Annotated in this window: 98 protein-coding genes (2 of these 98 cut by a window edge); 53 read left to right on the forward strand and 45 right to left on the reverse strand. The window is 47.9% G+C overall.

The window, feature by feature from the left end:
• Together C3B51_RS11060 and C3B51_RS11065 are read left to right on the forward strand one after the other, a co-directional pair.
• Window positions 1–737: the 3' portion of a rhombosortase-dependent cadherin domain-containing protein gene (locus C3B51_RS11060; protein WP_130245077.1), read on the forward strand. 2,680 nt of this gene lie to the left of the window's left edge; only the last 737 of its 3,417 coding nucleotides appear in the window; its start codon lies off the left edge, out of view; its stop codon occupies window positions 735–737.
• Between the two features lie 221 nt (window positions 738–958).
• On the forward strand, window positions 959–1,216 hold the full coding sequence (locus C3B51_RS11065; protein WP_125718392.1) for a hypothetical protein: 258 nt from the start codon (window positions 959–961) through the stop codon (window positions 1,214–1,216).
• A gap of 51 nt (window positions 1,217–1,267) precedes the next feature.
• On the opposite strand, the gene C3B51_RS11070 is transcribed toward C3B51_RS11065, so the two are convergent.
• Window positions 1,268–1,921 (reverse strand): DUF6058 family natural product biosynthesis protein, encoded by a 654-nt coding sequence (locus C3B51_RS11070; protein WP_130245078.1) that lies wholly within the window; start codon window positions 1,919–1,921, stop codon window positions 1,268–1,270.
• Between the two features lie 153 nt (window positions 1,922–2,074).
• Here C3B51_RS11070 and dapA point away from each other — a divergent pair, with 153 nt between their 5' ends.
• Together dapA and C3B51_RS11080 are read left to right on the forward strand one after the other, a co-directional pair.
• Window positions 2,075–2,989 carry a 4-hydroxy-tetrahydrodipicolinate synthase gene (dapA, locus tag C3B51_RS11075; RefSeq protein WP_130245079.1) on the forward strand — a complete coding sequence of 305 codons (915 nt, stop codon included), beginning with the start codon at window positions 2,075–2,077 and terminating at the stop codon, window positions 2,987–2,989.
• Window positions 2,990–3,064: 75 nt separating this feature from the next.
• A complete protein-coding gene (locus C3B51_RS11080) occupies window positions 3,065–4,363 on the forward strand; it encodes a DEAD/DEAH box helicase (RefSeq protein ID WP_130245080.1) in 1,299 nt (432 codons plus the stop codon).
• Window positions 4,364–4,404: 41 nt separating this feature from the next.
• Here the strand turns inward: C3B51_RS11080 and C3B51_RS11085 are convergent, their stop codons facing one another.
• The 3 genes from C3B51_RS11085 to C3B51_RS11095 form a co-directional block, all read right to left on the reverse strand.
• Window positions 4,405–5,040 carry a glutathione S-transferase family protein gene (locus C3B51_RS11085; protein WP_130245081.1) on the reverse strand — a complete coding sequence of 212 codons (636 nt, stop codon included), beginning with the start codon at window positions 5,038–5,040 and terminating at the stop codon, window positions 4,405–4,407.
• Between the two features lie 143 nt (window positions 5,041–5,183).
• Complete coding sequence (locus tag C3B51_RS11090; RefSeq protein ID WP_125718223.1) at window positions 5,184–6,785, reverse strand: AbgT family transporter; 1,602 nt, start codon at window positions 6,783–6,785, stop codon at window positions 5,184–5,186.
• A 132-nt stretch (window positions 6,786–6,917) separates the two neighbouring features.
• Window positions 6,918–7,190: a DUF3081 domain-containing protein gene (locus C3B51_RS11095; protein WP_125718221.1), complete on the reverse strand. Its 273-nt coding sequence runs from the start codon at window positions 7,188–7,190 to the stop codon at window positions 6,918–6,920.
• Window positions 7,191–7,337: 147 nt separating this feature from the next.
• Here C3B51_RS11095 and C3B51_RS11100 point away from each other — a divergent pair, with 147 nt between their 5' ends.
• On the forward strand, window positions 7,338–8,279 hold the full coding sequence (locus C3B51_RS11100) for a ribonuclease Z (protein ID WP_206076628.1): 942 nt from the start codon (window positions 7,338–7,340) through the stop codon (window positions 8,277–8,279).
• Here the strand turns inward: C3B51_RS11100 and C3B51_RS11105 are convergent.
• The 5 genes from C3B51_RS11105 to C3B51_RS11125 all read right to left on the reverse strand — a co-directional run bounded on the left by C3B51_RS11105 (window position 8,265) and on the right by C3B51_RS11125 (window position 13,872).
• A complete protein-coding gene (locus tag C3B51_RS11105; protein ID WP_130245082.1) occupies window positions 8,265–9,563 on the reverse strand; it encodes a DUF2252 family protein in 1,299 nt (432 codons plus the stop codon). The genes C3B51_RS11100 and C3B51_RS11105 overlap by 15 nt on opposite strands.
• On the reverse strand, window positions 9,563–10,396 hold the full coding sequence (locus C3B51_RS11110) for a polyphosphate kinase 2 family protein (RefSeq protein WP_130245083.1): 834 nt from the start codon (window positions 10,394–10,396) through the stop codon (window positions 9,563–9,565). The genes C3B51_RS11105 and C3B51_RS11110 overlap by 1 nt, the downstream gene beginning before the upstream one ends.
• 270 nt (window positions 10,397–10,666) lie before the next feature.
• A complete protein-coding gene (locus tag C3B51_RS11115; RefSeq protein ID WP_046005270.1) occupies window positions 10,667–11,470 on the reverse strand; it encodes a DUF1338 domain-containing protein in 804 nt (267 codons plus the stop codon).
• A gap of 128 nt (window positions 11,471–11,598) precedes the next feature.
• A complete protein-coding gene (gene astA, locus C3B51_RS11120; protein ID WP_130245084.1) occupies window positions 11,599–12,633 on the reverse strand; it encodes an arginine N-succinyltransferase in 1,035 nt (344 codons plus the stop codon).
• Window positions 12,634–12,666: 33 nt separating this feature from the next.
• Window positions 12,667–13,872 (reverse strand): aspartate aminotransferase family protein, encoded by a 1,206-nt coding sequence (locus tag C3B51_RS11125; protein ID WP_130245085.1) that lies wholly within the window; start codon window positions 13,870–13,872, stop codon window positions 12,667–12,669.
• A 176-nt stretch (window positions 13,873–14,048) separates the two neighbouring features.
• Between C3B51_RS11125 and C3B51_RS11130 the strand changes: the two genes are divergently transcribed.
• A complete protein-coding gene (locus tag C3B51_RS11130) occupies window positions 14,049–14,477 on the forward strand; it encodes an Lrp/AsnC family transcriptional regulator (protein WP_130245086.1) in 429 nt (142 codons plus the stop codon).
• Between the two features lie 16 nt (window positions 14,478–14,493).
• On the opposite strand, the gene C3B51_RS11135 is transcribed toward C3B51_RS11130, so the two are convergent.
• Entirely contained in the window at window positions 14,494–16,410 is a 1,917-nt protein-coding gene (locus C3B51_RS11135) for a putative bifunctional diguanylate cyclase/phosphodiesterase (RefSeq protein ID WP_130245087.1), read from the reverse strand.
• Window positions 16,411–16,876: 466 nt separating this feature from the next.
• Between C3B51_RS11135 and C3B51_RS11140 the strand changes: the two genes are divergently transcribed.
• From C3B51_RS11140 to rluF, 11 genes are all read left to right on the forward strand, one after another.
• A complete protein-coding gene (locus C3B51_RS11140) occupies window positions 16,877–17,179 on the forward strand; it encodes an isoamylase early set domain-containing protein (protein WP_125718211.1) in 303 nt (100 codons plus the stop codon).
• A 5-nt stretch (window positions 17,180–17,184) separates the two neighbouring features.
• The gene (gene malQ / locus C3B51_RS11145) at window positions 17,185–19,167 is read left to right on the forward strand and encodes a 4-alpha-glucanotransferase (RefSeq protein ID WP_130245088.1); all 1,983 of its coding nucleotides are present in this window, start codon (window positions 17,185–17,187) and stop codon (window positions 19,165–19,167) included.
• Window positions 19,164–21,392, forward strand: coding sequence for a 1,4-alpha-glucan branching protein GlgB (gene glgB, locus C3B51_RS11150; RefSeq protein WP_130245089.1), 2,229 nt, complete (start codon window positions 19,164–19,166; stop codon window positions 21,390–21,392). The genes malQ and glgB overlap by 4 nt, the downstream gene beginning before the upstream one ends.
• Entirely contained in the window at window positions 21,392–23,491 is a 2,100-nt protein-coding gene (gene glgX, locus C3B51_RS11155; protein WP_130245090.1) for a glycogen debranching protein GlgX, read from the forward strand. Before glgB ends, glgX begins: the two co-directional genes overlap by 1 nt.
• The gene (locus C3B51_RS11160; RefSeq protein WP_130245091.1) at window positions 23,484–25,967 is read left to right on the forward strand and encodes a glycogen/starch/alpha-glucan phosphorylase; all 2,484 of its coding nucleotides are present in this window, start codon (window positions 23,484–23,486) and stop codon (window positions 25,965–25,967) included. Before glgX ends, C3B51_RS11160 begins: the two co-directional genes overlap by 8 nt.
• Before the next feature lie 32 nt (window positions 25,968–25,999).
• Window positions 26,000–27,301, forward strand: coding sequence for a glucose-1-phosphate adenylyltransferase (gene glgC / locus C3B51_RS11165; protein WP_046005261.1), 1,302 nt, complete (start codon window positions 26,000–26,002; stop codon window positions 27,299–27,301).
• A gap of 10 nt (window positions 27,302–27,311) precedes the next feature.
• A complete protein-coding gene (locus C3B51_RS11170) occupies window positions 27,312–28,853 on the forward strand; it encodes a glycogen synthase (protein WP_130245092.1) in 1,542 nt (513 codons plus the stop codon).
• Between the two features lie 157 nt (window positions 28,854–29,010).
• On the forward strand, window positions 29,011–30,228 hold the full coding sequence (locus C3B51_RS11175; RefSeq protein WP_125718199.1) for an EAL and HDOD domain-containing protein: 1,218 nt from the start codon (window positions 29,011–29,013) through the stop codon (window positions 30,226–30,228).
• Window positions 30,228–31,328: a DUF418 domain-containing protein gene (locus C3B51_RS11180; RefSeq protein ID WP_130245093.1), complete on the forward strand. Its 1,101-nt coding sequence runs from the start codon at window positions 30,228–30,230 to the stop codon at window positions 31,326–31,328. The genes C3B51_RS11175 and C3B51_RS11180 overlap by 1 nt, the downstream gene beginning before the upstream one ends.
• A 21-nt stretch (window positions 31,329–31,349) precedes the next feature.
• Window positions 31,350–32,438, forward strand: a complete 1,089-nt coding sequence (locus tag C3B51_RS11185) for an ABC transporter substrate-binding protein (RefSeq protein ID WP_130245094.1) — start codon at window positions 31,350–31,352, stop codon at window positions 32,436–32,438.
• 185 nt (window positions 32,439–32,623) lie between these two features.
• Window positions 32,624–33,571, forward strand: a complete 948-nt coding sequence (gene rluF, locus C3B51_RS11190; RefSeq protein WP_130245095.1) for a 23S rRNA pseudouridine(2604) synthase RluF — start codon at window positions 32,624–32,626, stop codon at window positions 33,569–33,571.
• A 38-nt stretch (window positions 33,572–33,609) separates the two neighbouring features.
• Here rluF and C3B51_RS11195 read toward each other — a convergent pair whose 3' ends face one another.
• Both C3B51_RS11195 and C3B51_RS11200 read right to left on the reverse strand, forming a co-directional pair.
• A complete protein-coding gene (locus tag C3B51_RS11195; RefSeq protein WP_130245096.1) occupies window positions 33,610–36,663 on the reverse strand; it encodes an efflux RND transporter permease subunit in 3,054 nt (1,017 codons plus the stop codon).
• A 2-nt stretch (window positions 36,664–36,665) separates the two neighbouring features.
• The gene (locus C3B51_RS11200; RefSeq protein ID WP_430929840.1) at window positions 36,666–37,751 is read right to left on the reverse strand and encodes an efflux RND transporter periplasmic adaptor subunit; all 1,086 of its coding nucleotides are present in this window, start codon (window positions 37,749–37,751) and stop codon (window positions 36,666–36,668) included.
• A 90-nt stretch (window positions 37,752–37,841) separates the two neighbouring features.
• On the opposite strand from C3B51_RS11200, the gene C3B51_RS11205 reads away from it, so the two are divergent.
• The 5 genes from C3B51_RS11205 to C3B51_RS11225 all read left to right on the forward strand — a co-directional run bounded on the left by C3B51_RS11205 (window position 37,842) and on the right by C3B51_RS11225 (window position 41,932).
• Entirely contained in the window at window positions 37,842–38,738 is an 897-nt protein-coding gene (locus C3B51_RS11205; protein WP_125718187.1) for a LysR family transcriptional regulator, read from the forward strand.
• Window positions 38,722–39,039, forward strand: coding sequence for an MGMT family protein (locus C3B51_RS11210; RefSeq protein WP_130245098.1), 318 nt, complete (start codon window positions 38,722–38,724; stop codon window positions 39,037–39,039). Before C3B51_RS11205 ends, C3B51_RS11210 begins: the two co-directional genes overlap by 17 nt.
• Window positions 39,040–39,073: 34 nt before the next feature.
• Window positions 39,074–40,045 carry a YbgA family protein gene (locus C3B51_RS11215; protein WP_125781632.1) on the forward strand — a complete coding sequence of 324 codons (972 nt, stop codon included), beginning with the start codon at window positions 39,074–39,076 and terminating at the stop codon, window positions 40,043–40,045.
• Entirely contained in the window at window positions 40,045–41,424 is a 1,380-nt protein-coding gene (gene phrB, locus C3B51_RS11220; RefSeq protein ID WP_130245099.1) for a deoxyribodipyrimidine photo-lyase, read from the forward strand. Before C3B51_RS11215 ends, phrB begins: the two co-directional genes overlap by 1 nt.
• Window positions 41,425–41,656: 232 nt before the next feature.
• Window positions 41,657–41,932 (forward strand): HU family DNA-binding protein, encoded by a 276-nt coding sequence (locus tag C3B51_RS11225; RefSeq protein WP_046005250.1) that lies wholly within the window; start codon window positions 41,657–41,659, stop codon window positions 41,930–41,932.
• 43 nt (window positions 41,933–41,975) lie between these two features.
• Here C3B51_RS11225 and ilvN read toward each other — a convergent pair whose 3' ends face one another.
• Window positions 41,976–42,473 (reverse strand): acetolactate synthase small subunit, encoded by a 498-nt coding sequence (gene ilvN / locus C3B51_RS11230; protein ID WP_125718179.1) that lies wholly within the window; start codon window positions 42,471–42,473, stop codon window positions 41,976–41,978.
• Window positions 42,473–44,194, reverse strand: coding sequence for an acetolactate synthase 3 large subunit (locus C3B51_RS11235; protein WP_130245100.1), 1,722 nt, complete (start codon window positions 44,192–44,194; stop codon window positions 42,473–42,475). The genes ilvN and C3B51_RS11235 overlap by 1 nt, the downstream gene beginning before the upstream one ends.
• 402 nt (window positions 44,195–44,596) lie before the next feature.
• Between C3B51_RS11235 and C3B51_RS11240 the strand changes: the two genes are divergently transcribed.
• The gene (locus C3B51_RS11240; RefSeq protein WP_130245101.1) at window positions 44,597–47,545 is read left to right on the forward strand and encodes an immune inhibitor A domain-containing protein; all 2,949 of its coding nucleotides are present in this window, start codon (window positions 44,597–44,599) and stop codon (window positions 47,543–47,545) included.
• A gap of 35 nt (window positions 47,546–47,580) precedes the next feature.
• Here C3B51_RS11240 and C3B51_RS11245 read toward each other — a convergent pair whose 3' ends face one another.
• The 6 genes from C3B51_RS11245 to C3B51_RS11270 all read right to left on the reverse strand — a co-directional run bounded on the left by C3B51_RS11245 (window position 47,581) and on the right by C3B51_RS11270 (window position 54,651).
• On the reverse strand, window positions 47,581–48,588 hold the full coding sequence (locus tag C3B51_RS11245) for an isocitrate dehydrogenase (RefSeq protein ID WP_125718173.1): 1,008 nt from the start codon (window positions 48,586–48,588) through the stop codon (window positions 47,581–47,583).
• A 200-nt stretch (window positions 48,589–48,788) separates the two neighbouring features.
• Complete coding sequence (locus C3B51_RS11250; protein WP_125718172.1) at window positions 48,789–50,474, reverse strand: hypothetical protein; 1,686 nt, start codon at window positions 50,472–50,474, stop codon at window positions 48,789–48,791.
• On the reverse strand, window positions 50,471–50,857 hold the full coding sequence (locus C3B51_RS11255) for a DUF3192 domain-containing protein (protein ID WP_130245102.1): 387 nt from the start codon (window positions 50,855–50,857) through the stop codon (window positions 50,471–50,473). Before C3B51_RS11255 ends, C3B51_RS11250 begins: the two co-directional genes overlap by 4 nt.
• Window positions 50,858–50,914: 57 nt before the next feature.
• Window positions 50,915–51,691, reverse strand: a complete 777-nt coding sequence (xni, locus tag C3B51_RS11260; protein ID WP_130245103.1) for a flap endonuclease Xni — start codon at window positions 51,689–51,691, stop codon at window positions 50,915–50,917.
• Window positions 51,692–51,760: 69 nt separating this feature from the next.
• A complete protein-coding gene (ppnN, locus tag C3B51_RS11265) occupies window positions 51,761–53,104 on the reverse strand; it encodes a nucleotide 5'-monophosphate nucleosidase PpnN (protein ID WP_130245104.1) in 1,344 nt (447 codons plus the stop codon).
• 14 nt (window positions 53,105–53,118) lie between these two features.
• Complete coding sequence (locus C3B51_RS11270) at window positions 53,119–54,651, reverse strand: GGDEF domain-containing protein (protein ID WP_125718164.1); 1,533 nt, start codon at window positions 54,649–54,651, stop codon at window positions 53,119–53,121.
• A gap of 182 nt (window positions 54,652–54,833) precedes the next feature.
• On the opposite strand from C3B51_RS11270, the gene C3B51_RS11275 reads away from it, so the two are divergent.
• Both C3B51_RS11275 and C3B51_RS11280 read left to right on the forward strand, forming a co-directional pair.
• A complete protein-coding gene (locus tag C3B51_RS11275; RefSeq protein WP_130245105.1) occupies window positions 54,834–56,621 on the forward strand; it encodes a M61 family metallopeptidase in 1,788 nt (595 codons plus the stop codon).
• A 109-nt stretch (window positions 56,622–56,730) separates the two neighbouring features.
• Window positions 56,731–58,077: an IS1182 family transposase gene (locus C3B51_RS11280; RefSeq protein ID WP_130245106.1), complete on the forward strand. Its 1,347-nt coding sequence runs from the start codon at window positions 56,731–56,733 to the stop codon at window positions 58,075–58,077.
• A gap of 215 nt (window positions 58,078–58,292) precedes the next feature.
• On the opposite strand, the gene C3B51_RS11285 is transcribed toward C3B51_RS11280, so the two are convergent.
• The 10 genes from C3B51_RS11285 to hisG form a co-directional block, all read right to left on the reverse strand.
• Window positions 58,293–58,844 carry a YkvA family protein gene (locus C3B51_RS11285; protein ID WP_125718160.1) on the reverse strand — a complete coding sequence of 184 codons (552 nt, stop codon included), beginning with the start codon at window positions 58,842–58,844 and terminating at the stop codon, window positions 58,293–58,295.
• Between the two features lie 213 nt (window positions 58,845–59,057).
• Window positions 59,058–59,546, reverse strand: coding sequence for a hypothetical protein (locus C3B51_RS11290; RefSeq protein WP_130245107.1), 489 nt, complete (start codon window positions 59,544–59,546; stop codon window positions 59,058–59,060).
• A 101-nt stretch (window positions 59,547–59,647) separates the two neighbouring features.
• The gene (gene hisIE, locus C3B51_RS11295) at window positions 59,648–60,259 is read right to left on the reverse strand and encodes a bifunctional phosphoribosyl-AMP cyclohydrolase/phosphoribosyl-ATP diphosphatase HisIE (protein WP_130245108.1); all 612 of its coding nucleotides are present in this window, start codon (window positions 60,257–60,259) and stop codon (window positions 59,648–59,650) included.
• Window positions 60,256–61,029 carry an imidazole glycerol phosphate synthase subunit HisF gene (gene hisF, locus C3B51_RS11300; protein WP_125718154.1) on the reverse strand — a complete coding sequence of 258 codons (774 nt, stop codon included), beginning with the start codon at window positions 61,027–61,029 and terminating at the stop codon, window positions 60,256–60,258. The genes hisIE and hisF overlap by 4 nt, the downstream gene beginning before the upstream one ends.
• Window positions 61,011–61,745, reverse strand: a complete 735-nt coding sequence (gene hisA, locus C3B51_RS11305) for a 1-(5-phosphoribosyl)-5-[(5-phosphoribosylamino)methylideneamino]imidazole-4-carboxamide isomerase (protein WP_130245109.1) — start codon at window positions 61,743–61,745, stop codon at window positions 61,011–61,013. The genes hisF and hisA overlap by 19 nt, the downstream gene beginning before the upstream one ends.
• Before the next feature lie 10 nt (window positions 61,746–61,755).
• Complete coding sequence (gene hisH / locus C3B51_RS11310) at window positions 61,756–62,346, reverse strand: imidazole glycerol phosphate synthase subunit HisH (protein WP_130245110.1); 591 nt, start codon at window positions 62,344–62,346, stop codon at window positions 61,756–61,758.
• The gene (gene hisB / locus C3B51_RS11315; protein ID WP_125718148.1) at window positions 62,343–63,404 is read right to left on the reverse strand and encodes a bifunctional histidinol-phosphatase/imidazoleglycerol-phosphate dehydratase HisB; all 1,062 of its coding nucleotides are present in this window, start codon (window positions 63,402–63,404) and stop codon (window positions 62,343–62,345) included. The genes hisH and hisB overlap by 4 nt, the downstream gene beginning before the upstream one ends.
• Entirely contained in the window at window positions 63,401–64,465 is a 1,065-nt protein-coding gene (hisC, locus tag C3B51_RS11320; RefSeq protein ID WP_130245111.1) for a histidinol-phosphate transaminase, read from the reverse strand. Before hisC ends, hisB begins: the two co-directional genes overlap by 4 nt.
• Window positions 64,462–65,754, reverse strand: coding sequence for a histidinol dehydrogenase (hisD, locus tag C3B51_RS11325; RefSeq protein ID WP_130245112.1), 1,293 nt, complete (start codon window positions 65,752–65,754; stop codon window positions 64,462–64,464). Before hisD ends, hisC begins: the two co-directional genes overlap by 4 nt.
• A gap of 6 nt (window positions 65,755–65,760) precedes the next feature.
• Window positions 65,761–66,660, reverse strand: a complete 900-nt coding sequence (gene hisG, locus C3B51_RS11330) for an ATP phosphoribosyltransferase (protein WP_125718142.1) — start codon at window positions 66,658–66,660, stop codon at window positions 65,761–65,763.
• A 348-nt stretch (window positions 66,661–67,008) separates the two neighbouring features.
• Here hisG and C3B51_RS11335 point away from each other — a divergent pair, with 348 nt between their 5' ends.
• Window positions 67,009–67,236, forward strand: coding sequence for a hypothetical protein (locus tag C3B51_RS11335; protein ID WP_130245113.1), 228 nt, complete (start codon window positions 67,009–67,011; stop codon window positions 67,234–67,236).
• Window positions 67,237–67,284: 48 nt separating this feature from the next.
• Here C3B51_RS11335 and C3B51_RS11340 read toward each other — a convergent pair whose 3' ends face one another.
• On the reverse strand, window positions 67,285–67,959 hold the full coding sequence (locus C3B51_RS11340; protein WP_130245114.1) for a 2OG-Fe(II) oxygenase: 675 nt from the start codon (window positions 67,957–67,959) through the stop codon (window positions 67,285–67,287).
• Between the two features lie 213 nt (window positions 67,960–68,172).
• Here C3B51_RS11340 and C3B51_RS11345 point away from each other — a divergent pair, with 213 nt between their 5' ends.
• The 7 genes from C3B51_RS11345 to C3B51_RS11375 all read left to right on the forward strand — a co-directional run bounded on the left by C3B51_RS11345 (window position 68,173) and on the right by C3B51_RS11375 (window position 74,441).
• Window positions 68,173–68,376: a DUF1289 domain-containing protein gene (locus C3B51_RS11345; protein WP_130245115.1), complete on the forward strand. Its 204-nt coding sequence runs from the start codon at window positions 68,173–68,175 to the stop codon at window positions 68,374–68,376.
• Window positions 68,377–68,446: 70 nt separating this feature from the next.
• Window positions 68,447–68,749, forward strand: a complete 303-nt coding sequence (locus tag C3B51_RS11350) for a hypothetical protein (protein WP_130245116.1) — start codon at window positions 68,447–68,449, stop codon at window positions 68,747–68,749.
• Between the two features lie 95 nt (window positions 68,750–68,844).
• Entirely contained in the window at window positions 68,845–69,156 is a 312-nt protein-coding gene (locus tag C3B51_RS11355) for a hypothetical protein (protein ID WP_130245117.1), read from the forward strand.
• Between the two features lie 160 nt (window positions 69,157–69,316).
• Window positions 69,317–71,239: an ATP-dependent DNA helicase gene (locus C3B51_RS11360; protein ID WP_130245118.1), complete on the forward strand. Its 1,923-nt coding sequence runs from the start codon at window positions 69,317–69,319 to the stop codon at window positions 71,237–71,239.
• Window positions 71,229–71,915, forward strand: a complete 687-nt coding sequence (tsaB, locus tag C3B51_RS11365) for a tRNA (adenosine(37)-N6)-threonylcarbamoyltransferase complex dimerization subunit type 1 TsaB (RefSeq protein ID WP_125718128.1) — start codon at window positions 71,229–71,231, stop codon at window positions 71,913–71,915. The genes C3B51_RS11360 and tsaB overlap by 11 nt, the downstream gene beginning before the upstream one ends.
• A gap of 47 nt (window positions 71,916–71,962) precedes the next feature.
• A complete protein-coding gene (locus C3B51_RS11370) occupies window positions 71,963–72,250 on the forward strand; it encodes a hypothetical protein (protein ID WP_130245119.1) in 288 nt (95 codons plus the stop codon).
• Window positions 72,251–72,395: 145 nt separating this feature from the next.
• On the forward strand, window positions 72,396–74,441 hold the full coding sequence (locus C3B51_RS11375; RefSeq protein WP_240701891.1) for an EAL domain-containing protein: 2,046 nt from the start codon (window positions 72,396–72,398) through the stop codon (window positions 74,439–74,441).
• Window positions 74,442–74,478: 37 nt separating this feature from the next.
• Here C3B51_RS11375 and C3B51_RS11380 read toward each other — a convergent pair whose 3' ends face one another.
• On the reverse strand, window positions 74,479–75,780 hold the full coding sequence (locus tag C3B51_RS11380) for an alkaline phosphatase (RefSeq protein ID WP_130245121.1): 1,302 nt from the start codon (window positions 75,778–75,780) through the stop codon (window positions 74,479–74,481).
• Between the two features lie 137 nt (window positions 75,781–75,917).
• Between C3B51_RS11380 and C3B51_RS11385 the strand changes: the two genes are divergently transcribed.
• The 3 genes from C3B51_RS11385 to rnd all read left to right on the forward strand — a co-directional run bounded on the left by C3B51_RS11385 (window position 75,918) and on the right by rnd (window position 79,748).
• Window positions 75,918–76,802, forward strand: a complete 885-nt coding sequence (locus tag C3B51_RS11385; protein WP_130245122.1) for an alpha/beta fold hydrolase — start codon at window positions 75,918–75,920, stop codon at window positions 76,800–76,802.
• 122 nt (window positions 76,803–76,924) lie between these two features.
• Window positions 76,925–78,574 carry a long-chain-fatty-acid--CoA ligase FadD gene (gene fadD, locus C3B51_RS11390; protein ID WP_125718118.1) on the forward strand — a complete coding sequence of 550 codons (1,650 nt, stop codon included), beginning with the start codon at window positions 76,925–76,927 and terminating at the stop codon, window positions 78,572–78,574.
• 40 nt (window positions 78,575–78,614) lie between these two features.
• On the forward strand, window positions 78,615–79,748 hold the full coding sequence (rnd, locus tag C3B51_RS11395; protein ID WP_130245123.1) for a ribonuclease D: 1,134 nt from the start codon (window positions 78,615–78,617) through the stop codon (window positions 79,746–79,748).
• A 47-nt stretch (window positions 79,749–79,795) separates the two neighbouring features.
• On the opposite strand, the gene minE is transcribed toward rnd, so the two are convergent.
• From minE to minC, 3 genes are read right to left on the reverse strand one after another with little or no spacing between them, the layout of a single operon-like run.
• A complete protein-coding gene (gene minE / locus C3B51_RS11400; RefSeq protein WP_010381216.1) occupies window positions 79,796–80,059 on the reverse strand; it encodes a cell division topological specificity factor MinE in 264 nt (87 codons plus the stop codon).
• A gap of 1 nt (window position 80,060) precedes the next feature.
• Entirely contained in the window at window positions 80,061–80,870 is an 810-nt protein-coding gene (gene minD / locus C3B51_RS11405) for a septum site-determining protein MinD (protein ID WP_046005220.1), read from the reverse strand.
• Between the two features lie 5 nt (window positions 80,871–80,875).
• On the reverse strand, window positions 80,876–81,577 hold the full coding sequence (gene minC, locus C3B51_RS11410; RefSeq protein ID WP_046005219.1) for a septum site-determining protein MinC: 702 nt from the start codon (window positions 81,575–81,577) through the stop codon (window positions 80,876–80,878).
• A gap of 143 nt (window positions 81,578–81,720) precedes the next feature.
• On the opposite strand from minC, the gene C3B51_RS11415 reads away from it, so the two are divergent.
• The gene (locus C3B51_RS11415) at window positions 81,721–82,002 is read left to right on the forward strand and encodes a YcgL domain-containing protein (protein ID WP_054016620.1); all 282 of its coding nucleotides are present in this window, start codon (window positions 81,721–81,723) and stop codon (window positions 82,000–82,002) included.
• A complete protein-coding gene (locus C3B51_RS11420) occupies window positions 81,995–83,014 on the forward strand; it encodes a lytic murein transglycosylase (RefSeq protein WP_130245124.1) in 1,020 nt (339 codons plus the stop codon). The genes C3B51_RS11415 and C3B51_RS11420 overlap by 8 nt, the downstream gene beginning before the upstream one ends.
• A 72-nt stretch (window positions 83,015–83,086) precedes the next feature.
• Here C3B51_RS11420 and C3B51_RS11425 read toward each other — a convergent pair whose 3' ends face one another.
• From C3B51_RS11425 to C3B51_RS11440, 4 genes are all read right to left on the reverse strand, one after another.
• Window positions 83,087–84,085, reverse strand: coding sequence for a cytochrome d ubiquinol oxidase subunit II (locus C3B51_RS11425; protein WP_130245125.1), 999 nt, complete (start codon window positions 84,083–84,085; stop codon window positions 83,087–83,089).
• On the reverse strand, window positions 84,078–85,421 hold the full coding sequence (locus C3B51_RS11430; protein WP_125718110.1) for a cytochrome ubiquinol oxidase subunit I: 1,344 nt from the start codon (window positions 85,419–85,421) through the stop codon (window positions 84,078–84,080). Before C3B51_RS11430 ends, C3B51_RS11425 begins: the two co-directional genes overlap by 8 nt.
• 122 nt (window positions 85,422–85,543) lie before the next feature.
• Complete coding sequence (locus tag C3B51_RS11435; RefSeq protein ID WP_046005214.1) at window positions 85,544–86,089, reverse strand: GbsR/MarR family transcriptional regulator; 546 nt, start codon at window positions 86,087–86,089, stop codon at window positions 85,544–85,546.
• Window positions 86,090–86,236: 147 nt separating this feature from the next.
• Window positions 86,237–86,839: a carboxymuconolactone decarboxylase family protein gene (locus C3B51_RS11440; RefSeq protein WP_046005213.1), complete on the reverse strand. Its 603-nt coding sequence runs from the start codon at window positions 86,837–86,839 to the stop codon at window positions 86,237–86,239.
• Window positions 86,840–86,919: 80 nt separating this feature from the next.
• Here C3B51_RS11440 and C3B51_RS11445 point away from each other — a divergent pair, with 80 nt between their 5' ends.
• The gene (locus C3B51_RS11445) at window positions 86,920–87,501 is read left to right on the forward strand and encodes a MarR family winged helix-turn-helix transcriptional regulator (RefSeq protein ID WP_240701892.1); all 582 of its coding nucleotides are present in this window, start codon (window positions 86,920–86,922) and stop codon (window positions 87,499–87,501) included.
• A gap of 9 nt (window positions 87,502–87,510) precedes the next feature.
• On the opposite strand, the gene C3B51_RS11450 is transcribed toward C3B51_RS11445, so the two are convergent.
• Together C3B51_RS11450 and C3B51_RS11455 are read right to left on the reverse strand one after the other, a co-directional pair.
• Window positions 87,511–87,969 (reverse strand): nuclear transport factor 2 family protein, encoded by a 459-nt coding sequence (locus C3B51_RS11450; RefSeq protein ID WP_130245127.1) that lies wholly within the window; start codon window positions 87,967–87,969, stop codon window positions 87,511–87,513.
• 92 nt (window positions 87,970–88,061) lie between these two features.
• A complete protein-coding gene (locus C3B51_RS11455; protein WP_206074718.1) occupies window positions 88,062–88,259 on the reverse strand; it encodes a hypothetical protein in 198 nt (65 codons plus the stop codon).
• 305 nt (window positions 88,260–88,564) lie between these two features.
• Here C3B51_RS11455 and C3B51_RS11460 point away from each other — a divergent pair, with 305 nt between their 5' ends.
• Together C3B51_RS11460 and C3B51_RS11465 are read left to right on the forward strand one after the other, a co-directional pair.
• Window positions 88,565–90,169 (forward strand): sensor domain-containing diguanylate cyclase, encoded by a 1,605-nt coding sequence (locus C3B51_RS11460; RefSeq protein WP_130245128.1) that lies wholly within the window; start codon window positions 88,565–88,567, stop codon window positions 90,167–90,169.
• A gap of 273 nt (window positions 90,170–90,442) precedes the next feature.
• Complete coding sequence (locus tag C3B51_RS11465) at window positions 90,443–93,013, forward strand: putative bifunctional diguanylate cyclase/phosphodiesterase (RefSeq protein ID WP_130245129.1); 2,571 nt, start codon at window positions 90,443–90,445, stop codon at window positions 93,011–93,013.
• Window positions 93,014–93,055: 42 nt separating this feature from the next.
• Here the strand turns inward: C3B51_RS11465 and hemH are convergent, their stop codons facing one another.
• On the reverse strand, window positions 93,056–94,078 hold the full coding sequence (hemH, locus tag C3B51_RS11470) for a ferrochelatase (protein ID WP_130245130.1): 1,023 nt from the start codon (window positions 94,076–94,078) through the stop codon (window positions 93,056–93,058).
• Between the two features lie 219 nt (window positions 94,079–94,297).
• On the opposite strand from hemH, the gene C3B51_RS11475 reads away from it, so the two are divergent.
• Window positions 94,298–95,848, forward strand: coding sequence for a methyl-accepting chemotaxis protein (locus C3B51_RS11475; protein ID WP_125718095.1), 1,551 nt, complete (start codon window positions 94,298–94,300; stop codon window positions 95,846–95,848).
• Here the strand turns inward: C3B51_RS11475 and C3B51_RS11480 are convergent.
• Window positions 95,845–97,176 carry an HD domain-containing phosphohydrolase gene (locus tag C3B51_RS11480; protein ID WP_125718093.1) on the reverse strand — a complete coding sequence of 444 codons (1,332 nt, stop codon included), beginning with the start codon at window positions 97,174–97,176 and terminating at the stop codon, window positions 95,845–95,847. The two genes, C3B51_RS11475 and C3B51_RS11480, sit on opposite strands and share 4 nt — an antisense overlap.
• Before the next feature lie 112 nt (window positions 97,177–97,288).
• On the opposite strand from C3B51_RS11480, the gene C3B51_RS11485 reads away from it, so the two are divergent.
• The 8 genes from C3B51_RS11485 to C3B51_RS11520 all read left to right on the forward strand — a co-directional run bounded on the left by C3B51_RS11485 (window position 97,289) and on the right by C3B51_RS11520 (window position 109,114).
• Entirely contained in the window at window positions 97,289–97,831 is a 543-nt protein-coding gene (locus C3B51_RS11485; RefSeq protein WP_130245131.1) for a heme NO-binding domain-containing protein, read from the forward strand.
• A gap of 94 nt (window positions 97,832–97,925) precedes the next feature.
• The gene (locus C3B51_RS11490; RefSeq protein WP_130245132.1) at window positions 97,926–98,894 is read left to right on the forward strand and encodes a sensor histidine kinase; all 969 of its coding nucleotides are present in this window, start codon (window positions 97,926–97,928) and stop codon (window positions 98,892–98,894) included.
• Between the two features lie 512 nt (window positions 98,895–99,406).
• Entirely contained in the window at window positions 99,407–102,532 is a 3,126-nt protein-coding gene (locus tag C3B51_RS11495) for a glycosyl hydrolase family 18 protein (RefSeq protein WP_130245133.1), read from the forward strand.
• Window positions 102,533–102,582: 50 nt separating this feature from the next.
• On the forward strand, window positions 102,583–104,019 hold the full coding sequence (locus C3B51_RS11500; protein ID WP_130245134.1) for a lytic polysaccharide monooxygenase: 1,437 nt from the start codon (window positions 102,583–102,585) through the stop codon (window positions 104,017–104,019).
• Between the two features lie 91 nt (window positions 104,020–104,110).
• A complete protein-coding gene (locus C3B51_RS11505) occupies window positions 104,111–106,576 on the forward strand; it encodes a glycosyl hydrolase family 18 protein (protein ID WP_125783865.1) in 2,466 nt (821 codons plus the stop codon).
• Between the two features lie 144 nt (window positions 106,577–106,720).
• Window positions 106,721–107,518, forward strand: coding sequence for a substrate-binding periplasmic protein (locus C3B51_RS11510; RefSeq protein WP_130245135.1), 798 nt, complete (start codon window positions 106,721–106,723; stop codon window positions 107,516–107,518).
• Between the two features lie 3 nt (window positions 107,519–107,521).
• On the forward strand, window positions 107,522–107,944 hold the full coding sequence (locus C3B51_RS11515) for a hypothetical protein (RefSeq protein ID WP_130245136.1): 423 nt from the start codon (window positions 107,522–107,524) through the stop codon (window positions 107,942–107,944).
• A 3-nt stretch (window positions 107,945–107,947) separates the two neighbouring features.
• Window positions 107,948–109,114, forward strand: coding sequence for an anhydro-N-acetylmuramic acid kinase (locus C3B51_RS11520; protein WP_130245137.1), 1,167 nt, complete (start codon window positions 107,948–107,950; stop codon window positions 109,112–109,114).
• On the opposite strand, the gene C3B51_RS11525 is transcribed toward C3B51_RS11520, so the two are convergent.
• Together C3B51_RS11525 and C3B51_RS11530 are read right to left on the reverse strand one after the other, a co-directional pair.
• Window positions 109,079–109,603, reverse strand: a complete 525-nt coding sequence (locus C3B51_RS11525; protein WP_130245138.1) for a hypothetical protein — start codon at window positions 109,601–109,603, stop codon at window positions 109,079–109,081. The two genes, C3B51_RS11520 and C3B51_RS11525, sit on opposite strands and share 36 nt — an antisense overlap.
• Before the next feature lie 121 nt (window positions 109,604–109,724).
• Window positions 109,725–110,864, reverse strand: a complete 1,140-nt coding sequence (locus C3B51_RS11530) for a Na/Pi symporter (RefSeq protein ID WP_125718073.1) — start codon at window positions 110,862–110,864, stop codon at window positions 109,725–109,727.
• Window positions 110,865–111,164: 300 nt separating this feature from the next.
• On the opposite strand from C3B51_RS11530, the gene C3B51_RS11535 reads away from it, so the two are divergent.
• From C3B51_RS11535 to C3B51_RS11545, 3 genes are all read left to right on the forward strand, one after another.
• Complete coding sequence (locus tag C3B51_RS11535) at window positions 111,165–113,162, forward strand: sensor histidine kinase (protein ID WP_240701893.1); 1,998 nt, start codon at window positions 111,165–111,167, stop codon at window positions 113,160–113,162.
• A gap of 70 nt (window positions 113,163–113,232) precedes the next feature.
• On the forward strand, window positions 113,233–115,035 hold the full coding sequence (locus tag C3B51_RS11540) for a DUF885 domain-containing protein (protein ID WP_130245139.1): 1,803 nt from the start codon (window positions 113,233–113,235) through the stop codon (window positions 115,033–115,035).
• Between the two features lie 86 nt (window positions 115,036–115,121).
• A protein-coding gene (locus C3B51_RS11545; protein ID WP_125718069.1) for a YcgN family cysteine cluster protein crosses the window boundary here: on the forward strand, window positions 115,122–115,343 show its 5' portion. 285 nt of this gene lie beyond the right edge of the window; the window shows 222 of its 507 coding nt (coding positions 1–222); its start codon is at window positions 115,122–115,124; its stop codon lies beyond the right edge, outside the window.

Below are 115,343 nucleotides of genomic sequence, written 5' to 3' on the forward strand. Positions count from 1 at the left end.
TCAAAGTTGCGGGTAAAACAGCAGGTTCAGATGTCGCTGAAGAGGTGCCCGTGGACCTGACTGTCGAAGCTGTAAACGATGCACCGGTTTTCCAGGGGATAGAAGACATTTACTTAACTTTGGGTCAGAAATTTACTCTTGATTTCAAAGATAAGGTCACAGATATCGAAGGTGATCCGGTTACATTGTCTATGGAGACACAAGTCCCTGGATTTACATTCGAAGACGGTGTTTTCTCTGGGCAGGCATCAGAGTTGTTTAGCGGCGATGTAAGGTTGACAGCCTCTGATGGTGAACTTGAAACATCAATTAGTTTTGTAGTTGACATTGTTGACCTTACTGACCGTACACCGGTTATCGAGCAACAGCAAAGATTTGAGGTATTCGAAAATACTCCTGTAGGTACCACCATCGGTCAGCTGGCGTTCAGCGATCCGGATGCAGAGACATCACCTGTGGTTGCGTTCCACGTGTACGGTGATAATTCCTTCACTATCGATGCTGAGGGTAACATCATAGTTGCCAGAGAGCTGGATTTTGAATTTCAGGAACTCGCAGTACTGGGTGTTCAGGCGGAAGATAGCTTAGGTCATTTGTCTGAGCACACAACGGTTAATGTAAAGATTAAAGACCTTCGTGGTGATGACGATGATGATGATGACGGTGATGCAGGTTCATTCTCTTGGCTGGCATTGCTGAGCTTACCGCTAGCATTGCTTCGCAGAAGACGTAAATAGGCAAGAGCCGATTAAACAGAAGGCGAGTTGGTGAAAACTGACTCGCTTTTTTTATGTCTGTGCTTTGCAAAAAATTAAGAGAACTTGCGTTAATTTCTGCACTAAAGGTTACTTTTTATAACAAATTGTTGATAGATTGAGCGAACGGCATACAAAGCACTGGATATTCCGAACTAGGCTGATATAACTAGCTATGGATTGAGAAACAGGAATTCGTCATGATGGACAAAACACAACAATTGGATAATAGCGTCATCGCTGAATTACAAAATAAAGATCATTCAGAACAATTAAAACATTTGGATAATCTGAGCTGCACGCATGGCGATATTATCGAGCTACTAGCACAGTATCTTGCTTTGAGTGAGCAAGACGATGATAGCCAGTTTGATGCCTGGTACGATGCTTTGTGTCAGGACCAGCTCAGAGTATTGAAGGCGTTTGAAATCTTCAGAGCCCACTACGAGCAGGCCCATTAAATTATAACAGCCGATACAGAGAGGTTTTCAGACCTCTCTGCACAACCGTATTTAGCGAATAGACAAGTCGTATTTAGTTATCAGGCTCTCGATGTACTTGTAACGCATGGACATGGGTTTTTCGTGCTCCATGTGGTGGCTGAGCGCACGATTTAACAGTTTAAGTGCGCTAAGTAACTCAGCTCGGTGCTGCGCCGGGATATAGCTGGCAGTGCGGTCTTCGGTCAATGTGTCTACCAGCGCACGGCCCAAGTCTATATACACAATTTCTTCTATTAGCCCATTTTGACTAATTACACCATATTTACTGCACAGGAATTGTTGCCAGCTTTGTTGTATATGCTCAGGTAAGTCTTCATTAAAGCGGCTGTCCTGGCTTATCAGGCCCTGCTGCGCACATTTACTGAGCACTTGCACGTACTTTTGCTGAAACAACTCGTAAGCATGGGATGATTGCTCAACCTGATGCTTCAGGAGTAACTGACCCCATAGCTCAGCACCTCTTGGGTAGTAATCTGTATGCTCAACGCATTCATAGAGGCCCAGGTAAGAGCTGCACTTGATCTGGTTTTCCAGGCTATAACTGGCGTTAGGGAAAATACACATCTCCTGCCAATGCATAAGTTGATCGGGCGCAACGCCAAGTGCGCTACAGAGCTCGTCAGCGCTGAAAAAGTGTGTACTGAGGTGGTGTGTCAGACGCATAAATAAAACAACTGGTTATATATACAGTATTCTTATTCTGGCCGAATCAGCGTATTTAGGCAAGCTGTTTTATAAATTTTCCAATTGCCCCTCGGATCTGACTTTCATTTGTGTTAAAACTTAGCGCCAAATAACGAATCAAACGAAATTTGTATGCGCAACATAGAAACGATAAAAAAAGCCAGTTTAATTACGGCTATCAAAACTCCTTATGATTTACACGGCAATATTGACCTTGCCGGTTTTGACGCGCTTGTTGAAGCACAAATTGAGGCCGGCGTTGATGGGATTGTCGTCGGTGGCACGACAGGTGAAGGCCAGTTAATGAACTGGGAAGAGCACCTGATGCTGATTGCTCACAGTGTTAACCGGTTTTCCGACAAGTTGGTGATCGTCGGCAACACTGGCAGTAATAATACGCGTGAAGCGGTTAAGGCGACGGAATATGGCTTTGCGTCTGGTATGGATGCGGCACTGCAGATCAATCCATACTACGGCCGCACTTCCAAGGCTGGTCTGGCTGAGCATTTTGCACGCGTGCTGGAAATCGGCCCTGCGTTTATTTACAACGTACCTGGGCGGACAGGCCAGGATCTGACCCCGGAAATCATCGAACCTTTAGCGGGGCATACTAATTTTGTCGGTATGAAAGAGTGTGCCGGGCACGAGCGCATAGCCTATTATGAGCAAAAAGGCGTTGCCTGTTGGTCGGGTAATGACGACCAGGCCCATGACAGCCGCCACATTCATCAGTCTCACGGTGTTATTTCGGTCACTTCAAATCTGGTTCCACAGTTGTTTCGTGCATTGATGGATAGCCCAAATGAGTCGTTAAACGCACAATTGCAGCCGTTGATGAATTGGTTGTTTTGCGAACCCAACCCGATTGCAATCAACACGGCACTGGCCATGACAGGTGCTGCGTTACCTGTGTTTCGTTTGCCATACGTACCACTGTGTGAATCCCAGCAAAGAACGGGGGTTGAATTGATCAATCAGCTTAATGCTGACACAGTGGTTGGTGGTGTTGCCGATGTGATTAATCCTGCCGATGTTAAGCTATATTAACCACATGCAGGTGACACCGGGCAATTAAATAGCGTATAATCTGCGGCCCTTCATTATTGGTCGCAGGTTTTTGCAATGAATTTTAAGTCTTTCAGTTTTCCCGATGCCTTACTACAGGCGCTAGATGAATTAAATTTCCATACCCTGACACCGATACAGCAGGCAGCTATCCCCGTCGTCAGGCGCGGCCATGACGTGTTAGCAACTGCGCAAACCGGAACCGGAAAAACAGCGGCGTTTGCGCTGCCTGTGATCCACCGTTTGCTGGAGGGAGAATCACTGAAGTCGCCGCGCGCGCTGATCCTTGCGCCAACCAGAGAACTTGCAGAGCAAATAGCCAACAACTGTGAGGCGTTTTGCCAGTATACTCCACTGACCGTGCAGGCTGTGTACGGTGGTGTGAACGTTGAAGGGCAGACACAGCGTCTTGCTCAGGGCGTTGATATTCTGGTTGCCACACCAGGTCGATTGTTAGATTTGATCCGTTTGGGTTCTGTCAGCCTGGCACAGGTAAAGTACCTGGTGCTGGATGAAGCAGATCGTATGCTGGATATGGGCTTTATTGCAGATATGCAAAAGGTTATCGACATGGTCAGCGAAGACAGACAGTTACTGTTATTTTCTGCGACTTTCCCAACGGCAGTTAAACAATTTGCCAAGCAAGTACTGCGTGAGCCTAAATTAGTTCAGGCCGCGAAAGAAAACACCACCGCAGAAACCGTACGACACGTTGTTTATCCGGTTGAACAAAAGCGTAAGCAGGAGCTGCTGTCTGAGCTGATCGGCAAGAAAAACTGGTTGCAGGTCCTGGTTTTCGTCAATATGAAAGATGATGCTGATCAGCTGGTCAAAGAGCTGGAGCTTGATGGGATCAGTGCAACAGTCTGCCATGGTGATAAAAGCCAGGGTGCTCGTCGCAGGGCATTGCGTGAGTTTAAAGAGGGCAAGGTCAGAGTGCTGGTTGCCACTGAGGTTGCGGCCCGGGGTATTGATATTGACGGACTCCCTCGCGTAATCAACTACGATTTACCTTATCTTGCTGAGGACTATGTGCACCGTATTGGTCGTACCGGCCGTGCGGGGAACTCGGGTCAGGCAATTTCTTTTGTGGCACGAGAAGAAGAGCAGACTTTGCTACATATCGAAACTTTAATTGGCCAAAAAATAAAGCGCTATTATCTGCCGGGTTATGAGGTTGCCAGCCGCGAAAACCTGATTGAGAACCTGGCTAAGAAGCCGTCTCATCAGCGTCGTAAGGCGCGTACTAACCGTCCGAGTAATCAGGCCAGTGGTGAAGCGCGCGCCAAAAACCGCACTAAAATCAGTAACGTTCGTCAGAGGCTAAAAGGTGCTCAGCTAAAATTACAGAAGTAGATAATATCCTTCAGTCTGGCCCGACAGGCCAGACTGAACATTCAGCGATACATACCTAACTCTGTCCCTTCTTTTTTACATACTGCCTCAATTGCAGGATGCCTTGAAATACCACTTAAGTAACGTCCCAGATGCTCAAACTGCAGAGGCGGTTTGGCAAGCTCGTCGGCCCAGATACAGAGCATAAATAAATAGCAATCACAGACCGTGAACTGCTCACCAACCATATAGGTTTTATCTGCCAGATGTCTGTCGAGCAGGGTCAGCATATCTTGCACACGCGACTGTTGGGTTCTGACAATATCGTCATACATGAGTGCACTTTGCGTATGGCGCTCCGGATAAAAGTAGATCATCAGCTCTGCCTGAACTGTGGTCGTCAGATACATCAGCCACTGGTAAAATTCTGCTTTTTGTTTTGGCTCTGCTGGAATTAAATGGCCTTCGGGGTGCTTTTCACATAAGTAAAGACAAATAGCGGCACTTTCGAACAGAACAAACTCGTCATCAACTAAGGTTGGGATCCGTCCTGTGGGGTTGAGCTGTAAATATTGTGCCGACCGCTGCACATTTTTTTTTCTGTCGACCAGTTCAAGCTGGTAAGGGACCCTGAGGGCTTCAAGAACAAAGTGAGGCGCTAAACTCGCGTTTCGTGGATAGTAGAACAGTGTATACATGGTTAGCCTTAAATAGTTTATGTCGTAGGTTTAAACTCCTTTTCGGCGATTCCTATAGGACTGTAGGACAGCATCAACCATTAAACAAATGGAACCTTGCATATTCGCCAAAAAAAATGCCAGCTTGCGCTGGCATAATTTGACTAGGGCTGATAATAAATCGGGGAGTTTGGCCCGACCGGCAAGCCGAAACCGAATACCCAGATATAGAACAGCGCCACCCAGCCGATAAAGAAACACATACTGTAAGGCAGCATGGTCGCGACCAGAGTACCGATCCCCATGTCTTTTTTGTACTTGGTGGCCACCGCCAATATTAAACCAAAGTAACTCATCATCGGTGTGATCAGGTTAGTAACTGAGTCGCCAATTCGATATGCGGCCTGAATGGTTTCAGGTGCATAGCCGACCAACATCAGCATAGGCACGAAGATAGGCGCGGTAACCGCCCACTGCGCTGAAGATGAGCCCAGGCTCAGGTTCACAACCGCACACATCAAAATAAACAGAACAAAGACTTCCGGGCCTGTCAGGTTCAGCGCTTGTAACATCGCCGCACCGTTAATTGCCAAAATGGTACCCAGGTTGGTCCACTTAAAGAAGGCTACGAACTGAGCTGCAAAGAACACCAGCACTATGTACATACCCATTGAGCTCATGCTTTTACTCATGGCGTCGATAACGTCACGATCGTTACGCATAGTGCCGACAACTCGTCCATAGACGAAACCAGGAATTGCGAATGTCACGAAGATGAATACAACTATGCCTTTCAGGAAAGGAGAGCCGGCGACGGCGCCTGTTTCAGGATGACGCAGAATGCCGTTTTCAGGCACTATGGTTAATGCCAGTAAGGCTGATACCACAAGCAAAGCAACACCAGCCCACTTTAGGCCAGACTTTTCTTTGTCTGTCAGGTGTTCAATGTTGTTGCTGGACAGGTCAACGCTGGCTTCGTCCGGGTTGTATTTGCCAAGGCGAGGCTCAACAATGGCTTCTGTTACCCAGGTACCTACAATGGCAATCAGGAATACAGAGATCATCATGAAGTACCAGTTTGCCTCAGGACCAACCTGGTAGGTTGGGTCAATCATTTGCGCGGCGGGTGTCGTGATACCGGCAAGCAGCGGGTCTATGGTGCCCAGTAACAGGTTGGCACTGTAACCGCCAGATACCCCGGCAAAGGCTGCGGCAAGACCTGCAAGCGGGTGGCGGCCCAGGCTATGGAAAATCATGGCTGCGAGTGGGATCAGTACAACATAACCGAGCTCAGAAGCCGTGTTAGAAAGAATCGCCGCGAACACGACCATAAAGGTCACTAGCCGCTTAGATGCGCCCATAACCATACCGCGCATGGCCGCTGAAAGCATGCCTGAGTGTTCTGCTACACTCACACCCAATAGCGCAACCAGTACGGTCCCCAGTGGTGCAAAGCCCGTAAAGTTAGTAACGAGACCAGTGACGATACGCTGCAGACCTTCTGCGCTCATCAGGCTGACGACCTCGATCACACCGTCTGGCGCTCTGCCTTTTGCACCTTCCGGGCGCGGATCTATGGCACTGAGCCCCATCCAGTCCGCGATACCACTGAAAATGACAATGGCGATACAGAACATGGCAAACAGGGTGATAGGGTGGGGCAACATGTTGCCCAGAAACTCAACCGTTGCTAGAAAGCGGTTAAACAGGCCGCCTTGCTTTTGCTGGTTGGATTGATCAGCTGACGTCTCTACAGCATTCGACATAGCAAATTTCTCGATTATAAAAAATGCCGTTACTCTACCACCAATCGCGCATTTGTTTTATAGCTACGCGTTAATTTTGAAAGAATCTGAGACAAAATGAGTAAAACACCCACTTGTACCCAGGAATACAGGTTACTCTTTAGCCTCATTAGCCATTTGATAGATAAAGTTAAGCTTGTTAATAAAGTCCTCTTTGTTCTTTTCGTGTTGGTAATCCAGGTGATAGGTGTTGTGAAAACCAAACCTGAGTAACAAGGCGCTGCCTTCCAGGTAGATAGTGTAACCGTCCGGATCAGAGTAGGCTCGGATCCCTTCAAATAATTTGCCATTTTCATCGGCTTCACCGTGTTGCTGAATATACTCATAAACGGCGAGGATCTGGCGACTGTCGATATCGTTTTTCATTATCTGCTCCTGTTAATCTGCTTAGAGGTGCAATTTCCTTTAAACGGCTTGTAAATCAGTCCGTTTGGCACAAATCATCCGGACTAGTTCCACTGTAACGCAAGCTGTGGCAGGATCAATGGCTAAAGCCGTATTTTTGGAGTTGTTTTGCAAATACATTTTTTAGGGACCTCGTCGGGCAGCCCCAGTCTGAGCCGAAACATGTCTGCAACCGGGGTCAGTTTCGAAAAATCCAAATCCTGGCTGCTGGTGGATTGCGGCGAAGCCACTCAGCACCAGCTGCTTAAAGCGGACTTGTCTCCTTATCACCTGAGCGTGATTTGCATCTCTCATTTACATGGTGACCATTGTTATGGCCTGCCAGGTTTGCTGTCGTCAATGGCTATGTCGGGCCGAACTGATCCTGTTTACTTGATTGCGCCACAGGCTGTGGTTCAGTTTGTTATGTCGACCCTGGCACTGACTCAGGTCACCTTGCCTTTTGACCTACATACGATGGCCATAGAGCAAAGTGATCAGTTTATTTCTCTAGAGTTTTGCTATATCGAGATCATCCCTTTGAAGCACCGGGTGCCCAGTTTTGGATTCAAAATCACAGAGGCGCTTATTCCACGCAAACTGAGAATTAAACAGCTTCACAGTGAAGGCATAGCGAGCGGGCCGCATTACAACTTGCTGCAAAAAGGTCAGGATGTCATTTACCAGGGGCAACGGCTCGCGGCCGACACTTATGCGTTCCCCAGCTGGCGACCCAGAAGCGTGATTGTTTGCGGGGACAATGAAAAACCCTCGCTGCTGTCGTCATACTGCGACGATATAGATATGCTGGTGCACGAGGCGACATTTACTCACCCGGATCTGATACGGGTTGGCACCCATACCGGTCACAGCGACGCCAAACGGGTGGCGCAGTTTGCCCAGCAATATCAGATCCCTTCGCTCATACTGACTCACTTTAGTGTGCGTTATCATGGTGAGGGCATGCTTGACGTACTTGAGAAAGAAGCCAGAACACACTTTCACGGGAATTTGCGCCTGGCGTACGATTTTTTGGTTTTAACTGTGCCTAAACAGCTACTTTCTGAGTGAGCAGAAAAGTCCCCAGTCCTGTTCGACCTGGCTGGCATAAGCATTCGCAGCTTCAATCAGTTCATCTCTGGCCGCTGGCAAGACATCTGTAACGACCTGTTGAAACATCAACGAGCGGCGATCGCCACGCATGTGCGCATAGGCCAGCGCAGTAGCACAGGCCTCTGCGTACTGGCATAAGCCATCACGCTCGGCAGCGCGCTTGCCTAACACAATATGCTCAGGATCGATGCCAACCCGAGCATGATGACGCGAGCGTACCAGCCAGTGTGTGCCTTGCCATAGTGCATCATCTAAAACCAGATCGGGTCGGCGCTGCATTTTGCGCTGGCAATTAACGGTCAGGTGTGCATGATTTAGGCGGTTGGTTGGGCTCAGGTCGGTGAAATAATGTAACGGCGCGGCCAGTTGCTGTTGTTTGACTTCTACTATGTGATACAGCTCGGCAGAAGAGCAAAATTTAGGTCCAACCAGCAGGTAGTAACGTTTCAGGTTGTTAGACCCTGTTCCTGCATCCAGGCGCTCAACACAGTCGATTATCTCGTCATCGACATAGGGGCGGAAGTACTCAACCAAGGCATTGCTGAAATCTTCGTGTAAACGAACAAATTTTTCATCATCATCCTTAAACTGAAGCGGGGTGTTATTTAAGTCCACTTCTTTGGCCAGGCTACTCTTAAGGTTAAAGGCTGCGCCCCCGACCAGACGTTGTAAGCCCTTTTGCCAGCGTTTATGTAAAATATGCTCCTGAGCGAACTGAGTAAGGGCACTTTGGTTGTTGTTTTCTCCGCGTAACGACGCCTCACAGGTGGTCACATAGCGGTCGATGAAAATGCTCTGGGCCCGGTGAACCTGCGCCATGTCAGCCAGGGGCTTCTGCCGAAGCTTCATATCCTCACTGTTACTTTGCAACAAAGCACCTTCTTGTTGGGCCAGAGGCAGGCTGACTAAAAAACGTAGTAAGTCCCATACTGCGTGGCCGACGCAGGCATCATCAAAGTCGTTCGGCGAAAAAACCAAAGTGCCGCCGTGCGAGCCTTCTTCGCTTAAAAACCCAAAGTTACTGGCATGGCAGTCTCCGAGCACGTTAGTTAGTGGTAATTCAAACAGGGTTTTAGGCAATGAAATAGCCGCTTGCGCCAGATCCCGATACATCAAAGGGGCACTGCCGCGGAAAAAGCGAAATGCGCTGGAGGCCATCTTGCTGTGCTTAGCTAAGGTCATGCTGGGATGCGTCCCGTCATGATGATCAAAATATTGACCGAGTACATCTGCTCTTTCCATTAGTCCTTCCTCTTGTGTTTTATACCTAAATGCTCTTTTGCCAATCTGACCACGTTTGGGTCCACCGGTGGGGGAGTCGTGTCTACACCATCGCTGAGTGTTTTTACCAGGGTCTTGAGTACTTCGACCCGGGTATACCATTTATGCTCTCCAAGGACCAGATGCCAGGGGGCTTGCTGGGTATCGGTGCGGGCAAACATATCGTCTATGGCTTGTTCATAATCGTTGCGTCTGTTGCGGTTACGAATATCTTCTTCAGTCAGTTTCCAGCGCTTATAAGGGTTATTAAGGCGCTCTTCAAAGCGTTTCAGCTGCTCCTGAGCGCTGATATGCAAAAAGAGCTTCACCACCTTCACGTCGTCATCATGAAGCAGGCGCTCAAACTCGTTAATTTCCTGATAGGCCCGTTGCCATTCACTTTGTGTAGCGAACGCTTCTACGCGCTCTACCAACACGCGGCCGTAGTAGGAGCGGTCAAAGATGGTCAGGGTGCCAGCCTTTGGCAGCTTATTGTAAAAGCGATAGAGATAATGTCTGCCTTGTTCTTCATCTTTTGGCGCGCTGATGGGAAAAACCTGATAACCCCTTGGGTCCAGCCGTTCAGTGATGCGGCGAATAGCGCCCCCTTTGCCGGCCGCATCCCAGCCTTCAAAGATGATCAGCGCACGGCGGCCCTGGTGATAGTAGGCCTGCTGCACGTGCAACAGCTCGTTTTGCCAGTATTTCAGCGCCCGCCGATAGGCTTTTTTGTCATCCAGTGCCGGATGCTCCAGCGGTGCTTTGACCGTGATCTGGCGATTTAATAATACACTAAGCTTAGGTTCAATATTCACAACTCTACCTCGTTGGCAGTGATCACTGTCATGGTCGCGCTTGTTGCCAGCTTGATACCTCTACGCTAGCTCAGAACAATGACAGTTTTGTTAAGACTGTTTTGTGACAGTTGAAAACTTAACCGTCATTGCTTTTCAAAACAACCACAATGTTGCCCCATACTGACAGAGTTTTTGCTTTAAAGGGTTGATCTCGCCATAGAATCGATGCAATCAGGCAATAAAAAAGCAGCCGGATGGCTGCTTTGACAAGTTACTGTGATAGCGCGATTAGCGCGCGTTAGTACTTTCGAAAATCTTGTCGGCAGATGCTGCAACGAATCCTGTGTAGATTTCGCCATCTGGCTTGTTATAGCGCAGCGCAAACTCGTAGAAACAGCTTGGAATGCTGAACTCGCCATCGCTGAATGCCACAGCCTGATGGTCTGCGAGTGTTGATGATTGCTCAAGCAGCACTTCCGGTGAACCTTTGATTTCACCACCAGAGGCGTTCAGTTCAAATCCGGCGTCTTTCAGTGCCTGGTTAACGGCTTCGATGGTTTCAAAGTTACCCAGGTGGTTGATGCTCACTGTGAAGTGGTTAGCACGGTAGCCCCATGCTGCCATCCAGGCTGCGTATTCAGACTCGGCCAGTAATTGCTTGTAGGTTTCGTGGCTGACTTGCCAGTGCGTACCTGAGTACAGGAAGTTTTCCGCAGTAACGGCGCTCTCGTCGATTTGCTCAACCAGCTCGTTAACGATAGCTTGCAGTTCAGGTGAGCACTTTTCTACCAACAGCTCAGAAATGAACACTTTTGGTTTGGTCGGATCGCTGTGCTCAAAGTGCTTGGCATAGAGTTTTTTGGCTTCGAAGTGGTATTCACCGCACTCTGTATAGCCAACCGCTTTGAAATGCGCTGCCAGTTTTTCCAGGCCAATTTTTTCGTGGTTAAAGGTGCGCAGTGCAATATGATCGTTGATCACATCATCCTGTTGCGTAGAACCAAGTAGTTCGTGGACTTTAACAGCTGAAGGAGTAACTTCTAGGTAGTTATTCCATAGTTTTTCAAATAAGCTATCTACATTGTTGTGCATAATGACAATCCTTAAAATGGCGGCCCAGCCGCGTTAAATGTTACGACTAAGCACGACGCAAACTTTTAATTCGATTTTTACCAGGCGCTTAAGCGTTGTTGCTCAAAGCGACTGAGTTAATATGTTTGTTACAGGATAAACCCGCTTATCTCGTCGCCTTCAGACACTTGTAGTGCCGAGGCTATGTCTGCCGTCACTTTGAAAGCGGCGGTTTTACCACACCAGTTAACCTGAGTATCAAAGGTGGCTCTGAAATTCGCTAAACCACAATTAGAGACGGACCAGGTTTGCGCTTCGGTAAGGTTTAATTCTTCGGGCTTGACGATGCGCACAGCGCCACGTTTTGTTTCACGGACCGTTTTGATATTCTGCAGTCTCGACTCAACAGTCGGGCCTGCATCAAACAAGTCCACATAACCACGGTGTTCAAAACCTTCTTTTTCCAGTAGGCGCAGCGCAGGCTTGGTTTTTTCATGCACCTGGCCTATCACGGCTTGTGCTTTTTTGCTCAGTAAGTTGGCGTAAATTGGGTATTTAGGCATCAGCTCACTGATAAATACCTTATCGCCCAAACCAACTAAGTGATCTGCCTGAGGAAACTCAATACTGAAGAAATGTTCCTGCAACCACTGCCAGAAAGGGGAGTGTCCGTCTTCGTCGCTCACGCCGCGCATCTCCGCGATAACTGTGTCGCTAAAGCGGTCTGTGTGTAACGCCATAAAGTTAAAGCGCGAACGCGACAGGAAGCGGCCTGCCAGTCCCTTACGGAAGGGCTCTCTGAGAAACAAGGTACAGATCTCGGATGCGCCGGTGTAGTCATTACACATGCTCAGAATGTCGACCGTATTGTATACATTCAGGGTTCGAGAATGGTGTACCGTTTTGCCCAGGTGATAGTGATATAAAGGGGTTTGCATACCAACCGCAGCTTCAATTGCGGTGGTGCCTAAAATTTCGCCGCTGTCACTGTCTTCCAGTACAAATAGATAGCCTTCGTCCCGTGGCTGAACAACGGTTTTTGCAAAGCTTTGCTCTGAGCGCGCAATTTTACTGCTCAGCAAGTCGTCATCTACTGGCAATGAGGTAAACCCATGGCCCGATTCGATGGCGATGGTTTTGAGCGCCGCAAAGTCTTTTTCTGAAATGGGTCTGAGTACTTGCATAGTTTTAACAGGGCGCTTACGCGCCCCTCACTATTAACCGTTAACTACGTCTGCTACAGCCAGCTCAAAGCGAGCCAGACCGGCCTGGATATCTTCGTCAGGAATAACCAGAGAAGGAGTGAAGCGAACAACATTGGTACCTGCAACCAGGGCCATCAGGCCATGTTTACCACTTGCTACCAGGAAGTCACGAGCGCGACCGTTAAATTGTTCGTTTAACACGGCGCCAAGCAGTAACCCTTTACCACGTACTTCACTGAATACGTTGTACTTTTCGTTAATGGCAGCCAGTCCATCGCGGAACAATTGCTCCTTGCGCTTTACATCGGCCAGCAGTTGCGCGTCGTTAACAGTATCAAACGCAGCTTCGGCTACAGCACATGCCAGCGGGTTACCGCCATAAGTAGAGCCATGAGTACCAATTTTAAGGTGCTTAGCAATCTCTTTGGTTGTTAGCATTGCACCAATTGGGAAACCACCACCCAGCGCTTTTGCGGTCGTCAGGATATCTGGAGTCACGTTCAGACCCTGGTAAGCATAAAGGTCGCCAGTACGGCCAACGCCTGTTTGTACTTCGTCAAAGATCAGTAATGCGTTGTGCTTGTCACACAGCTCGCGCACGCCCTGAATAAATTCGTTTGTTGGAGGGATGATACCGCCTTCGCCCTGAAGGGGTTCCATCATCACTGCACAGGTCTTGTCAGAGATTAACTTGGCAAAGGTTTCCAGGTCGTTGTAATCAACGTGTGTTACATCCTGAGGCTTAGGACCGAAACCATCTGAGTATGCTGCCTGACCACCTACGGTCACAGTGAAAAAGGTTCTGCCATGGAAGCCTTTGTTGAAGGCAATGATCTGGGTCTTTTCTTCTGAGTAGTTATCAATGGCCCAGCGACGTGCCAGCTTGAGGGCTGCCTCGTTTGCTTCTGCGCCAGAGTTTGCAAAGTAAACTTGCTCGCCAAAGGTCGCATCTGTGAGTTTTTTTGCCAGGCGAAGGGCCGGCTCGTTGGTCATTACGTTAGACAGGTGCCAGATTTTCTCACCTTGCTCTTTCAGCGCGTTAACCAGAACTGGGTGACAATGACCCAGACAGTTTACGGCAATACCGCCAGCGAAGTCGATGTACTCGTCGCCTTTTTGGTCCCAAACACGTGAGCCCTTACCTTTAACCGGGATCACTTCAGACGGATTGTAGTTTGGTACCATTACCTCATTAAACAACTCGCGATTCACTTGCATGACGACTTCCTCTTATAAATCTTTACATCTTAGGGACAGAACCGGCTACTGACTGCAATAGACGATGTTACTTTCCCCGCTTTTTGTCATTATTACGCGTTGCGTTGTCAATTTGCAGTGCAAAAATAAATAAAATGATTAAAATAACAGTCAAAATGACGATTTAAGTTTTCACAATGATCCATTCACAAGACGAACGTTTACTTTCTGAGCTGAGGAAAAATGCCCGTGCCAGCATCTCTGAATTGGCCAGAACCCTGGATATGTCCAGAACAACGGTCCAAAGTCGGTTGCAAAAACTCGAACAAAGCGGGGTGATCCAGGGGTATAGTGTGGAGCTGGGCAGGCAGTATCAGGAATCTCAGGTTGCTGCGCATGTATCTATCAAGGTCCGGCAGAAGCTGACCGCACAAACCAATAATGCACTGAAGCAGATCAACAACATTTCAGCTTTGTATGCGATTAGTGGCGAATACGACATGATAGCAGAAGTAGAGGCGCAAAGCCTTGAGCAGCTCAGTCAGCTGCTCGATGATATTGGCAACCTGGAAGGGGTTGAGCGGACCACATCCTCGGTAATTTTAGAAACTAAGTTCAAACGCTGAACAGAGCTTGGGTTGCTTAGCTGGACGACTCAGGTAACCATACGCTGGTGCCGGTGGACGCGATATGGTTCATATTGCTTTTCAGCACTTTGTTGCCAACCCGGCTGGAGGTTTCCGGACGACTGACCAGATACCCCTGAACACACCGTATCCCCATCTGTTTAACTAACTCAAACTGGTCGACCTGCTCAACCCCTTCGGCAACAATTTTGAGGTCGAGCTGTGCGCCCAGCTCACTGATGGAGTTAAGGATCTTATAGTATTTGGGGTTGTCTTTAGCCTGTGAAATAAACAGCTTGTCGATTTTGATCACATCAATTGGTAAGTCCGCCAGGGTGCTGAGCGAGCTAAACCCGGTGCCAAAATCGTCAATGGCGATGGTGACCCCAGCTGAGCGACAACGCTCAAGCTGTGCAATGATTTCATCACTAGCAGTGATAAGCGTTGACTCCGTGATCTCCAGCATCAGTGAAGTCGGCGGTAAGCCGGTTTTTTCTAATGCAGCCATCACCCAGTCAAAAATTGCACGGTGCTTGAGCTGGATCCCGGATACATTTACCGAGATGCGCACGCGCTTCATACCTGCATTGTGCCAGGCGGACATTTGCCGACAGGACTCCAGCAAGATCCAGTCCCCAAGATCCAGGATCAGGTTCGACTCTTCCGCAATGGGAATAAACTCAGACGGGGGGATCAGGCCCTCTATCGGATGGTGCCAGCGTGCCAGTGCTTCAAAGTAGTCAATAGAGCAATCTTCAACATGCACTATGGGTTGAAACGATAAGTGGAAGTTTTGCGAGGCAATGGCCAGGCGCAGTTCTTCTAACAGGTAATGATAGCGCCTAATTTTATTGCCCATTTCGGGGGAGTAAACCCGAAATATCCCGCGACCATCCGTTTTAGCACGGTACATAGCAACGTCTGACATTTGTAGTAGTGCATTGGGTGTGGCGGCGCTGTCGGGATAGACAGCAATACCGATACTGGCACTAATCTTCACCAGCTTATTGCCGAGCACAAAGTCGCGCTCAATCTCGCCAAGTATGGTCTGAGCGACTTCGGTACAAAACCCGGTATCTTTAAGGTCGGGAATAAAAATAGAAAACTCATCTCCGCCAAGTCGCGAGAGGTTTTGATCAAGCCCATGTACGGCATGCAGTGCCTGCAACTGATACTGACGCACCACCTGACATAAACGCTCAGCAACCTGGATCAATATCTCATCACCAAAACTATGTCCGAACGAATCGTTTACTTGCTTAAAACCATCAAGGTCAATAAACAGCAGGCCGCACTTGCTTTGCTGTTGTTCTGCCATTGCGAGCTCATTGCTGATGTGCTCAATATAGGCATGACGGTCTATCAGTTTCGTGAGCTTATCCTGAAAGACATGGCTGTCGGTGTTGATCTTAATACGCTGGATATTGCTTGCGATGGCGTGTACAGCATGACTGATCTGGGCAACAGTGCCGCCAATCGGCAATGCTTTGTAATCAATTTCCAGGCCACTAATAATATCTTTGAGGTCCCTGTCAATGTCGGTCAGAGCTTTCGAGCGGGTATGTTGCAATCTTAACTCACGCAGTCTGGTGAGTGCCAGTATTAGCATCACCATAACCAGTAACAGCAAAACTGGCGATGAAAACACGCGCGTCATGACCTGTTTAACGGAGGCCGAAGTGGCTTCTGTTTGGCTGCGTTTCAGTAGCACATGGGTTTCTTCGTTCACCTGCAAAAAACGTTGATCCGCCAGCAAGAAAGCGTACCAGGGCATATATTCTGACTGGGCACCGATAGGTTGTGTGTGCAGCGGTATAGTGGTGCGACCAGTTTGTAGGTCAACCACATGCTTTGTAAACAGCAAGCTAACAACAATGCTAATCACGACAAAACAGACAATACAGGTTGCTATATTTTTAAAAACACTTTGCATGATTGAGCGTATCCACCTACCTAAAGAAAATCGTCCCTGCCAGGAGCAGTAAGTATACTATAAATAAGCCCTAAGTATGACATGTTTTACACCTAATTCGGGGTGCCACCAATCGCAGCTCAGTGCCTGTGAGTATTGTAATTAATTAATACCGCTTTGCTGTGTTTGAGATCAAGTATCAATTAAATTCACTTTACACGAGAATAGTTCTCACCTAACTTTTTAACAAGTTTTGGCGCGTTTATTGCCCGTATACTAATATACAGGCAGTTGTGCCAGCTTTCTAAGTGAAAATCACCACATTAGTGCAAGGCTGGACTGTCATTGCACTGTAATGAAGCGTACACACTGTATGTAGACAATGAGCAATTATGCTTTGTAGTTTCACAGCATCCGTAAGTCTAGCTGTAACGGGCACGGCACTGTGGCAAGGATAAACAACCTAGCGGTTTTTTTGGAGCCCACAATGTTAACTAAGCGTTTTTTCAAAACAAAAAACGAAGCGGAAGTCACGTTTGAAATCATTCATCCTGAAGCGATAAAAGTCGAGCTGGTGGCAGAGTTCAACGACTGGCAGCCTCTGACGATGAAATTCAATAAGAAAGACAAACGATTTAAGCTCAAGCACCGCTTACCCACGGGTCACGAATACCACTTTAGATACTTAATTGATGGAGAGCATTGGGATAACGATGACCAGGCCGATGGCTATGTGCCAAATGGCTTTGGTACACAAAACAGCGTCGTTGATACTCACAAGCAGGCCTGATAACAATGCAAGGGCTGGAACAGCTGTTCTACTTGCATGGCATAGGCTTTGATTACACCAAATATAATGGTGAGCACGTCTATTTTGACCATGCAACTCGGGTCGACGCATTGCGCTGCTGTGGTGTTGATACTGACGATGAATCCCATATTGCCGAGCTAAACTTTTTGCTGGATGTTAAACCCTGGCTTGAGGTTGTCGATGAGGTCGTACTTTCCGAGGCCGAAACCGGGTGTTTTTCGTTAAAAGTCCCGCAAAGTGCTCGTCATTCGTCGGTGGTAATTCAAATACCAGAGCTCGCTTTGAGCACCAGCTTTGCGCTTTCTCAGGCCGAGGTGTGTGGTGATTATCATTACAACGGACAGATTTATCTGGACCTGAAAATCAGCGTAGGAGAGTTACCCGTCGGGTATTTTAATACCCAGATTGAAGGAGTGTTTGGCACTAAAACGACTGAACTATGGTCGGTACCTAAACGTTGTTATGCCATAGAGCAAGACGATGTTAAGCGCACAGGCTTATCGCTCCAGCTTTATACATTACGCAGCGAGCGCAACGCAGGTGTGGGGGACTTTCGCGATCTACATCAGGTGATCTCCAGCGCCGCAATGACGCATTGCGACTTTATTTTGCTAAACCCTTTGCACTTACTGTTTGAATCAGAACCGGAGCGCGCAAGTCCATACAGCCCGTCACATCGTTGCCTGATCAATCCTTTATATATTGCATTAGATTGGGCGGTTGACACCTTACGCGAAGACTTTCAACTGAGCATAGACGAAGCACTTGGCTCTGCACAAAACGAGTGTGCTCAAAACTACATTGATTACAGTGCGGTTGGTAAAGCGAAATATGCCGTGCTGACGTATTTGTTTGATGAATGCAAAGCTGTGCCGGCTGTGCGCCAAGCTCTGAGCGAGTTCAAACACGACAAGGAGCAAACTCTGAGCCACAGTGAACTCACTGAGCGTGAGTGGTTTATGCAGTGGCTTGCACATCGTCAGCTCGCAGCTTGTCAGTTACATGCCCGGCAAGAGGGGATGGCCATAGGCCTCATCAACGATCTGGCCGTTGGCTGCGCACAAGAAGGCGATGAGTTTATGCACAATGAACCCTTATTTGCCAAAGGCGCAAACGTCGGCGCGCCGCCAGACCCCTGGGCTGAAGCCGGTCAGAATTGGGGGTTGCCAGCGCTGAATCCAATTAAAATCAAACAGCACAACTACGCGTATTTTCGCTCACTGGTGCGCAGCAACATGGCGTCTTTTGGTGCGCTACGTATTGATCATGTGATGGCAATACGGCGTTTGTGGTGGTGTTTTGAGTCGCAGGGTAAGCAGGACGGGTGCTACATCTATTATCCCTTTGAACATTTACTGGCGATTTTAAAGATCGAATCTCATCTGAACCGGGCCATGGTGATAGGTGAAGATCTTGGCATAGTGCCGCCGGAAGTCTCTGCCGCTATGAGTGATGCCAATCTCTACGGCAACATTTTAATGTATTTTGCCAAAGATCACCTGGGCCAGTTTAAGCCAGTCGAGGAGTATCGTGCAGATACCTTACTGATGGTTGCTAACCATGATGTGGCACCGTTTAGTGCCTGGTGGTGCCATACTGACATTAGCCTCAAACTAGATTACCAGCTGTGCAGTGAACAAGAAGCAAAGGAGATGGTCAAGGCTCGCGAAGAGGATAAGGCCAGGCTACTAACCTGGCTGGGGCTGGATAGTACGCATGATACACATCAGCTCAGTGATGCACACAATATTTACGCTGCCATAGTTAAAAAGCTTGCGGCAAGTCCGAGTAAATTGCTGGCAATCCAGTTGGATGATCTGGAGCAACAGCAGTTACCAGTGAATATTCCCGGTACAGATCGTGAGTACCCCAACTGGCGCCGTCGACTGGCAATCCCGGCTGAGCAGACTTTAGAGCAAAACAGTCATTTAATGAAAGAGATAAAAAGGATCAGAGAGCAGGCATGAATTCAGCAAGTAAATCGCCCATTATTACCCATGACTACGCAGCACAAATTTCGGCCCTGGATAGCGGATGTTTTCGTGATCCCTTCTCTTTTCTTGGTCTGCATAACAGCGCGGAAGGCTCTGTTATTCGTGTGTACATGCCCGGCGCACTGACTGTGTCAGTCAATGTTGAGCACCAAACCAGTGCCATGCAGCGTATTGATGACTCAGCTTTGTTTGTGCTGGCATTCAGCACTAAGGTGTCCTCAGGATACCATTTGACGATTGAATTTCCCGATACTGTCATTTCTACGCGCGATGTCTATGACTTTAGTAGTGCGCTGGACGAGTCTGCGATGTATTTGTTCAACGAAGGGTCGCTTGAGCATGGTTACTTGCATTTTGGAGCTCGTCCGCTGACTCATCAGAGTTGCGAAGGCACGCAGTTTTGCGTCTGGGCACCGAATGCGCGCAGTGTCTCTGTGATTGGCGAGTTTAATCATTGGCAGCCATGCCAGCACTTTATGCGCTTTCATCCGGCCAGTGGTGTGTGGGATTTGTTTGTGCCACATATTAAGGCTGAGCAAGGCTACAAATACGCTATCGTCGGTGTGGATGGCGAAGTGACTGAGCGCGCCGACCCTTATGCGGTTAAAATGCAGCAAGCCCCCGGTACCGCCAGTGTGATCCAGCCGGCTCAACAGAGCATGCCGCTGAGTGATGCTGATCAAGCACGACGTCGACAGCGCAATGCGATTGACGCGCCCATTGCCATTTATGAAGTGCATTTGGGCTCGTGGAAGCGCCGGTATGATGAGGATAACCGCTACCTGACTTATCGTGAGCTGGCAGATGATTTATTACCCTATGTTAAGGCGCTGGGGTTTTCTCATGTGCAGCTTATGCCAATTAGCGAGTATCCCTTTGACGGTTCGTGGGGATATCAGCCCGTGGGGCTTTTTGCGCCGACCAGCCGCTTTGGCTCTTTAGATGACTTTCGCTATTTCGTAGCTCAGTGTGCAGAGCTAGACCTGGGTATTCTGATTGACTGGGTACCGGGGCACTTTCCGTCTGATCCCCATGGTTTACATCGCTTTGACGGCACGCACCTGTATGAGCACGCGGACAGCCGTCAGGGCTATCATCCTGACTGGAACACGTATATTTATAACTACGAACGCCCGGAAGTAAAAAGTTACCTGCTTTCTAATGCAAACTACTGGCTTGATGTGTTTAAACTGGATGGATTAAGGGTCGATGCGGTTGCCTCTATGCTGTATCTGGATTACTCGCGCAACGATGGTGAATGGATCCCCAACCAGTTTGGCGGCAGAGAAAACCTTGGCGCGATAGACTGTATCAGAGCAGTCAATACCCGCAGCTATGGTCGCCATCCACACATTATGATGGTCGCCGAGGAATCTACGGCCTGGCCGGGGGTGACTCAGGCGGTGGATCATAATGGATTGGGATTTGGCTATAAGTGGAACATGGGTTGGATGAACGACAGCCTGAGTTACATGCAAAGAGATCCCATTCACAGAAAGTACCATCATCATGAGATGACTTTTTCTATGGCCTATGCTTACTCAGAAAACTATATTTTGCCGCTGAGCCACGATGAAGTCGTGCATGGCAAGGGCGCACTGCTGAGTAAAATGCCCGGCGACGACTGGCAACAGTTTGCCAACCTGCGCGCTTACTATGGCTTTATGTACGCACACCCGGGCAAGAAGCTGCTGTTTATGGGCAGTGAATTGGCTCCGCGCACTGAGTGGGATCATAACCAGGGGTTGGACTGGTCTTTGCTTGAGTCGCCGCCGCACCTAGGGATTTATCAAACAATCAAGGCACTCAATCATCTGTACCGCGATACACCGGCTTTGTATGAGCTCGATAATTCGCCATGTGGTTTTCAGTGGATTGACTGTCACAACGGTGAGCAGTCGGTGCTGAGTTTTGCCCGCTTCGGCAAATCCAGTAACGACTTACTGGTGGTCGTTAGCCATTTTACCCCACAGGTTCTGCACTGCTATCGTATTGGGGTGCCCCGTGGTGGTATTTATCGCGTGGTCTTTAACTCCGACGACAGCAGTTTGTATGGCAGTGGCACAACGCCGGTTGCACACCAACAGCAAATGGTCCAGAGCAAGGCCATCGCCAGCCATGGTTTTGAGCACAGCATTGAAATCACCATCGGGCCATTGAGTACCATCTATTTGCAATACATGAGTGCAGACGCCTGATGTTAACGTCACACCGGGGCCAACCTTCACCACTGGGCAGCTCACTGCATGATCAGGGCGTTAACTTTGCTGTCTATGCCCCTGGTGCAAAGGAGGTACAGCTGTGCCTGTTTGACCAAAGTGGCCATAGTGAAATAGCCAAGATCACTATGTATCGCCATGAGGGCGGGCTGTGGTCTGTGTTTGTCTCGCCACTGCGCGCCGGGGCTTTGTACGGCTTTCGCGCTGCAGGTCGGTATGCGCCCGAAAAAGGCATGTTATTCAATCATCATAAGTTACTGTTAGACCCGTATTGCAAAGATTTTCATGGCGAGTTTACCTGGAGTGAACGGCATTTTTGCCATTTGCCAGTAGGTACACTTAATCCAAGTGATAATGCCGTCGATATGCCCAAATCTTGCGTTACGGATATTGAGCCATATGAAGGCGCCAGGCCGGATATACCTTGGTCAAAAACCTTGATCTATGAGTGCCATGTCAGAGGTGCGACTAAACAATGTGAGTTTGTGCCAAAGCCTCTGCGCGGCAAGTTTTTGGGCCTGAGCCACAGTAACTTCATTGCGCACCTGGCCAGTCTGGGAGTGACAACCATTGAGTTACTACCTTGTCATGCCTTTATTTCAGAGCAATTTTTAACAACCAAGGGGTTGAAAAACTACTGGGGTTATAACTCTTTAAGTTTTTTTGTTCCGCACAAAGACTTCCTGATAGACGGGATGATTAGCGAGTTTCAGCAAATGGTTCGCGATCTTCATCGCGCCGGGATTGAGGTGATCCTGGATGTTGTCTACAACCATACTGCGGAAGGGGGCCTTGATGGACCCACTTTGTCGCTCAAGGGGCTCAATAATACGGGTTATTATCGTATGGTGGGTGAGCAAGCCCAATATATAAACGACACCGGTTGTGGCAACACCCTCAATATTGACGATCCCTACACTTTGAAACTGGTGATGGATAGCCTTAGATACTGGGTTGAATTTATGGGCGTTGATGGCTTTAGGTTTGACCTGGCAACCATACTGGCTCGCACTGAGCATGGCTTTAATTCGCAGCACAGTTTCTTACAGGCAATGGCACAAGACCCCGTACTTAGCAAGGTTAAGCTGATTGCCGAGCCCTGGGATGTGGGTCCCGGTGGGTATCAGTTGGGCGGATTTCCATCGCCCTGGCGGGAGTGGAATGACAAATACCGGGATACGGTCAGGCGCTTTTGGCGTGGCGACGCCGGAACCTTGTCTGAACTTGCGAAAAGAGTTCATGGCTCTCATGAATTATTTGAACATAATCAACGCGGGCCACTCAACTCGGTGAACTTTATCACCAGCCATGATGGCTTTACGCTTGCCGACTGGGTGAGCTATGAGCAAAAACACAATTTTGCCAATGGTGAAGACAACCGTGATGGCCACAGTGAAAACCTTTCATTTAACTGTGGTGTAGAGGGTCAAACCGAGCATCAACACATACTGGCATTGAGGCACCAAATTCAAAAAAGCGCACTCATTACATTAATGATGTCTAAGGGGGTGCCTATGTTGGCCGCGGGCACGGAAATTGCGCATTCGCAACAGGGCAATAATAATGCGTATTGTCAGGACAATCAGATTAATTGGTTGAGCTGGCCTCAGAGTATTTCTGAGCGTTGCAGCCAAAACCGAAGTGCAAAAGGTAGCTGGGGCAGTGACGAAGCAAGTACCTTGTGCGCCCTAATTGCAAGGCTTCAGGAAATACGCTGCCAGTACGCGATATTTCATCACCCGTTTTATATTCACACCCAGGATGAGCGGTTCAATATCAGCTGGTTCAACAAAGACGCACGTCCGATGTCGGAGGGCGACTGGCACGACAGCCACAATAAAACGCTGATCTACATGTTGACCGACACGCTAAGAAAGCAAAGTCTGCTGGTGATTTTACATGCCGGCAGTAACGATGTGGCGGTGAAACTACCTGTCATAGCGGGGGGTGTATGGAAACTAACACTTAGCTCTGCGCCCCCCACAGAAACCATCGAACAAGGCCACCAGACCCAATCCCTGAGTGCACACAGTGCCTGGGTATATCAATCTCATAACGAGGATCTCAAAAATGACTAAGAAAACGTCAAATGTGTGTGTCGTAAAGCATTGGCAAGAAGCCCCAAAACTGGATGAAAGCACGCTGGCTGATGATTTAATGCGCCATTTTTACTACACCCTGGGGCGTGACAAGGTTGGAGATTCTAAACATTATTTGTTCCAGGCACTGGCGTTGACGGTCCGGGATCGTCTAGTTGCAAGGTGCAGGGCAACCAATCAGTATCTGGCAGACAACCAATGCAAACGGGCGGCCTACTTATCTCTTGAGTTTTTAATGGGCAGGGCTTTGGGCAACGCGGTACTGAGTCTGGATCTGGAAAAACAAACCCGTGAAGCACTCAAAGAGTATTGCACTGAGTTTGAATACGTGGAGCAGGCTGAACATGATGCGGGCCTGGGTAATGGTGGTTTGGGTCGTCTGGCAGCGTGTTTTTTGGATAGTTGTGCAACACTGGCATTGCCTGTTATTGGCTATGGGATCCGCTATGAATACGGCATGTTCAATCAGTCACTGGATCAGGGCTTTCAGGTCGAGCAGCCCGATAACTGGTTACGTGAAGGACACCCCTGGGAAATGCCGGCACCAGAGCAAGCCAGAGTGATCAAGTTTTTTGGTCATGTTGAGGCACATCAGGACAAACAGGGTCGTACTCATCGCATGTGGGTGAATACGCAGGATGTGCTGGCGGTACCCTATGATGTGCCCATTCCAGGATACCGCAATGGCGTTGTGAATACACTCAGGTTATGGAAGTCAGAAGCGACGGATGAGTTTAATTTAAAGGAATTCAACGCTGGCAGCTATTCTGAAGCCGTTGCGAAGAAAAACCTGGCTGAGCAAATCACTATGGTCCTGTACCCCAATGACAGCAGTGAAAATGGTAAAGAGCTTAGACTAAGACAGCAGTATTTTCTGTCCAGTGCCAGCTTGCAGGACATACTTCATCAGTGGGTTGAGCAGCATGGCACGGACTTTAGTGGGTTTGCTGACTTGCATGTTTTTCAGCTTAATGACACGCACCCAAGCATAGCAGTCGCAGAACTGATGAGGTTGCTGGTGGACGAACATGAGCTTGAGTGGGAGCAGGCCTGGACTATCACGACCTCAACCATGGCATACACCAACCATACTTTGCTGCCTGAGGCACTGGAAAAATGGTCTGTGTCTTTGTTTGCCCGTCTGCTGCCGAGATTATTAGAAGTCATCTACGAAATTAATGCCCGCTTTTTGTCTGAAGTGGCATTGATGTGGCCCGGAGATATGGAAAAACAACGTGCATTGTCGCTCATCGAAGAGGGCGACCATCCGCAGATCCGCATGGCTTATCTGGCAATTGTAGGGAGCTTCTCGGTCAATGGTGTGGCGGCGCTGCACACTGAGTTACTTAAATCGGGGCTGTTCCATGATTTTTACCAGCTCTGGCCTGCCAAATTTAACAACAAAACCAATGGCGTTACTCCCAGACGCTGGCTAGCTTATTGTAACCCTTCTCTGGCGGCGTTAATTACCAGCAAAATTGGCGAGACCTGGCAAGCGGATTATGCCGAAATCAAGGCACTGCGGCGTTATTACGATGACAGAGCTTTCCAGAGCCAGTGGCAGGTAGTCAAGCAGGGCAATAAAGAAAAGCTTGCAAAACTGGTAAAAGCGCGCTGTGATGTGGAGTTCGACCCGAGTATGATGTTTGATGTTCAGGTCAAGCGCATCCACGAATATAAACGCCAGCTGCTTAACATCCTGCATGTGATTTCATTGTACGACCGTATTCGCCGTGGCGAGACCCAGGGCATGGTGCCACGCTGCGTCTTGTTTGGCGGTAAGGCGGCCCCCGGTTATGCCATGGCCAAGCTGGTCATCAAATTGATCAATAATGTGGCGAACGTAGTCAATAAAGACGCCCAGGCCAGATCGCTTCTGAGAGTCGCTTTCTTCCCAAACTACAATGTCACCGCCATGGAAACCATTTGTGCCGCGACCGATCTGTCTCAACAAATCTCGACGGCAGGTAAAGAAGCCTCGGGCACGGGTAACATGAAATTCATGATGAACGGCGCACTGACCATAGGCACGCTGGATGGCGCCAACATTGAGATCAGAGAACAGGTAGGCGCGGATAACTTTTTCCTGTTTGGTGCAACCGCGCAACAAGCCGACGAAGTGCGCCAACACTATGATCCTAATGCCATAATTCAATCCAGCCAGGCACTAAGTAATACCATGGCGCTGCTGGAAAGTGGCCACTTTAATCTATTTGAACCCGGAATTTTCAACGACATCATTGCTGCCATTCGTAGCCCTCACGATCCCTGGTTGGTTGCACACGACTTCGACAGTTATCTCGAAGCGCAACAACGTGCCGCAGAAACCTATCAGGATCAGTCCCAGTGGTTACGAATGAGCATACTTAACACGGCCGCTAGTGGCAGTTTTTCTAGCGATCGCACTATTCAACAATATTGTGACGATATTTGGCGCTTAACCCCAATGCAGTAGATCGTAGATAGACTTTTTAATGGAGATAATGAATGCCCAGTTATGCAAACCGATATATTAGTAACCTGACCAGAGAAACCTATGCACTGATCCTGGCGGGTGGTCGTGGTAGCAGGCTGCATGAGCTGACCGACTGGAGAGCAAAGCCCGCGGTATATTTTGGAGGCAAACACAGAATAATAGACTTTCCGTTATCAAATTGTATTAACTCGGGTATTCGCCGGGTTGGCATAGCAACACAGTACAAGTCACACTCTTTGATCCGCCATGTCAATCGCGCCTGGGGTCATTTTAAGAAAGAGCTGGGAGAATCAGTCGAGATTTTGCCGGCCTCTCAGCGCTATGGAGATGAGTGGTACTGTGGTACCGCAGATGCGGTATTCCAGAATATGGATATCATTCGTCACGAGTTACCTAAATACGTCATGATCTTGTCCGGCGACCATGTCTATCGGATGGACTATGGTGCGTTACTGGCCAAGCATGTCGAAACCGGTGCGGATATGACGGTGTGTTGTATTGAAGTGCCGTGTGAGGATGCGGCAAATACCTTCGGGGTTATGACTGTTGATGAAAACAAGCGGGTGCGTCGTTTTGATGAAAAGCCCGCTGCACCGAGCGAAATCCCAGGCAAGCCCGGGGTATGCCTGGCCTCCATGGGGAATTATGTCTTCAATACCGAGTTTCTATTTGAGCAGTTAAAGGAAGATGCCGAGCGCGAAGGTTCTGGTCGCGACTTTGGCCATGATATCATCCCGGCCATTATTGAAGAGCATAATGTATTTGCATTTCCGTTTCGTGATCCCAGCCATCCAGGTCAGCCTTATTGGCGTGACGTTGGTACCATAGATTCATTCTGGGAAGCGAATATGGAGCTGGTGTCGCCTCAGCCTCAGCTTGACTTGTACGATCCAAGCTGGCCAATCTGGACTTATCAGGAGCAGCTACCGCCTGCAAAATTCATTTTTGATGATGACGAGCGTCGTGGCATGGCGGTCGACTCTACCGTGTCTGGTGGCTGTATTATTTCAGGCTCCAGAGTGCGTAAATCTCTCTTATTTTCAAATGTTCACGTACACTCTTACTGTGAAATTGACGGGGCAGTTGTGCTGCCTGGTGTGGTGATTGAGCGCCACTGTCGGATCCGAAATGCGATTATTGATCGAAGTTGTCATATTCCTGAAGGAATGGAAATAGGCTATGACCAGGCGAAGGATAAAAGAAACGGTTTCAGAGTTTCTAAAAACGGCATAGTGCTGGTGACCCGTGATATGCTAGCCGCATTAGAAAAGCAACAGCAGCTGTTGGCGGGTCAAAACCAGGAAACGGCGTAAAGGGACAAACATGCATGTAGTTATGGTGGCAGCGGAAAACGACCGTCTGCCAAGTTGTAAAGTAGGTGGTGTTGCGGATGTGATCCGCGACATTCCTTATGCACTGGCAGAGCAGCAGGTCCGCTGCTCTGTGATTGTGCCAGATTATGGTCAGTATGCACTGAACCGTGAATTTGTTGCAGACATTGCAGTACCTTTTAAGCAGCACTTAGAAACGGCAACTTTGTGGCGGGTGGCCAGCGACTCGGGTGTTGAACAATATGTGGTCTCTCACTCTTTGTTTTCACACCACGGTGGGTCCATTTATTGTAATGATGGCGACCAGCCCTTTGCGACAGATGCGAATAAGTTTGCGCTGTTTTGCGCTGCGGTGAGTGAGCTGTTAGAACATCAGATGATAGGGCCGGTCGATATACTGCATTTGCACGACTGGCATGCGGCTGTGGTGGCGGTATTGAAAACCTTCAGCCCCCGGTTTGTGAATCTAAAGCAAATTAAAACCGTGTATACGGTACATAACCTGGCCTTACAGGGGATCCGCCCGTTTAAACATGATGACTCTAGCCTGGAATCCTGGTTTCCGACTTTGAGCTATGACGGCAGCCGGATCTGCGATCACCTCTATCCACATTGCTTCAATCCAATGCGTGCAGCAATCAACCTTGTTGATAAAGTACACCTGGTATCGCCCACCTATTGTGAGGAAGTGCAGCATAGCAGCGACCATGAAAGCGGCTTTTTTGGCGGTGAAGGGCTTGAAAACGATATGCAGGCAGCAGCAAGAACGGGCAGGTTGGCAGGGATCCTAAATGGTTGTATTTATCCAAGCCACGAAGAACAAACGCAAGATCTCACTTTGAGTCAGTATTGTGATTTGGCTGAACAATCGCTGTTTGTCTGGATGTCTAACGGGGAAGCGCTGAAACCAGCACATTATATCGCCCACCAAAGAGTCATTCAGTGGCGTCAGCAATCTACTTTTCGTCGTCCACTGGTAACCAGCGTCGGACGTTTAACGGATCAAAAAGCTCTGCTATTGAGACAGCCAAAGGATGGGCAACTCATACTGGATAGTGTAGCGACCTTAATTAATGAGTACGGCGGGGTATTGGTTATTTTGGGGTCTGGCGATCCACATTTAGAGTATTTGTTTACTCAGGTTATGGCCCGCAATGAAAATGTCTTGTATTTGCAAGGGTATGGACAGGAACTCGGCGATCATTTATATGATTTAGGTGATCTGTTCCTGATGCCCAGCTCGTTTGAGCCTTGCGGGATCAGCCAAATGCTTGCAATGCGTGCAGGTCAACCTTGCCTGGCCCATCAGGTGGGTGGGCTTAAGGATACGATTGACCATGAGCGAACCGGGTTTTTGTTTGCAGGCAGGACGCTGGACGAGCAGTCGCAGCAACTGCTGGCGGGTTTACAACAGGCGCTCGATATTCACCGTAATGAGCCACAAAGATATCTTGAAATAAAGGCCAATGCGCGGACACAGCGTTTCAGTTGGGATGCCATTGCAAGCCAATATATTGAGAAATTGTATGAGTAGGTGTTTGCCTGCTCCCTCAGCTTTCGACTATTCTAATACATTAATGTTTTAGTTTGATGTTTTTTCTAATGAAATGGGGTTAAAATATTCCCCATTAAGACAAACTAATAAAACAAAAGTGCTATTAATTGAGCAGTAGATAGCTGGGAGCAGTGATTTGAAAGTGTTTGTGGCAAGGCAGGCCATCTTTAATAGAAAGAAACAGGTGGTTGCGTATGAATTGCTGTTTCGAGATGGTAAAGAAAATTGCTTCCCCAACATTGCTGATGATGCCGCAACGGCAAGATTGATTATGGATAATCAGCTTAATCTGGGTACACGTTATCTGACATCGGGCAAAAAGGCCCTGATCAACATCGGCGAAGAGTCGCTTAATCAGGAACTTGCTCAGTTTCTGCCTAGCAGTGATGTGATCCTGGAGCTGCTTGAGACCATACCTCCAACAAAAGACAATTACGAGCGGGTCCGGGCGCTATTTCATAATAATTATCGGCTGGCGCTAGACGATTTCACCTATTCCAAAGACTGGGAGCCGTTTCTTAAGCTGGTGCGCTTAATCAAGTTTGACTTAGTTGAGAGTCCGCTGGAAACTATCGCACCACTAGTGGAGCAGCTAAAAAAGCGCAAAAACCTCAAGTTATTGGCCGAAAAAGTAGAGACAGAAGACGAGTTCATCGAAGCGAAAAAAATGGGGTTCACCTTTTTTCAGGGATACTTTTTCGCCAAACCTACCATGATCTCTCAGCAGGACATTGAAATAAACTACGCCATTGTTATGCTGATTTATGCTGAGGTTTTGAAGCCACACATGAATCTGGGACGGATCTCTGAATTGTTCGCACAGGACACGGCGCTCGCCTACAAGCTATTACGCCTGATCAATTCTGGTGTTTTCCCCATTAAGAGTCGTATCGAGTCCCTTAAGCAGGCGCTGGTCTATCTGGGCAATGAACGTGTATTAAAGTTCGTCAACCTGATCATGACAGCCCACGTTGCCACCAATAAACCCACAGAGCTGACCCGCCTGAGTATTGTTCGCTCGCGGTTTTGTGAGTTAATTGCGCAGCAAATTGCCCCTGGGGTTGCCAGTATGAGCTTTTTGGTCGGGCTGTTTTCTTTGCTCGATGCCATCCTCGATAAACCGATGGAGCTGCTGGTTGGTCGACTGCCTTTCCCTGAGATTATCCATGATGCACTGCTGGGTAAGTCCAATACCTTGTATTACATTTTGAATGTGGTCAGGGCCTATGAAAGCGGCAGTTGGTGGGCATTGCAAGAAGCCTGTGCCTTGTTAAACATGGAGGATGACAATCTGCCTGAGTTTCACGCCTCTGCGGTAACCTGGGCTGATATGTACCGTGAACACGTTTATTGATGACAAGAAACCCGTATATTGACAGCGTAAGGGGGTTTGCACTACTTGGCCTGAGCCTGACAAACCTGTTTTTTATGGCCAATTTTGCCTACGGTTATGTGCCCCCGGTTAATCAGGATTGGCTTGAATCTGGTTTATCGCTTGTCACCACTGTGTTTGCCGATGGCCGTTTTCGTACCTTGTTTTGCCTGGTGTTTGGTGCTGCGTTGGTAATGCAATACCAGCAGTGGCAAAAGGGCGATGATGCGCTCTTTATGATAAAATCTCGGCTGTGTATTTTGGCTGTGTTTGGTGTAATGCACGGATATTTACTGTGGCCCGGAGACATTCTGCTCAATTATGCCTTGTCCGGTTTACTGGCGCTGATGTGGCTCAACACCAGGCACAGGTTACTAACAGCAGCCTTACTGATCATACTCCCCGTGGGCTTGCTGGTGGTGCTCAGTCTGCTCGTTCGTGAGCCCAATATCGACCGCGCCAGCGCCGAGTATGCCACTATGATTGCGTCGATGCCGGTTAATTACGCCGAGCTGCTGAGCCAAAATGTCAGCCACTTTAATATGATGATCTTGCTTATACCGCTCGCGACTTTGTGGAATACCTTAGGGTTGATGCTACTTGGCATGGAGCTCTATGAGCGAGGCTGGCTCAGCGGGCTACGTACTCTAGCTGTAAAATGGGTGTGGATATTGGGGCTTGGGAGTGCGTCAGTGTCGTTGCTGTTGTGGCTCAGTCGTGATACAGCCACAGGTCAGGTGTTGGAAACCATGAATTGGTTGGCGGCTCTCCCTATGGCGCTGTGTTATCTAATGCTGTTGCAGGCTATCAATGCAAATCTGCCCCGGGCTAGCAAAATACTGGCTATTGTAGGGCGCTATTCTTTGTCGCTCTATTTACTTCAGTCTTTGATTGGTATTGGGGTGTTTCATTTTATTTTTCCTGCTGCCCGTGTCTTATTCACGCGCCTGGAGTATTTTGTGTTTTTTCTGGCTTTGACCCTGGTTCAGGTGATCTTAGCTATACTGCTTAACAGGGCTAAAAAAACCGGCCCTGCCGAGTGTATATTGAAACGTTGCGTACGGCATCTCAGCCGTGTGTGACATAACGAAAGGCTGTGTATCGTGAAGTTGTTGCAGTGTGTTTTGCTAACCTGTCTGTTGTGTGTTGCCCCCTTGAGCTGGGCGAAGGCCGATTTTTCAGTTCTTTTGGTTAATCCGTCTGTGTCAGGCGAGCCGTTTTGGCAGAAAGTTGAGTCCATAGCCAAAGCTGCCAGTAAACAGCTCAATGTAAAGCTCGACGTGATTTATGGTGACGGCAGCCGCTACATTCAGCTGGCAGAGCTGCAAAAATATTTGGAATATCGCGCGACTCCGGATTATGTGGTGTTAATGCTCTATCCGGGCAATGCAGAGCAACACCTCGATCTGCTGGAAAAGTACGGGATCCAGTATCTGACCTTAGAGCAAACCATCAGTGGCCCAGAGCAGTCTGAGATTGGCAGGCCCGCACAGAGATACAAAAACTGGCTGGGTGAAATTTATTTTGACAATTTTCGGGCCGGAGCCGATCTGGCACAGGCGTTAACAGAGTCATTACGCGCGAACAATTCTGGGGCCAAAGCCCAAGCGATTGCAATCAATGGCCACTACGGCAGTGAGTCTGATGCGCGCAATCAGGGGGCACAATCGTATTTTGGTAGTCAGGGGGTTGCCCTGCAACAGTCTATTTATGCCAGCTGGTCCAAAACACAAGCAATGGAGAAAACACAGCGACTGCTGAAACGATATCCGGCTACTAATATCATCTGGAGTGCGTCGGATCTTATGGCCATGGGCGCACTCAGCGCAGTAAAGCAGCGAGCCGAAAAGGACCAAACCTTCGTCGCGATAGGGGGCTTCGACTGGTTGAGCGATACGCTCAGGCTCATCGAGCAAGGCGAGCTACAGGCGTCTGTTGGTGGGCATTTTATTATGGGCGGGCTGGCTATTTTGTCTTTGTATGACAGGTTTCACGGTCATTCCTACTGGCAGGCTCACCAGTCTATTACGTATCCACTGGAGGTTATCAGTCAGCAAAATGTACATCGCTACATCTGGCTGGCAGACAAAACCGACTGGACTGGGGTGGACTTTAGTCAATTCAGCCTGCTTAAAAACAAACAGACGCAATACCTGGTGTCACCAGCGTTTTTAGCCAAAGACAATCCCTAGGTTAACATCAAAGAGTGGGGGCTCTTAAGCCGGAGAGTCGACGATGAAACATTTCTACTGGCGCAGAAAGTTTGTTACCATGCGCCCCCTGTAACTTGCCTGATAGATAAGCACACCGCACTTGAGCCAAAGTGCCGGGGATCGGGCCTTTGATTATATGCACAGGAACAGATAAGTGCCCCTTTATGAATGAACTTAAGCGATTAAACAAATACATCAGCGAAACCGGATTTTGCAGCCGCAGAGAAGCAGACACCCTGATCAGCGATGGCCGCGTCTCAGTCAACGGAGAAGTTGCCGAAATGGGTCTGAAAGTGGGCGATGCTGACACCATTTTGGTTGATAATAAGCCGCTCAAAGCCAAGCCAAAGCGCGTTTATATCGCTTATAACAAGCCGGTTGGCGTAACCTGTACGACTGAGCGAAAAATAAAGAGCAACATCGTCAGCGCAATCCAGTACCCCGAACGCATCTTTCCTATTGGGCGGCTCGACAGGCCCTCTGAAGGGCTGATATTCCTGACCAATGAAGGCGATATCGTTAACAAGATACTGCGCGCCGGTAATAATCACGAAAAAGAATACGTGGTCACTGTGGACAAGCCCATCACCGATGCATTTATTAACGGGATGCGCTCAGGTGTGCCAATCCTCGGCACTGTGACCAAAAAATGCTTTGTGAAGAAAACCGCTGCGAAGCAATTCACCATTATTCTTACCCAGGGTCTCAATCGTCAGATCCGACGTATGTGTGAGTACTTTGATTATGAAGTACAAACACTTAAGCGTGTGCGGATCATGAATGTTAACCTCAATGGTTTACGACCCGGACAGTGGCGTCACCTCAGTGACTCTGAAATGGCAGAGATCAATGCCTCGATAGAAGGGTCATCTAAAACCGAAGAAGCTTCAGTGGATCAGCGCAAACGCCCGCAGCGCCAGACGGCAAAGCCTCGCCAAACAGAAGCAAATTCAACCAACAGACGTTCCGGCAAAAGGAGCGAACATGAGCACAAGCGTACACGGGGCAATGAACCTGGTACTGACAAAACTGCGCAACGGGGCAAACCACAAAACCGTTCGGGCGCTAAGCCTAAGGGCAGAGTGAAAGGGACCTTGTCTTTGAAAAAATAACTCAGTTAAGAAAAAGGCCGCTCAATGCGGCCTTTTTTCTATTTGGGGGCTGTTACTTTAAAGAACAGACAATATATTACCGGCAGCACTATCAGTGTCAAAACGGTGGCAAAACCCAGGCCAAACATGATTGTCACGGCCATTGATTTGAAGAACACATCGAACAGCAGCGGGATCATGCCCAAAATTGTGGTCACTGCCGCCATAGACACAGGCCGCACACGGCTTACCCCGGAATCAAATACTGCCTGGTAGGGGTCTTTTCCGCTATCCAATTCCAGATTAATTTGGTCCATCAGAACAATCCCGTTCTTAATCAACATGCCAGAGAGGCTCAATAACCCCAGCAGTGCCATAAAGCTAAACGGAGCCTGGAAGACCACCAGGCCTGCGGTTACCCCAATGATGGCAAGTGGTACTGTGCTCCAGATAACCAGCGGCTTACGCACAGAGTTAAACAGCAACACAGTGATCATAAACATCGACAAGTAACCCAGCGGTAACGAGCCAAAAATGGCTTTTTGTGCTTTACTGGACGACTCAAATTCGCCACCCCACTGCATTTCATAGCCCTGCGGCAGCTCGATTGCTTCGATATCGGCGCGTACCCGGTTAAACAGTTTGGCCGGAGTTTCGTTGCCGATCACGTCATGATCTGCCATCACAGTAATGGTGCGTTTTCGGTCGCGACGCATGATCAGGCTATCTTCCCAGACTACCTCAACGTTATCGAGGATCTGGCCAAGCGGCACATACACATTGAGCACAGGACTAAAAATTTGCAGATCAACCAGATTTTCAACGCTGCGTCGTTCAACTTCCGGCGCTTTGGCTACGATGGGCAGCATCTTGGTGCCATCCCGATATAAACCCACTTTGTTACCTGACACGCTGGTCAGTAATAACTGGTCCAGGTCGGATTTACTGATCCCAAGTCGGCGTGCCTTTTGCTCATTGAAGACCGGCTCCAGTACTTTGGCGCGCTGACGCCAGTTATCGCGAATATTAAACGCGCCCGAGTCCTGTGCCAGAATATTTTTGGCCTGATCGGCCAGCTGTCGCAGTACGACCGGATCTGGCCCTGAGAAGCGTGCTTCAATTTTGGCATCGGTAGAAGGACCAATTTCCATGCGCTTCACTTTGAGTTTACCATCCAGTTCGTTGTGCGCAGCAAAGTCCCGTACCTTGGCAATCATAGTGGCTACCGCATCCCGGTCGCTAACCCGAATGATCAGCTGGCCATAAGAGGCATACTGTTTTTCCGGGCTATATGTGAGCATAAAACGCGGTGCACCTTGGCCTATGGTGGTGGTGATCTCTTCAACCAGCTCGTCTGCTTGTAAAAAGGCCTCCAGCTTCTCCAGGTTCTCTGCGGTGCTGCGAATGTCTGCGCCCTGGTAATGCCAGTAGTCGACATAAAACATCGGTGTATTGGACGCTGGGAAGAAAGATTGTTTAACAGATTTAAACCCAACCATTGCACATCCGAGTAATGCCAGCATGGCGATCACCGTTGTCCAGCGGAACCTTAGACACAGGCTGAGCAGGGCCTTGTACGCGGTAAAAATAATGCCCTGATAAGGGTCGTCGGTTTCTTTGCCTTGCTGGATCTCTTCTTTGAATAACATATTGGCAAAGAAGGGGGTTAAGGTAATGGCAGTTACCCAGCTGAGCAGCAAAGAGATCAGCAACACCCAGAACAAAGACCCGGCAAACTCACCGCTGGCGTCCGAGCTCAGGCCAATTGGTGCAAAGGCGGTAATGCCAATCACGGTCGCACCTAACAGGGGCCATTTGGTTTGTTCTACAATATTGACCGCAGCTTTGACTTTGCTTTGTCCGCGTTTGAGGTTGATCAGGATCCCTTCTGTAACAACAATGGCGTTGTCGACCAGCATACCCAGTGCGATGATAAGCGCACCCAGGGAAATCCGTTGCAAGTCGATAGCGAACACTTTCATAAAAATGAAGGTACCGAGCACGGTGAGCAATAAGATACCACCAATAAGAATACCGCTTTTCACACCCATGAAGATCAACAGTACGATGATCACGATGGCCACGGCTTCGAGTAGGCTGACGATAAACCCGTCAACAGACTTTTCGACTTCCTTAGGCTGGTTGTACACCGTGTGGACAGACATGCCAAGCGGGCGTTGGTACTCCAGTGACGCCAGATGGCTGTCTATCGCCTTACCGACTTCGACCACATTCACGCCTGAGCTAAATGAAATACCAAGTAGCAAAGACTGATCACGGTTAAAACGCGTAATGTGTGTTGGGATCTCGGCATATTCACGCTTGACCGTGGCTACATCGCCAAGGTAAATCAGCTCTTTGGCACCGGGCTTTGAGATCAGCAAGTCTTCCAGTTCAGAAACTTGATTAAACTCACCCGTGGGATGAATCCGGATAGATTCGTCACCTACACGGATTTTACCAGCATTGGAGACACTGTTTTGGGTTTGCAGTAATGAGAAAATGCGGTTGTGAGATATACCCAGCTGTGACAATTTCTGACTGGAGATTTCAACCGTGACCTGGGCCTGCTGCTCACCAGCGATAGTAACTTTACTGACGCCATCGACCAGTACCAGCTCGCGTTTGAGGTAATCAACGTATTCTTTGAGTTCCTCATAGGAGTAGCCATCACCGGTTACAGCGTACAACACACCATATACGTCGGCGAAGTCATCCATTACCTTTGGCGTGTAGACGCCGGGTGGTAAATTGGGTTTAAGGTCGTTAATTTTGCGTCTGAGTTCATCCCAGATTTGCTTTAAATCTTCCTTACGGTAGGTGCTTTTCATCTCCACGGTGATCTGCGACTGACCGGGTGACGAAATAGACGTCACATAATCTACGTACGGCAGACTCTGGATGGCATTTTCGATGGGGTAGGTTACTTCCTCTTCAACCTGTTGCGGAGAAGCGCCCGAATAGACGGTGATCACCATGGCTTTTTTGAGTGTAAACTCAGGATCTTCCAGTTGCCCAAGTCCAAAGTACGACACCGTGCCCGCCAAAAACAGCAGCAGAGCGAACATCGCACTGATCACTTTATTTTCAATCGACCATTTGGCAAGACTCATTATTACAGGCCTCGCTCTTTAGTCCAGGGGCGCACTTTCAGGCCTTCTTTTAGGTGATGAACACCGGCAGAGACAATGATATCGCCAGGCTTAAGGCCGCTTTGGATCTCAAAGCCTTGCTGGCGTAACTGACCCGGTTGAACCGCGCGTTTTGAAACCTGCTGAGTGTCCGGGTTATAGACCCACACATAGTGGTTGCCCGCAGTCTCCTGAGTTTGTTCTGAGAAAACGGCTTCATTAGGCACGATAATCGCGGAATTACTTTGATTTGTGATCTTACTCGGGTCGACATAGACATGGCCAGTCATCCCGGCCAAAAGGTTAAAATCTTGCGGAATTGGCAGCGAGAAAACCACTTTATAAGTAAGCGTAACCGGATCGGCCTGGGTATCCCACTCTTTGATGTTTAACAGATAAGATTTGTCCGGGTAGCCATCAAATATCACGGTCGGATGATAGTCGAGATCCTTATTTACCCGGGCAACCAGTTTTTCGGGCACCTGAATGACCACGTCCATACGGTCGCGCGTCTCCAGGCGTAAAATATTCTGTTTGGCGACAATGTTCTCAAAATTCTTTACAAACACCTTGGCAATGGTGCCATCAAAAGGCGCTCTGAGTTCACTGTTCTCAAGGTTGGTCTGAGCGATTTTAAATGCAGACTCGGCAACCTGCTTGTTTGCCAGCGCCTGATCATATTCGGCTTTACTGGTAATCGACTTTTCGTACAAAGATTCGATCCGGTTAAGCTGAGCCACCGCCAGTTCGAATTGGGCTTTGCGTTGCTGATACTGAAGCTCGAAGTCTTCCGGGTCGAGTTTTGCCAGTAGTTGACCCTTTTTCACTTCCTGACCGGCCAGCACCGGAAACTCCATCAGTTCGCCGTTGACTCGAAAGGCAAGGTAAGATCCCTGGTTTGCGACGACTTCGGCAGGAAAGCTGCGTAACTGGCCGGCCTGTGGATCAGCAACGGTATGCAGTTTTACTGGACGTATGACCTGGCTTGTCGTGGTTTGCTGAACAGCGTCCTGACAAGCTGACAATAACAACAAAGCTGGAAAAAAGAGTGCGAGTTTATTCACCAAAATTACTCCCTCAGACTAAAATTTAGTGCAGGATAATGAATTTAGGCATAAAATAAAAATTATTAAAACTTTGGTATAAAATAAATTTTATTTATGAAGTTGGCAGATATTCAGGTACTCGATGCTGTGGCAAATGCACAAAGCCTGAGCGCAGCGGCAAAACGATTATATAAGTCACAACCGGCGGTCACGCAAGCCTTAAAAAGACTGTCTGATGAGTTAGGTTTTGCTCTGGTGACGCGCGAGGATTATCGTATTCGTCTCACCGAGCAGGGAAAGCGCTTTCATCAGCATGCTCAGAAGCTGCTGGAACAGCATAATCACCTAAAAATCTTGGCGGATGAGTTTTCTCAGGGCAATGAGGCAAAATTTCGCATTTGCTATGAACCTATGTGCCACCAGGAAACGTATAACACGCAGATTAGTAGCACCTTTAAGCAATTTCCTTCGACTGAATTGGTGATTTCCAGCGGTCGGCGCTTTGTCGCGTTGGAGCAGGTAAACGCCGGTGCCGCCGACTTAGGGATAGGGCCCTGGTTTGATTTGTTTCACGCCACCGGTGAGCTGGAGTCCATCGCCATCGGAGAAACCAAATTGGGCGTTGTTGCTAAGCGCGGTCTGTTGCCAAAGCGCATGTACTATGATGAATTGAGCTTATATCCTTGTCTGGCCATGGTTGAGAGTGGCTTCGACTTTGACAGCGAACGTCTGGCCTATTCCCGTGGACTCCATGTGATGAAATTGGATGACGTCAGCACCATTAAGCTATTCTTATCACAGGGCGTCGGGTTTGCACTGACCAGTCTTAATACCTGTCGTCAGGAGCTCGAAAGCGGAGAGCTGGAACGCATTGAGATCATCGACCGTCAACATGAGTTCACGGCGGCCATTCATGCTTTTCGACGTCATCAGAGTCATTACGGCCCGGTAGCGCGACACTTGTGGCAACAATTCACGGCATTAGGAGCGCAGTTTGCAAACGGAAACTAAAGAAGAGTTTAGAGTACGGGTATTTACCCTGATTGGTGCAATCCCCGAGGGAAGCGTTGCCACTTATGGGCAAATTGCGGGGCTTGCCGGTGCGCCTAAACACGCGCGAGCCGTTGGTTATTTATTAAAGCACTTGCCGGCAGGCTCAAGTCTGCCGTGGCACAGGGTGATTAATAGTCAGGGAAAAATTTCTTTTCCACCCCAGAGTGATAAGTTCAGACAGCAAAGTGAATTATTACGCTTGGAAGGGGTGCAGGTGCAGGGTGGCAAGATTGCCTTGCGCCAGTACCAGTGGTGCTAAATCTATCCGTCATTTTTAAGTTATGGAGAGAGCAATGATAGAGCAAGCTTTTAATTTCAATTCCCCCATTAAAATAGGTATCAGTGCCTGTCTTGCTGGTGACAAAGTGCGCTTTGATTCGGGGCATAAGCGCAGCAACTTTTGTATGGACGAACTGGCCGACTATGTGGAATACGTGCGTTTTTGTCCTGAGGTGGCAATAGGCTTGCCCATTCCCAGAAAAACCATTCGCCAGGTCAGGGTCGAGGATGTCATTAAGGTTGGACCGGCGCACAGTGATGAAGATTACGCGCCTGATCTTGCCGAATACGGCAAGAAAGTATCAGACGAGCATGGGGAGCAGTTATCTGGCTATATTTTTTGCGCGAAAAGTCCCAGCTGTGGCATGGAGCGGGTAAAAATCTACAACGAAGCCGAAACCGGCAATACCTCCGAAGGTGTGGGCATATTTGCAGAGCAGATCATGGCACGCAACCCTTTGTTACCGTGTGAAGAAAATGGCCGTCTGAACGATATGCATCTGCGAGAAAATTTTGTGATGCGTGTTTATGTCTATAAAAGCTGGCAGGAGCTGGTGGCCACTCAACCTGGGTTACACGAGCTGACCAGTTTTCATGCTCGTCACAAGTACTTGCTGATGAGTCATAACTATCAGGCCTATCGCGACCTGGGCAGGCTGCTCGCTGAGGGCAAAGGAACACCACTTGAGGAGCTCAGAGCGAATTATATCAGTGGCCTGATGGCTGCCTTGTCGCGCCCAGCCAGACGCAAAGATCAGGCGAACACGCTATCGCATTTGCAGGGCTACTTTAAAAAAGTGCTGGGTAAAGTTGAGAAGCAAGAGTTGTGCAGGGCGATTGATGACTATCGGGTCGGTCAGGTGCCGTTGCAGGTACCATTAACCTTGTTGCGCCATCATCTGATCATGCATCCAAATGACTATCTTATGCAGCAAGTCTATTTCCATCCTTATCCGAACGAACTTAAGCTGAGGTATGCAATTTAATGTCTGCGTTATTCTGGTTTCGCCGCGATTTAAGGGCCTATGGCAACGAAGCGCTTATCGAAGCGGTTGAAAATGGGGCACGTGATGCGCTCTTTATATTGTGTGAGCAACAATGGCAACAGCACAATGCTGCGCCTGTGCAGGTGGATTTACTCAAACGCCGGGTAGTCTGGTTGGGCCATAAGCTGGCCGAGTTAGGGATCCGGCTACATGTACTAGATGCTGGTGACTTTACTAAGGTGCCAGCTCTGCTCGCCCAGTTTTGTCAGGAAAATGGGATGCAACAGGTTTACGCCAATCGGGAATACGAAGTCAATGAGCAGGCCAGAGATCTCGCATGCCAGGAAGCGGGCGTAGAGCTGATACTGTTCGACGGTGATTTAATCGCACCACCGGGCAGTGTAACAACGGCCAGTAACGAAATGTATAAAGTGTTTACGTCATTTAAAAAGGCCTGGCTTAAACAGTATGAGCAACAACACTTTTATCTGCCGAGCTGGCCGGAACTAGACCTTGAGCCGCAACAGTGGCAGGCACCGGAGCTGCTTGAGGGGGATGCGAGCTCCGAAAAATGGCCGGTCGATGATGAAACGCTCGTAAAAGTCGTGCAGACATTTATTCAGGACAAAATGGCTGATTATAAAGACAACCGAGATTTTCCGGGTGTGAAGGGCACCTCCGGACTCAGCCCGTATCTGGCGTTGGGAATTGTTTCGGTTAAGCAATTACTTGCTGAAATTCAGTTGCATTTTCCTGAGCTGTTGCAGATGACCAGCGCACCGGCATTTAGCTGGGTCAACGAATTGATCTGGCGCGAATTTTACCGCCACCTAATCTGTGCCTATCCAAAGTTGTGTAAAGGAGTTAATTTCAATGAAAAGTACAATGACGTTCTTTGGCGCGAGGACGAGGTACAGTTTAAGGCCTGGTGCGAAGGAAAAACAGGGTATCCGATAGTGGATGCGGCAATGCGGCAGCTCAACCAGACAGGCTGGATGCACAATCGTTTGCGCATGATAGTCGCTAGCTTTTTAACCAAGCATCTGTTAATAGACTGGCGCAAGGGTGAGCATTACTTTATGAGTAAGCTGATAGATGGTGACCTGGCGAGCAATAATGGCGGCTGGCAATGGGCGGCCAGCACCGGGTGTGATGCACAACCTTATTTCCGGATTTTTAATCCAATTAGCCAAAGTGAAAAGTTCGACCCGCAAGGGGACTTCATTCGTAAATATGTCCCAGAGCTAAGCGATGTACCGGCGAAATCGATTCACTTTCCCCATGATTATTTGCAGGCATTTGCAATTGAGGGCTATGTTAATCCAATCGTTGATCATAAGACTGCGCGTGAAAGAGCCCTGACGGCGTTCAAGGTTTAACCGACGTTGAGCGGTTTTTGTCAAGCTCAGGTCTGGCACGGGCTAAGGCACAGTGGCTGAAAAGTAAACAAAAAGTGTGTGTATTTGTGCCTGTTATGTCCACACCCGCGCCAGATAAGGCGAAATAGCGTAAATATTTTAGTTAAAACGGGATTTTAGGCTTGCACAAAGAAAAAAAATGGATAACCATAGAATCCGCTCCGGCAAATTATAAAAACATAGGAATTATACAATGAATAAAGCTCAACTAGTTGAAAAGATGGCGGCTGACGCTGAGATCTCAAAAGCTGCAGCAACTCGCGCGCTTGAAGCATTCACTGGTGCTGTAACTCAGTCTCTTAAAGATGGTAACTCAGTGGCACTGGTTGGTTTTGGCACTTTCTCTGTAAAAGAGCGTTCAGCACGTACGGGTCGTAACCCGCAAACTGGCGCTGAAATCCAAATTCCAGCGGCAAATATCCCTTCGTTTAAAGCGGGTAAGGGCCTTAAAGATCAGGTTAATCCTTAATAAAAAAAGGGGCTACAGCCCCTTTTTTTATCCAATCGTTTTATCACCCCCTGAGGGCTTTGTCGCCTCGTCCAATACCCACAGTTCCAGAACGTACCATTTCAATAATATCGCTCTCATGCCTTAGCATATCCAGAAAAGAGGCTATTTTGTCGCTACTGCTGGCCAGTTGCACCGTGTAGCTACGTTTGCCCATATCCAGTATAATACCGCCAAACACATCGGTGACACGTGTCACAGAGGCTCTGGTTTGTTCGTTGCCCGCAAACACCTTGACCAGTAACAGCTCCCGTTCAATATGACTGGTTTCAGTCAGATCAATGATTTTAAGGACATCCACCAGTTTGTTAACTTGCTTAGTTATTTGTTCCACGACTCGGTCATCACCTTGCGTGGTAATGGTGATGCGAGACAGGGTTGTGTCGTCTGTGGTGCCCACTGTCAGGCTATCAATGTTATAGGCGCGCTGAGAAAATAAGCCCACAATACGCGACAATGCGCCCGGTTCGTTTTCTAGTAAGATGGCCAGTATTCTGCGCATTATGCTTTTACTCCCTTTTTCAGCCACATTTCATCAATGGCACCTAATTTTATTTGCATCGGGTAAACGTGTTCATTTTCGTCAACGCGGATATCCAGAAACACCAGTCGATCATTGATAGCAAATGCGCGAGCCAATGCATCGTCCAGTTCATCAGGGTGATCAACACGGATCCCGACATGGCCATAACTTTCGGCTAGCGCAACAAAGTCAGGGAGGGATTCCATATAAGAACTTGAGTGACGCCCGCCATACATCATATCCTGCCACTGACGCACCATACCCAAAGATCGGTTATTCAGAGACACGATTTTGACATTTAAGCCGTACTGAAGGCAGGTAGACAGTTCCTGAATGTTCATTTGTATTGACCCGTCGCCGGTCACGCAGACGACGTCGGAATCAGGGAAAGCAACTTTGACGCCCATTGCCGCAGGCAGGCCAAACCCCATAGTTCCCAGGCCACCAGAGTTGATCCATTGTCTCGGGTGTTTGAAAGGGTAGTACTGTGCCGCGAACATCTGGTGCTGACCGACATCAGAGCAGATGTATGCGTCTCCCTGGGTAACCTGATAGAGCTTCTCAATGACCGTTTGTGGCTTGATTTTGTCGTCTTGTGTGTCGTAAGCCAGACAGCGTTGTTCTCGCCATGCCGTAATTTGCTGCCACCATGATTCCTGAGCCGCGCGGTCAATACGAAGCGCACTTTTTTCTATCGCATGTTGCAGCTGTGCCAGCACTGTGTCCAGGCTACCAACAACCGGAATGTGTGCCTGAATTGTCTTGGAGATAGAGGTCGGGTCAACATCCACGTGGACTATGGTGGCATCTGGGCAAAACTTCTTAACGTTATTAGTTACCCGATCATCAAATCGTGCGCCCAGCGCCAGTATTACATCGGCATTGGCCATGGCCTTATTGGCTTCGAGAGAGCCATGCATACCCAGCATGCCAACAAAATTGGGGTGTGTGCCACTGATCCCGCCAAGTCCCATCAAAGTGTTGGTGACAGGTGCGTTCAGCGTTTCAACCAGCTCTGTCAGTTGCTCAGAGGTGTTTGACAATATGATACCGCCACCAGAGTAGACGACCAGCCTTTTAGCACCCAAAATGGCATCTACCGCTTTTTTGATTTGTCGCGAGTGGCCTTTGGAGCTTGGGTTATAAGTGCGCATCTCGATTCGTGTGGGCATGTCATAACAAAACTTGAGTTGCGGATTGAGTATATCTTTTGGCAACTCAACCACCACTGGGCCAGGTCTGCCTGAGTTGGCCAGATAGAATGCCTTTGCCAGCACCGTTGGGATCTGCCTGGCATCACGACAGTTAAAGCTATGTTTAACGATTGGCCTTGAGCAACCAACAATGTCAGTTTCCTGGAAAGCATCATCACCAATCAAATTGGATGGCACCTGACCTGATAGTACGACCATGGGGATACTGTCCATATAGGCGGTTGCGATACCTGTCACACAGTTGGTTGCACCTGGGCCTGAGGTTGCCAGTACAACCCCTGTTTTACCGGTACTCCTGGCATAGCCATCTGCCATATGGGTGGCTGCTTGTTCATGGCGGACCAGTATATGTTCAATGTCATTTTGTGCAAACAGCGCATCATACAGATCCAAAACAGAGCCGCCCGGATAGCCAAATATATACTCAACGTCCAGCTCGGTCAGCGCCTTTACTACCAGCTCCGAGCCATTAAATTGCTCACTCATTACCTCATTCCTCAGCAAAATTTAAATTAAAGGCAAAAAAAAACCCCGCTGGTGCGGGGTCTGTGCAAACATTCGCTCACAACGGCCCCGCCGGACTTAGCACTAAGACCAGTACGAGTACCACAACTGTGAAGAATAGTGTTTGCATGTTTAATATCTGCGTAAAAGTTTAATCTGATGCTCTTATTTAAAGGTGAATCCGTGAGTGTGTCAAGGCTCAAAAATGACCAAAATGCATTATTATGCCTATTTGGTATTTTAAATATTGAAACGTAGTATTTCATAGCGTTTATCTTTGGTTGAGATGAATAATTAATGCAAGTTTTGGTGTTTTTGGTGAGTTTAGAAATATGCTCATCAACCTGCTACTATCGTCGCTACAATCAAATCGGGTAAATTAGTGTGAAATTCAGCATTTTAGTCCTTCTTTTTGCCGTTCTTGCAAACCCTGTGGTGGCTTTGCAACTGGATCAACAGCAATTACGTTTCTGGCTCGAAAAGCATGCCGGGCGAAGCTTTTCTGACTACGAGGCCAGACAGCGCATCTCGGCATATTTATCCGCAACTCAGGGACCTGCCCTGAGAGCTCCGTACACAGCTAAACTCCCCAAGCTGACAGCCTCGCTCAGAGGTTACCAGGCTGCGTCAGCGCAGCCGATCCAAGGGGCTAAAATACTGGCGATTCTTATAGACTTTCCTGATCTGCCCCATAACGATAACCGTCTGGAGCAGGGCGATTCGGATATGTTCTACTCCGAGTATCCTCACAGCCATTATCAGCAGCTGATTTTCTCAAGTCAGGGCTTCACCGCCCCTGACGGCAAACTACTTAACAGCGCAAATCAATATTATCAACAGGCTTCGGGTGGCAGCTTTACTTTGTCTGGTGAGGTATATGGTTGGGTCACCGCTGCACAAAACGCAAGCTACTATGGACAAAGAGTCGGTACGCGGCGCGATAACAAGGTAGCAGAACTGGTTAAAGAAGCCGTTGAGCTGGCAGTTGAACGCTATGCTATTAACCTCAGTGACTACGACCTTACCGATTTAAACGACCGCGATGGCGATGGCATTTTGAATGAGCCTGATGGTGTTGTTGACCACATAATGTTGTTTCACTCCAGCATCGGGGAAGAAGCAGGTGGTGGTGTGCTGGGCACGGATGCAATCTGGTCACACCGGTTTTTGGTGGCCGAAGACGGTTATACACCCGCAAGCATTGCAAATAGCGATACACGGATCCACAACTACACCATTAATCCAATCGATGCGAGTGTGGGCGTGGTCGTTCATGAGTTCGGTCATGAGCTTGGTCTGATAGATGAATATGAGCTCAGCAATGGCACGATTGGCGAGCCTGTTGCAAACTGGTCGGTGATGTCCAGCGGTAATTGGCTGGGCTCACTGCGCGGCTCCCAACCTGTGTCATTCTCGCCGCGCAATCTGGCAAGGTTACAAAACAAGTTTGGTGGTAACTGGGTTAACCAGGTCCAAGTTGACCTCACACAATTGCGTGACGGCTATCAGGCCAGTCTCAGTCATGTTGGGGAGTTCTCAGGGCAAACCGATCAGCTTAAAGTGACATTGCCCGCCAGCCTTGAATATGTGGGAGAGCCGATATCCGGGCAATATCAGTACTACTCTGGGCAGGGGAACGACAAACAGAATCATGCGAGCATGACACTGACGCTGCCGGAATCAGAAACCCTGACCCTGAGCATGCGCGCTCGATTTGATATTGAGCGCGGCTATGATTTTTTCCAGGTAAGAGTCAATCAGCAGCCACTTGCCGGCAATGAAACCAAGGAACAGCACCCGCTTTATCCAACAGTGACGCACTATATTGATGGTCACAGCGGCCAGGCTACGGGAGGCGTGAATGGCAGTCTGGTTACTGAACTCAGTTATTCGCTCGCCGCTTACGCAGGCGAAACTATCACCCTGGAATTCCTTTACCAAACCGACAGTGTGGAATACGGGCTGGGTATTTTACTGGATGATATCACCATCTCGGATGGAGAAAATACCATCGCGATGGCCGATGGAGAGTCGACTGAGCAGCTTTCTTTGCATGGCTTTAGCAGAATAAACCGCTATCGCGAAGGGCTAGAGCAGGCCTACTATTTACAGCTCAGATCGCACCTCGGCATAGACGCAGGCCTGCAAGGGGCCAGTTATGTGCCCGGGGTGTTAGTTTGGTATGCAAATGAGAACATCGAAGATAATTCAACGTCACAGCATCCGGGCGAAGGTAAAATACTGGTGGTAGATACTGATCAGGGCATTATACCCGGGGCAAGTGGAGAGTCTCCGGCAGCGACTCGGATCCAGCTCAGAGATGCGCCGCTGAGGTTAGAAGACCAAAACGCTGGGCTCGGTGACACTCAGCTACAGGCCATTTATCAGTTTAGTGACACGCAGGACTACAGTCATCCTCAGCAGCCAGTCTCGGGTGTGATCTTACCGGAGTATGGCGTAACCATTGAATTACTTGAGGTCACTGAGCAGTACACGCAGGCGCAATTGCAATTGACGGCCTCACCCACAGCGAAAATTCAAGCAGCGGTAGACGGTCTCACCGTAAGCTTCTCTATTTCCGGCCTCACCTTGAGTACTTCCGATACATTTGAGTGGGACTTTGGTGACGGTAATCACAGTCAATTACTGGCGCCTTCTCACCAATATGCTGGCCAGGGCGTCTACACAGTGACGTTTACACGCACAAATTCCACAGGCGAAGTGCAATCGGTCGAGCAGCAAGTTACTCTGGCTGCCCCATTAGAATTGCTAGATACCAGTATTACGGGCGAAGATGGCAAGATCACAGCCAGTGTCGAGTATCAGGGTGGCGTTGCGCCTGTGGCCGTTCGCTGGGCGCTGGGAGACGGGACCGAACTGGAAGGGGCGCAGGTTCAGCATCAATATGATTTGTCTGGCCTTTATCAGATAGTGGTGTCGCTGGAGGATGCCAGCGGTAGCAAAGTAAGTCACGCTATTGAGCAAAGAGTCACAGTCCCTCTGAGCGGCGAGATCAGCCTGACACAAAGTGGTTTGACTGCTAACTTGAGCTTGTCAGCTCAAGGCGGCTCCGGTAATTACGCGGTTAGCTGGGTGTTCGGGGATGGTCAGAGTGCCAGTGGTGAGTCCGTCAGTCATACCTATCAGGGGGGCGGGCGCTATCAGGTGGCGGCCACGATCACTGATCTGAATGACAATAAGCAAGTGACAGTAACCCGGGATATTTCCGTGTCTGATACAGCCAGCTCAGGACCAGCTGAGTCTGCAGGCAGCTTGTTTGGACTAAGTGTGTTTCTCATGATGTTAGTCAGGATAAGAAAACGCCCCGCATAAGCAGGGCGTTGGTATTCAATCAGATCCGATTGATATTACAGGCGTTCGATAACCGCTTGTGTAAAGTCAGTCGTGCCGTGGTTACCGCCTAAGTCGCGAGTAGTACGGTCACCAGATTTGATCACATCAGCAACGGCGTTACGGATTTTGTCAGCTGTCTCGCCCATGTCAAGGTACTCAAGCATCTGGATAGAAGCCAGGATCACAGAGGTTGGGTTTGCCAGATTTTTACCCGCGATGTCTGGTGCGCTGCCGTGTACTGCTTCGAAAATCGCCGCGTTTTCACCGATGTTAGCACCAGGCGCCATGCCCAGACCACCTACCAGACCAGCACACAGGTCAGAAATGATGTCACCAAACAGGTTAGTTGTTACAACAACGTCAAACTCTTCTGGTGTCATAACCAGTTTCATACACGTTGCGTCTACGATCATTTCCGCAGACTCGATGTCAGGGTAACGCTCGCCAACTTCACGCGCTACTTTCAGGAACAGGCCAGAAGTTGACTTCAGGATGTTCGCTTTGTGTACCGCAGTTACTTTCTTACGGCCTTCACGTTGTGCCAGCTCGTATGCAAACGTGACGATCTTCTCAGCGCCTTCACGCGTGATTTTAGACATTGCTTCGGCTTCGCTGCCATCTTCAGAGACAACCTGGCCCAGGCCAGAGTACATGCCCTGTGTGTTTTCACGTACAGTGATGATGTCGATATCGTCGTAACGCGCTTTCGTGCCTTCGAAAGATTTAACCGGGCGCACGTTTGCGTACAGGCCGAAGTGCTTGCGCAATGTTACGTTGATAGACGTAAAGCCTTCGCCAACTGGAGTTGTAAGCGGGCCTTTCAGCGTGATTTTGTTGCGTTCAATGGCTTCTAACGTTTCAGGAGGCAGTAGCTCACCGGTTTTTTCCAGTGCTGCCAGTCCTGCGTCAACGTACTCGTAGTCGAATTCGCAGCCTGCTGCATTTAAAATTTCAATTGCCGAGTCGATGATGCTTGGACCGATGCCGTCGCCACGGATCACCGTGATAGTTTGCTTAGCCATTTATGTTTCCTTTATCAAAAGTAAATTCACATCTGAGAACAATTCTAACCAAGTGTAGTCGAGCTGTTCGGGTGATGTTGGATCGCTTGAAAATTTAAGCGCGTTTTATAGCAATTTATTCCTTTATATTCCAGTCAGGAATGGATAAAAGCCATAAATATGCTGAATGCTCGGTATGTATTGTATTTATCGTGTAAATATCACTCAATCAAATTATACAAACCAAGAGATTGCAGGTGTGCCAGCAGCGCGTTAAGACTTGGCCAGTCATGTAGTTTGGCCTGATCCTCCAGTACCTGCCGTTGCCAGGCTGAGGTTTGAAAGTTGGCGTCACTGATCTGTAATGTCAGGATTTTTACTGCCGTAAAGGTCAGCGACAGGCCTTTGAGCTTTGATTTTCTGTCTAACTCAGACTGTTCAAAAGCGCGGTGTGCCTCACTATTGGCAAAGTGATTATGGAAATAGTGTTTAAACGTCTCTTCATCAAATGCCATAAAACCATACAAGTTTGCCAGAGAAACAGGATGAGGGTTGTCAGCACATTCACTCGCGTATACAAACCGTTTAATATCTACGCTGTGATGTTTCAGCATAAAAGCGATGGCTGCACTGACGGGCGAAAGAATATGCTCATAGTGATGGCCATAATTTTGCTGCACGAGCGCTGCCAAAACCTGAGCAAATAACTGGTATTTGTGCCAGATATCTTTGGCAAAAGGGTGCTTGAGTTGCACAATGAGTTGTTCTACTAACACGCGCTGACAAAGCAGTGCCGCTGCGTCGAGACCAACCATAGTCAGGCAGTGGCGCAGGTTGGCCCCTTTTTGCGCTTCCCGGTTGTAGAGCCTGGCGGCTTGCGATAAAGCCGTTTCGATTTCCCCGAATGGGGCGATGGTTTTTTCTATTGCTCTGAAGCTACTAAAGTTCTCGCCGCCCAGCTGCTCGACAACATGGAGCGCTTCTGTCATTTGATCTGATGCTGTTGCAAGGGGCTGTGGCGGGATGCGTGACCAAACCCGATATAGCAACTGTGCATCTGAAACCCGAAAAGCCTGGTAGCGTTGTGGTTGACGTCTTTGTGTTTTAATTAAACGGGTGATCTTACCTGACTCAATAATGGCCAGAATGGCATGTTTGTCTTCTTCGCAGAGCAACAACGCCTGGTGATCTTTATGCTGTTGCACGGCGCCGGCGGGGTAGGTATTAAGTTGACGGGCGAGTAGCTGCAAACTGGCTTGCACAAAGGTATGGGTATTGTTCAAATATAACTGTTTAATGACAGCGGGTAGCGATGTACGCTGATGCTTTTTCATCAAAGCGTTGGCAATTTGGGTCGCGACAGCAACCAACAAGGTGACATTGTCGTACAGCGGAGTGTTACTCTTGCGGCTGATGGACAATTCATAGCCACTGAGCCGGGCCAGGATCCGAGTTACCTGTGGCGACTTTAGCTGTCCGGCATCAAGCACCTTAACGGCGAGCTGATGACGCAGCTTGAGTTTTTGTGACTCTACCTTAGATAATGGCTTATCGGTTGCCAGTTTGTCATATTCGCGATTGGCACACAGCACGCTTGCAAAGCCGGCGACTAACAGCTCATGGATCATTTGTTCAGTATAACCGTGGGCATAGCCAAGCATACACAGTACAACTGACTGTTTCACAAGTACATTGGTGGAGTGGCGATATGGGGCTGAGATAAAGTGTAAGTGTGCATGCAGGGCATTGGGTGCCTGGCGATAAATACGGGTATATTGTTCAGCCAGCTGAGACAGCGTGACGTCAATTTTAGGCCAGCTGCTTTTGTCATAATATAGCGACAACACCGACTCAGACTGAGTCAGAAGTTTGTGTAGTTGCCTTGCTATATCCTCATTGACCGTCATTCAAAAGCCTTGTCGTACGCTACGATTGCGCCTGCACCCCAAAGCGTCAGCTTGCCATTTTCAAACAGCAAGCCGGTACACTCATCTTGCGTGGTGATCCCATCTGGTTTGACTAGCTGGGTCCTGTAAAACACGATCTGCACGACACGCCCGCCCTCTGATTTCACATAGGTCAGATCCGGGCTTCCAAGCGTCTCCAGGACTTCGTCCAGCTCGATTATCATATCGGGTTTTAGCTTACTGATATAACGCTTGTTAAAGGCTTCTCTGTCTTGCCAGATCATCGCTTGTGGGTCATCCTTATAAAAATTAATGACCAGATAGACTATGACCCCATACACGGCAAGGCCAAGAAAAACGTATTGTAAAACCTTTTTAATCATTGAAATACACCAAATACTCCCGATGCTAGCGTAACGGAAGCGCTGCAACACAACAAGCTATTTGCGCTCAATCACCCTGAGTTGACTTAAATTAAAGCCAAGGTTGATGTCAGTTTGTAGCGAAACAAGGGTTTTACTTAAAATAAAGTTATCCAGATCCTGTTCCAATTTGCGCCGTGTTGCACTTGCTAGTGTTGTTGAGTTGAGCGCATGCTCAACCTGACCAAACTCTGCGATTAGCTCAACGGCGGTTTTCTTGCCGATGCCTTTTACACCAGGAATATCATTGGTTTTATCTCCCATTAGTGCCCACAGTTCAGTCAGAGCATGGTAGGGCACTGAAAACTTTTCTTTAATCTCACTGTGGCCTGTGAAAGACTTCGAAAAGTAGTTATAGATATCGATATTTTCGCAGCACAGGGGCAAAAAACCTTTATCGGTCGACACAATGACGGAGTGAACCTGATTGTTGCTGGCTTTACTCGCGAGAGTGGCTATGACGTCATCTGCTTCATCCTGCTCAGGGAAAAATGCAGTGATGCCGCATTCTTTAAATCCTTGTGCAATAAACGGCAGATTTTGTTTAAGCTGTTCAGGCATGGGCTTTCGGCTGTGCTTATAATCGGCATAGTAGTGGTAGCGCCAGCTTCGTTCACCGTCAAACACGGCAATGGCGTGAGTTGGTTCGATGCGCCTGAGTAGCTTACTGCAGGCATTATGGACGCGCGCTTTGCACGATTGCATGATCTGCTGTTCACTCGCGCCCTGGTCGACGTCAATTGCATAGATCCGACGGATCAGGTTGAGTGCATCAATAAGAAGTAATTTTGCCATGTAACTCTTTAGCGGTATGTCTTAGAAGTTGATTGCGTCGGGGTAAGGCTAGCCCTTACCCCTCACAGATTAAGATTTGATTTGATAGCAGGGGACGTAGGCGCTACCTGGTAATTTCATTCTGCCTTGTGCGACAAAAGCGCGCAGCAGTTTGTCCATATCAGTCATTAACGACGTGTCACCGCTCAATATGTACGGGCCTTGCTGTTTAATGGCTGCGATACCTTGCTCTTTTACATTACCGGCCACAATACCGGAAAATGCTCGGCGCAGGTTGGCTGCCAGGTTCTGCGTAGGTTGGGCCAGATGCAAATCTAGCGCTGCCATATTGTCGTGCGTGGGTTCAAATGGGTGCTGGAATTGCTCTTCAATTTTCAACGTCCAGTTAAAGTAATAGGCATCGCCTTGTGCTTTGCGATATTCACGGACTTGCTCCATACCCTGGCTTAGCTTTTGCGCAACCAACTCGGGTTGATCAACCAACACCTCAAATTTACTCAGCGCTTCTTTACCTAAGGTCTTTTCAACAAAGTCGCAAAGCTCGTCAAAATAAGCTTTAGATGAACTTGGGCCAGTCAGAATAACCGGTAATTGTTGCTTGGCATTATCGGGGTGTAGCAGGATCCCGAGCAAATAAAGCAGCTCTTCGGCCGTGCCGGCGCCGCCAGGAAAAATAATGATGGCGTGCGCAGTTCTGATAAAGGCTTCAAGCCGTTTTTCAATATCTGGCAGGATCACCAGTTCATTGACAATTGGGTTTGGTGGCTCTGCCGCAATGATACTGGGCTCAGTCAGGCCAAGATAACGATTGCTGGTGATCCTTTGTTTGGCATGGCCTATGGTGGCGCCTTTCATCGGGCCCTTCATGGCGCCTGGTCCACAACCTGTGCAGATATTCAGACCGCGCAATCCTAGCTGGTAGCCAACTTCCTTAGTATATTTGTATTCTTCTTCATTGATGGAATGGCCTCCCCAGCAGACCACCATATTTGGGTCCGTATTGACCTCAAGTGCGCCGGCATTGCGCAGCATATCGAAGACCATGTGGGTAATTTGTTTGGGGTCAGTGAGTTGTTCTTCGTAACGCTGGCAAATAAACAAGATATCGCGGATCACAGAGAAGATATGTTCGTGTATCCCCGCGATAATTTTACCGTCTACAAACGCAGATTCTGGTGGGTTAGTCAGTTCTATTTTTATGCCGCGCTCACGGGAGAGCAACTTAATATCAAAGTCCCGATATTTGTTGTAGATTTCGTAGCTTGAGTCGGTATGACTGCCTACGTTGAGTACCGCTAAAACACAATTTCTGAACAGCCTGTATTTTTCAATGGTCGATGTCTGCTGTAGCAGGTCAACTTCCAGTTTAGAGAGTAAATTAAGTACGCCTGTTGGGTTTAACTGGACATGCATAGGCAATCTCCTTGTTATTCACGCAAGCAAAGTTTGTCTCTGCCGCTGTTTTTGGCCTCGTATAGCGCTTCATCCGCGCGGTCAAAGGCGGTGAGCTTAGAGTCGCCTTCTTTGAGCTGGGTTGCGCCTAACGAGATAGTGATCCGCACCTCTTTGTCTTTAAAGCGAAATGGGATCGATTTAACGGTTGCACGTATTTTTTCAAGCGGTGCATAGGCCGCTTCGATGGGCATACCTGGCATCAGGATCACGAATTCTTCACCACCATAACGTGCAATGAAGTCCGATTTACGAATGGACTTTTTCAGTGCCCGGGCAATTACCTGGAGCGTTTTATCTCCAGCGCTGTGACCATATTTGTCATTAATTGATTTAAAATGATCGACATCCACAACGACTAAAGTGACATCATTGCCCTGGATTTCAAACAAATGAAATTCCTGACTGTAGCGATCGTCAAAAGCAGAGCGGTTAGGCAGTTTAGTCAGGCCGTCGAGCAGGCTTTTGAATCTTTGTTCATTGAGTCGCTTTTTATAGGTGTTTACTTTGTTTTCGAGCACATTGATACGGCTGTTGATGGCATCGAAGCTCTCAAGCAAAGCTTCTTTGTCACGCCGCTCAATGTGTTCTCGTTCCACCAAGTCTTTGCTAATTTGCGCCAACTCGTCATCGACCAACCCTTTAAGCTCAGAGATAGACGATGCCTTTTGAGTATTCTCGGTCAGTCGTTTTATTTTCGCCTCGATGCGCTCATTCAACGCATTGAGCTCTTTGTTGATGGACTTAGAGTGACTGGTGGTATCAATAATAGATTTGTGGAGCTCTTCGAGAGTCTGGTTTAGCGATACCAAAAAGCCCTGAGCTGATTGTCTCTCGCGCGCAATGGATTTTGCAAAAATGCGAATAACGGCGATGGCATTGCCCAGTAACGAATCGATACTCGAGTCAGTTGAAATGCTGTGTTTGATGGCCGTGACCTCATCGGCCACATCGTCCTCAAACACGAGCTCGTTAGTCAGGCCCAGTAATTCTGTTGCCAGCTCAGGATCGTTATGCTGCGCATCGCTATCAATCTCGTACTTGGCATCAAATACTTGCTGGTAGAATTGAAACAACTTATCTAACAAAGGCACGAACTCTGGGATAGCATCAATATCACCCAGTTCATGATCCAGTAAATGACGTAATTTACGACGTGTATTTTCAGGCACACCGCGTAGCTTTTGGAGTTGTTTTCCGGCGCTCTGGATGTGGGTTACTAGATTGCGTTGATTAGCCGAATTGGTGCTATCAAGTTGCTTTAGCTGAGCACTGGTATTTTCAATTAAAGGGGCAAGATGTTCAAAGTCCATGCCCTTTGCCAGCGCACTGCGATACTTTGCCAGCAGGTTATCCAAAGACACATCCTGGCCTTTGCAGCCAAGCGTAAGTTTAGCGGCAAACTCCGACAGGGTATCGACCTGCTGCTTTCTCGCTTCTTCCAGCGCCTTTCTTGCTTCAATCGCTTGTGATAGTTTTTTCTCTAATCGCGCAGTTTTATCAGTCACAGAAACCTAACATCTATTGTTTTAACCTACTCATTAGCAAGTCTACATCAAATTACTGATAAATGTGGAAGATTTTAGGTCGTGGATCCACCTATTTTGACCGTTGACTCATCGTGTTTAGGGGGCAGGGGTCAGACTTTTTTGTTAGTTTAATCTCATATTTGCAATTTTATCGAACCATTATGAAAAAAATCTGTTCCCTGCTCTTAGCATTAAGTGCTTTTCCTGCATTGTCGGATGTTGAATATACCCTGAAAATTACCCAGCCAGAGCATCATCTGGGTGAAGTCGAAATTACCTTTCCTAAAAGTGCTCAGGCGCACCTGGATATCAAACTGGCCGACTGGCGGACAGGGCGCTATGAGATCCTCAATCTGGCAAATGGGATACGCGCATTTGATGCAAACGACGCCGAGGGCCGGGAGCTGACCTGGCACAAAGTAGACAAAAGCACCTGGCGTGTTCATCTGGATAGCCCGACCGAGGTGACCGTTAATTATCAGGTTTACGCCAATGAGCTGGGGCTCAGGGCAAGGCATATTGATGATAGTCATGCTTTTGTTGATGCTTCCGGCTTTTTTATGTTCAGCGAGTCGTTTCGCAATGAACCGGTAACCGTGGAGATGCAGGTACCCGGGCAGTGGCGCTCTGTATCGGGAATGGACTTTGCTGGCAGCGAGCACCGCTTCAGTGCTGCAAATTTTGACGTGTTAGTCGATTCACCTATCGAATCCGGCATAAACCAGCTTCACAAATTTCGAGTAGATGGACGGGATTATGAGCTGGTTATCTGGGGAGAGGGTAATTACGACGTTGAGTTGATGCTGAGCGACCTGAAAAAACTGGTCAAGACCGGCAGCCTGATCTGGCAGGATTATCCCTATGAGCGGTATGTATTTATGGTACATGCGACCAGTGGCGCCAGGGGGGCAACCGAACATCTTAATTCGACCATTATTCAGCGTCACAGAGATGCATTTGCCAAACGTGACGATTACATTGGGTTCATTTCGACCGCGGCACATGAATTTATCCACACCTGGAATGTGAAAAACTATCGGCCTGCCGGGTTAGTTCCTTACGACTATGTCAATCCTAACTACAGTGATTTGCTCTGGCTTGCGGAAGGCTCGACCAGCTACCTTGAGGATTTCTTGCTGTTAAGCGCAGGGATTATTACCCATGAGGAGTATTATCAAGGCCTGAGCAAACGCATTAATCGCCACCTGAAGACACCGGGCAGAGAAATACAGAGCGTGGCGCAAACCAGCTTTGATAAATGGATTAACCAGGGCGGTGATCATGGCAAAAACTTCAGTACTAATATTTATTCAGAAGGGGCTTTGGTTTCTATGATGCTGGATATTAAGCTACTGGACGACAGTGATGGAAAGGTGAGTTACCGTGACGTGCACGCCATATTGGCAAAGCGCCATGCGTTGCCAAACTCGTTTAATAGCCAAGATGTGTTAGATATCCTCAAAGAGATCAGTGGTCAGGATCACACCCAGTGGTGGGCAAAGAACATTGACACGCCGTTTATATTGGATGTGGATGCGTTGTTCGAAAAAGTGGGACTTGTTTATCAATACCCTGCAGGTAGCCAGACTGTTGCCGGTTTTGACGGTCAGGCAAAATCCAACGGCGAGCTGCTGGAGTTAAGTCATGTGGCACGCAACGGCAACGCGTGGCAGGCGGGATTAACAAGTGGTGATAAACTGGTGGCGCTAAACAAGCATCAGGTGAGAAATACACTGGACAAAACGTTGGCACTGTTTGAGCCTGGGCAAAAGGTGGTTGTTGACTTTATTCGTCGCGATAAACTGATGTCTACAGAATTGACATTGAGCGAAGTACAATCAAAACCAAAGCAGGTCACGGCACTGTTGCAGCCTACGCAGCGTCAACAGATGTTGTATCGCGCCTGGATGGGTGTAGCACATCCTAATGCCGGGCAAACAAGCCAGTAAGCACGACACAAAAAAGGGAGCCGAGGCTCCCTTTCAGACTGTTGAAAAAGGGCTGGACACAGATCCAGCCCTTTGATCTAATAAGTGTAGTGAGTTTGGAGAGTTCACCATGCTTAAAGACAAAACCCCTCAGCAATATGAACTAGAAATGGTCGCTATCGATCAACTGGTTCCACAAGACCATTTAGTACGCCTGATTGACCTCGCTATTGATTTTGAGTTTATTCGCGACGAAGTCTCACATCTTTATTGTAAAAATAATGGCCGCCCAGCTGTTGACCCTGTTCGAATGTTCAAAATTTTGTTTCTTGGATACCTGTTTGGTATTCAAAGCGAGCGCCGCTTAATCAAAGACATTCAAGTTAACGTCGCTTATCGTTGGTTTTTAGGTATAGGACTCACCGAAGATGTGATCCACCACTCGACGCTAAGCCAAAACCGTATTAAGCGCTTTAAAGACAGCAACATTTATCAATCTATCTTCGACAACATTGTCCGCCAAGCGATGAAGCAAAAACTCATCGGTGGTTATAGCTTGTTTGCCGACAGTACGCACCTTAAAGCCAACGCCAATAAGAAACGCTATGACATAGAAGATTTAAAAGTCAGTCCTTCAGTGTATGTAGAGCAACTGAACGAAGCGGTACAACAAGACCGGGAGGATGAAGGAAAAAAGCCCCTGAAGCGTAAGGAAGAAGCACCTTGCACAAAACCAACCAAAGTCAGCCGCACCGACCCAGATAGCGGGTTTATGGTGCGAGATGAGAAGCCGCAAGGTTTTTTCTATTTAGACCACCGAATTGTAGATGGTAAACATGGCATTATTGTTGATACACACGCTACAGCGGGCAATGTGCATGACTCACAACCTATAATCAGTCGACTCGACAGAGCGTTAGAGACCTTTGCACTTAATCCCATCGCGGTAGGACTCGATGCAGGCTATTTCACAGCGGCGGTATGCCACAATCTTGAAGAAAGACAACTTGTAGGCGTACTTGGATATCGAAGACCAAATAAGAAGAAAGGCTACTTCGCCAAACGAGAGTATAGCTATCAACCAGATACTGATATTTACTTATGTCCTCAAGGTGAAACATTAATCTATAAAACAACAAGTCGAACAGGGTATCGTCACTATCATTCTGACCCGAGGAAGTGTGAGAGCTGTCCGGTAAGAAATCAATGTACAGCCAGTAAGAACCATACCAAAGTGATTACGCGGCATGTCTGGCAATCGAGTGTAGAAGCCGCCAATGTCACGAGACTGAGTGACTGGGGTAAACAGATTTATCGGCGAAGAGCCGAAACGGTAGAACGGAGCTTCGCCGATGCAAAACAGCATCATGGTCACCGCTACTGCCGATATAGAGGTCTGTCAAAAGTGACCGCGCAGTGTTTGCTAGCAGCGGCATGTCAAAATATGAAGAAAATGGCGTTAATGGCAGCACACTAGCCAAACATCACGAAATATTAGACCTAAAAGCCCCTAAAACGACCTAAGAAACATCAAATCCCCGTGACCCGTCTCATATAACCAAGAAATCGAATGCTCGAATATCGCCGGAGAAATACCATCTGACGACTGAAAAAATAAACCCCACTTAAAAAAGTGGGGTTTATCATCAATCTGAAAGGGAGCCGAGGCTCCCTTTTTTTAAATCGATTAAATTACATAATGCGCGAAAAGAATCGTGACTTCTTCGTGGTCGAGCGATTGCGGCGCATAGAAGAGCGGATCTGAGAGCGCGTACCAGCTAGCCAACTTTCGCGGTCCACTTTTGCAGCATCACCACGGCGGGCTTCCTCCGTTGCGCGGAAGCCGCAGAATTGACGATAAGCACTTAAATCCAGAGATAATTCCTGCAGCACCAACTCAATCATGATGGCATCATCAATGTAACCCAGCACTGGGACGTTGTCTGGTACTATGTCTTCAGGCTCACTGAAATAGGCCAAAGACAGCATGATTTCGCGTTTTTCATCTTCAGGCATTTGCCATTCTTCGTCCTGCACTGCATCAATCAGTGCAGCAAGTGACATCATGCGCGTGCGCACAAACTCAGGTAAGTTAGACTTTTCCATGTTGTTGACCAGCTCTTTGGCCTTGCTGATGATTTCGTCGTCGCTCAAGCCCTGGCTTTTTTCGATAGTCGCATTCATCATGCTACGAAAGTGCGCCAGATCGGCATCGGATAATTCAAAGTTGATTTCAATTGACACTGGGTTCTCCCTGAGGATTTTGATTTTTATTTTGATGTCTGAAGTTAGGTGGTTATTGATAAGTTGTCAAACCCACCTTAACTACTAACAACACTATGCCACTTTAGGTACTAATAATTAAGAGCGGATCAAAGATTTATTAAAGAATGCGGCGTGTTTGTTGTCAAATTAGACAAAAGTTGGGCAGATGATAAACACCTGCCCGTGATGCTGCTATTGTGAGATTTCTAATGAGATAACCCAAGGCTCATTACGGTCCAGACCAGTTCCCTGGCTAAGGGAAATTTTCGCCTCTGATGCGCCACTGGTATAAAGCAGGGCAGTGGTTTTTACTTGGTCTTTTTGCCATGCGGTGCCCAGGCAGGCACTTAATTGCTGATCGACGTTATTAAACAGTGCTGTCGCGTCAGACTCGGTAATGAATGATTTAGTGCATTCATAGGCGACACGCCCGCTACTATATTGATTGATCTGACAACTATTGGCGATTAAGTGGGCTTTTGGTTGCCAGGCGCTCATCAATGGTGAGCTGACCTCACTGCCTTTAAGCTGGGCAAAGTCATCCTGGGCGCCGCTTGTCAGGGCAAGTACTTTTTCACAGTCACTCATTGTGTCTACACGTTGTTGTACGTCAGCTGGTAGCTGTTGACATGCGGTGAGTGATAGCAGCGCAATAGGGAGAATAAACTGGCGATGATCCATGGCTATATCCTTCATCTGAATTGTGGAGCCAGTTGAGCCTGAACTGACTCAACTGGCCTGAGCATAGCATGAAGCAGGCTGAGTTCGCAGAAAACTCAGCGTTATTTATGACGTTCGCTCAGTGTTTCTACAACCTGCTCAAGGGATAAACCACTGCGTTGCAGCAATACAATCAGGTGGTAGAGCAGATCCGCAGATTCGTTGCGCAATTCGAGTTGATCTTGCTTCATGGCCGCCAGTGCCACCTCAACGCCTTCTTCACCGACTTTTTGGCAGCTGCGACTGAGATCTTTGGCGAACAAAGAGGCCGTGTAACTTTGTTCTGGATCGGCGTCTTTGCGCTCGCAAATGACGCGCTCCAGCTCACACAGGAAGCTAATTGCCGGACGCGCGTCGGCAAAGCAACTTTGTGTGCCGAGGTGGCAGGTTGGTCCGGCCGGGTTTGCAAGCAGCAGCAGGCTGTCGCGATCGCAATCTGTGTAGGCTGAAACCAGTTTTAATACATTGCCTGACTCTTCACCTTTGGTCCACAGCCGCTGTTTTGAGCGAGAGTAGAAGGTGATAAGGCCTTTTTCAAAAGTCGCGTTGAGTGCAGTCTGATCCATAAAGCCCTGCATGAGGATAACACCGCTTTGTGCGTCCTGAACGATGGCGGGGATCAGCGACATTTTATTGAAGTCTAAACTGGTTAGGTTTTCCGGGGTGAGTTTCATAATCTGCAAGGTACCTTGTTAGCTGCTAAGTATTGTTTAAGCGCATCAATTTCAATGAGCTGTTTGTGAAAGACACTGGCTGCCAGCGCACCATCGACGTCGGCTTGCTGAAATACATCAACAAAGTCCTGCATAACGCCCGCGCCGCCTGAGGCAATCAGTGGTACGTCACATTGTTTGCGAATGTTGCTCAGCTGTTCAATGTCATAGCCTTTTCTTACGCCATCCTGGTTCATGCAGTTGAGAACAATTTCTCCGGCTCCAAGTTCCTGAACACGCTGTACCCATTCACTGGTTTTATAGCGTGTCTGGCTGGCGCTGTTAGGGTCGCCGGTTAGCTGGTACACCAGATATTCGCCGGTGTTGGCATCAAAAAAGCTGTCTATACCAACGACCACACATTGTTTGCCAAACTCATCGTGCAGCTCTTTAATGAGCTCGGGCCGTGCGATAGCCGGGCTGTTAATGGAGATTTTATCAGCACCTTGCTCTAGCACCTTTGCGGCATCCGCCACCGACTTAATGCCACCAGCGACGCAAAAAGGAATATCAATATGGCGGGCTATGTCCCTGACCCAGTTAACATCCAGCAAGCGTTTCTCAACGCTGGCACTGATCTCATAAAACACCAGTTCATCGGCCCCGGCCTGACTGTAAAGCGCGGCAAGCTCAAGGATCTCGCCAACGATTTCGTGTTGTTTAAACTTAACGCCTTTAACAACCTGGCCATTTTTGACATCGAGGCAGGGGATTATGCGCTTTGATAACATGCGATTGCCTCCTCAACAGTAAATGCGCCATCCAGTAACGACTTACCCAGAATAATTCCACTTACGCCCAGTTCAATTAACTGACGAATATCATCTAAACTGCTGACCCCGCCCGAAGCCTGAACCCTGACGCCTGGACTGTGCGCGACGATTTCCTGGTAGAGCGCAAAAGAGGGACCTGTCATAGTGCCATCTTTACTGATGTCCGTACATAAGAAATCATACACGCCCAGCGCCAGGTAAAAATCAATGAGTTCAAACAGGCTTAACTGAGACTCCTCGAGCCAGCCATGGGTGGCAACTGCCCATCCCGAAGCGCTGTGTTTTACATCCAGTGCGATAACAAAGCGCTCGGCACCAAACTCTTCAATCCATGCGGCGACTTCTTCTTTGCTATCTACAGCCATGGAACCAATCACAACTTGTTGTGCACCCGCTTTAAGCCATTGCTTCACGTCTTCATAACGACGGATCCCGCCGCCCACCTGATAAGGGGCCGTCAGCTCGGCTGTGGCTTGCTGGATCTGTTGCCATTGTTTCTTTTGTGGGTCGCGCGCGCCTTCCAGATCAACCAGGTGCAATTTGGTGGCGCCCGCATCCTGATAGGCTTTTAAGCGACTTGCCAGCTCGAAAGGGTAGAACTGTGCGGTGTCATACTTGCCCTGATACAGGCGTACAATCTGGTTTTGTAATACATCTAATGCAGGAATGATCATTATCTTGTCCTTATAATTGCCAGTTCAGGAAGTTATTCAGTAATGTTGCACCGACTTTGGCGCTTTTTTCCGGGTGAAACTGCATACCGGCATAGTTGTCTTTGGCAACCACGGCTGAGAAGCGCGTGCCATATTCACTTTCGACCAGTGTACTGGCGTTGCTGGTGTGGGCAAAACTATGGACAAAATACACCTGATCGTCTGGGTTAAGCCCTTGTGTCAGGGGATGTGCCTTGCACACAGACAAGGTATTCCAGCCCATGTGCGGACTGGTTAACTGACCGGTTTCAAGGTAGCTGACTTTGCCGGGAATTTGACCCAGACACTGAACGCTCCCTTCTTCGGTTTCGTCGCACAGCAGCTGCATGCCAAGACAAATGCCCATGAGCGGATTCTGATACTCAGCGATAGCGGTGTCCCAACCCTGGTCGCGCAGGCGTTTCATTGCCACAGAGGCGTGTCCGACGCCAGGTAGCACCGCCCTGTCAAATTGCTTTAGCTTTGCCGGGTCGCGGATCACTTCCGGATTCACACCCAGACGTTCAAAGGCAAAGCGTACCGAGTTGATATTGGCACAGCCCGTGTTAATGATGGCAATCATAAGCACCCCTTAGAGCTTGCAGTTTGCTGGCTGGTATCTTTGGCGATGGCCATGCGCAGCGCTCGCGCAAAGACTTTAAACAAGCCTTCAACCTGGTGGTGGCAGTTGCCTTCGCTGACTGACAGGATCAGGCTGATGTTGGCGTTATCTGCCAGCGACTTAAAGAAGTGTTCAACCATTTGCACATCCAGATCGCCCACTTTTTCGCGACTAAAGTCGGCGTTCAGCACAAATGATGCCCGGCCAGATAAGTCCAGCTGACACTCAGCTTTGCATTCATCCATTGGCAATGCGAAGCCATAACGGGCGATCTGTGACTTAGTGCCGAGCGCTTGTTTCAGTGCTTGCCCAAGAGCAATGCCAATGTCTTCTACCAGGTGGTGCTCATCAATGTGCAGATCGCCGCTGGCTTCTATCGTCAGACCGATGTTTGCGTGAGTGCGAATTTGATCCAGCATGTGGTCGAAAAAGCCAAGGCCTGTACTGATAGATCCGACACTATTTTGGTCGAGGTTAAGTGCCAGACTGATCTGCGTTTCTTTGGTATTACGTTGTACTGATGCCTGACGGTTTTGGGTTGTCAAGCGAGTGACAATTTCAGGCCAGTTGTCATCATAAAGAATACCTTCTATACACAGATTGTTAGCCAGTTCGACATCGGTTTGCCTGTCACCAATCACATAGGAATTTGCAAGATCAACTTTACCGGAGCGCATCAGGCTGGTCAGCAAACCCGTTTTAGGTTTTCGGCACTGACAGTTGTCTTCGTCAAAGTGTGGGCAAATCAACACCTCTTCAAAACGGATCCCCTGACTGGTAAAAATCGCCATCATTTGATTGTGGGGCAGGGCGAAGTCTTCCTCTGGAAAGCTATCGGTGCCCAGTCCATCCTGATTTGAGACCATGACCAGTTTGTAACCTGCGGCTTGTAGCGACAGTAAAGCCGGGATCACATTGGGCAGCAAGGCCAGTTTTTCCAGACTGTCTACCTGTTTGTCCGAAATGGGTTCTTCAATTAATGTGCCATCTCGGTCGATGAATAAATAAGGTGTGCTCATTGTTGTTGTTCTGCCTGTGGTTGTGTCAGCCAGCGTCTGACTTGTTCTAATTCCTGCTCGCTACCAATTGAAATGCGTAACCAATTATCCTCACCGAAGAGGGTAAAGGGACGCATGATAAGACCTGATTGCATCGCCTGTTTAATATCGTTTACTTGCCGTACCTGGACTGTAATAAAGTTGCCTTCGCCAATCATGACTTTGGCAATTTTTTCGGAACCACCAAGTACCTCAGTGAGCTTTTCTTTTGCTTTATTGAGAATACTGACCTGACGGCGCATCTGGGTAATGGCATCCGGAGTCAGCGCTTCTTGTGCGATTTGCGCTACCACCGTAGACACCGGATAAGGGGCGATAACCTTGCGTACTGGTGCAAGTACCTTGGGTGAAGCTAACGTAAACCCGGTTCTGAGCCCGGCCAGGGCAAATGCCTTAGACAAAGTACGTAGTACCACCAGGTTATCGAAATCCGATAACAGGCTCGCTGCGGTGAGTTGTTCACAAAACTCAATATATGCTTCATCGACAATAACCAGTGCCTTGCCTTTGAGGGCAGCTGTAATCGCAGCAATTTTGTCTGTGCTTACCGTTGCGCCGGTCGGGTTATTGGGGTTACAGATAAATACCAGCTTGGCGTTGCCAACAGCGTCTGCAATTTCTGCAGCGCTGCCTTGTTGCAGCAGGCTCTGCTCAAGTGCTGTGATCCCGACATTGTGGGTATCTGCCGTTACTTTATACATGCCGTACGTTGGCAGGAACAAAGCGATTTTGTCTTGTCCGGGTGTACAATAAGTACGCACTAACAGCTCTATGCCTTCATCAGCGCCACGCGTCATTAACACCTGCTCCGGGCTAAGGCCCGCATAACTGGCGTAGGCGTTGATCACCGCTTCGGGCTGTGGATCCGGATAGCGGTTAAGTGCTTCAAAGTTGAGGCTCACACGCCTTGAATAAGGGCTTTCGTTGGCATTAAGCCAGGTTGTGCCGGTAAGCTTTTCGCTCTTAGCTGAACTATAAGCGTTCAGTGAGGCGATGTTTTCAGGTAATTGAATTTGGCTCATGCGTTGTTCTCCAGCCTTATTTTGACAGCATTGGCGTGGGCATCCAGGCCTTCCGCCTCAGCCAGGGGTAAAATGGCCTTGCTTAGCAACTGTAAACCCCCTTTACTGATTGTTTGTTGCGTATAGGTACGATAAAAATCGAGCAGGTTAAGGCTCGAATAGCAACGACTGTAACCATACGTTGGCAATACATGGTTGGTCCCTGACGCGTAATCACCTGCCGATTCTGGCGTGTAGTCACCAACAAATACCGAGCCGGCATTTTTCACTAAAGGCAGATAGGGCTCTGGTTCACCGAGCTGTAAGATCAGGTGCTCCGGTCCGTACTCTGCGCTAACCGCAAACGCCTGTTCCATATCTTCGACCAGAATAAGCGTGCTATTTTCCAGTGCCTGTTTGGCAATATCTGCGCGGTTTAGTTGCAACAACTGACGGTCCAGCTCGCCCTGGACCTCTGTAATAAGTTGTTTGCTGTTACTGAGCAGCAGTACCTGAGAGTCGGGGCCATGTTCGGCTTGCGAGAGCAGATCCGCGGCAACGTAAGCCGGATTAGCGCGCTCATCGGCAATGACCAATACTTCTGAGGGTCCTGCGGGCATATCAATGGCAAATCCTGGAAGCGATTGCGACAGTAGCTGTTTGGCCATTGTTACAAAGGCGTTTCCGGGTCCAAACACTTTGTCTACTTTTGGTACGCTCTGGGTACCCAGCGCCATTGCAGCAACTGCACCAGCACCACCACTTTCGACGATTGTGGTAATGCCGCATTTTTTGGCTGCATATAAAATTGCAGGATCAATGCTTTGTTCACCGTTAACTGGGGTACACAATACAATTGTTTGTGCCCCTGCCAGTTGCGCACAGACCCCTTGCATAAGTACAGAAGACGGCAGTGGTGCACTGCCTCCCGGAACGTACAGACCAACCGCTTCAATGGCTTGATACTTAAGCTCGCATATAACACCTGGTTGTGTTTCGAGGCGTTTTTCTACGGGCACTTGTAGTGCGTGAAATGCGCGAATATTACTATAAGCCTGATCGATTGCCTGTTTAAGTTCCGGTGAAATGGCTCCTTCACTGGCTTGTATTTCTTCAGCGGATACCAGTAACCGGGGCTGAGCACGTTTATCGAACTTGCGGGCATATTCTAGCAAGGCTTCATCACCGTTTAGCTCGACTTCTGCAATGATTTCTGCAACCACTTTTTCCAGTTCATCACTGATAGTGACGGCCGGGCGTTCAAGTGCTGCCTTTTGCTGTGCCTGGTTTGCCTCATTCCAGATAAACATGCGTCGTTACTCCATCATTTTTTCGATTGGCATAACAAGAATGGAGTTTGCGCCGAGGGCTTTGAGCTCTTCCATGGTTTCCCAGAACAGGGTTTCACTGCTGACCATGTGCAGAGCAACATATTCTTCGCTTCCGGCTAGAGCAAGCAAAGTTGGTTGACCTGTCCCCGGCAACAACGCACAGATCTCATCAAGTTTCGCTTTTGGCGCGTGCAGCATAATGTATTTGCTTTCTTTTGCCTGTTTAACACCACGCAAACGGGGCATCAGCTTATTGATAAGTGAGAGCTTATCGTCGTCATTAAGATTGGCGTTTTGGATAAGGCAAGCGTTCGATTCTAAAATGGTGTCGCCCTGCATCAGGCCGTTTGCTTCGAGGGTTGCACCGGTCGATACCAAATCGCAGATGGCGTCGGCAAGACCTGCACGAGGAGCTACTTCTACCGAGCCCGTTAGCATAACGACGCTGGCATCGATCTGCTCTTGTTCAAGGTACTGCTTCAAAATCTCAGGGTATGTGGTTGCTATGCGTTTGCCGTTGAACCAGCTTTTATCCTGCATACCCAGCTCCTGAGGCCAGGCCAGTGCCAGGCGACAGTAACCAAAGTCGAGTTTTGCGAGCTTGCTGACTTCGCTGGGCTGCCCATTACGCTGGCGCTCTGCCTGAGTTTCGACCAGTACATTTTCGCCAACAATGCCCAGGTCGCACACACCGTCCATCACCAAACCCGGAATATCGTCATCACGGACTCTCAGGACATCGATTGGCATATTGGTAGAGTGGGCGATCAGGCGCTGTTCGCGCAGATTGAGTTTAATCCCAAGCTGTTTGAGTAGTGACTGACAGTCCTTAGAAAGACGGCCAGATTTTTGAATTGCAATTCGTAAGCGGTTGTTGGTGTTCATAATTTATTTCCTAAGTTTAAAAACTAAAAGCCCCGAGGGAACCTCAGGGCGAAAATAAATTATGTTGAGTGCTAGTTCGCCGGAGGTTCCTTGAAGGAATAACCCACCAGCGAAATACCTGACAGGTTATCCCGGTGTATGATGGTGATGATGGATAGCTGTCAGTGTAATAAGCATGTCAGATTCTCTTGTTGTTTATCTAAAACGTGACGCGCATCAGGCGCTCAAAATGTATTTATAGATAAACACAGGAGAGGAATTGCGCGCAAGTACTTTTTTGCATAAATTAAAGAATAAATTATAACTGTCGATAATAAAGGCATGAAATACCACGAAAAGAGGTGGGTTATGGATGCATTTAAGCCGTTTCTGGCGCCGATCGTTCGGTTGCAGGTGAGTCATGATGGCCCCTTTAAAGTTGCGGGTGTACTCGACAACCGAATAGAAAAGATTAAGCGTAAAAAATACTTACAGGAAATGGCGCAGAAAAAACATCATGAAGAAGAAGCCCGCAAAGAAAGCGACGATGGTAGCGAGATCGACGACGAAGAACAACATTTGGATACCTGGGCCTAAAATTCTCTCAGGCCCCGGTAAGGTAACTTATCTTCGTTGGCCGCGCTTTTATCTTGGTGGATCTATTTTGCCCGCAATGGAGGTATTGACCCTAAACCAGCCAGCGATAGAGTATCTGTCCCGTTTAGCCGGGAGTACTTCATGAGGGAATTCTTCACTTAAAAACAAAGCAAGCGTGCCGTGTAATGGCACGACTTTTATTCCTTCAAGGTCATTGTCATCCCGATAGAGTACCATTTCACCCCCATCATCATGTGCCCAGCCAGGGTTCAGGTAGGTAACCAGCGAGAGGACGCGGTTGGTCTCGCCCCTGAACGCGTCGTAATGGCGTTTGTAATAACTGCCGCTGGCGTAATGTGCAAAATGGCTTTCAAAAGAAAACAGGCCCATGAACAAGCGACGGTTCAAAAATTGCTGTAACCGACTGGTCCAGTCAAGCCAGCGCTGTCCGGGCTCTGACTCGCCGTTTATCCAGCAAATTTCGTCTGTACGCACAAAATCGTTATGTAAGAAATCATCGCCACGGCCAATGCCGGCATGTTCATACTTTTGCGTACTTAAACTGTGCTGATAGGCCAGTAAGTCATCTGCCAGGTCGCACGGGAGTGCGCCGGGGCGAATGCTATAACCCTGGCTCAGTAAATCATCAGCAATGAGTGAAAACAGTGTGTCATCTGTTGTTGAGTCGTCGTGCCCTGCACGAAAATGAACTAAAGCGGCCAACCTGATTTCCTATATTTAGTCGTATCAAAATCAAAAAGTGTGTCATTAAAGCAAAAGAGAAGAAGTAGTCTTAACCTCATGGCTCTGGGCTTTATGGCTTGCTGCCTGCTTTGCTGTGCGCATAATAGTCATTTTTTGTCAGCTGGCAAGCAAAATATCTTTGCTCGTGTCTAATGGGGTATAATGCCTGGTGCAGTGTGACGGAGTAGATTGATGAGCGTAAACAAAGAACCCAATTCGACACCTGAAAAAGCGGTGCAGGTGCCATCGCCTTGTATCCGCCATTGTTGCCTCGACGATAACGATATTTGTGTCGGGTGTTATAGAACGCTCAATGAAATCATGAAGTGGCAGTCATCCAGCAATGAGCAGAAAAGAATTATCTTACAGGCCTGCGAGAAGAGAAAAGCGCGCTGATGTGTGCATTAATCTATCTGCTGACTGTAAACGGCCTTGAATATTTATCGACCATAAAAATAACAAAGACATGAAGTTAGAAGCAAAGAGTATTAAATTTTTGTCACCGGCGGATGAGCAGAGCTTTTTTGACCGATTAAATGCGTTGTCAGGCGTTAATGATGTCTATGGGCTAGGGTTTTCGGTAGTCATTGATACAAACCAGTCCCTGGACGATGAAGAACTAAAAGAGATCATCGCCCTGTTTTATCGCTACGGCGTTAATATGAAGCAGCTAAAGGCATTTCTGAGTGAAGGCAACAGAATATGGTTTAAGCACAATCAACAGTCATATTGGTATAAAAAGGTATTTGGAAATCGATGCAGTCGATGAGTAGTTTCAACCTGTCTACTAGTTTTTAGAGTGCAGGCAGCCGACAAATAAAAGCTGTTAATAGGGCTGTCTGGTTACGTTTGTGGGAAATAAAATTGGAAATTAACAACTGGTTCGACTTAGTTATCTACGCCCTTTTTACGATAGGGGTTATATTTTTTGGCCTACCGGGTGGCATTTATTATATCCGGGTTTCTTATCTTGCTTATCGGCGCTATGGATTTGGCAAGCTTCCCAAGGGATCACCTGCCGCAGAAATAGCAGGAAATTCTCTTGGAATCTTTCTTATGGGTATATTTCTTATATGTGCCACAGTGTGGTACCTTTTTCTCGATAAAGGAGGGAATTTATTCTATTTCTTCAAAGAGTTGAATGAGTTTTTTCTTGATGCTCAGAGGCCACTTTGAGCAAAAACGGGTATCAAGTCGAAAGCCAGGTAACACAATTCAAAAATTAAGGATTTTGTGCTGCTTTTATGAGATGTAAGTGATAAAGGCGTGCTGACTTGCGCTTGCTCCTTATCCACCATAAAATTGCCTCGCCCAGTCATTATGCAGTGCTTTAATTTTGTCTATCACTCAGTATTTTTCAGAAAACGGTCCCCTGGCTCACCACTTTAGCGGTTATCAGCCAAGACAGCCTCAAATCGATATGGCTGAAGCTATAGATCAGGTGGTTAAAGAGGGTGGACAATGTGTGGTGGAAGCGGGTACTGGGACAGGTAAAACGTTTGCGTATCTGGTTCCGGCGCTTGTGAACGACAAAAAGGTCATTATTTCGACCGGCTCTAAAGCATTGCAGGAACAACTTTACCACAGAGATTTGCCCGAACTACTCAAAGCACTTGGCAAAGGTCGTAAAGTGGCCTTACTCAAGGGCCGGGCGAATTATCTTTGCACTTATCGTTTGAATGAGCATGTAGCGCATGTGCCCAGTGACGACCCTGATGTTATGCACCAGCTGGCGATGGTGGCCAAGTTTGCCACAGAAACCCAAAGTGGCGACCTGGCTGATTGTGTGGGCATTGAAGAAGACGCCAAAGTACTGCCTTATGTTAATTCCACTGCGGATAACTGCTTAGGAAAAGACTGCCCCGACTTTGCAGAGTGTTATATACGTAAGGCAAGGATCAAGGCGGCTGAAGCGGATCTGGTAGTGATTAACCATCATCTGTTTTTTGCCGATATGTCGGTCAAAGAGTCGGGCTTTGCTGAGTTGATGCCAACCGCAGATAGCTATATTTTCGACGAGGCGCACCAGCTGGGTGAAATTGCATCAGATTACTTTGGGGAGTCTATCAGTACCAAACAACTACATGCGCTGATCAATGATTTAAGATTGATTTATCGCAGTGATATACCCGATATGCTGCAGCTGGGCAAAACGCTAAACAAGCTGGAGACCAGTGTGGCTGATCTGCGACTGGTGTTTGGCAGCGATGGTGCCCGTGGTGATTGGCGGGAAAAGCTTCAGGATAAAGTGATCTGCGATGCGCTGCACAGAGTGATCAGCAATCTGGATTTTTTATATCAGGTGCTTAAGTTGTGCCTGGACCGCTCTGATAAGATTGAGCATCCGCTGGAGCGGGTGTTGTCCTTTAAAGGGCAACTCGACAGAGCCTTTGACGTGAGTCTGCCGGGCTTTAGCTATTGGTTTGAAACCACCCGGCGCTTTTTGACCATACACATTACGCCTCTGGATGTATCGAACCGCTTTAAAGACATGATGGCTAAAAGTGAGGCTAGCTTTGTGTTTACCTCGGCCACTTTGTCGGTAGACAACAGCCTGGCGCACTTCAATGCCAGCCTGGGCCTAGAGCCTGACCATCAGGCCATCGTCGATAGCCCGTTTGATTACGAATCGCAGGCGGTGCTTTGCCTGCCTCGTTATTTGCCCGAAACCAAAGATGAAATGATGCCACATGCGTTGGTAAAAATTGCAAAGCAAGTGATCAATGCCGCCAAGGGGCGCACGTTTTTACTCTTTACCAGTTACCGCGTTATGCATCTGGTCTACGAAGGGCTTAGCACCGCAACCGAATATCCGGTATTCATGCAGGGTCAGGCGTCAAAGCGCATTATTCTGGAGCAATTTGTCCGTCATGGTAATGCGGTACTTATGGGCACCGCATCGTTCTGGGAAGGCGTTGATGTGCGCGGCGATACGCTCAGTTGTGTACTCATAGATAAATTGCCGTTTACCTCACCGGATGATCCGTTATTACAGGCCCGAATGAAAGATGCCCAATTGCAGGACAAAGAGCCGTTTGATGAAATTCAGCTTCCGCTTGCCGTTATTGCGCTAAAGCAGGGTGTGGGGCGTCTCATTCGTGATAAGAAAGACAAAGGTGTGCTAATTATTTGCGATAATCGTCTGGTTACGCGAAAATACGGTGAAACCTTTATTAAAAGTTTGCCTCCCATGTCGCGGACCCGTGATCTGGATAAGGCCTTGTCATTTTTAGAGAATATTGACCAGCATGAAAACTAATTTGCTTGCCCTGGATGCTTCAACAGAAGCTCTGAGCCTGGCGTTGTCGTTTAACGGCAACCTTTATCGTCACTTTGAAGAGTGCCCTCAGCAACACAGTCAGAAAATACTCCCTTTAGTTGAGCAGCTGTTTTCTGAGGCCGGTTGTCAGCTCAAAGACCTGGATGGTCTGGTATTCGGTCGCGGACCGGGTAGTTTTACCGGGGTGCGGATCGGGGTGTCTGTTGCACAGGGCCTGGCGTATTCGGGTAATTTGCAATTGGCGGGGGTTTCTACTTTGCAGGCTATGGCGCAGCAGGCCTTTGCACAAACGGATGCTAAACAAGTCCTTGTTGCCATCGATGCACGGATGGGCGAAGTGTATCTTTGTCATTATACCCGCTCAGAAAACAATCAGGCAGTTGCTTTGGGTGATGAAAGCGTGATCAAGCCTGAACTTATTGAAGGGGATTTTGCAGGCGTGCTGGCCGTGGGCACTGGCTGGCAGACTTATTCAGAGGTTGCCGAAAAATTAGCACTCGACGTGCACGACGCTATCACCTTACCACATGCAGAATATATGCTTGAAATTGGCGCTGCACAGTTTGAGTCCGGGCAAGTTGTTAATGCCGCTGACGCTCAGCCACAGTATGTCAGAGATACGGTCACCTGGAAGAAGTTGCCCGGGCGCGAATAACAGGCTAATCTTATATTGGTGTGTTGGGTTTTTAGTGATATTGACTGATGAAAATCAACCAGCTTGTTCAGAATCAGGATACTTATCAGCTGAGGCAGTCGGTTGCTAAACCTGCTGCCAGTGAACCCGTTACGCCTCCCAAACCGAGCGCAAAGCTAAATTTTTCGGATGCCGGCGTTGCACTTGCACAGCAGTACACTGCAGACAAGCGCGACGTTATCTACGACCAACCCAGTTATAAGACCAGTGTCGCTATGCAAGCCTATAGCGCCATCCAAAACCAGGAGCGGCGCAGCGAAGTGCAGTCTTTACTTGGTGTCAGTATTTACGCCTGAACTGCCATCTCTCAATACTATTTTTCATGTTGTATCAGAGCACACGCTCGCTTGAATTTTTTTCAGCAAAAATTTAGTCAATTGATTTGTTTTAATCTGCTTTTGGAGTAATGTTAAAAGAAAATAACAAATTATGGTTACGAGTTTGCTGAACAGATTCAACCAGTTTGCACTGAAACTTTCTTCAAATACGGTTGTTTTGTCACTGCGCGAAGGCTACATCGCGTTGATCCCGTTTTTTATCGTTGCGTCTGTGATCACTCTGCTCAATCAGTGGCTTGGTGATGACTTACATAAATTAAAGTATCAGGCACTGGGTGACTTTAACACTCTGGTATGGGGGATCTTTCCGCTGTTAACCCTGATATCGTTTAGCTACTATCTGTCGAAAAACCTTAAAATCCACACCATCGCAGGCCCTGTTCTGGTGCTTGCCTGCTTCACAGCAACCACAGGTTACATCGAAATTAGCCAGGGAACACTTAGCATAGTGCATCGTAATGGCATGTTGTATTCACTGCTTATGCCAGTCCTTTGCTGCTATTTGCTGGCTTATATCGAGCGAATACGCTGGCTGAGACTGGTTGGAATAAGCTCAATCAGCCTGTTTTTGCGCAAACACCTGAACCTGATCATCCCGTACATTCTGGTTACTGCGATAATTTTACTGGTGATCCCGGTTTTAGATCATTTCGCAGGTCAGCTTCACAGTACCCTAAAACTCCTTAACCCGACCTGGAATGTGTTCGAGAAAGTGTCGGCTCAGCTGATTTTTTCACATTTACTGTGGTTCATCGGTGTGCATGGTGACAATACCTATCACTTGCTGGTTTCAGGGGAGCTAACCGATTATCAGGTGTTACCTCAGCTATCGAGCTATGCCTTTTACACTTGCTTTGTAATAATCGGTGGTACGGGCTGTATTTGGGGACTGATCATTGCCTCATTGCTGCTTAAAAATGCACGTCATGAGCGCAGCATCGCCATGATTGCATCGCCGCTTGCACTGTTTAACATCAGCGAAGTTATGCTCTATGCTTTACCCATTGTATTTAATCCTTATCTGCTGATCCCATTTTTGCTTAGCCCGTTGCTAAATGCATTAATTGCCTACGGCTGTATTTCAACAGGGATGATAGCTTTAGATCCAGCAATGGATATTCCCTGGTTCACACCGGTGTTCGTTAGCGGCTGGCTGCTTACGCAAAGTGTTAGTGGTGTTTTGCTGCAGCTCTTATTAATCGCGCTGAATGCGGCGCTTTATTATCCGTTTTTAAAATTTAACCGGGATCATAATTTATCCGGGAAAGCGCTGGATGTGTTACTTAAGCGATTTACCACAGGCAGGCTGATAGAAGCGGGGGCTGAAAGCTCTTATACCCGCACGCAGCGTGAGGAACAGATCAATGTTCACAGTCTCAAGGAAGTCACTGATGCACTGAACAGTGGCGAGCTGATGCTTTTTTATCAGCCAAAAATAAACCCTTACACTAAGGCGGTGGTAGGCTTTGAAGCCTTATTAAGGCTAAAAGACACCGATGGCAGGGTTCAGGGCCCCTGGTTTTTGGCAACGCTGGAGCAACACGGGCTACTCCACATCATAGATAACTTTGTAATTGACCAATTAGAAGTCGACCTGGAGCACTTTGCACGGGAAGGATTCGGACCCAAAGTAAGCTTTAATATTTCACCACAAAACTTGCTGAGCGGGGGGTACAAACGTATTGTGAAAGCCTTCGCAGATTATCCCGGCCAGGTTGAGGTTGAGTTACTTGAGTCCAGTTATATCGAGGACTTTAATCGTACGGTTGATGTGGTTAATTTATTGCGAGCACATCATATTGCCTGTGCAATGGATGATTTCGGTACCGGGTATTCTTGCCTGTCTGTGTTATCCAAGTTGAATATCGACACCATTAAACTGGACAGAAGCCTTTTGCCCGACAACTACAACTGTAAATCCGTGTCTTTGTATACCAATCTGTCAGAGATGATAGCTAAGCTTGGTTTCAGGCTGGTGGCAGAAGGAGTTGAAACGAAAGAGGAGGAGAATCTGGTAAAGCAGTCGCAGGTGGATTGTGTGCAAGGGTTTCTCTATTACAAAGCCATGCCCATCGAAGAGGCTATGACGTTATTACAGACTCAGACCGAAGCAAGTCAGCAGCAAAATGCCGCCGACCAGTCAGTATGAATAGGCGGGCCCCATGTTTGACCCGCTGCATAGCTCATTACTTCTCTATGAAGGAAATCAGCTTATCTGCAATCTGGGTATTGTTTAACGAGCCAATAAACGCATCGCGACCCTGACCATAGGCAAAGATCTGTACGTCAATCGCTGTGTGTCCTTTGGTTGTCCAACCTGTAAAGCTGGCATCATTGATGAGCTTATTGGCCGCTTTATACAGCGCCTCTTTCGAGTCCTTTTGTGCGCCTGTAAGCGCTTTTTCCGTCTCTTTATCAAAAGGTAAACCCGTCAATTGCGTCCAGGTCTTGGCCATTTGGTCTGCCTTCATATCGAACAGGGTATTTGTCAGCTCTTTGACTGAGGCTTTGACTTGTTCAACGACCTCTGTTTTCCATTGATACACGCCATTACTGCCTAAAGTCAGGCCACCGGTAGAGTGGTCGGCCGTGACAACCAATAAAGTGTCTGGGTTGGCATCAATATATGCTTTTGCAGCCTTTATTGCGCCTGCAAAATCGTCCATTTCTTTCATTGCACACGCGATATCATTGGCATGACCACACCAGTCAATCTGGCTGCCCTCGATCATAACAAAGAAGCCTTTCTCATTGTGCTTGTCCAGTAACCTCAGTGTTTTATTGGTCATGGTTGTCAGCCGCTTTGGCTCATCACTGTCGATTGCATGAGGAAAAGCGACATCAGCAAAAAGCCCAAGTGCGGGCAGGCGACTTAATGAGTCAAGCTTGTTGAACTTATCTGTATACTGGTAACCCGCTTCTTTAAACTCGCTGACCAGGTTGCGGTCGTCGCGAATAAAGTACTTGGTGCCACCACCAAGCATTAAATCGACAGGTAGCTTACCAGCAACTTTGTTATCGATATAATCGTCGGCGATTTCATCATAGTTACGACGCGACTCATTGTGTGCGGCAAAGCTGGCCGGTGTAGCATGGTTGATCTGTGACGTTGCGACCAGAGCTGTGGTCATGCCTTGCTCTTTGGCAATCTCCAGCATGGTTTTAAGCGATTTTTTGTGTGTATCTACCGCAATGGCTCCGTTATAGCTTTTCGAGGCAGTGCTCAGGGCCGTGGCGCCCGCTGCACTGTCTGTAACAACCGTATCATCGTCCGGGTATGTGTGGGCCATACCAACCAGGATTGAATCAAATACGGTGGGCTCAACTATTTTGGTTGTCTTATCGTCTTGCATATAGCGATAGGCCGTAGTGAAGGCCGGCCCCATGCCATCGCCAATCATATATATGATGTTTTTGGGTGCTGCGAACGCCGAGTTTGACAAGGTACAGCCCAGGGCAAACGCGAGGGCACTTATTTTACGTGTCATAGATGATCCTTAATGTTCCCGTATGTGTGCTCACCTGTGTGCTTAGTAAATCGCTGTTGGATATGCGATTTATGCTTTGCACGTGAGCCAGAATGCGTAGAATATTAATGTAATACGTTCAATAAGAATATGAATTTATGTTGACTGCTAATAAAAATAAGATAAAACAAGGGAAAGTAGCGGGTTTTGCCTATCAGGAAATTGGCCAGGGTCCCCAAACTGTATTAATGCTACATGGCTGGCAGGACAACAGTAATAGCTTTATTCCTATTCTTGATAGTCTTGGCGATGATACCTTGCAATCCTACAGATTCATTGCGTTAGATTTTGCCGGGCATGGTAAGTCAGCCTGGCGCAGTGTTGATGCCCATTATTACTTTGTCGAGTATGTTTATGATATTTTGCGCTTTCTTCGAGCCATGGAGATTGCGCGATGCGACATTGTCGGCCACTCTATGGGGGCGTTGGTGGGAGGGTTATTCACCAGCTTGTATGCAGAGAAAGTAAATACCTTGACATTGATAGACGGTATTGGTCTGCTATATCAAAGCGATAAGAATGCAAAGCAACAGTTGCTTCAGGCGTTTGCTGCACGTGACGCAAATGAACAATTTAATAACACCACTAAGCGGCTGTTTGCTGATAAACAGGCTATCATCAAAGCTCGAGTGAAAGTGAGTGACTTCAGCGAGGAAATTGCTGCTATATTAATGGAGCGAAATATAGAAGTGCTTGAAGAGGGCGCGCGCTTAACGACGGATCCTAAGTTGAAGTTGCCCTCAACAACACGCTTTTCACGTGCTCAGGCGCATTCTTTGTTACAAGACACTGAAACGCCGACTTTAGCAATAATGGGAACGTCTGGCTACGCACAAATGAAACACAGTTTACAGCAGTTTTCTCAATGTTTTAAAGAGTTTACATGCGTTGAAGTGGCGGGAGGCCATCATTGCCATATGGAAGAGCCGGAGCAAGTGTTGGCAAAGATCTTAACACATATGACGCATACTGGCGTTTCCTGATTGTATATTTGTGTTAAATGTGGGACTATCCCAGCTTTAGAGTATTTACTCAATTGTTTGCGTACCTTAATTATATTAAGGTAAGACCAATATAAAAAATAACGAGAACACAGGAGCTAAGAGTGGAAAAAATCTGGTTAAAGCGCTACCCCGAAGGGATGCCTGAAACAATCGACCCAGAACACTACAACTCGCTGCTTGAATTATTCGACAACAGTTTTAGAGAGTTTGCTCAGTTACCGGCTTACAGTAACATGGGCAAAACAATGACTTACCAACAAGTTGATGAAGCAACCAAGGCCGTTGCCAGTTACATTCAAAATACCCTTAAGTTAGGTAAAGGGGACAAAGTAGCGGTGATGATGCCAAACCTGCTACAAACACCTGTAACCATTTTGGGCGTGCTGAGAGCAGGCTGTACCGTTGTTAATGTCAACCCTTTGTACACGGTACGAGAGCTTGAACACCAGCTCAATGATTCAGAAGCGAAAGCAATCTTCATATTGGCCAACTTTGCACATACACTTGAAAAGGCATTGCCTACGACAGGTGTTAAACATATTGTTGTCACACAAATTGGTGACATGCTTGGCGGCGTCAAAAAGCATTTAGTCAATTTTGTTGTCAAAAAGCTAAAGAAAATGGTGCCAGACTACAGCTTGCCCAATGCAATTCCGTTTGCCAACGCAATTAGCGCTGATCCGAACCAGTATAAGGTGCCTGAGATTAGTCTTACCGATCTGGCATTTTTGCAGTATACCGGCGGTACCACAGGCGTTTCTAAAGGCGCGATGCTGACCCATGGCAATATGGTTGCCAACCTTGAACAGGTATCAGGCTGTCTAGATAAGGTGCTGGATAAAGGTCGAGAAGTGGTGATAACTGCGCTACCGCTTTACCATATCTTTGCGCTGACAGCGAACTGCCTGACGTTTATGAAGTATGGCGGTCACAATATTCTGATCACTAATCCACGGGATATGCCTGGCTTCGTTAAAGAACTGGCAAAATATCCGTTTACGGCCATTACAGGTGTAAATACCTTATTCAATGGTCTGCTGAACACTCCAGGGTTCTCTGAATTGGACTTTTCTACTTTGAAGATGTCTTTAGGTGGCGGTATGGCGGTGCAGCGACCCGTTGCTGAGCGCTGGCAGAAAGTGACACAGAGTAAACTAATGGAAGGCTACGGCCTGACAGAGTGTGCACCACTGGTAACAATTTGCCCTTGGGACCTGGATGGTTATAACGGTTCTATCGGCTTACCGGCACCAAGCACCGAGTTGAAAGTCATTAACGATCAGGGCGAAGAAGTACCAAAGGGCGAGCCTGGTGAATTGTGTGTTAAAGGCCCGCAAGTCATGGCTGGTTATTATAATCGTCCGGATGCAACGGCCGAGTGTTTGCAGGAAGGCTGGTTTGCAACCGGTGATATAGCCATTTACGATGATGAAGGTTTCTTCTACATCGTAGACCGTAAGAAAGACATGATCCTGGTATCTGGTTTTAACGTCTTCCCTAATGAAATTGAAGAAGTGGTTGCGATGCACGATGGTGTATTAGAAGTCGCTGCCGTTGGCGTGCCACATGATGTAAGTGGTGAGCAGGTTAAAGTTTTTGTTGTAAGAAAGGATCCATCTTTGACAGAAAAAGATATAATAAAACACTGTCGCGACAAGCTAACCAATTATAAAGTCCCTAAATTGGTCGAATTCAGAGATGAATTGCCTAAGACCAATGTCGGCAAAATATTGCGTAGGGCATTAAAGTAAAAAGAAACCGGCGAAAGCCGGTTTTTTATAGGGAGTAAATGTGCAGTATCAATTTATCCAGCAACAAGCAGAGCTCGATGCCTTTATAGCCAACCTGTCAGATAGCCAGGTGCTGGCTATAGACACAGAATTTATGCGTCGCAGAACTTTGTATCCTGAGATTGCCTTAATTCAGGTCTACGATGGCGAGCATCTGGCGTTGATAGACCCGTTAAGTGAGCTAGATTTTTCAGGGTTATGGCATTTACTTCGCGATGAACAGATTGTCAAAGTATTGCATTCACCCTCTGAAGATATTGAAGTATTTCAAAAGTTTGCGGGGTTTGTGCCAACACCTTTGTTCGACACCCAATTTGCGCTGCAGTTGCTAGGAGAGGGTAATTGCGTGGGGTTTGCCAATATGGTCAAGTCGATGCTCGATATTGAGCTCGATAAGAGTATGTCCAGAACGGACTGGCTTAAGCGCCCATTGCAGGCAAGTCAGCTGGAATATGCCGCAGCTGACGTATTCTACCTGTTACCTTGCTACCAGACGATCAGCAAGAAGATTGCCGAAAAGGGACTATCGCACATAGTAACGTGTGAGTCGCAGCTGATCGCCCAAAAGCGCGCATTCAGAACGCCGGATCACTATCTCTATCTGGGTATTAAAAATGTCTGGCAGTTAAAGCCGCGCGATCTTGCCGTCTTAAGAACACTGGCCAGTTGGCGGCAGAATAAGGCCGAGAAAAAGAATCTCGCCCTTAATTTTGTGCTAAAAGAACATAATATGGTCGAAATAGCAAAGCGCAGACCGAGCTCTTTAAACAGCTTGCGAAATGTACCGGGTGTTGAGCCAATGGAAGTGAATCGCTCAGGTAAAGAAATTCTCGCCTGTATTGAAGCAGGTAAAGCGGTACAGGAATCAGAATTACCTGCGCGCGTGCAACGGCTGATTGATTATCCCGGATATAAAGGGGCTGCGAAAGAAATAAAACAAGCAATCGCAGAAGTGGCCAGGGAACACGATATTCCGGTGGATGTATTTGCCTCGAAAAAGCAGATCAATCAGGTGATTGGCTGGAACTGGAAATTGGATGAGCAGCAGAGAAAGACCTTCCTGAAGCCCGACCTATTCCAGGGTTGGCGTCACGAGATACTTAAAGACGCGCTGTCGAAGTGGCATATTGCCTAATGCTAAGATGAAAAAGCCGCACAGTGTGCGGCTTTTTTATTGCTGTTTTATTTTTGCTCGTCATCCGGGAGCGTCACGTTGAGCTCCAGTACCGCTAAATCATCTTCATTTTGCTCAAACTGCACATTGACTGCGTCAGAGTCTACTTTGACATACTTACGGATCACTTCCAGTATATCCTGCTTTAACTGAGGCAGATAATCGGGGGTGCCACGCTTGGAGCGTTCATGGGCAACGATTATTTGTAGCCGCTCTTTAGCCAGCGATGCGCTGGACTTTTTCTCGGATCGAAAATAATCAAGTAAAGACACATTAACCTCCAAAAATCCGCTTTAGCAGTCCTTTCTTTTCAACATTCAAAAACCTGAAGTCGACGATTTCACCCAACAAACGATTGATAGCATCGCTGTATGCCTGGCCTGCATCCGACTCTGTATCCAGGATAACGGGTTGTCCTGAGTTAGATGCATTTAGTACCGCTTTAGACTCAGGGATCACGCCAAGCAAGTCGATGGCCAAAATTTCCTGGACATCTTCGACCGATAGCATGTCGCCGCTTTCAACACGTTCCGGGTTATAACGGGTAAGCAACAGGTGCTCTTTGACTGGCTCAAGGCCATCTTCTGCGCGTTTTGACTTACTTTGTAAAATGCCCAAAATGCGATCCGAGTCACGTACAGAAGACACTTCCGGGTTAGTGGTGACAATCGCTTCGTCAGCGAAATATAAGGCCATCATTGCACCGGCCTCAATGCCAGCAGGCGAATCACAGATAATGAAGTCGAAGTCCTCCGACATGTCTTTTAGTACGCGCTCAACGCCTTCTTTAGTCAGGGCATCTTTGTCACGAGTTTGTGATGCTGGCAGAATGTACAGCTTCTCTACGCGCTTATCTTTGATAAGTGCCTGATTAAGGTTAGCTTCGCCATTTATGACGTTTACAAAGTCATAGACTACCCGACGCTCGCAGCCCATGATGAGATCTAGGTTACGCAGGCCAATATCAAAGTCGATAATGGCTGTTTTGTATCCTTTAAGTGCCAGACCTGTGCCGATCGCTGCACTTGATGTGGTTTTACCTACACCACCTTTACCTGAAGTTACGACAATAATCTTTGCCATCTGAATTATCCTTTGACCAATGCTGTTAATTCTAATGATTCGTTATTTTGTGAAATCTGGCAGGCTTTGCCCCAGTGCTCTCCCTGTAAAGAGTCACTGATCCAATAACTGCCGCCAACCGAAACAAGTTCTGCTTCCAGCTTTTGGCAGTAAATACTTGCCTCATGATTTCCTTGCGCACCAGCGATAGCACGTCCTCTGAGCGTGCCATAGATGTGAATATTGCCATCGGCAATGACCTCAGCACCATGGCTGACCGCGCCCAGTACAATGAGGTCCCGGTCCTTCGCGTAAATTTGTTGCCCAGAGCGTACAGTGCTGTTGATAACCTGGGCGCCGAGATAGACTTCTTTTTCCACCACTTGCGTGTCAGCACTCTCCTGAGTCACAGGTTTAACGTCTTTAGTATAGTTAAGTACGGAGAGGCCTATTTCTTTTGCCTCAGCATTGTGCTGTTCTGTACCGTTGCAAATACCAACCGGGTTTAAAGCCAGCTCTGTAAGAATGCGTTTTAAATCGCTAAGGACAATACTCTGTTCCTGGACGTCGGCAAGATTGATGACGATAGGTGCCCCTTTAAAAAACTTTGGAGCCTGGGAAATTTTATCACTCAGTTGTTGCTTTACATTGCCAAGGTCGGCGTCGAAGAGGTGTAAAACTGAGAGTGTAAACAGGTTTCCCTTCAATTCAAAAGACTGTGTAGACATAAGCGCTCAATACCAGTGCGAACTCTGATTAATATTGTTCTGACCCCGTACTCTGTACGTTTGAGAGTCGCAAAACTTTCCAAATAGTATATAGGTCATGGTATAGTGCTGCTCTCAGATTAGCAAGATTTTATAGGGTTATAATGCTAGCCGCAGTATATAAAAGTAGTAAAAAAGCCGATACCTATCTTTTTATTGAAAAACGAGACGATTTTAGCAAAGTCCCTGACCCTTTAATGGCTACTTTTGGTACGCCAATATTTGTAATCATTGTGGATTTAGCAAAACGCACCAAACTTGGGGTTGCTGATTTAAGTAACGTTAAGCAAAAATTAATCGACGATGGGTTTTATTTGCAGCTGCCGCCTCCACAAGAAAATCTTCTGGACGAATTAAAAAGACAAAACGGAGTAAAAAGTGACTAAAACACTATCCGCATTATTAGTATCTTTATGTCTGGCGTCGCAAAGCGTAAAAGCAGATGACCAGGCACGCTTCGATAGCTACGTTGAAGTGCTAAAAGCCGAAGCCCGCGAAAGAGGCTATGAACAGGCTTTGATTGACCAGGCGTTCAGCACGGTTAAATTTAAAAAGAAAGTGATTAAACAGGATAAGAACCAGCCAGAAATAGTCGAGACGCTGGAAACTTATTTACCTAAACGCGTACCTGATTGGAAAGTTCAGCGAGCAAGAAAGCTCTACAAAGAAAATAAAGAGCTGCTGGATAAGATAAGCAAAGACTTTGGCGTACAGGGCCGCTTTATTGTTGCTTTATGGGGACTTGAAAGTAGTTTTGGCCGTGTCCAGGGCGGCTACCCTGTGATCAGCTCACTTGTCACCTTGGCATTTGATGGTCGTCGTGAGGCTTTGTATAAGCGCCAGTTATGGGCAGCTTTGGATATTCTCAAAGATGGCCACGTCGATATCGACAACTTCAAGGGCTCGTGGGCCGGCGCCATGGGTCAGTCCCAGTTTATGCCAACTTCTTTTAATTCTTATGCTGTTGACTATAACAATGACGGTAAAAAGGATATCTGGACCAGCAAAGAAGATGCATTGGCATCAATAGCAAACTACCTTAAAAGCGTGGGCTGGAATGATAACCTGACCTGGGGTCGCCAGGTAAAATTGCCAGAGGACTTCCCGAGTCAGTATGTGCTCAAGCGTGGTTCGAAAAACCACAAGCAATGGCTGGAGTTTTGGCGTGATTCTGAGCGCTCACTCGAAGAGTGGCAAAACCTGGGTGTAAGACGTACTGATGGCACTGACTTACCTAAGGTAAATATTAGCGCTGCTTTAGTCATGCCCGATGACATGAACGGTCGTATGTATCTGGCTTACAACAACTACAAAGCGCTGATGAACTGGAACCGAAGCTACTATTTCGCAACCAGTGTAGGTTATTTGTCTGATCGCATAGGCTACCCGAAAATCTAGTCATTCAGATAACAAAAAATAAAAAAGGCAGCGTGCGAGCTGCCTTTTTGGTTGGGCTAATGCAAGTGAAAATCAGTAGTAGCTCAGGTCCTGAGTTTTTCCCCAGAAAACCCGATAAGAAAACAACGTGTAGCCAATGATAGCCGGCACCACCAGCACTACACCGTAGAGCATAAAGGTGAGGGCAGACGGATCGGCAAGGGCCTCGAATATGGTGAGCGTACCTGGCACAACATATGGAAAGAAGCTGTATACCAGGCCAAAGAAGCACAATAAAAATATCATCACTGTGATGGCAAAAGGTAACCAGCAACCATGGCTAGGGTTGTCATTGAGTTTTACCAGCACTCTGTCTTGTATAACGAAGAGCACCATGCAGATTAATGGCAGTGGCAGCAGTAACAGGCTTATCTCGGTACCAAACCAGCGTGTCTGAACGTAAGCATTAATCAGCGGATTAACCACAGAAACCGCCAGTACGCCCAGCAAAGCAATGAGGTTACTCAGTCGACACCAGCGGATAGCAGCGCTTTGTATCTCACCTTCGCATTTCATGATCAACCAGCCTGCTCCAATTAAGGTGTAAGCCGCAATCACGCCGACGCCACTGAGCGTAGCAAACAGGTGACTCGCCAGGCTGTGTTCAAAAGACATCACATACAGGCCCAGCATATACCCCTGCGTAAATGCGGTGATCAGACTGCCCAGCTTGAAACAACGATCCCAGGTTTGCCGGTAACGGGTTTTCGCTTTGGCACGGAAATCAAAAGCGACGCCTCTTAGAATTAACCCCAGCAGCATAAAGGCGATGGGCAAATAGAGGGCCTGCAAGATAATCGAGTGGGCGGTAGGAAACGCGATTAATGCAAGGCCTACAGCCAGCACCAGCCAGGTTTCATTGGCATCCCAGAAAGGACCAATTGACGCAATCATGGTATCCGCTGCGGGTTTATTGTTACCCGGCAACAAAATACCGACCCCCAGATCATAGCCGTCCAGTACGGCGTAAACGATAATCGCCAGAGCCATCAGGGCACTGTAGAGCAAAGCAAGATATTCTGCGCTAAACATATTGGCCTCCCTGAACCGGTGTTGTTTGATATTCTTCAACTTGAACGGCATTGCGCGCGGTGTAGAACAGCGTTTTGATGTAAGCTGCCAGCAAAACTGCATATAAAGTCAGGTAACCAATCAAGGTCAGCAAGACGTGTTCACTGGGGACGTTTGTAACCAGCTCCTCAATTTTAACCAGACCACTGACCATAAACGGCTGGCGACCAATTTCAGTGACATACCAGCCTGCCAGCGTGGCAATCCATCCTGAAAATGTCATGACTACTAAAGCTTTAAGTTGCCAGGTTGGGAGAGTCGAGTGCTTCCATAAGGTATAACGGGTCACTAAGGCGACGAGTATCATCAGAACGCCTATTCCTACCATGATCCTAAAGCCAAAAAACACAGGTTTAACGGGCGGGTGTTCCCCCTTAAACTCATTAAGTCCCTTAATTTCGCCTTCTGCCTCGTGTGTCAGGATCAGACTAGCCAGTTTGGGAATGGCGATTTCAAAGTGATTGGTTCTTTGTTGTTCATCCGGTATGGCAAAGAGTAACAAAGGCGCACCTTGTTCGGTTTCCCAGACACCTTCCATCGCGGCTACTTTTTGTGGTTGGTGCTCAAAGGTGTTCAGGCCGTGCAGGTCGCCGACAAACATCTGCATTGGCGCGAGCAGGGCTGCGACCGTCAGCGATACTTTTAAGGTTAGTTTAGGGGCGTGCTTATGATCCTCTTTAAGCAGTCTATACGCGCTTATTCCAGCCATCAGAAAAGATGCGGTGAGGGCGCTTGCCAGCAACATATGAAAAAAGCGATAACCAAATGACGGATTAAAGATGATCTCAAACCAGTCTTTGGGGTAGAACACGCCATCTACCAGGGTGTAGCCTGTCGGGGTTTGCAGCCAGCTGTTTAGAGACAAGATCCAAAAAGCCGAAAGAGTAGTGCCTATAGCAACGATGAGTGTTGCAAAGGTATGCAGGCGCGGACTGACACGTTTCATGCCAAACAGCATAATGCCTAAAAAGGTGGCTTCCATAAAAAAGGCGGTTAGCACTTCGTAACCAAGTAAGGGACCTGCTATGTTACCAATGCGCTCCATAAATCCGGGCCAGTTGGTGCCAAACTGAAAAGACATGGTGATACCACTGACGACGCCAAGCGCAAAAGTGAGGGCGAATATTTTTACCCAAAAACGATAGGCCCGAAGCCAAACCGCTTCTCCGGTTCGGTCATAACGGAATTTGAAGAACACCAGAAACCAGGCCAAAGCAATGGTGATGGTAGGAAAAAGAATATGAAAGCTTATATTTGCCGCAAATTGAATACGCGACAACAGTAGGGTATCAAGCATGACGCACCTCGCATATTATATCAGCCTAGCCGGGCCTGAGTCAGGCAAACGGTAACTGATACGACTCAGTGCGCGGGCACGAACCGCGCACAATGAAAAAATCCTTTTCAAAAGCCACTCTTTTAGGACTTTCTGAGTAGCTTGTCCTTCAAATCAATCACCTTGCTGACCGACGATCCGAGTTTCATCAGGGATTGCAATTGCTCGGGTGTTAAGCGTTGCAGTTCGGCAGACCATTTGGTCACTGTTTCCAGCAAGTCGTGGATAGATTGCATTTGCTCTTGCGCGTATTTTTCTTCTGGTGAATTCGCGCTGTCGAGAATTTGGTCGCGCAACAAGGTTAGGGTGGGGTCGATTTCACGTTTACGGCGTTCTTCAAAAACGCGGTTTGCCAGGTCCCAGATACTGCCATTTGGCGAATAGTATTCTTTTCTGTCACCTGGAATATGATGAACTTTAACCAGTTGCCATGATTGCAGCTCTTTGATCCCCATGCTGACATTACCTCGTGAGATCTTGAGTGCTTCAGCAATCTCATTGGCCGTTAACGGCTTCTCATTGATAACCAGCAAGCCAACCATTTGGCCAATGGTGCGATTGAAGCCCCAGCGGCTTCCCATTTCTCCACAATGGAGAACGAAGTTTTCGATTTTAGGTGATAGCTGCATTTTTAAAGTTTCAGTAATTATTGAAACTTTAATATATAGTGCTGATTGATTTGGATCAAGCCAATTATTCAACTAATTTACAGGCAAAAGAGGTGAAAAATGGGCAGCATAGGTAGGTGCTTGCCCATCGGTTGAAGGATGTTCGGTTTATTTGGCAGGCTGACTACTATGTTTGCCTGTTTCCCAGCGCTCATTAAGCAGTGTTTCACCGGCGTCGATGGCGCCTGGCTCCAATGTCGTTGCCATAGAGTCGTTCCAGCGATTGAGATAACCAAACAGGGCTATCACGCCAAGAATTTCTACGATTTCCCCGTCATCCCAGTGCGCTTGCATGGCGCTTTCAATCGAGGCGTCTACGGCGTTTGGCACGCTGGAGGCGGCCAGCGCAAATTCAAATGCGGCTTTTTCAGCGGCTGTAAATACGTCACTTTCCCTGAACTGCCAGATATTCGCGAGCCTTTCATCACTGCCGCCGTAGCGCTGTGCTGCTAATATAGTATGTGCTTCACAGTAGCGGCATCCCGTATTCGCACTGGTAATATAGCCAATCAGTCGCTTTAATTCTGATGTGACTCGACCATGATTTTCCATCACGGCTTTGTTCAAATTGATAAAGGCACGGGCAATTGCCGGGCGAATTTGCATGGTGAGCACACTATTTGGACAAAAGCCCAGGGTTTCATTAAAAAACTTCGCAAGTTCTGCGACTTCCTGATCATGTTCTTGTGACAAAGGCTTAACTAAAGGCATACTGGTTCCTGTTGATGTTTTGTATGTTGCATATGCAACAACTATATGTGTAGAGGTACAAATTGTCCAGTGACAATGATATGAAAAAAGCCATTGCCAACAGAAAGCGGGCACTGGCAGTAACAAATAAAGGCAAAGACGCGCTAAACCTGATAGAACACGTACCATTTCAGGTTGCTGTGGTTAGTAACCTGTTATCACTGGACCGTGACCCGGTGATCCGCTCGCTGACAGAGCTAAACACCCGGGAATTACGCGTGTTACTTAACGTTGGGTCGTATGGGCCAGTTACGGCTGCGGAAGTGAGTTATCAGTCTCGACTAGACCCCTATTCAGTGACTCGTGCGGTGAACGCGCTGCTAAAGCTGGACCTGGTGCGTGCAACCGAGCTGTCTGGCAAAAGTAAGCCTGTGGTTTTAACGCAAGCAGGGGAAAAGGTTTATCGGGAAGTAACGGCGCATATACGCAAACGAGAAGAAAAGTTGACTGCCCACCTGTCCGATGACGAAAAGGCGCTATTAAGCGGTTTGCTGATGAAACTGGAATTAACCGCAGAAGAAATACTGGCTAACGAAGTAACTGAAATGGAGTCTAAAGGGCAGGTTGTAACGCGGGATCACAAAGAAATGCTGCGCTGGCATAAACGCAGCAATCAAAGTTAATTGTTAGAGCTACAGGGTGTCCATGCGATCAATCAGCACAGTCCGGTTACTAAAGCGACATTGCGTTTCGTTGTAATCAAAGGTATCGAGATAACGGCCGTTGATAATTTTCGTGGTATCAGGCTGCGCCTTGCTCTTAAGTAGCAGAATAAAATGAGATTCTGCTGCAAGGGTTGCATTTTGCCGGTATTGACGCGTGGAGGTCATCATATGAACCGTTCTGGTGTTATTGCGTGCTTTGTTAAAGCGCGCCACTATCTGCGATTTCCCGGCAAGCTCAATGTTCAATTTATCAACGCTAAAGCGGGCGTTATCCGTAAATAAATCGGCGTATTGCTCAGCGCTTCCGTTGTCGCGTATTTCCGGGTAGGCGTAAACGAGGCTCTGGCAAAGTTGTACTGAGTCTGATGGCGGGTGCGAGGCGCAGCCGCCCAGTAGCAAAAGGAGTGGCAGCAATCGACGATACATTTATAAGTTCCTGTTGTAGTGGTGTATCCCGATGATTGCACACTCCAATACAGAGGCCAAGTATTATCCAGGCATCTGTATCGAGTTAGAAATTAATGCTTTTTGTGGGAATGCTTGCTGGCGTTTTTGAATGCTTCTCGCGCTGCAATCATTCGATAGGCCAGTGCACACACAATGTAAGCCAGCACCAGGGCGCTGCCCGTCAACAGGGTGTCTTTATCCTGAACAAACATCCACAACATGGCCAGGATGATACTGGCAAACGTAAAGTGGGTAACAAGTGGGTTCATTCGGGCTTTCTTTTTCATTTCGGTAAAACTGATTTGGTTAAATATCGACCATATTATAAAGTACAGTGCATAAACTTGATAGTAATTTATGTTTTTTATTTTTTAACCTAATTCAAAAGGGTGGCTCTTGGCTATGTTTCTCATCCTTTGCCTCATCCTCACTTGCTTCAAGTCAATCAAATTATTGCAAATGTGTTGTGTAAGTACTTTAGGCACAGAGAATTTGACCCAGAATAAGTTCTCAATCTCGCAATTATTTACAATGAAATAAGTGGCTATGTTTGTGCTTAGATTGGGAGGGAAGCGTGAAAATCACCCGTCGCTGGAAATTGGACCTAAAACAGCTGATATTATTACTGGTAAGTGCCGGGATAGTGTTGTCGGTGTACAGCGCATTGATGGCGAGTTATCGCGTACATGAACGCGCATTTATTAAAGACACGCTTGCGTCCAATCAGGCATATGCAGAAAAGCTCGCTGAGGTCACTGAGCTGTTTTTGCAATCGTTAAACAGCCAGTTGCGGGTGAGTGCTGGCCATATCGCAAACCACTTTGACGACAGTCAGGCAATTGACGCAGAACTCGGACGCTTATTGGCGCAAACCAACAGCTTTGATTCGTTGGTGGTGATCGATGCGCAGCGCAAGATCATTTCAGCTCAGCCCTCGAGTCTGGCACTGAAAGGGTTGACACTCGATCCTGCGCTATCTTTGCCAATAGAGCTTCAGCAACCCCATATTCTCGATCCCTTTGTCTCGCCTGCGGGAAATTTACTGGTCAGCCCCACTTTCCCAGTATTTGCCGCAGATGGCACTTACCTCGGTTTCATTGCTGGTGGTATTTATTTGCAGGGCAACACCATTTTAAATCAGCTACTGGGTACTCATCATGCGTCGGATCATTCGTATGTTTATGTGGTAGATAAAAGTAAACGACTGATATATCACAAAGATAACGCTCGCGTTGGTGAGTACATCGCAGATAACGTGGCGATTAATGCGGTGTTGAACGGGCAATCTGGTGCGACAGAAACATTGAATAGTCTGGGCGATAATATGTTGGCGGGATTTGCGCCGGTGAGCAGTACCGGATGGGGGATCGTCAGTCAACGTGCTTTGACCAGTATTGTGGCAGAGCTCAATCAAACACATACTAATGTACTGTATTCAACGTTGCCGTTTGCGCTTGCCATTTTGGCGGCGACCTTGATTGCTGGTTTCGCCATAGCCAGGCCACTTGCTCAGCTGGCACAGAGTGTCAGTTCATTAAGCCCGGGTAATTTGCGCTGTATTGATCAAACTCCTGCCTGGTATTTTGAGGCAGAGAATCTTAAGTCTGCGATCCTGAATAGCTCTGAGTTACTGGGTCAGGAAATCAAAGAACTGGAGCAGGACAGAAAAATGGATCCGCTTACCAAACTTAATAACCGCCTGGCAATGCAGCTATGGCTGGATAATGTCAAAAATATGCAATATCAGTTCTCTGTGATGGCATTGGATGTTGATCACTTTAAGTCGATTAATGATGAGTTTGGTCATGGAGTGGGTGATGAGGTGTTATGTGCCCTGGCCGGTGTGATGAAAAAAAATGCCCGAAGTCATGATTTTGTTTGTCGCAGCGGTGGGGAAGAGTTTTTAATTTTTATGCCGTTTGTTGATGCCAACCGGGCATATAGCATCGCAGAGCGGTTACGCATCGCGGTTTTTGAACATTCTATGCCGATCCCAAGACCCGTAACGGTGTCAATTGGCATTGCCTGTTGGCCTGTTCACAGCAAGAGCATTGAGGAGACATTAAAGATGGCGGATCAAGCGCTTTATCAGGCCAAAAATAAGGGTCGTAATCAAACTTGCCAGGCGAAGCACCGGGTATATGCCGCTAACAATGATGTTGCTCAGCATGCTGTTTAGCGAAGAATTTTAGCAATCATTATTCTGTTTTGTTAAGGAGTGTTTGAACCTGATACTGTGTTGTGATATGAATATTATCATATAATTGGTCAGGTAAGATGAAGAAACATAAGCTCATCTTACTGAAAGTCGCGCAGGGATTGACGGTGCTCAGAATAAAGTTCGGTTTATTGATCTGTATCGAGAATAAGACTGCTTTTAATTCTATCATTGCAATTTGTTAAAATACCTGTTGATATTGAAAACAATAAAATATAAGAACTTAGCCGAACAATGACTTTTTCATTCAGTACTTTTTACAATCTGTGTAGTAGTGAGGCGCGCTATGAACTGGCGCTCGATTTGATCTATGAGAAATTCAAACCGGCTCATTGTTTGATTGGTAAATTTATCGATGCGGATACCCGGGTTAAAACGGTTGCCTACTCAGTAGATGGTGAAAAATCCAATGACATTATCTATGATTTAGAAGGCACGCCTTGTAACGATGCCAAATCCAGCCAGGGCGTATGTTCCATCAGTTGTAACTTGCAGCAGATGTACGCCGAAGATGAGATCCTCAAGATATTCGATATCGACGGGTATCTGGGTGTAACACTGCGTGCACTGGATCATAAACCAATTGGTATTATGGTTTGCTTGTTTGACGAAAAAGTTGTCGTCAGTGAAGAGGACCGCCACTGGTTCCGTGAACTAAGCTTGGTTGTCGGGGCTGAACTGAATCACAATCTCGAAATCGCGGCGCAACAAATATTGGTAAAACAACTGGCAAAAGGTGAGCGGATCGCGAAATTAAGCTCCTGGACTTGGAATATCAGTCGGGACAAACACGTATTCAGCCACGAAATGCGTCGTTTGTTGCAGCACCGCGAAGAAACACTCACCCTGGATGATTTCACTGATAGTTTAACTGAAGCGGATCAGAAACGGCTCAGGGTTATCATTCAGAAACTGCGTACCGGTCACCTCGACTATATCGATGTTAATGTCGCGCATAGAAAACGTACCAATTTGCGTGGCCTCTATCGAATCATCGGCCGGGTTGAACAGTGCGAGGAGCAACGTGATGAGCGCGTTTTCAGTGCCACTGTACAGGACGTCTCTTATATTTATTCGCTAAATAAACAGCTTGAATTGACCAATGTGGTGTTTGAACATGCCACAGAAGCCATCATGATCACCGATGGTGACAATAAGATCATTATGGTCAACAGAGCGTTCGAACGCCTAACCGGTTATTCCGGTCAGGAGCTGATGGGGCGTGACCCCTCAGTACTGTCATCAGGACAACACAGCGGGGATTTTTATCACCAAATGTGGAACAGCCTGATGAGCGCCGGTTGCTGGAAAGGCGAGATATTCAACCGCCGCAAGAACGGGCAAATTTTCCCCGAAGAGTTAACACTCAGTCTGGTAAAAGACGAGCAAGGCGAAATCGTCAACTATGTTGCCATATTCCGGGACATTACCGAGTGGAAGCGCAATGAAGCGCAACTCATGTTTTACGCAAATCATGAGCCTCTGACCGCGTTATTAAACCGCCGCTGTTTTATCGATATTGTAGAAGAAAAAATATCGGCCAGTCGTAGTTTGCATACCCCATGCTCTTTGTTGTTTATCGGTCTTGATCACTTTAAAGAGGTGAATGATATATACGGACCTGAAATAGGCGACAAAGTTCTGGTTTCCGTCGCAAAAAGACTGCGAAATGGCATCAGAGAGAAAGACACTATCTCCCGTTATGGGGGCGACGAATTTGCCATCCTGCTGGATAACACGGATGTAAAAAGTGCCCTGCAGGTGGCTAAAAAGCTTAGTGACAAAATCAAACAGCCCTATGTTTTTAACGAGTTAACCGTAGAGCTCAGCGCAAGCACGGGTATCGCGCAGCTTGAGAACCGAGGGCGGATCACTGCTGCTAAGTTTATTCGTAATGCGGCACATGCGCTGGAGAGCGCTAAGAAAACCCACCGGGGCCATGTCGCTTTGCACAATGCGGCTATTCAAAATGCCTATCTGAACAAAATCAAGCTCAAGGACAAACTCAAAGCGGCGCTTAAAGCCAACCTGTTGACGGTATACTATCAACCTATCGTCGACGTACAGCGCAGAAAAATAGTGAAGTTTGAGGCGCTTGTCAGGTGGTTTGACGATGAGCAGGGAATGATATCTCCAGGCACCTTTATTCCCATTGCAGAAGAGTTCGGCTTGATCCATCTGATCGGCCAGTTTGTACTGGAAAAAGCCTGTCAGGATCTGAAAGAGATGCACTTGCAGGGCTATGAAGATGTCAGTATTTCAATCAATCGCTCGGTGAATGAGTTTAAAACCAGTAATGATCAGTTTAAGCTGGTAACGCAAGCCATCAGCAACGCTGAGGTCCCCTTTGAAAAAGTCACGCTCGAAGTAACAGAGTCCATGGCAACGAACCGTTATACCTGGGAGTTACTGTCTAAGCTCAGAGAGCAGGGGGTGAAAATTGCACTGGATGATTTCTGCACCGGCTACTCATCGCTTAGCCACTTGATCGAAAACCAGGTCGACTATCTGAAAATCGATAAGTCATTTGTAGACAGCCTGATGGCAGACAGAAGTAAAAAGGTGATGATCAACTGCTTGCTTAATTTAGCCGAGGAGTTGGGTATAAAAGTGATTGCCGAAGGGGTAGAGTCTCAGAGTCAGCTCGCCATGCTTGAACAGCTTGGTTGTAATCATATACAAGGTTTTTATTACAGTCCCGCTCAACCACTCTCTGCCTGCTTGAGGCTGTTACAGGAGTTTAATTCTGGTCAGGTATTTAATGATGAGCTGATATACATAAGTAAATCGTCTCAACAACACTAGTTACAAAGGGGCCGTAAAAGAAGGCCCCTTTTTTAATTTGCGTTATCTGAGGTACGGTTTAAGTACGTCTAATAACGCTTGCAGGTGATCGTCTCTGTCATTCAGGGCAGGAATATAGTGGTAAGTTTCACCGCCTGCTTCCATAAAGTAGTCGCGATTTTCTTCTTCTAACTCTTCAAGCGTTTCCAGGCAGTCGGCGCTAAACGCCGGACTGAGGATAGCCACTTCCTTAACTCCCTTCGATGCCAACTCTTTTAGAGTGACGTCTGTGTAAGGCTGAAGCCATTCTTCACGGCCAAAGCGACTTTGGAATGTGGTCATTACGGTGTCTTTGTCTAGCTTGAGCTGCTCGCAAACCAGTCGGGTTGTTTGATGGCAAAAACAATGATACGGATCGCCGTTGTCCAGGAATCGTTTTGGCGTGCCGTGGTAAGAAAACAATAGTTTTTCTGGCAGGCCGTGCTTGTCGATGTGCTCCTGCACGGAGTTTGCAAGAGCTGTGATATAGCTTGGTTGCTTGTGATAACCGTTGATAAAGCTCAGGCTGGGCACCCAGCGCCACGTTTTTAATACATTTGCGATGGCGTCAAAGGTTGAGCCCGTGGTTGCGCTGGAGTATTGCGGATAAAGCGGAAATACAACGATGTTTGTGATCCCTTTTGCGCGCAGCGCTTCAAGGCCGCTTTTGATAGACGGATTACCATAACGCATTGCCATAACGACTTCGACATTATCGTAGTTTTGTTCTTTCAGTAAAGCGCTGAGCTTACTACACTGATCTTGTGTAATTTGCACCAGTGGTGAGCCTTGCTCTGTCCAGATACTGGCATACGCTTTTGCAGAGCGGCTGGGTCTGACTCTCAGGATGACGCCGTGTAATATCAACCACCAAAGTGCTCTTGGCAGTTCTACTATGCGAGGATCAGATAAAAACTCTCGCAAGTAGTTTCTCAGTGCAGGGGCGTTTGGGGCGTCAGGGCTGCCCAGGTTAGTAACCAGAACACCGATTTTTTCATTAAATCTGTTCTCGTGCGGATTATCAGTAATGGCAGAAAGCTTTGGCACTCACGGCTCCTTTGGTGTGTTCTCTTAGCCCCGCTATTTTACATAAAAGGCCAGAGTGAAAAAACGATTTTTGGTTGTACGCGCTTGATGTAGGATAGGATCTCGTTATTTTGTCTTAAAAAATTGGCAAAATATAGATTTGTTGTTGCAAAAACAGCGCATTAGTCGTATTTTCTCGCTCCGCCGAAGCAATTTACAGCACAGAATTCGAGTTTAAAGATGCGATTAAATCACCCCGTCACCAATCAGGAAAAGCGCTTTTCCGCTGATACCCGACTTATTTCAGTGACCGATCTGAAAGGGACAATCCTTGACTGCAACGAACACTTTGTTGAAGTCAGTGGATATGCCAAAGATGAACTGATTGGCCAACCCCACAATTTAGTTCGCCACCCGGATATGCCTGAGGTAGCGTTTAAGACAATGTGGGATCAGTTAAAAGCGGGTAAGCCCTGGATGGGGCTGGTGAAAAACCGCTGTAAAAATGGCGACCACTATTGGGTCAATGCCTACGTCACACCGATGACGGAAGGCGGCAAAATCGTGGGTTATGAGTCAGTGCGCAGCTGCCCAGACCGGGCGAGCGTAGAACGGGCTGAGGCGTTGTATAAGCGGGTAAAATCAGGCCAGCGCGACACAATAAAGCTACCTAAACTACGTTCAATCTGGCCGTCACTGGCTGTGCTGAGTGCGATTTTACTTTATGTATTTGTGAGTGAAACACTTGGCTTTGGCTGGTTGATTGCCAACACGCTGGCACTATTTGCGTACAATAATTATCGCGATAACGAGCAGCTGGGAAGGCTAGACAAAGTGATGTCCCATAGTTTCTGTGATGACATCGCCACTCAGGTATATTCGCCCTGGAGTGGCAAAATGGCGCAGCTGCACGTCAAGCTGCTCAGTGAGCGCTCTCACTTGGATACGATTATCACGCGTATTGAATTTGCGGCCAAAGGCGTCGCCAGCGGTGCGCAAGAGAGTAACGCTAAAAGTATCGAAACCACCGAATGCCTGACCAAACAGCAACTAGAAACTGAGCTGGTTGCAACAGCGATGAACGAAATGGCAACGACTATCAACGAGGTATCGCAAAGTGTTCAGGCCAGTTCAGAAGATGCCAAAGGGGTGTTGGTACTGGCTCAGGAAAGTGCACGTAGCTCAGAAGAAACCCGCTCTTCAATTGAAAGCTTAGGGGCAACTGTGGTTGATATTAAGGATTCTGTACTGGGCGTTGCAAAGCAAACGTCTAAAATTGCAGAAGCCGCGCAGATCATTGAGCAAATAGCAGAGCAAACTAACTTGTTGGCACTCAATGCAGCTATAGAGGCGGCCAGAGCCGGGGAGCAAGGTCGCGGTTTTGCCGTGGTAGCCGATGAGGTGCGCCATCTGGCGCAACGTACGCAGGAGTCGACAAAAGAGATCCATGCGATTATTGACCAGTTAACGCAAAGCTCACAGAATGCAGAATTTATTGCCCAGCGTGGTGAAGATGAATCAAGGCAGGGCATTGAGCAGCTCTCACAGTCTTCTACTAAATTAGAGGGCATCTATCAGCTGATCGAAAAAATTAGCGCAAGTAGCATGCAAATTGCCACCGCTGTGGAAGAGCAGGCAGCCGTATCCGAAGACATTAATCAGCAGGTGGTAAGTATTGCAACGCTTGCCAACACCAGCGTTAGCAGCTCTAACGAAATGCACGTTATCAGCGAGGAGCTGACCACGGTTGCCAATGACATGTATGAGCTCGTGGTAAGGTTTAAGCGCTAGGTTTTAATCAGGATCCGGAACGGGGTGGGTTTTTGCGATTCCAGCTGTTGTAGCTTCGCTATGGTGGCAGGTGTGAAAACATGCCCCTTAGGTAACAGCATGATCCCTTTATGGCTGTGTATAGCCAGGCCTAACTCCATGCCAGGCTCAAGTGTTTGCGCATTAATGATATTCATCGACCCCACCTGCTCAGCGCCCTGAGCGTCAGATTGAACCGCTATCTCTAATGCAGTAACCACTTTTGGGTGATAAAAGGAGCCGCTGTACATCTTTATCATCTCAAGCGCGTGCGCCCGCTGCTCATTTTTGGCGTCTTTGTTCTTTAACAGGTGTTCTACATAATCCCTGACTGCGGCAAGAATGTGTGCTCCGATTGGAATTTCTTTACCTTTTAGGCCTTTGGGTATGCCCTGACCGTTGTATTTTTCAAACTGGTGGTAAATGGCTTCTCCAACGTCACTGAGGTGCTGTGCCGGCATCAGCATGAGTTGCGCTGTGGCGGGATGGGTAAAAAACAGTTTACGTTGTTGCGGGCTGAGATTCTCAAGGGGCTGATTGTACAAGGCCGGGTCCATGGCAAGCAGGCCAACTTGTGACAGGTAACCAGCCATTCGGGTAAGTTGTACGACCTTTTCACTCAAGCCAAGTTTGTGGGCGACAGAGCCACATAGCTGCGCTATCTGCTTCGCCTTTTCTGCATCTATATAAGGGTTTGCATTAATAAAGTTATATAACAACTCAACGGTTGCCCTATGCTCGTCTTGTTCTCGTTTGTTGGCGGTCTCGAGCTGACGAAGTACCGTGCGGATCTGGGTCGTGCGCTTTTCTACCAGTTCTTCAAGATTGCCGTTAAGTATTTTCAGTTGTTCATTCTGTTTACTTATCTCTGCCTGAAGTGCCTGGGTGTATTGCTTGAGACGATATTTTTCTGCTGCATCTTTGATGATGTGGACCAGGGTTTCATTTTGCCAGGGCTTTTGCAGAAAATTGTGGATACCTCCTTCATTAATGGCTGCAATTGTAGAGTCCATGTCGGCATAGCCCGATAACAAAACACGTTGCGACTGCGGTGATACTTGTCTCGCTTTGGTCAGAAATTCAACGCCATCCATTTCAGGCATTCTCATATCCGAAATGATCACTTCAAATTCATCGTCACCCAATGCCTTTAAGGCAAGCTCGCCGCATTCGAATACCGCGACCTGCATGCCAGACATGCGCAATGTTCTTTTAAGCACCTTTAAAACGCCGGGCTCATCGTCCAGGCACAATACCCGAATAGGGCCATTTGGTGGTTTTATATTAATTGATGTTTGAGTCTGTTCCATCAAAATTCAATGACGTAAAGCAATAGATAATATAAAAATTAGTCTAAACTTGGTTGTATCACAATTGCTGCAGTACGTTTAGCGCTAAATTACGCAATGTAAGGAGCGACTCATGAAAGGCATAATATTTCGTAGTTTAGAAGAGCTGGTTGTAGAAAATTTAGGAATGGGCGCCTGGAATGCCTTATTGGATGAACATAGCCCCGAGCACCGCAGCTATATTTCCGCTGTCTCTTACCCGGACGAGGAGTTATTTGCACTGGCAAATGGCGTTGCAACTAAAATGGCTCTGCCGCTGCCCGAAGTACTTGGCGTGTTCGGGCGCTTTTTGTTCGGATCTTTGGCAGCGAAACATCCTACTGTTTTGGCTGAGCTGGATACATTTGAAAAGTTGATTTTGGCGATAGACAGTGTGATCCATGTGGAGGTCGCAAAATTATATGATGAACCGAACCTGCCTCAGATAGATGCCAAAATCGTCAATGACAGCGAGATAGTTGTTGAATATCGCTCCCCACGCAAGCTCTGCTTCTGCGCGGAAGGACTGATTTATGGTGCTGCGGATCATTACAACAAGCAAATAGAGATTTCACACACCAGTTGTATGCACAATGAGGATGATCACAGCCGTTTTGTAGTGACTGTGCTTTCCTGATCCCTGCCTTACAGCAGGTTAGTGGTTTGGGAGGCGACTCAAAAACTTCGGCTTGGCGTATCCGTTTAGCTGCGCAATCGAAAAGAGGTTTCTTATGGTTCAAAACGACAATGAGTATTACAAAGCGTATCTGAGAGAAAAACAAGCCCGGGATGAACTTGAAACCTTGCTCGAGGATAAAACCCGCTCTTTATACCTTGCTAATCAGGAGCTTGAGGCCAACCTGGCGCAACTTAAACGCCAGCACGCTGCGATTTTGCAAAGCGAGAAAATGGCAACTTTGGGTGTCATGTCTGCCGGAGTGGCACACGAAATCAATAATCCACTGGCCTACGTTAACAGTAATATCAGTACCCTTGGTCAGGTAGTTAAGGGCGTGTCAGATTTAATCAAAGCCAGTCAGCTGTTTGCTGATAATGGACTGGATCAGCAAGCGTTCAAAGAAACAGTCAAAGCACTTGAAGAAAAATACCAGTTGGGTTTTTTTGCCGAAGATGCGCAAGAGCTGATTGAGGATTGTCAGGACGGTTGTCAGCGTATTGCCGTCATTGTGGCAAGCCTGCTCGATTTTGCCCGGCCGAAAAACAACGAATTTGTGATGGCGGATATGACAGAAGCCATTGACAGTGCACTGGGTCTGCTTGCTAATCAGCTTAAACACATTGAACTGATTGTTGAAAAAGGTGAAATTCCGCTGAGTTTTTGCAATTTGGCAGCACTAAATCAGGTGATCATTAACCTTCTTATTAATGCCAAATATGCGTGTGAGCAGGCAAAGACAAAGGGGGTTTGTCAAACGCCACTGATCAAGCTCTTGCTGCGACACGCCAACAGGCAGCTGCTAATTGAGGTAACAGACAATGGCACAGGCATAGAGGAAAGTCAGATAGAGCATGTTTTCGAGCCTTTTTTCACCACTAAGCCTGTCGGTCAGGGCACAGGCATGGGTTTGGCTGTTGCCTATGGGATTGTTTCTGAGCACAAAGGCACGATAAACATCGAGAGCAAGCCTAACCAAGGCACTAAAGTGACCGTCACTTTGCCTGTCTGCACGTCTGATTAAATACCCCCCGACACTTATCCATCTATTTCGTTCCACAGATCACTTTACTTTGCTGTTGTTTGTAACACTTAAAGGTCCAAATGTGATCCGTGCCTTGCTGTTAACGTTGACGTTAACGTGATGTTTCTGGTCTGACCTGGGTAGTTTTATATATAACTGTTGGTTATATAGTATTCCCAAATTTAACATTGGATTTGGAATGTTATAGATAAGAAAAACTTATCCGAATGGATAAGTTTTTCTTTTGTTTGTTTCTGATATGCACTTAACTGGTTGTAATTAATGCAATAGGGTGGCGTATTAAAATTGTAATATATGAATTTAACTCATTCAAGGCTTCCTAACGAGCATCAAGAAAAAGTCCATTCATTTGAATAATTGATAGTTAAAAAGGATGGGTTTTAAAATTAACCTGGTTAAAAAGTAGTCGCGCTTACGTTGACGTACTCCAATTCTATGTTAGCTTTACTTTAAAAATGTTAATCACTAAAACGGTAAAGGTTGAAGAAAGTATGAAAACGAGAAACAAATTCAAGGTGGCAATGCAGCTAAGTGCAATCGCTATTGCTATTGGAGCAACACAGGTTCAGGCATACGATTGTACCGGACTCAGTCCCTGGCAATCAGGTACAGCGTATACCGCTGGTCAGGTGGTAGAGCAGAATAATAATGCCTATGAAGCCAACTGGTGGACTCGTTCTGAGCCTGCGGCAAACTCAGGTGACTGGCAGGAGTGGACTTGGTTGGGGCAATGTGACAGCGTTGTCGAAAATAATCCGCCTGTTGCCAGTAACTTACAACCTATCACGGGCACTGAATTTGTCGCTAATGACAGCGTTGCCATCAGCGTGAAAGCAGTTGATTCAGATGGCTCTGTGAGCAAGGTTGAGTTCTTTGTGGATGGCGCTTTGATTGCCACTGACGTAAGCGGCACCGCGGATATGTTTGATGCCCAGTGGAGTGCCACTGTGGGTACACATGACATCAGTGCAACGGCATACGATGACAAAGGCGCCGCATCAAACGTGTTGACCAGCCAGGTAATTGTAAAACCAGCAGATACCGGTAATAAAGCGCCTGAAGCGCAGCTCATGGTTAAGAGCCAGCCTGCAGAGCTGGTGGTTGGTTCGCAAGTGGTTTTCGGCCTGTCGGGTAGCGATGCGGATGGTCAGGTTACTAAGTTAACGTTTACGGTAGATGGCGTTGAGGTGGTTGCAACCAATGGCAGTGCAACGGACCACACCTGGACGGCGCAGCAGCTCGGACCGGTGACATTTACTTTGACGGTAACCGACGATAAAGGCGCTACGGCAAGTGTTTCTCAAACGCTGACGGTTGTAGAGCAAGGCCAGGGCGGCCGGGATGATTGTAAACCGGAAGGGTTATTCCAGACTCCGGGTGTTAATACGCCTTATTGTACGGTTTACGATGTAAACGGTCGTGAGAAAATGGGTAACGATCACCCTCGTCGTGTTATCGGTTACTTCACTAGCTGGCGTAACGGCGCAAATGGCCAACCATCTTACCTTGTGAATGATATTCCATGGGACAAGATCACCCATATCAACTACGCATTTGCCCATGTCGATGCTAACAACAAAGTGTCGATTGGCGATCCGGCTGCTCCCGGTAACCCTGCAACGAACATGGAGTGGCCCGGAGAGACTGGTGCAGAGATGGACCCGGCATTGCCATATAAAGGTCATTTCAACCTGCTGAACAAATATAAAAAGCAATATCCGGATGTTAAAACCTTAATTTCAGTGGGCGGCTGGGCAGAAACCGGCGGCTACTTTGGCAGCGATGGCAAACGAGTGAACAGCGGTGGTTTCTATACGATGACAACCAACGCCGACGGTAGTGTCAACCAGGCTGGTATTGACGCGTTTGCAGCAAGTGCCGTGGAGTTCATTCGTACCTATGGCTTTGACGGTGTAGACATCGACTACGAATACCCAACTTCAATGAACGACGCTGGTCACCCGGATGATTTCCCCATTTCTAACGCATTGCGTGCCGGGTTGAATGCCTCTTATCAGGTGTTAATGAAGCGCCTGCGTGAAGAGCTGGATAAGGCCGGTCAGCAGGATGGCAAGCACTACATGCTAACGATTGCTTCGCCTTCGTCAGGTTATCTGCTGCGTGGTATGGAGACCTTCCAGGTCACTAAATATCTGGATTACGTGAACATCATGTCTTACGACTTACATGGCGCCTGGAACCAGCATGTTGGTCACAATGCGTCTTTGTTTGACACCGGTGAAGATTCTGAGCTCAAAGCATGGAATGTTTACGGCACCGCTGAATTTGAAGGTATCGGCTACCTGAACACCGACTGGGCCGTGAAGTACTTCCGCGGTGCGCTGTCTGCGGGCCGCATTAACATTGGTATCCCTTACTATACGCGCGGCTTTAAAGATGTGCAGGGTGGCACTAACGGCTTGTGGGGTCAGGCAGCCTTCCCAGATCAGGCAAACTGTCCGCCGGGCACAGGTAAAGGTGAAAAGAATAAGTGCGGCAACGGCGCAGTAGGTATCGATAACCTCTGGCACGATAAGAATGACGTTGGGCTGGAAGTGCCTGCCGGCTCTAACCCGTTATGGCATGTCAAGAACCTGCAATCTGGCGTATTAGGAAGCTACCTGGCTGATTACGGCCTTAGCCCGGATACAGATCCGGCAGATGCCCTTACAGGTACATACACACGTCATTACGACTCTGTCGCAGTTGCCCCTTGGTTATGGAATGCCGAGAAAAAAGTGTTCCTTTCGATTGAAGATGAAGAGTCGATGGGCACTAAGGTTGATTACGTAATTAACAATGGACTGGGCGGGATCATGTTCTGGGAGCTGGCTGGTGACTTTGATTATGATGCAGCGAAGGGCGAGTACTTTATGGGTTCAAGCTTGACGACGCTGGCCTACAACAAGTTCAACCAATCCGGCGCGCCTTATGATATTCACCCGGGCAACGTGAACTTCCAGGTGCCGGCAGAAGCGGTTGATGTCAGCTTTACGGCTAAGGATTTCCCACTTGGCGATGATAACTATCCGATTGCACCGACATTTGCCTTTACCAATAACTCTGCAATCGATTTATCAGGTGCGAAGATCACCTTTGATGTGCCAGTTGCTACTTCTGCAATCTTCAAGTCTAACTGGAATGCGCAGGAAAAACTGGGCATGGCGGTTGAAGTGAATGCCTCAAACGCAGCCGGAAACAACATTGGCGGATTCGAAAATGAATTCCACCGCTTCTCTATCACGCTGGTTGACGAGTGGGGCAACATTCCAAAATCGTTCGCGCCGGGTGAAACGGTCAATGCGCAGGTAATGTATTACATGCCTATCACAGGTCCGGTTAACTTTGTTGCCGAGAAAGATGGCAAACGCTACGCCTTTAAGTTTGAGTACCCGCAACTACCTGATGCAAAACCTGGTGACGGTAACGGCGGACCTATCACAAGCTGTGAAGGGGTGCCTATCTCACAAATCACGGTTTATCCGGAGTTTCCAAAGGGCAGTCATGCAGCTCAGGGCGATCTAATCATCGACGGCAATGGGGTGTATAAAGCGAAGTGGTGGAGCAACAAGCAACCATCAACCAGCTCAGATTACACCAAGGTTTGTAGTTTATAACCGACCCATTTAACTCAAAGGGGCTTCGGCCCCTATGCGAGAGGCAAACTATGAAAACGTTTAAATCATTGTCACAGCAAACTGCAATCGGTGTTTTGGTGGTATCGGCACTGAGTTACAGCGAGCTGGCTGCCAGTCATGGCTATATGGACTTTCCAATGGCAAGACAGGCCATTTGTGAAGATCAGGGTGGCTACTGGTGGCCAGAAGACGGCTCGAATATTCCTAATGCCGCATGTCGCGCCGCTTATCTTGAGTCCGGGTACGTGCAGTTTATTCAGGAGCATGAATTTGCTGTCAATACGCCCGATTACAATAACCAACAGGCAGTAGAGAAGAATATTCCCGATGGCACCTTATGTGCAGCGGGTTCCTCTGAAAAGCGTGGCATGAACTTACCATCTGCAGACTGGCAAAAGACAGAGGTTCGTCCCAATGCAAACGGTGAGCTGGCAATTCGCTTTCACGCCACAACGCCACATAACCCGAGCTTTTGGAAGTTCTATTTGACCAAGCCCGGCTTTAATCCGGCTACCGATGTCATGACCTGGGGCAACATAGACTTGATCACCGAAGTGGGTAACGTGGATTTCGTTAAAGACCCGGATGGCAAAAGGATTTACGAAATGACCATTCAAATTCCTCAGGGGCGCAGTGGCGATGCCATCTTGTATACTCGCTGGCAGCGTAACGATGTGGTTGGGGAAGGCTTTTACAACTGTAGCGATATCACCATTGTCAGCGACACTCAGCCAAAAGACTGGTATGTCGCCGGCTACTTTGTAAGTCGTGGCCAGACCGCTAACGTCGGCGATTTAGTCTGGGCAAGGGTATTTGACCAAAACGGTCAGGAAATCGTGAAGCATTCATTCGCTGTTACGGCACAAAACCAGGCCAACTGGGCCAGTACACTGGCAGGTCAGCTAAACGCAAGCTATGTCAACGATGTCCAGGTGGGTGTCAAGCAAGCCAATGGCGATGTGCTGTTCGACGATGCCAATTTGCTGAGTAATCAGGTGTTTGTGACGGATGCTGCGTATACCTATAACCTCACAATAGTGCCCAAAGCGCCCAATACGCCGCCTACAGTACATCAGCCGGAACCTGTGTTGATGGACGAAAACACCCAAGTTCAGGTACATGTGCATGCATTTGATGATGAACAATCAGAGCTCACCTATAGCTGGGTCGTGCCCGCCGGGCTCTCAATGACAGGCAGTGGCGCCACCATTAGTTTACAAAGCGGCGAAGTTGCAGCGGATACTCAGTATACCGTGTCTGTGACGGTGTCCGATGGCGAATTAGAAACATCAAGAGAACTTAGCGTAACGGTCAAAGACGTGCCTGTGTCGACCTACCCACAATGGCAGGCCTCAAGCACCTATGTTGGCGGTGACAAAGTGTCTCATGGTGGCAAAAATTATGAAGCCAAGTGGTGGACCCGAGGTGAGGAGCCCGGTAAAGCCCAGGTCTGGAAAGTGCTGTAACCAGACTAAAACTGATAAAGAGTTTTAAGCAGTACCAATAAATCATCCCCCCGGGGTTTGGATATAACATGTAAATAAGGTTGAGAAAGTAATGAAGATTAAACAGATTAGCACGGCGATTGGCTTAGCTCTGATGAGCGGTTCAGTATTAGCGGCTCCATCTACCCCTAGCCTGAGCTGGGAACCACAAGTGTATTCATTTGTTGATGTCGTACTCGACGGCAATGGCTCATACAAAGATCTGGTCACAGCCAAAGAGCAAGTTGACATTCAGATCAAATGGAATGCCTGGAGTGGTACTGGCGGCGACAGCTACAAAGTGTATTTCGATAACCAGCTGGTTAATGAAGGTGTACTGGATGCGGGCACCAAAAGCGGCACAATCACTTTCCCATATACCCAGTCTGGTCGCCATACTTTGTATGTTGAGCTGTGCGACAGCACAGGTTGTGCAAGAAGTGCCGGTAAGGAGATTGTGATTGCCGACACAGACGGTGGCCACCTTGAGCCTCTGCCTATGGATGTAAATCCGAATAACCGTAACAACGGCACAATACCAGGCAAAGTAACGGGTGCCTACTTTGTTGAGTGGGGGATTTATGGCCGTGACTTCGACGTCACTAACATTCCGGCGCAAAACCTGAGCCACTTGCTATATGGCTTCATTCCAATTTGTGGCCCTAACGAGTCACTCAAAGAAATTGAGAATGGTAACAGCTGGCGTGCACTGCAAAAAGCGTGTGCCGGTACTGCGGATTACGAAGTGGTGATCCACGACCCCTGGGCAGCTGTTCAAAAAACACTGCCGGGCGTTAACCAGAATGACCCAATTCGTGGTACTTACGCGCAGCTGATGGCACTCAAGCAGCGTTATCCGGACCTTAAGATCTTGCCTTCTGTCGGTGGCTGGACGCTGTCGGATCCGTTCCACGGCTTCACGACCAAAGCAAATCGTGATGTCTTCGTCGCTTCAATGAAGAAATTCCTGAAAACCTGGAAATTCTACGATGGTGTCGACATTGACTGGGAATTCCCGGGTGGTGATGGTCCTAACCCGGATCTGGGCGATCCGGTGAATGATGGTCCGGCTTATATTGCACTAATGGCTGAACTACGTGCCATGTTAGACGAGCTTGAAGCGGAAACCGGCCGCACCTACGAGTTGACGTCTGCAATAGGGTCAGGTTACGACAAGATTGAAGATGTTGATTATCAGGCTGCACAGCAGTACATGGATTATATCTTCGCAATGACCTACGACTTCTACGGTGGCTGGAACAATGTAACTGGTCATCAGACTGGTTTGTATTGTGGCTCACACTTGAGCCAGGATGAATGTAACGGTACAGGTGTTGATGACAACGGCGAGCCACGTAAAGGGCCTGCTTATACAGCACACAACGCGGTTCAACTGTTATTACAGCAAGGTGTTAACTCGAAGAAAATCGTCATGGGTGCCGCGATGTACGGTCGTGGCTGGGAAGGCGTGATGGATCAGAACACCACTATCCCGGGTAACCCGATGACTGCGCCGGGTAACGGCAAGTACACAGGCTCAACGTCAGAAGGCGTCTGGGAGCCAGGGATCATGGACTATAAGGCAATCGCTGCCAATCTGGTGGGTCCAAATGGGACAGGTCTCAACGGTTTTGAAGTAGGTTATGACGAGCAGGCCGAAGCGGCGTATGTGTGGAACCGCAGCAATGGTAAATTACTGACGTTTGACAGCGCACGCTCTGTTGAGGCGAAAGGTCGTTACGTTAACCTGTATGACTTGGGTGGGTTGTTCGCCTGGGAAATCGATGCGGATAATGGCGATATTCTCAATGCCATGTACGATGGCCTGACAGGGGGCGTACCTGTGAATAAGCCGCCGGTCGTTTCTGTTGACAGCAATGTCACAGTGCAATCGGGTGGTTCAATCACAGTTACTGCAACGGCTTCAGACCCGGATAACCAGCCGCTGACCTTTGCATGGAGTGCGCCAGCTGCCTTGACGCTCACAAATGCGTCCTCTGCCGCTGTTGGTGTGGCCGCACCGGTTGTGACTCAGGATACCGAGTATACGCTAACTATCGCCGTTTCTGATGGTGAAGCGACCACGACACGCAATGTGACTGTACTGGTAAAAGCGCCTTCGACAGGCAATGACGCGCCAGTCGTAACACCGATTGCTGCACTGTCTCTGGCTGAAAACACCAGTGCGTCGGTACAAGTCAGCGCAACCGACCCTAATGGTGATGCCTTGACTTACACCTGGTCTGCAAGCAACGGTTTGACCGTCAATGGTCAGGGCGCAAGCGCAACAATTACGGCTCCACAAGTCACTCAGGATACGACCTATCAGGTTACTGTTGCTGTGTCGGATGGTGTTGCCACGACTACAACATCATTTGATGTGACGGTGACAGACGCGGCGGCAGGTGCCGATCCTTGGGTAAGCAACAAAGTCTATGTAGGCGGCGACCGCGTTAGCCATCAGGGCAAGTTGTATGAAGCTAAGTGGTGGACTCGCGGTGAAGAACCTGGCAAAGCCATGGTCTGGAAAGCACTTTAAGCTAAGTTGATATCAGAGGCTGGAGTGTGTGCCTCTGATTGACCAAGGGATTGGCCAACAATAACCAATAAAGGCGCTCAGGCGCCTTTGTTTTCTGTCAGATATCCTTCATAATCTAGCTAATATCAATGATTGCTAGACGCCGTGCATTTAATTTTTCTGTTGTTTTTCCTACCGGCCGCTGTTTTTGCCAATTCACAATGCGAAACGCGCTACAAGGTGGGTGTTGGTACCAGCTGGCCACCGTATGTGATGTATCGTGATACGGTCCCATACGGTCTGGATATCGACATTACCCGAAGAGTATTCGAAAAAGCTCAGCTTTGCATCGACTTTGTGCAGCTGCCGTCATCCGCACGCGGGATCACTGAGCTTTCCAAAGGCTTTATAGATATCTTGCCGTCTGCCAGTTTTAATACGCAAAGAGCCGAAGTCGCGTTTTTTAGCCAGGCGTATCGTCGCGAAAGAATGCGCTTGTTTACCCGTAAAAAAACGCTAAAAGAGGTCAGAAGCCTGACAGAGCTGTTTGCCGCTGAACACACCTTCGTTGCCAATCCTGGCGCTTATTATGGTAGAGAGCTTGAACAGATATTGAAAATAGCCTGGTACAAAGAACGCTTGCTGGAAGTGCCCAGTATCAGCCAGCGCATGCAACTGGTAAACAAAAAGCGTGTCGACTTCTTAATAGAAGATGAGTTCTCCGGTTACTACTACATCGAAGAGCTGGGTTTTGAGCAAATGCGGATCCACCCCTATGTCGTCAATGATAACGCCATTCATTTTATGTTAAGCCGTAAATCATTTAATAAACAGCAAATCAATGAGATCAACGCTGCGATTGAAGCACTACAAAGCGAAATAGCGGACTTGATCGATCAATATGGGATAGATGCGGGGACGCGCGGGCGAAGCGCGAACCTGGAAGCGTTTTACGGAGTGTGAGATATGCGCAAAGCAGGCTTGTTAATGTGGGTGCTAATGGTGGTTTCTGCAACTACAGCGGCGAAAGAACTAAAGCCATACCGTTTTGACACCATGCAAATGAACCTGGACTCTTTGCTGTTTGACCGCCCAGAGCGCATCAAACCCGCTAAAAGTGACTTCAAGGTAACGCGCAGTGTCGCCATGTCCAATGATGACGGATACCGGGCCGTGTTGCTCAGTATTGAGAACCTCTCTTCTGGCCGACGCATTCTGGAGCCGGAGCAGTTGATGGTGATTTATGCCGATGGGGCTGCGCAGCAGGTCAGTGCATTGCCACACAAAGTGGTGCTTGAAGGCTACGAGCAGCGTAACTTTACGTTGGAGCTGGGTGCCAATGATTACCCGGTTATTGCGGTTGTGTCGGCCAATAACGCAGGATATTAAACCATGGGGTTAAAACAAATCAATCAACTTCAAGCGATTGCGCACAAGCCAGCAAGGATGATTCTGGGGCTGATGAGTGGTACTTCTTTGGATGGCTTAGACATGGCCTTGTGCGAAGTAAGTGGGTCAGGTGTTGATACACAATGCAAACTGCTCAAGTTTACCACCATAGCGTACGACAATGACTTTAAAGATAAAGTACGTGAGGTGTTTGCAAAAGACACGGTGAACTTTGAATATTTGACCTTACTCAATCCCTGGATAGGTCACTATCACGGCCAATTAATCAATCAAACCCTGTCGCAGTGGCACGTTAAACGTGAAGATATCGACCTGATAGCCAGCCATGGGCAGACTGTATTCCATTGTCCCCATCATCAGCATGCTCATGAAGATTTTGGCAATGGTACCTTACAGCTGGGAGACGGCGATCAGGTTGCCACACAAACACAAATCATCACCGTTTCTGATTTTCGTCAAAAGCATACCGCAAAAGGGGGCGAGGGTGCGCCGCTTGCTCAGTACGGAGATTACTTGCTCTATCAGAGCGAGCGGGTAAACCGTGTTTTACTGAACCTGGGGGGGATTGCGAATTTTACCGTGCTGCCGCGAAGCGCCACAGTGGAAGACGTTCAATGTTCAGACATTGGACCGGGAAATACGCTTATGGATGCTTACTGTCAGCGTTATTTGGGCCAAGCTTATGATGAAGACGGCAGGCTGGCAAAACAAGGGCGAGTCTGTGCTAGTCTGCTTGAGTCGTTAAAGGCCATCCCCTTTTTCCATTTCGATACACCCAAAACCACAGGCCCTGAGGTGTTCAGTTTGACTATGTTTGAGCAAAAACAAGCACTTTGCTCTGAGCCATTGTCTCACCAGGATGTGCTGGCGACCCTGAATGAACTAACCGCCTGGTGTGTGTTGGAGCACCTGAGCGCATTACAGCTCGATGGGACTACACAACTCATACTCAGCGGTGGTGGCGCCCACAACGCATTGCTGGTCGAGAAGTTTAAATCGCGTTTGCCTGCTTGTTACGAGGTAACTGAGCTGTCGCAGGATGGGGTGTGTGTTGACTCAAAAGAAGCGGCATTATTTGCGGTCCTGGCAAATGAATGCGTAGCTGGAAGCGGGTTATTTTCGTTCGGTAAGATAAGCCTGCCGGGTTGAACCTAGCAGGGCGCTAAATTCATTACGCAGGTATCTGACCACTGCCTGCAACACCCCGCTTGTCGTCTTTGTTTTTTCTGCCACAGTCCGCTCATCTTCTTTGCGCGGGTGTATGTCATAGGGCAGGCTGGCCATGTAATCCATACTGTTTTTAACGCGCTGCTTATAACCCAGTAAACTCAATTGCAGGTTGTACGACCCGCTTTTGCCCGAGCCCTTCAGGGCTACCTCTACCGTACCAGTCATGATGTCTTTTTCTTTGAGCTTAAGAATGCCTACAAAGTCGACGTCGCGATTATCCTGGTGATTGGCTGTTATGCGGATCTGGTTTCCTGACACCGCGTCCTGCGGCAGCTGACAAGAGACAATCAGTTGATCTTGTTCTATATAAAACTCCAGCTGATCGAACGGAGAGCCTTGCTCCAGAGAAAACAGCTGTTGTGCCTGGTCCTTGATATCAAAAGTTAAAGACCGTTTACGTGTATTCATGATTTTGCCGAGAAATTAAACTGGGATAATTATGCCGGGATAATATGTCAAAATTATTAAAAAAGGGCTCCAAAATGAGCCCTTTTTCTGAGTACCTGAAAATGTTTTCAGGTCGAACTATTTATTTGATAGCGAGCATCAGCAAGCCCGGCAGTACAAAGAACGAACCCAGTACATAACCAAATGCCGCAGATTTATTACGTGTACCAATTCGTGCCAGTTTTTCAGCAAGCTGAAGCGGAATTTCACGTAGTAATGGTAAGCCGTAAATCAGGGCAACTGCGAAGACGTTAAACATAACGTGTACCAGTGCAATCGTCAGGGCAACTTCGGCATTAGGGCCAGTGATGGAGGTTGCCGCCAGCAGTGCTGTGATAGTTGTACCAATGTTCGCACCCAGCGTGAATGGGTAGATTTGACGCGTGTTGAAAACGCCGCTACCTGCCAGGGGGATCATCAGGCTGGTGGTGGTAGACGATGACTGAACCATAACAGTTACAACCGCACCTGAGCTGATACCTGCAACCGGGCCACGACCGATTGCGCTGTGTAGTAATTCTTTTGCACGGCCAACCAAAGCTTTCTTAAGGAGTTTACCAAGCGTGGTTACAGCGAACAGGATCATCGCGATACCGATAACAACCATTGCAACGCCAACCGCTTTACCATCAAGGAAGCTCACCGCGTCTTTCACCAGGCCAACAGCCGGTTTTACCAGAGGTTTAATGAAGTTGTAGCTCTTAAGAGACAGGTCTGCATCACCGACAAACAGGTGTGAAAGGGCCGCAGAGAACTTTTCCAACAGGCCAAACATAATTTCCAGCGGCAGGAAGATAGCAACGGCGAACAGATTAAAGAAATCGTGCACTGTAGAGGCGGCAAAAGCACGCTGAAACTCTTCTTTGTCGCGAATATGACCAATCGATACCAGTGTATTGGTGATAGTAGTACCAATGTTTGCACCCATGATCATAGGAATTGCAATGCCTAATGGCAGACCACCTGCGACCAGACCAACAATAACTGACGTAACAGTAGAAGAAGATTGAACCAGAGCGGTGGCAAATGCACCCAGCATTAATGCGACGAATGGGTTCGTTGCGAATGCAAAAATTTCTTTAGCGCCTTCGGTGCCACCGGAAGCCAGTTTGAAACCACCACTGACGGTACCTACAGCGACTAATACGAGGTAGACCAGTAATGCAATCGCGGTCCAATTTAAGATCTTTGCAAAAAGAGAGGTTTGATTTTGTTCACTCATGATTTTACTCAGTTATGTCTGGCCAACTAATGTGGCACTTTGATGACGTTTTTATTTCAGGGCGGATTAAAACAAAGTTATATGACAGAAATATTTCAATGCGATTGTCATTTAACCAGGTACTCAAAATTAAAGGGGGCAGTGTGGCACTTCGACCATGAAGAATTTATAGAAGATTTTTTAAGTTTCTAATAAATAGTGCTATTTTGAATTTCGCAACAATGTTACATTGATTTACATTAATCAGAAGGCGAAGTGTAATTTCGTCCGGACTCCACATTTCATACACGATTAAGACCTATGATAGTTACAAATGGTTACCGAGTCTTGTTCATGCGCTTTATCTTATTGCTTTTAATGGGGTGTTTGTTGCTCACGGGTCATGCCGCTTTGGCTGCCCAGCAGCAAAGGATCCTCTTAGGTGACAGTACGACTGAGCTCACTTTGCGTGATGCCAGCTTCTTTTATGATTATGATAAACAGATAAAAGAGGCTGACGACGTGCTCAGGTTTGCTCAGCATTTTAGTGCGCTGAACGAGGTAGAAAAACGGCCACAGCATGCGTTGTACTCTAAATGGGCCTGGCTAAAGTTAGATAACCGCAGTAACACGACCGACTGGGTCATGTCGTTCGGCTTTGCCAGATTGCCGAAGCTTGCCGTTTATGTACTTGAGGACGGCAGGTTCAAGCAAATACACACCCAAGATGCTGCGGCACGCTTTGAGCAGCGGCCGATCCAGGATCCACAAATGTATCTGCCCCTTGCTATTAAGCCGGGCCACAGTGAGTACTTGATTGAATTTCAGACCTTTGCCAACGCACCAGCCAATCTGCGCTTACACTCTCAAGCCCATTATCTGTCAACGTCGCAGATAAGTATACTGACTAATGCCAGCCTCGCCGGGGTTGTTGCCGCCATCTTGCTGATTGTCATAGTAAACCTGGCCTTTAACCGTAACACCACAAACGTGTTTTATGCCTTGTGGACTTTCCTGTTTTTACTTATCGTGATTGATATGGCCGGGTTTACTTTCCAGTATTTTTGGCCAAATCACGGTTTTTTCAGTGGCCAGTTTTCAATTGCGCTGATGGCCATTGTGCCGATATTTCATCTTTTGTTTGTACGCGGTTTTTTGCAGTTAAAACACTATCATCCAACGCTAAACACTTTCTATGTTGGTGCGACGTGGCTGTACATTTTGCTCGTGCCTACCGCCCTGTATCTGCAAAGTGTTTATTATAATCTATTGGCCAGTACCTTCATTATCCCCTTATTTGTCTACACCTGTTTATGGAGTTTCAGACAAAAAGGGCCGGGGATGCGCACCTTTACCTACAGCCTGATTAATCACCTGGTGTTTCTGAACTTATTGACCATAGTTGGGGCCAGTTATGGCAACCTGATTGATTTGTTTCAGATCACCTCTTTTATTAAGGTTGGTTATCTAATTGAAGTGCTGTTGTTCACAGTAGCGTTAGCGCTGCAACATAAATCCTTGCAGGGACAGTTAGTGCGACATCTGGAGCAGCAGGTTAATGCGCTCAATCGCACCGTAGTCAGTGAAAGGCAGGTTGTGAACGAGCAGGTAAACCAGCTTAAGGCAAAAGAAGAGCAGCTGTTCACCGATTTGTCTCATGAATTGCGTACACCGCTGACCGTGATGAAGATCCAGGTCGAGTCGTTGCAATACAATATTGTCGAAAACGTCGAAGATTCCTATGCCAAGTTAATGGCGAAAATTGACGAGCTGCATAAGTTTATCGACCAGCTAATGCTGGTGACTACAGACAAAGATGTGGCAAACATTCTGAATAAAGAAGATATAAAAGTTGCACACTTTATCAACGAAACGTTTCAGACCTGCATGACCTATGTGGACCCTAAAAAAGCCCGGCTTGAAATCACGAACCGGCTCGATCCTCATTTTACTATGCAGTTTGACAGGCGCTCTATTGGTAACGCGATTTTAGAGGTCGTCAAGAATGCCCTGAAATATGGTGGAGACGGCGTGGACATAAAAATGAGTGCGCAGGTCACCGAGCAACATCTGGTGCTGCGCATCGAAGATTCAGGTATGCCGCTGTCATACGATGCTCACAGGCAGCTATTTCAGCCACTGTTTCGCGAAGAAGCGTCACGCAGTTCCTTAAGTGGTGGCAAAGGCATGGGCCTGGCGGTATGCAAGAAAATAGTCGAATGTCATGGTGGGAAAATCGAGTCACATAACAGTCTGCTGGGCGGATTATGCATCGAAATTATTTTGCCAACGTCCGAGGTCGATGTCGCCCTGGCGTAGAAAAGAGTTGTAATCTGTTTGATGTCTGGCAGACTGCGCTGCGATTTATATAAAGAATAAGGTTACAGACATGATAAGAAAAACCCTGGTAGCGCTCGTTGTTGGTTTGGCACTGACAGGATGTGAAGTGACTTCTGTCAATATGCAGCCCCAGCAGCAGAGTGTGGAACGCAAAGATGCCAACGCTCAGATGATGGCACTTGCGCAGTCTTACTTCGATGAGAGCATTGCGCTCAGCCCGCTATCTGCAACCTTTTTCGGTATGTCTGAGTACAATGACAAGTTCGAACCACCACTCGGAGAAGCCAGCCTTGCACAGTCTCGCGCCTTTACCGACCGTTATCTGGCGCGCCTCGAAGCGCTCGATAGTAGTAAGCTAACCGGCCAGGCTAAACTGTCTTACGACATTCTTCACTATGAACTGCTGCAAAGCAAAGCGGCTGAGCAGTTTGATGATCAGTTTTTGCCGATTGATCAGTTGTATGGCTCACATCATATTTTTGCGTCACTTGGTTCTGGCGAAGGTGCACAGCCGTTTAAAACAGTTGAGGATTACAGCAACTTTCTGAAACGCGCCGACGGCTTTGTGGTCTGGCTGAAATCGGCGCAAACTATGATGACGCAGGGCATTGAGCGTGGGGTAGTGTTACCACGTGCGCTCACCGTGAAGGTCATTCCTCAGTTTAAAACACACGTCGTTGAAAAAGCAGAAGACTCCATATTCTGGGGACCGATTAAAAATTTGCCCGAGACTTTCTCACACGAAGAAAAGCGTCAAATCACCCAGTCCTATAAGCATTATATCGAACGCACTTTGGTTCCGGCGTACCGCGACATGGTAAGCTTTTTGGAAACAATCTACCTGCCTGCGTCCAGAGCCACGGTTGGCTACAGTGCATTGCCTAACGGTGAGGCCTGGTATCAGCATTACATTAAAGAAAATACTACGCTGGACTTGAGCGCAACAGAAATTCACCAGCTGGGTCTGAGCGAAGTACAGCGTATTCGCAATGAAATGAGCAATGTTAAGGAGCAAGTCGGCTTTGAAGGCGATCTCCAGGCATTTTTTGATCACTTACGTGACAGCGAAGAGTTTTATTTTTCTTCAGAGGCTGAATTGATCCAGGCCTATGAAGAGGTGAAAAAGAAAATTGATGCACGCGTGCCTTTGTTATTTGATATTAAACCCAAGGCGGATTATATCGTAAAACCTGTAGAAGCGTTTCGTGCGGCATCGGCGGCCGGGGCATCCTATGAAAGCCCGGCGCCGGATGGTTCTCGTCCCGGTGTTTTCTACATCAATAGTCATAACCTGAAGGCTCAGCCAAAGTTTATTGTTGAGACACTATCAATCCATGAGGCCGCGCCCGGGCACCATTTCCAGCTCGCCTTGCAACAGGAAATTGACGACCTGCCTGATTTTCGTAAGTTTGGCGGCTCGACCGTGTTTGTTGAAGGCTGGGCATTGTATGCAGAAAGTCTGGGTAAAGAGCTGGGTTTGTTCACCGATCCGTATCAATGGTACGGCCGTTTGGCTGATGAGCAGCTAAGAGCAATGCGACTGGTCGTAGATACCGGCTTGCATGCTAAAGGCTGGACGCGTGAGCAGGCGATCGCCTTTATGCTGGATAACTCGTCGATGGCCAAGAGCGATGTGGAAGCCGAAGTTGAGCGCTATATTGCATGGCCAGGCCAGGCGGTATCCTATAAAGTGGGCCAGTTTAAGATCCGCCAACTGCGAGAATACGCCGAACAAAAACTTGGCGCAAAGTTTGATATTCGCGCATTCCATAATCAGGTACTTATTGACGGTGCTTTGCCAATGCCTGTGTTGCAGGACAAGATAGAGCGCTGGGTCGAATCTCAAAAGTAACACCCCACAGATAACAGGCCAGCTTTGCGCTGGTCTGTTTCTTTTAGTACAATCTGCGCCCCTTATCTATGTGGCAGACTGGCGTTATGAGCACAACTCCTTTTTGGATTGAAAAATCACTTGAAGAAATGAACCAACAGGAGTGGGAAGCTATCTGTGACGGCTGTGGTAAATGTTGTCTGCACTCCTTTATAGATTCAGACGAAGATGAGGAAGAACAATTTAGTAGCACCGACGTACTGCGTGAGGGCGAAGAATTGTTGTATACCGACGTGGTGTGTCAATACAGCGACGCAAACACCTGTGCC

This window comes from Pseudoalteromonas rubra (assembly GCF_004212645.1).
Classification (GTDB): Bacteria; Pseudomonadota; Gammaproteobacteria; order Enterobacterales; family Alteromonadaceae; genus Pseudoalteromonas; species Pseudoalteromonas rubra_G.

Bases quoted from the DNA above. Each gene is read 5' to 3' on its own strand.
- astA (WP_130245084.1), bottom strand. From the start codon at position 12,633: ATGCAAGTACTCAGACCCATTTCAGAAAAAGACTTTGCGGCGCTCAAA.
- C3B51_RS11525 (WP_130245138.1), bottom strand. From the start codon at position 109,603: ATGAATACACGTAAACGGTCTTTAACTTTTGATATCAAGGACCAGGCA.
- glgB (WP_130245089.1), top strand. From the start codon at position 19,164: ATGAATTCAGCAAGTAAATCGCCCATTATTACCCATGACTACGCAGCA.
- C3B51_RS11070 (WP_130245078.1), bottom strand. From the start codon at position 1,921: ATGCGTCTGACACACCACCTCAGTACACACTTTTTCAGCGCTGACGAG.
- hisB (WP_125718148.1), bottom strand. From the start codon at position 63,404: ATGAGCACACCTTATTTATTCATCGACCGAGATGGCACATTAATTGAA.
- tsaB (WP_125718128.1), top strand. From the start codon at position 71,229: ATGAAAACTAATTTGCTTGCCCTGGATGCTTCAACAGAAGCTCTGAGC.
- C3B51_RS11465 (WP_130245129.1), top strand. From the start codon at position 90,443: ATGACTTTTTCATTCAGTACTTTTTACAATCTGTGTAGTAGTGAGGCG.
- C3B51_RS11500 (WP_130245134.1), top strand. From the start codon at position 102,583: ATGAAAACGTTTAAATCATTGTCACAGCAAACTGCAATCGGTGTTTTG.
- C3B51_RS11085 (WP_130245081.1), bottom strand. From the start codon at position 5,040: ATGTATACACTGTTCTACTATCCACGAAACGCGAGTTTAGCGCCTCAC.
- glgX (WP_130245090.1), top strand. From the start codon at position 21,392: ATGTTAACGTCACACCGGGGCCAACCTTCACCACTGGGCAGCTCACTG.
- C3B51_RS11485 (WP_130245131.1), top strand. From the start codon at position 97,289: ATGAAAGGCATAATATTTCGTAGTTTAGAAGAGCTGGTTGTAGAAAAT.
- C3B51_RS11345 (WP_130245115.1), top strand. From the start codon at position 68,173: ATGAGCGTAAACAAAGAACCCAATTCGACACCTGAAAAAGCGGTGCAG.
- hisA (WP_130245109.1), bottom strand. From the start codon at position 61,745: ATGATCATTCCTGCATTAGATGTATTACAAAACCAGATTGTACGCCTG.
- C3B51_RS11280 (WP_130245106.1), top strand. From the start codon at position 56,731: ATGCTTAAAGACAAAACCCCTCAGCAATATGAACTAGAAATGGTCGCT.
- C3B51_RS11480 (WP_125718093.1), bottom strand. From the start codon at position 97,176: ATGGAACAGACTCAAACATCAATTAATATAAAACCACCAAATGGCCCT.
- hisF (WP_125718154.1), bottom strand. From the start codon at position 61,029: ATGTTATCAAAGCGCATAATCCCCTGCCTCGATGTCAAAAATGGCCAG.
- C3B51_RS11335 (WP_130245113.1), top strand. From the start codon at position 67,009: ATGGATGCATTTAAGCCGTTTCTGGCGCCGATCGTTCGGTTGCAGGTG.
- C3B51_RS11515 (WP_130245136.1), top strand. From the start codon at position 107,522: ATGCGCAAAGCAGGCTTGTTAATGTGGGTGCTAATGGTGGTTTCTGCA.
- C3B51_RS11245 (WP_125718173.1), bottom strand. From the start codon at position 48,588: ATGGCTAAGCAAACTATCACGGTGATCCGTGGCGACGGCATCGGTCCA.
- C3B51_RS11180 (WP_130245093.1), top strand. From the start codon at position 30,228: ATGACAAGAAACCCGTATATTGACAGCGTAAGGGGGTTTGCACTACTT.
- hisIE (WP_130245108.1), bottom strand. From the start codon at position 60,259: ATGAAACTCACCCCGGAAAACCTAACCAGTTTAGACTTCAATAAAATG.
- C3B51_RS11425 (WP_130245125.1), bottom strand. From the start codon at position 84,085: ATGTTTAGCGCAGAATATCTTGCTTTGCTCTACAGTGCCCTGATGGCT.
- C3B51_RS11090 (WP_125718223.1), bottom strand. From the start codon at position 6,785: ATGTCGAATGCTGTAGAGACGTCAGCTGATCAATCCAACCAGCAAAAG.
- C3B51_RS11290 (WP_130245107.1), bottom strand. From the start codon at position 59,546: ATGGATCATCGCCAGTTTATTCTCCCTATTGCGCTGCTATCACTCACC.
- C3B51_RS11105 (WP_130245082.1), bottom strand. From the start codon at position 9,563: ATGGAAAGAGCAGATGTACTCGGTCAATATTTTGATCATCATGACGGG.
- minC (WP_046005219.1), bottom strand. From the start codon at position 81,577: ATGTCTACACAGTCTTTTGAATTGAAGGGAAACCTGTTTACACTCTCA.
- C3B51_RS11350 (WP_130245116.1), top strand. From the start codon at position 68,447: ATGAAGTTAGAAGCAAAGAGTATTAAATTTTTGTCACCGGCGGATGAG.
- C3B51_RS11530 (WP_125718073.1), bottom strand. From the start codon at position 110,864: ATGAGTGAACAAAATCAAACCTCTCTTTTTGCAAAGATCTTAAATTGG.
- C3B51_RS11440 (WP_046005213.1), bottom strand. From the start codon at position 86,839: ATGCCTTTAGTTAAGCCTTTGTCACAAGAACATGATCAGGAAGTCGCA.
- C3B51_RS11095 (WP_125718221.1), bottom strand. From the start codon at position 7,190: ATGAAAAACGATATCGACAGTCGCCAGATCCTCGCCGTTTATGAGTAT.
- C3B51_RS11370 (WP_130245119.1), top strand. From the start codon at position 71,963: ATGAAAATCAACCAGCTTGTTCAGAATCAGGATACTTATCAGCTGAGG.
- C3B51_RS11385 (WP_130245122.1), top strand. From the start codon at position 75,918: ATGTTGACTGCTAATAAAAATAAGATAAAACAAGGGAAAGTAGCGGGT.
- C3B51_RS11225 (WP_046005250.1), top strand. From the start codon at position 41,657: ATGAATAAAGCTCAACTAGTTGAAAAGATGGCGGCTGACGCTGAGATC.
- C3B51_RS11205 (WP_125718187.1), top strand. From the start codon at position 37,842: ATGAAGTTGGCAGATATTCAGGTACTCGATGCTGTGGCAAATGCACAA.
- C3B51_RS11255 (WP_130245102.1), bottom strand. From the start codon at position 50,857: ATGATTAAAAAGGTTTTACAATACGTTTTTCTTGGCCTTGCCGTGTAT.
- C3B51_RS11415 (WP_054016620.1), top strand. From the start codon at position 81,721: ATGCTAGCCGCAGTATATAAAAGTAGTAAAAAAGCCGATACCTATCTT.
- C3B51_RS11235 (WP_130245100.1), bottom strand. From the start codon at position 44,194: ATGAGTGAGCAATTTAATGGCTCGGAGCTGGTAGTAAAGGCGCTGACC.
- C3B51_RS11475 (WP_125718095.1), top strand. From the start codon at position 94,298: ATGCGATTAAATCACCCCGTCACCAATCAGGAAAAGCGCTTTTCCGCT.
- C3B51_RS11130 (WP_130245086.1), top strand. From the start codon at position 14,049: ATGATCCATTCACAAGACGAACGTTTACTTTCTGAGCTGAGGAAAAAT.
- C3B51_RS11535 (WP_240701893.1), top strand. From the start codon at position 111,165: ATGATAGTTACAAATGGTTACCGAGTCTTGTTCATGCGCTTTATCTTA.
- hisC (WP_130245111.1), bottom strand. From the start codon at position 64,465: ATGAGCCAAATTCAATTACCTGAAAACATCGCCTCACTGAACGCTTAT.
- C3B51_RS11495 (WP_130245133.1), top strand. From the start codon at position 99,407: ATGAAAACGAGAAACAAATTCAAGGTGGCAATGCAGCTAAGTGCAATC.
- C3B51_RS11250 (WP_125718172.1), bottom strand. From the start codon at position 50,474: ATGACGGTCAATGAGGATATAGCAAGGCAACTACACAAACTTCTGACT.
- dapA (WP_130245079.1), top strand. From the start codon at position 2,075: ATGCGCAACATAGAAACGATAAAAAAAGCCAGTTTAATTACGGCTATC.
- C3B51_RS11080 (WP_130245080.1), top strand. From the start codon at position 3,065: ATGAATTTTAAGTCTTTCAGTTTTCCCGATGCCTTACTACAGGCGCTA.
- C3B51_RS11275 (WP_130245105.1), top strand. From the start codon at position 54,834: ATGAAAAAAATCTGTTCCCTGCTCTTAGCATTAAGTGCTTTTCCTGCA.
- C3B51_RS11160 (WP_130245091.1), top strand. From the start codon at position 23,484: ATGACTAAGAAAACGTCAAATGTGTGTGTCGTAAAGCATTGGCAAGAA.
- C3B51_RS11505 (WP_125783865.1), top strand. From the start codon at position 104,111: ATGAAGATTAAACAGATTAGCACGGCGATTGGCTTAGCTCTGATGAGC.
- C3B51_RS11430 (WP_125718110.1), bottom strand. From the start codon at position 85,421: ATGCTTGATACCCTACTGTTGTCGCGTATTCAATTTGCGGCAAATATA.
- hisH (WP_130245110.1), bottom strand. From the start codon at position 62,346: ATGATTGCCATCATTAACACGGGCTGTGCCAATATCAACTCGGTACGC.
- C3B51_RS11140 (WP_125718211.1), top strand. From the start codon at position 16,877: ATGTTAACTAAGCGTTTTTTCAAAACAAAAAACGAAGCGGAAGTCACG.
- C3B51_RS11450 (WP_130245127.1), bottom strand. From the start codon at position 87,969: ATGTATCGTCGATTGCTGCCACTCCTTTTGCTACTGGGCGGCTGCGCC.
- C3B51_RS11125 (WP_130245085.1), bottom strand. From the start codon at position 13,872: ATGCAAGTGAATCGCGAGTTGTTTAATGAGGTAATGGTACCAAACTAC.
- C3B51_RS11195 (WP_130245096.1), bottom strand. From the start codon at position 36,663: ATGAGTCTTGCCAAATGGTCGATTGAAAATAAAGTGATCAGTGCGATG.
- rluF (WP_130245095.1), top strand. From the start codon at position 32,624: ATGAATGAACTTAAGCGATTAAACAAATACATCAGCGAAACCGGATTT.
- phrB (WP_130245099.1), top strand. From the start codon at position 40,045: ATGTCTGCGTTATTCTGGTTTCGCCGCGATTTAAGGGCCTATGGCAAC.
- hisG (WP_125718142.1), bottom strand. From the start codon at position 66,660: ATGAACACCAACAACCGCTTACGAATTGCAATTCAAAAATCTGGCCGT.
- C3B51_RS11435 (WP_046005214.1), bottom strand. From the start codon at position 86,089: ATGCAGCTATCACCTAAAATCGAAAACTTCGTTCTCCATTGTGGAGAA.
- minD (WP_046005220.1), bottom strand. From the start codon at position 80,870: ATGGCAAAGATTATTGTCGTAACTTCAGGTAAAGGTGGTGTAGGTAAA.
- C3B51_RS11380 (WP_130245121.1), bottom strand. From the start codon at position 75,780: ATGACACGTAAAATAAGTGCCCTCGCGTTTGCCCTGGGCTGTACCTTG.
- C3B51_RS11215 (WP_125781632.1), top strand. From the start codon at position 39,074: ATGATAGAGCAAGCTTTTAATTTCAATTCCCCCATTAAAATAGGTATC.
- C3B51_RS11540 (WP_130245139.1), top strand. From the start codon at position 113,233: ATGATAAGAAAAACCCTGGTAGCGCTCGTTGTTGGTTTGGCACTGACA.
- C3B51_RS11445 (WP_240701892.1), top strand. From the start codon at position 86,920: ATGAAAAAAGCCATTGCCAACAGAAAGCGGGCACTGGCAGTAACAAAT.
- C3B51_RS11065 (WP_125718392.1), top strand. From the start codon at position 959: ATGGACAAAACACAACAATTGGATAATAGCGTCATCGCTGAATTACAA.
- ilvN (WP_125718179.1), bottom strand. From the start codon at position 42,473: ATGCGCAGAATACTGGCCATCTTACTAGAAAACGAACCGGGCGCATTG.
- ppnN (WP_130245104.1), bottom strand. From the start codon at position 53,104: ATGCATGTCCAGTTAAACCCAACAGGCGTACTTAATTTACTCTCTAAA.
- C3B51_RS11115 (WP_046005270.1), bottom strand. From the start codon at position 11,470: ATGCACAACAATGTAGATAGCTTATTTGAAAAACTATGGAATAACTAC.
- C3B51_RS11490 (WP_130245132.1), top strand. From the start codon at position 97,926: ATGGTTCAAAACGACAATGAGTATTACAAAGCGTATCTGAGAGAAAAA.
- C3B51_RS11520 (WP_130245137.1), top strand. From the start codon at position 107,948: ATGGGGTTAAAACAAATCAATCAACTTCAAGCGATTGCGCACAAGCCA.
- C3B51_RS11455 (WP_206074718.1), bottom strand. From the start codon at position 88,259: ATGAACCCACTTGTTACCCACTTTACGTTTGCCAGTATCATCCTGGCC.
- glgC (WP_046005261.1), top strand. From the start codon at position 26,000: ATGCCCAGTTATGCAAACCGATATATTAGTAACCTGACCAGAGAAACC.
- C3B51_RS11135 (WP_130245087.1), bottom strand. From the start codon at position 16,410: ATGCAAAGTGTTTTTAAAAATATAGCAACCTGTATTGTCTGTTTTGTC.
- xni (WP_130245103.1), bottom strand. From the start codon at position 51,691: ATGGCAAAATTACTTCTTATTGATGCACTCAACCTGATCCGTCGGATC.
- malQ (WP_130245088.1), top strand. From the start codon at position 17,185: ATGCAAGGGCTGGAACAGCTGTTCTACTTGCATGGCATAGGCTTTGAT.
- C3B51_RS11170 (WP_130245092.1), top strand. From the start codon at position 27,312: ATGCATGTAGTTATGGTGGCAGCGGAAAACGACCGTCTGCCAAGTTGT.
- hisD (WP_130245112.1), bottom strand. From the start codon at position 65,754: ATGTTTATCTGGAATGAGGCAAACCAGGCACAGCAAAAGGCAGCACTT.